At 66.3% G+C, this 114,709-nt stretch carries 108 protein-coding genes, 2 tRNA genes and 1 pseudogene (1 of these 111 cut by a window edge); 81 read left to right on the top strand and 30 right to left on the bottom strand.

Features of this window, described 5'->3' with window-relative positions; translation table 11 throughout:
• A protein-coding gene (locus ACFWB0_RS08370) for an ABC transporter substrate-binding protein (RefSeq protein ID WP_378489967.1) crosses the window boundary here: on the bottom strand, positions 1-882 show its 5' portion. 75 nt of this gene lie to the left of the window's left edge; only the first 882 of its 957 coding nucleotides appear in the window; the start codon lies at positions 880-882; the stop codon falls past the left edge of the window.
• Between the two features lie 98 nt (positions 883-980).
• On the opposite strand from ACFWB0_RS08370, the gene ACFWB0_RS08365 reads away from it, so the two are divergent.
• Both ACFWB0_RS08365 and ACFWB0_RS08360 read left to right on the top strand, forming a co-directional pair.
• Positions 981-1,457, top strand: a complete 477-nt coding sequence (locus ACFWB0_RS08365) for a ribose-5-phosphate isomerase (protein WP_378489966.1) — start codon at positions 981-983, stop codon at positions 1,455-1,457.
• Between the two features lie 3 nt (positions 1,458-1,460).
• The gene (locus ACFWB0_RS08360; RefSeq protein ID WP_378489965.1) at positions 1,461-2,258 is read left to right on the top strand and encodes an Fpg/Nei family DNA glycosylase; all 798 of its coding nucleotides are present in this window, start codon (positions 1,461-1,463) and stop codon (positions 2,256-2,258) included.
• A 35-nt stretch (positions 2,259-2,293) separates the two neighbouring features.
• Here ACFWB0_RS08360 and ACFWB0_RS08355 read toward each other — a convergent pair whose 3' ends face one another.
• The 3 genes from ACFWB0_RS08355 to ACFWB0_RS08345 form a co-directional block, all read right to left on the bottom strand.
• Entirely contained in the window at positions 2,294-3,082 is a 789-nt protein-coding gene (locus ACFWB0_RS08355) for a DUF1542 domain-containing protein (RefSeq protein ID WP_378489964.1), read from the bottom strand.
• Positions 3,083-3,135: 53 nt separating this feature from the next.
• Entirely contained in the window at positions 3,136-4,308 is a 1,173-nt protein-coding gene (locus ACFWB0_RS08350; RefSeq protein WP_378489963.1) for a WS/DGAT domain-containing protein, read from the bottom strand.
• Positions 4,309-4,445: 137 nt separating this feature from the next.
• Positions 4,446-4,519: transfer RNA gene (locus tag ACFWB0_RS08345), tRNA-Gly, on the bottom strand.
• 159 nt (positions 4,520-4,678) lie between these two features.
• On the opposite strand from ACFWB0_RS08345, the gene ACFWB0_RS08340 reads away from it, so the two are divergent.
• The 5 genes from ACFWB0_RS08340 to clpX all read left to right on the top strand — a co-directional run bounded on the left by ACFWB0_RS08340 (position 4,679) and on the right by clpX (position 9,169).
• A tRNA-Pro gene (locus ACFWB0_RS08340) sits at positions 4,679-4,755 on the top strand.
• A gap of 74 nt (positions 4,756-4,829) precedes the next feature.
• Positions 4,830-6,212 (top strand): trigger factor, encoded by a 1,383-nt coding sequence (gene tig, locus ACFWB0_RS08335; RefSeq protein ID WP_378489962.1) that lies wholly within the window; start codon positions 4,830-4,832, stop codon positions 6,210-6,212.
• Between the two features lie 110 nt (positions 6,213-6,322).
• Positions 6,323-6,949, top strand: a complete 627-nt coding sequence (locus ACFWB0_RS08330; protein ID WP_378489961.1) for an ATP-dependent Clp protease proteolytic subunit — start codon at positions 6,323-6,325, stop codon at positions 6,947-6,949.
• Between the two features lie 49 nt (positions 6,950-6,998).
• Positions 6,999-7,661: an ATP-dependent Clp protease proteolytic subunit gene (locus ACFWB0_RS08325; protein ID WP_378489960.1), complete on the top strand. Its 663-nt coding sequence runs from the start codon at positions 6,999-7,001 to the stop codon at positions 7,659-7,661.
• A gap of 230 nt (positions 7,662-7,891) precedes the next feature.
• A complete protein-coding gene (gene clpX, locus ACFWB0_RS08320) occupies positions 7,892-9,169 on the top strand; it encodes an ATP-dependent Clp protease ATP-binding subunit ClpX (RefSeq protein ID WP_378489959.1) in 1,278 nt (425 codons plus the stop codon).
• A 2-nt stretch (positions 9,170-9,171) separates the two neighbouring features.
• Here clpX and ACFWB0_RS08315 read toward each other — a convergent pair whose 3' ends face one another.
• The 3 genes from ACFWB0_RS08315 to ACFWB0_RS08305 all read right to left on the bottom strand — a co-directional run bounded on the left by ACFWB0_RS08315 (position 9,172) and on the right by ACFWB0_RS08305 (position 12,458).
• A complete protein-coding gene (locus tag ACFWB0_RS08315) occupies positions 9,172-10,641 on the bottom strand; it encodes an adenylate/guanylate cyclase domain-containing protein (protein WP_378489958.1) in 1,470 nt (489 codons plus the stop codon).
• Between the two features lie 124 nt (positions 10,642-10,765).
• Entirely contained in the window at positions 10,766-11,509 is a 744-nt protein-coding gene (locus ACFWB0_RS08310) for an SDR family NAD(P)-dependent oxidoreductase (protein ID WP_378489957.1), read from the bottom strand.
• A gap of 25 nt (positions 11,510-11,534) precedes the next feature.
• Positions 11,535-12,458, bottom strand: coding sequence for a 3-oxoacyl-ACP reductase (locus tag ACFWB0_RS08305; RefSeq protein WP_378489956.1), 924 nt, complete (start codon positions 12,456-12,458; stop codon positions 11,535-11,537).
• A 226-nt stretch (positions 12,459-12,684) separates the two neighbouring features.
• On the opposite strand from ACFWB0_RS08305, the gene ACFWB0_RS08300 reads away from it, so the two are divergent.
• The 6 genes from ACFWB0_RS08300 to ACFWB0_RS08275 all read left to right on the top strand — a co-directional run bounded on the left by ACFWB0_RS08300 (position 12,685) and on the right by ACFWB0_RS08275 (position 19,335).
• The gene (locus ACFWB0_RS08300) at positions 12,685-13,293 is read left to right on the top strand and encodes a TetR family transcriptional regulator (RefSeq protein ID WP_378489955.1); all 609 of its coding nucleotides are present in this window, start codon (positions 12,685-12,687) and stop codon (positions 13,291-13,293) included.
• Positions 13,294-13,420: 127 nt separating this feature from the next.
• The gene (locus ACFWB0_RS08295) at positions 13,421-14,584 is read left to right on the top strand and encodes a steroid 3-ketoacyl-CoA thiolase (RefSeq protein ID WP_378489954.1); all 1,164 of its coding nucleotides are present in this window, start codon (positions 13,421-13,423) and stop codon (positions 14,582-14,584) included.
• A gap of 208 nt (positions 14,585-14,792) precedes the next feature.
• On the top strand, positions 14,793-16,982 hold the full coding sequence (locus ACFWB0_RS08290) for an acyl-CoA dehydrogenase (RefSeq protein ID WP_378489953.1): 2,190 nt from the start codon (positions 14,793-14,795) through the stop codon (positions 16,980-16,982).
• 6 nt (positions 16,983-16,988) lie between these two features.
• A complete protein-coding gene (locus tag ACFWB0_RS08285) occupies positions 16,989-17,858 on the top strand; it encodes a MaoC/PaaZ C-terminal domain-containing protein (RefSeq protein ID WP_378489952.1) in 870 nt (289 codons plus the stop codon).
• Entirely contained in the window at positions 17,855-18,511 is a 657-nt protein-coding gene (locus ACFWB0_RS08280) for a PaaI family thioesterase (protein ID WP_378489951.1), read from the top strand. Before ACFWB0_RS08285 ends, ACFWB0_RS08280 begins: the two co-directional genes overlap by 4 nt.
• 35 nt (positions 18,512-18,546) lie before the next feature.
• Positions 18,547-19,335 (top strand): SDR family NAD(P)-dependent oxidoreductase, encoded by a 789-nt coding sequence (locus tag ACFWB0_RS08275; RefSeq protein ID WP_378489950.1) that lies wholly within the window; start codon positions 18,547-18,549, stop codon positions 19,333-19,335.
• 37 nt (positions 19,336-19,372) lie between these two features.
• Here the strand turns inward: ACFWB0_RS08275 and ACFWB0_RS08270 are convergent, their stop codons facing one another.
• Complete coding sequence (locus ACFWB0_RS08270) at positions 19,373-20,014, bottom strand: helix-turn-helix domain-containing protein (RefSeq protein ID WP_378489949.1); 642 nt, start codon at positions 20,012-20,014, stop codon at positions 19,373-19,375.
• 61 nt (positions 20,015-20,075) lie between these two features.
• On the opposite strand from ACFWB0_RS08270, the gene ACFWB0_RS08265 reads away from it, so the two are divergent.
• Positions 20,076-21,260: an alpha/beta hydrolase family protein gene (locus ACFWB0_RS08265; protein ID WP_378489948.1), complete on the top strand. Its 1,185-nt coding sequence runs from the start codon at positions 20,076-20,078 to the stop codon at positions 21,258-21,260.
• Between the two features lie 15 nt (positions 21,261-21,275).
• On the opposite strand, the gene fdhD is transcribed toward ACFWB0_RS08265, so the two are convergent.
• Together fdhD and ACFWB0_RS08255 are read right to left on the bottom strand one after the other, a co-directional pair.
• Positions 21,276-22,088 carry a formate dehydrogenase accessory sulfurtransferase FdhD gene (fdhD, locus tag ACFWB0_RS08260; RefSeq protein WP_378489947.1) on the bottom strand — a complete coding sequence of 271 codons (813 nt, stop codon included), beginning with the start codon at positions 22,086-22,088 and terminating at the stop codon, positions 21,276-21,278.
• The gene (locus tag ACFWB0_RS08255) at positions 22,088-24,406 is read right to left on the bottom strand and encodes an FdhF/YdeP family oxidoreductase (RefSeq protein WP_378489946.1); all 2,319 of its coding nucleotides are present in this window, start codon (positions 24,404-24,406) and stop codon (positions 22,088-22,090) included. Before ACFWB0_RS08255 ends, fdhD begins: the two co-directional genes overlap by 1 nt.
• 155 nt (positions 24,407-24,561) lie before the next feature.
• Between ACFWB0_RS08255 and ACFWB0_RS08250 the strand changes: the two genes are divergently transcribed.
• Positions 24,562-25,167: a GNAT family N-acetyltransferase gene (locus ACFWB0_RS08250; RefSeq protein WP_378489945.1), complete on the top strand. Its 606-nt coding sequence runs from the start codon at positions 24,562-24,564 to the stop codon at positions 25,165-25,167.
• 175 nt (positions 25,168-25,342) lie between these two features.
• Positions 25,343-25,669, top strand: coding sequence for an amphi-Trp domain-containing protein (locus tag ACFWB0_RS08245; RefSeq protein ID WP_378489944.1), 327 nt, complete (start codon positions 25,343-25,345; stop codon positions 25,667-25,669).
• 86 nt (positions 25,670-25,755) lie between these two features.
• On the opposite strand, the gene ACFWB0_RS08240 is transcribed toward ACFWB0_RS08245, so the two are convergent.
• Positions 25,756-26,385: a hypothetical protein gene (locus ACFWB0_RS08240; protein WP_378489995.1), complete on the bottom strand. Its 630-nt coding sequence runs from the start codon at positions 26,383-26,385 to the stop codon at positions 25,756-25,758.
• A gap of 276 nt (positions 26,386-26,661) precedes the next feature.
• On the bottom strand, positions 26,662-27,453 hold the full coding sequence (gene thiD, locus ACFWB0_RS08235; RefSeq protein WP_378489943.1) for a bifunctional hydroxymethylpyrimidine kinase/phosphomethylpyrimidine kinase: 792 nt from the start codon (positions 27,451-27,453) through the stop codon (positions 26,662-26,664).
• A 111-nt stretch (positions 27,454-27,564) separates the two neighbouring features.
• Between thiD and ACFWB0_RS08230 the strand changes: the two genes are divergently transcribed.
• The 16 genes from ACFWB0_RS08230 to ACFWB0_RS08155 all read left to right on the top strand — a co-directional run bounded on the left by ACFWB0_RS08230 (position 27,565) and on the right by ACFWB0_RS08155 (position 47,372).
• A complete protein-coding gene (locus ACFWB0_RS08230) occupies positions 27,565-29,556 on the top strand; it encodes a S9 family peptidase (RefSeq protein ID WP_378489942.1) in 1,992 nt (663 codons plus the stop codon).
• Positions 29,553-30,143: a hypothetical protein gene (locus ACFWB0_RS08225; protein WP_378489941.1), complete on the top strand. Its 591-nt coding sequence runs from the start codon at positions 29,553-29,555 to the stop codon at positions 30,141-30,143. The genes ACFWB0_RS08230 and ACFWB0_RS08225 overlap by 4 nt, the downstream gene beginning before the upstream one ends.
• Positions 30,144-30,187: 44 nt before the next feature.
• The gene (locus tag ACFWB0_RS08220) at positions 30,188-32,860 is read left to right on the top strand and encodes a valine--tRNA ligase (RefSeq protein ID WP_378489994.1); all 2,673 of its coding nucleotides are present in this window, start codon (positions 30,188-30,190) and stop codon (positions 32,858-32,860) included.
• Positions 32,857-34,296 carry a bifunctional folylpolyglutamate synthase/dihydrofolate synthase gene (locus ACFWB0_RS08215; RefSeq protein ID WP_378489940.1) on the top strand — a complete coding sequence of 480 codons (1,440 nt, stop codon included), beginning with the start codon at positions 32,857-32,859 and terminating at the stop codon, positions 34,294-34,296. Before ACFWB0_RS08220 ends, ACFWB0_RS08215 begins: the two co-directional genes overlap by 4 nt.
• Positions 34,297-34,424: 128 nt before the next feature.
• On the top strand, positions 34,425-34,754 hold the full coding sequence (locus ACFWB0_RS08210; protein ID WP_378489993.1) for a DUF4233 domain-containing protein: 330 nt from the start codon (positions 34,425-34,427) through the stop codon (positions 34,752-34,754).
• A gap of 17 nt (positions 34,755-34,771) precedes the next feature.
• A complete protein-coding gene (gene ndk / locus ACFWB0_RS08205) occupies positions 34,772-35,191 on the top strand; it encodes a nucleoside-diphosphate kinase (RefSeq protein ID WP_378489939.1) in 420 nt (139 codons plus the stop codon).
• A gap of 388 nt (positions 35,192-35,579) precedes the next feature.
• Positions 35,580-38,831 carry a translation initiation factor IF-2 N-terminal domain-containing protein gene (locus ACFWB0_RS08200; RefSeq protein ID WP_378489938.1) on the top strand — a complete coding sequence of 1,084 codons (3,252 nt, stop codon included), beginning with the start codon at positions 35,580-35,582 and terminating at the stop codon, positions 38,829-38,831.
• Between the two features lie 225 nt (positions 38,832-39,056).
• The gene (gene rplU, locus ACFWB0_RS08195; protein WP_378489937.1) at positions 39,057-39,368 is read left to right on the top strand and encodes a 50S ribosomal protein L21; all 312 of its coding nucleotides are present in this window, start codon (positions 39,057-39,059) and stop codon (positions 39,366-39,368) included.
• A gap of 36 nt (positions 39,369-39,404) precedes the next feature.
• Positions 39,405-39,668: a 50S ribosomal protein L27 gene (gene rpmA, locus ACFWB0_RS08190; protein ID WP_378489936.1), complete on the top strand. Its 264-nt coding sequence runs from the start codon at positions 39,405-39,407 to the stop codon at positions 39,666-39,668.
• A 134-nt stretch (positions 39,669-39,802) separates the two neighbouring features.
• Entirely contained in the window at positions 39,803-41,260 is a 1,458-nt protein-coding gene (gene obgE / locus ACFWB0_RS08185) for a GTPase ObgE (RefSeq protein ID WP_378489935.1), read from the top strand.
• Positions 41,261-41,273: 13 nt separating this feature from the next.
• A complete protein-coding gene (proB, locus tag ACFWB0_RS08180; RefSeq protein WP_378489934.1) occupies positions 41,274-42,377 on the top strand; it encodes a glutamate 5-kinase in 1,104 nt (367 codons plus the stop codon).
• Positions 42,378-42,503: 126 nt separating this feature from the next.
• Positions 42,504-43,604: a sensor histidine kinase gene (locus ACFWB0_RS08175; protein ID WP_378489933.1), complete on the top strand. Its 1,101-nt coding sequence runs from the start codon at positions 42,504-42,506 to the stop codon at positions 43,602-43,604.
• On the top strand, positions 43,601-44,230 hold the full coding sequence (locus tag ACFWB0_RS08170; protein WP_378489932.1) for a response regulator: 630 nt from the start codon (positions 43,601-43,603) through the stop codon (positions 44,228-44,230). Before ACFWB0_RS08175 ends, ACFWB0_RS08170 begins: the two co-directional genes overlap by 4 nt.
• Positions 44,231-44,353: 123 nt before the next feature.
• Positions 44,354-44,827, top strand: a complete 474-nt coding sequence (locus ACFWB0_RS08165) for a DUF2871 domain-containing protein (protein ID WP_378489931.1) — start codon at positions 44,354-44,356, stop codon at positions 44,825-44,827.
• Positions 44,824-45,210: a DUF3817 domain-containing protein gene (locus tag ACFWB0_RS08160; protein WP_378489930.1), complete on the top strand. Its 387-nt coding sequence runs from the start codon at positions 44,824-44,826 to the stop codon at positions 45,208-45,210. Before ACFWB0_RS08165 ends, ACFWB0_RS08160 begins: the two co-directional genes overlap by 4 nt.
• Entirely contained in the window at positions 45,207-47,372 is a 2,166-nt protein-coding gene (locus ACFWB0_RS08155; protein WP_378489929.1) for an MMPL family transporter, read from the top strand. Before ACFWB0_RS08160 ends, ACFWB0_RS08155 begins: the two co-directional genes overlap by 4 nt.
• Before the next feature lie 50 nt (positions 47,373-47,422).
• On the opposite strand, the gene ACFWB0_RS08150 is transcribed toward ACFWB0_RS08155, so the two are convergent.
• Genes ACFWB0_RS08150 through ACFWB0_RS08140 form a run of 3 tightly spaced genes read right to left on the bottom strand, consistent with a single transcriptional unit; the run spans position 47,423 to position 50,485 of the window.
• Positions 47,423-48,250, bottom strand: a complete 828-nt coding sequence (locus ACFWB0_RS08150; protein WP_378489928.1) for a Sir2 family NAD-dependent protein deacetylase — start codon at positions 48,248-48,250, stop codon at positions 47,423-47,425.
• A 39-nt stretch (positions 48,251-48,289) separates the two neighbouring features.
• Positions 48,290-49,828: an ATP-dependent DNA ligase gene (locus tag ACFWB0_RS08145; RefSeq protein WP_378489927.1), complete on the bottom strand. Its 1,539-nt coding sequence runs from the start codon at positions 49,826-49,828 to the stop codon at positions 48,290-48,292.
• 51 nt (positions 49,829-49,879) lie between these two features.
• Positions 49,880-50,485, bottom strand: coding sequence for a phosphoribosylanthranilate isomerase (locus ACFWB0_RS08140; protein WP_378489926.1), 606 nt, complete (start codon positions 50,483-50,485; stop codon positions 49,880-49,882).
• 131 nt (positions 50,486-50,616) lie between these two features.
• Here ACFWB0_RS08140 and ligD point away from each other — a divergent pair, with 131 nt between their 5' ends.
• On the top strand, positions 50,617-51,582 hold the full coding sequence (gene ligD / locus ACFWB0_RS08135; RefSeq protein ID WP_054807340.1) for a non-homologous end-joining DNA ligase: 966 nt from the start codon (positions 50,617-50,619) through the stop codon (positions 51,580-51,582).
• On the opposite strand, the gene ACFWB0_RS08130 is transcribed toward ligD, so the two are convergent.
• From ACFWB0_RS08130 to ACFWB0_RS08110, 5 genes are all read right to left on the bottom strand, one after another.
• A complete protein-coding gene (locus ACFWB0_RS08130) occupies positions 51,576-52,514 on the bottom strand; it encodes a D-isomer specific 2-hydroxyacid dehydrogenase family protein (RefSeq protein WP_378489925.1) in 939 nt (312 codons plus the stop codon). The genes ligD and ACFWB0_RS08130 overlap by 7 nt on opposite strands.
• A 63-nt stretch (positions 52,515-52,577) precedes the next feature.
• Entirely contained in the window at positions 52,578-52,979 is a 402-nt protein-coding gene (locus tag ACFWB0_RS08125) for an ectoine synthase (protein ID WP_378489924.1), read from the bottom strand.
• 43 nt (positions 52,980-53,022) lie between these two features.
• Positions 53,023-54,306, bottom strand: coding sequence for a diaminobutyrate--2-oxoglutarate transaminase (ectB, locus tag ACFWB0_RS08120; RefSeq protein ID WP_378489923.1), 1,284 nt, complete (start codon positions 54,304-54,306; stop codon positions 53,023-53,025).
• A gap of 67 nt (positions 54,307-54,373) precedes the next feature.
• On the bottom strand, positions 54,374-54,892 hold the full coding sequence (gene ectA / locus ACFWB0_RS08115) for a diaminobutyrate acetyltransferase (protein WP_378489922.1): 519 nt from the start codon (positions 54,890-54,892) through the stop codon (positions 54,374-54,376).
• A gap of 142 nt (positions 54,893-55,034) precedes the next feature.
• Positions 55,035-57,137, bottom strand: a complete 2,103-nt coding sequence (locus ACFWB0_RS08110; protein ID WP_378489921.1) for a RecQ family ATP-dependent DNA helicase — start codon at positions 57,135-57,137, stop codon at positions 55,035-55,037.
• 146 nt (positions 57,138-57,283) lie between these two features.
• On the opposite strand from ACFWB0_RS08110, the gene ACFWB0_RS08105 reads away from it, so the two are divergent.
• Positions 57,284-58,837 (top strand): acetyl-CoA hydrolase/transferase family protein, encoded by a 1,554-nt coding sequence (locus ACFWB0_RS08105; RefSeq protein ID WP_378489920.1) that lies wholly within the window; start codon positions 57,284-57,286, stop codon positions 58,835-58,837.
• Positions 58,838-58,847: 10 nt separating this feature from the next.
• Here ACFWB0_RS08105 and ACFWB0_RS08100 read toward each other — a convergent pair whose 3' ends face one another.
• Positions 58,848-59,453 carry a DUF3515 domain-containing protein gene (locus ACFWB0_RS08100; protein WP_378489919.1) on the bottom strand — a complete coding sequence of 202 codons (606 nt, stop codon included), beginning with the start codon at positions 59,451-59,453 and terminating at the stop codon, positions 58,848-58,850.
• A gap of 110 nt (positions 59,454-59,563) precedes the next feature.
• Here ACFWB0_RS08100 and ACFWB0_RS08095 point away from each other — a divergent pair, with 110 nt between their 5' ends.
• The 3 genes from ACFWB0_RS08095 to ACFWB0_RS08085 all read left to right on the top strand — a co-directional run bounded on the left by ACFWB0_RS08095 (position 59,564) and on the right by ACFWB0_RS08085 (position 61,873).
• Positions 59,564-60,559, top strand: a complete 996-nt coding sequence (locus ACFWB0_RS08095) for a thiamine-phosphate kinase (RefSeq protein ID WP_378489918.1) — start codon at positions 59,564-59,566, stop codon at positions 60,557-60,559.
• Positions 60,560-60,568: 9 nt separating this feature from the next.
• On the top strand, positions 60,569-61,090 hold the full coding sequence (locus ACFWB0_RS08090) for a gamma carbonic anhydrase family protein (RefSeq protein ID WP_378489917.1): 522 nt from the start codon (positions 60,569-60,571) through the stop codon (positions 61,088-61,090).
• An 84-nt stretch (positions 61,091-61,174) separates the two neighbouring features.
• Positions 61,175-61,873, top strand: a complete 699-nt coding sequence (locus tag ACFWB0_RS08085) for a uracil-DNA glycosylase (RefSeq protein WP_378489916.1) — start codon at positions 61,175-61,177, stop codon at positions 61,871-61,873.
• A gap of 36 nt (positions 61,874-61,909) precedes the next feature.
• Here the strand turns inward: ACFWB0_RS08085 and ACFWB0_RS08080 are convergent, their stop codons facing one another.
• Entirely contained in the window at positions 61,910-62,710 is an 801-nt protein-coding gene (locus ACFWB0_RS08080; RefSeq protein WP_378489915.1) for an enoyl-CoA hydratase/isomerase family protein, read from the bottom strand.
• Between the two features lie 87 nt (positions 62,711-62,797).
• Positions 62,798-62,989 (bottom strand): 50S ribosomal protein L28, encoded by a 192-nt coding sequence (gene rpmB / locus ACFWB0_RS08075; protein ID WP_054720034.1) that lies wholly within the window; start codon positions 62,987-62,989, stop codon positions 62,798-62,800.
• A gap of 191 nt (positions 62,990-63,180) precedes the next feature.
• Between rpmB and ACFWB0_RS08070 the strand changes: the two genes are divergently transcribed.
• The 24 genes and pseudogenes from ACFWB0_RS08070 (at position 63,181) to trmD (ending at position 90,733) form a co-directional block, all read left to right on the top strand.
• On the top strand, positions 63,181-64,848 hold the full coding sequence (locus tag ACFWB0_RS08070) for a DAK2 domain-containing protein (RefSeq protein ID WP_378489914.1): 1,668 nt from the start codon (positions 63,181-63,183) through the stop codon (positions 64,846-64,848).
• 44 nt (positions 64,849-64,892) lie between these two features.
• The gene (gene recG, locus ACFWB0_RS08065; protein ID WP_378489913.1) at positions 64,893-67,199 is read left to right on the top strand and encodes an ATP-dependent DNA helicase RecG; all 2,307 of its coding nucleotides are present in this window, start codon (positions 64,893-64,895) and stop codon (positions 67,197-67,199) included.
• A gap of 271 nt (positions 67,200-67,470) precedes the next feature.
• A complete protein-coding gene (locus ACFWB0_RS08060) occupies positions 67,471-70,872 on the top strand; it encodes a pyruvate carboxylase (protein ID WP_378489912.1) in 3,402 nt (1,133 codons plus the stop codon).
• Positions 70,869-71,435, top strand: a complete 567-nt coding sequence (rsmD, locus tag ACFWB0_RS08055; protein ID WP_378489911.1) for a 16S rRNA (guanine(966)-N(2))-methyltransferase RsmD — start codon at positions 70,869-70,871, stop codon at positions 71,433-71,435. The genes ACFWB0_RS08060 and rsmD overlap by 4 nt, the downstream gene beginning before the upstream one ends.
• Positions 71,432-71,923 carry a pantetheine-phosphate adenylyltransferase gene (coaD, locus tag ACFWB0_RS08050; RefSeq protein WP_378489910.1) on the top strand — a complete coding sequence of 164 codons (492 nt, stop codon included), beginning with the start codon at positions 71,432-71,434 and terminating at the stop codon, positions 71,921-71,923. The genes rsmD and coaD overlap by 4 nt, the downstream gene beginning before the upstream one ends.
• A gap of 127 nt (positions 71,924-72,050) precedes the next feature.
• Positions 72,051-72,809 carry a DivIVA domain-containing protein gene (locus ACFWB0_RS08045; RefSeq protein WP_378489909.1) on the top strand — a complete coding sequence of 253 codons (759 nt, stop codon included), beginning with the start codon at positions 72,051-72,053 and terminating at the stop codon, positions 72,807-72,809.
• A gap of 163 nt (positions 72,810-72,972) precedes the next feature.
• Complete coding sequence (locus tag ACFWB0_RS08040) at positions 72,973-73,536, top strand: YceD family protein (protein WP_378489992.1); 564 nt, start codon at positions 72,973-72,975, stop codon at positions 73,534-73,536.
• 2 nt (positions 73,537-73,538) lie between these two features.
• The gene (gene rpmF / locus ACFWB0_RS08035; protein ID WP_006551208.1) at positions 73,539-73,721 is read left to right on the top strand and encodes a 50S ribosomal protein L32; all 183 of its coding nucleotides are present in this window, start codon (positions 73,539-73,541) and stop codon (positions 73,719-73,721) included.
• Positions 73,722-73,732: 11 nt separating this feature from the next.
• Positions 73,733-74,497: a ribonuclease III gene (rnc, locus tag ACFWB0_RS08030; protein ID WP_378489908.1), complete on the top strand. Its 765-nt coding sequence runs from the start codon at positions 73,733-73,735 to the stop codon at positions 74,495-74,497.
• 7 nt (positions 74,498-74,504) lie between these two features.
• On the top strand, positions 74,505-75,389 hold the full coding sequence (gene mutM, locus ACFWB0_RS08025; RefSeq protein WP_378489907.1) for a bifunctional DNA-formamidopyrimidine glycosylase/DNA-(apurinic or apyrimidinic site) lyase: 885 nt from the start codon (positions 74,505-74,507) through the stop codon (positions 75,387-75,389).
• A gap of 48 nt (positions 75,390-75,437) precedes the next feature.
• On the top strand, positions 75,438-75,875 hold the full coding sequence (locus tag ACFWB0_RS08020) for an OsmC family protein (protein WP_378489906.1): 438 nt from the start codon (positions 75,438-75,440) through the stop codon (positions 75,873-75,875).
• 10 nt (positions 75,876-75,885) lie between these two features.
• A complete protein-coding gene (locus tag ACFWB0_RS08015; protein ID WP_378489905.1) occupies positions 75,886-76,179 on the top strand; it encodes an acylphosphatase in 294 nt (97 codons plus the stop codon).
• A 22-nt stretch (positions 76,180-76,201) separates the two neighbouring features.
• Positions 76,202-79,828, top strand: coding sequence for a chromosome segregation protein SMC (gene smc / locus ACFWB0_RS08010; protein WP_378489904.1), 3,627 nt, complete (start codon positions 76,202-76,204; stop codon positions 79,826-79,828).
• Between the two features lie 12 nt (positions 79,829-79,840).
• Positions 79,841-81,376 (top strand): signal recognition particle-docking protein FtsY, encoded by a 1,536-nt coding sequence (gene ftsY / locus ACFWB0_RS08005; RefSeq protein WP_378489903.1) that lies wholly within the window; start codon positions 79,841-79,843, stop codon positions 81,374-81,376.
• A gap of 168 nt (positions 81,377-81,544) precedes the next feature.
• A complete protein-coding gene (locus ACFWB0_RS08000; protein ID WP_378489902.1) occupies positions 81,545-81,688 on the top strand; it encodes a hypothetical protein in 144 nt (47 codons plus the stop codon).
• Positions 81,673-82,980, top strand: coding sequence for an ammonium transporter (locus tag ACFWB0_RS07995; protein ID WP_378489901.1), 1,308 nt, complete (start codon positions 81,673-81,675; stop codon positions 82,978-82,980). Before ACFWB0_RS08000 ends, ACFWB0_RS07995 begins: the two co-directional genes overlap by 16 nt.
• Positions 82,981-83,130: 150 nt before the next feature.
• A complete protein-coding gene (locus ACFWB0_RS07990) occupies positions 83,131-83,469 on the top strand; it encodes a P-II family nitrogen regulator (protein ID WP_378489900.1) in 339 nt (112 codons plus the stop codon).
• On the top strand, positions 83,459-85,960 hold the full coding sequence (locus ACFWB0_RS07985) for a [protein-PII] uridylyltransferase (protein ID WP_378489899.1): 2,502 nt from the start codon (positions 83,459-83,461) through the stop codon (positions 85,958-85,960). Before ACFWB0_RS07990 ends, ACFWB0_RS07985 begins: the two co-directional genes overlap by 11 nt.
• A gap of 138 nt (positions 85,961-86,098) precedes the next feature.
• Positions 86,099-87,670, top strand: a complete 1,572-nt coding sequence (gene ffh, locus ACFWB0_RS07980; RefSeq protein WP_378489898.1) for a signal recognition particle protein — start codon at positions 86,099-86,101, stop codon at positions 87,668-87,670.
• A gap of 31 nt (positions 87,671-87,701) precedes the next feature.
• Positions 87,702-88,557: pseudogene (locus tag ACFWB0_RS07975) on the top strand (hypothetical protein).
• A 172-nt stretch (positions 88,558-88,729) separates the two neighbouring features.
• The gene (gene rpsP / locus ACFWB0_RS07970) at positions 88,730-89,158 is read left to right on the top strand and encodes a 30S ribosomal protein S16 (RefSeq protein ID WP_378489897.1); all 429 of its coding nucleotides are present in this window, start codon (positions 88,730-88,732) and stop codon (positions 89,156-89,158) included.
• On the top strand, positions 89,158-89,400 hold the full coding sequence (locus tag ACFWB0_RS07965; protein ID WP_378489896.1) for an RNA-binding protein: 243 nt from the start codon (positions 89,158-89,160) through the stop codon (positions 89,398-89,400). The genes rpsP and ACFWB0_RS07965 overlap by 1 nt, the downstream gene beginning before the upstream one ends.
• Before the next feature lie 10 nt (positions 89,401-89,410).
• The gene (gene rimM, locus ACFWB0_RS07960) at positions 89,411-90,025 is read left to right on the top strand and encodes a ribosome maturation factor RimM (protein WP_378489895.1); all 615 of its coding nucleotides are present in this window, start codon (positions 89,411-89,413) and stop codon (positions 90,023-90,025) included.
• 3 nt (positions 90,026-90,028) lie between these two features.
• A complete protein-coding gene (gene trmD / locus ACFWB0_RS07955; protein WP_378489894.1) occupies positions 90,029-90,733 on the top strand; it encodes a tRNA (guanosine(37)-N1)-methyltransferase TrmD in 705 nt (234 codons plus the stop codon).
• Positions 90,734-90,739: 6 nt separating this feature from the next.
• Here trmD and ACFWB0_RS07950 read toward each other — a convergent pair whose 3' ends face one another.
• Positions 90,740-91,696, bottom strand: a complete 957-nt coding sequence (locus ACFWB0_RS07950) for a serine hydrolase (protein ID WP_378489893.1) — start codon at positions 91,694-91,696, stop codon at positions 90,740-90,742.
• 124 nt (positions 91,697-91,820) lie between these two features.
• Between ACFWB0_RS07950 and ACFWB0_RS07945 the strand changes: the two genes are divergently transcribed.
• From ACFWB0_RS07945 to ACFWB0_RS07900, 10 genes are all read left to right on the top strand, one after another.
• Complete coding sequence (locus ACFWB0_RS07945; RefSeq protein WP_378489892.1) at positions 91,821-94,202, top strand: Tex family protein; 2,382 nt, start codon at positions 91,821-91,823, stop codon at positions 94,200-94,202.
• Between the two features lie 121 nt (positions 94,203-94,323).
• Complete coding sequence (locus ACFWB0_RS07940) at positions 94,324-95,229, top strand: hypothetical protein (protein WP_378489891.1); 906 nt, start codon at positions 94,324-94,326, stop codon at positions 95,227-95,229.
• 83 nt (positions 95,230-95,312) lie between these two features.
• Entirely contained in the window at positions 95,313-95,654 is a 342-nt protein-coding gene (gene rplS / locus ACFWB0_RS07935; RefSeq protein WP_378489890.1) for a 50S ribosomal protein L19, read from the top strand.
• Positions 95,655-95,841: 187 nt separating this feature from the next.
• Positions 95,842-96,582, top strand: a complete 741-nt coding sequence (gene lepB / locus ACFWB0_RS07930; RefSeq protein WP_378489991.1) for a signal peptidase I — start codon at positions 95,842-95,844, stop codon at positions 96,580-96,582.
• Positions 96,579-97,277: a ribonuclease HII gene (locus ACFWB0_RS07925; RefSeq protein WP_378489889.1), complete on the top strand. Its 699-nt coding sequence runs from the start codon at positions 96,579-96,581 to the stop codon at positions 97,275-97,277. The genes lepB and ACFWB0_RS07925 overlap by 4 nt, the downstream gene beginning before the upstream one ends.
• A gap of 37 nt (positions 97,278-97,314) precedes the next feature.
• The gene (locus ACFWB0_RS07920) at positions 97,315-97,629 is read left to right on the top strand and encodes a DUF2469 domain-containing protein (RefSeq protein WP_006550963.1); all 315 of its coding nucleotides are present in this window, start codon (positions 97,315-97,317) and stop codon (positions 97,627-97,629) included.
• A 171-nt stretch (positions 97,630-97,800) separates the two neighbouring features.
• A complete protein-coding gene (locus ACFWB0_RS07915; RefSeq protein ID WP_378489888.1) occupies positions 97,801-98,157 on the top strand; it encodes a YraN family protein in 357 nt (118 codons plus the stop codon).
• Positions 98,157-99,665, top strand: coding sequence for a YifB family Mg chelatase-like AAA ATPase (locus tag ACFWB0_RS07910; protein ID WP_378489887.1), 1,509 nt, complete (start codon positions 98,157-98,159; stop codon positions 99,663-99,665). The genes ACFWB0_RS07915 and ACFWB0_RS07910 overlap by 1 nt, the downstream gene beginning before the upstream one ends.
• Positions 99,662-100,825, top strand: coding sequence for a DNA-processing protein DprA (gene dprA / locus ACFWB0_RS07905; RefSeq protein ID WP_378489886.1), 1,164 nt, complete (start codon positions 99,662-99,664; stop codon positions 100,823-100,825). The genes ACFWB0_RS07910 and dprA overlap by 4 nt, the downstream gene beginning before the upstream one ends.
• Before the next feature lie 59 nt (positions 100,826-100,884).
• Positions 100,885-101,100: a hypothetical protein gene (locus ACFWB0_RS07900; RefSeq protein WP_378489885.1), complete on the top strand. Its 216-nt coding sequence runs from the start codon at positions 100,885-100,887 to the stop codon at positions 101,098-101,100.
• 61 nt (positions 101,101-101,161) lie between these two features.
• Here the strand turns inward: ACFWB0_RS07900 and ACFWB0_RS07895 are convergent, their stop codons facing one another.
• Positions 101,162-101,440, bottom strand: a complete 279-nt coding sequence (locus ACFWB0_RS07895; RefSeq protein WP_378489884.1) for a DUF6953 family protein — start codon at positions 101,438-101,440, stop codon at positions 101,162-101,164.
• A 96-nt stretch (positions 101,441-101,536) separates the two neighbouring features.
• On the opposite strand from ACFWB0_RS07895, the gene ACFWB0_RS07890 reads away from it, so the two are divergent.
• Positions 101,537-102,319: a siderophore-interacting protein gene (locus tag ACFWB0_RS07890; protein ID WP_378489883.1), complete on the top strand. Its 783-nt coding sequence runs from the start codon at positions 101,537-101,539 to the stop codon at positions 102,317-102,319.
• A 19-nt stretch (positions 102,320-102,338) separates the two neighbouring features.
• Here ACFWB0_RS07890 and ACFWB0_RS07885 read toward each other — a convergent pair whose 3' ends face one another.
• Positions 102,339-103,502, bottom strand: a complete 1,164-nt coding sequence (locus tag ACFWB0_RS07885; protein WP_378489990.1) for a multidrug effflux MFS transporter — start codon at positions 103,500-103,502, stop codon at positions 102,339-102,341.
• An 87-nt stretch (positions 103,503-103,589) separates the two neighbouring features.
• Here ACFWB0_RS07885 and ACFWB0_RS07880 point away from each other — a divergent pair, with 87 nt between their 5' ends.
• A complete protein-coding gene (locus tag ACFWB0_RS07880; protein ID WP_378489882.1) occupies positions 103,590-104,531 on the top strand; it encodes a tyrosine recombinase XerC in 942 nt (313 codons plus the stop codon).
• A gap of 128 nt (positions 104,532-104,659) precedes the next feature.
• On the opposite strand, the gene ACFWB0_RS07875 is transcribed toward ACFWB0_RS07880, so the two are convergent.
• Complete coding sequence (locus ACFWB0_RS07875) at positions 104,660-104,926, bottom strand: hypothetical protein (protein WP_378489881.1); 267 nt, start codon at positions 104,924-104,926, stop codon at positions 104,660-104,662.
• Positions 104,927-104,954: 28 nt separating this feature from the next.
• Here ACFWB0_RS07875 and ACFWB0_RS07870 point away from each other — a divergent pair, with 28 nt between their 5' ends.
• Positions 104,955-106,211: a MinD/ParA family protein gene (locus ACFWB0_RS07870; protein WP_378489880.1), complete on the top strand. Its 1,257-nt coding sequence runs from the start codon at positions 104,955-104,957 to the stop codon at positions 106,209-106,211.
• Positions 106,212-106,233: 22 nt separating this feature from the next.
• Here the strand turns inward: ACFWB0_RS07870 and ACFWB0_RS07865 are convergent, their stop codons facing one another.
• Positions 106,234-106,716: a M23 family metallopeptidase gene (locus tag ACFWB0_RS07865; RefSeq protein WP_378489879.1), complete on the bottom strand. Its 483-nt coding sequence runs from the start codon at positions 106,714-106,716 to the stop codon at positions 106,234-106,236.
• A gap of 320 nt (positions 106,717-107,036) precedes the next feature.
• On the opposite strand from ACFWB0_RS07865, the gene rpsB reads away from it, so the two are divergent.
• The 6 genes from rpsB (at position 107,037) to ACFWB0_RS07835 (ending at position 112,042) form a co-directional block, all read left to right on the top strand.
• The gene (gene rpsB, locus ACFWB0_RS07860; protein WP_378489878.1) at positions 107,037-107,894 is read left to right on the top strand and encodes a 30S ribosomal protein S2; all 858 of its coding nucleotides are present in this window, start codon (positions 107,037-107,039) and stop codon (positions 107,892-107,894) included.
• Positions 107,895-108,026: 132 nt separating this feature from the next.
• Positions 108,027-108,851 carry a translation elongation factor Ts gene (gene tsf / locus ACFWB0_RS07855; protein WP_378489877.1) on the top strand — a complete coding sequence of 275 codons (825 nt, stop codon included), beginning with the start codon at positions 108,027-108,029 and terminating at the stop codon, positions 108,849-108,851.
• Positions 108,852-109,027: 176 nt separating this feature from the next.
• The gene (gene pyrH, locus ACFWB0_RS07850) at positions 109,028-109,756 is read left to right on the top strand and encodes a UMP kinase (protein WP_378489876.1); all 729 of its coding nucleotides are present in this window, start codon (positions 109,028-109,030) and stop codon (positions 109,754-109,756) included.
• 28 nt (positions 109,757-109,784) lie between these two features.
• Positions 109,785-110,342 carry a ribosome recycling factor gene (gene frr, locus ACFWB0_RS07845; protein ID WP_378489875.1) on the top strand — a complete coding sequence of 186 codons (558 nt, stop codon included), beginning with the start codon at positions 109,785-109,787 and terminating at the stop codon, positions 110,340-110,342.
• Positions 110,343-110,344: 2 nt separating this feature from the next.
• Complete coding sequence (locus tag ACFWB0_RS07840; RefSeq protein WP_378489874.1) at positions 110,345-111,280, top strand: phosphatidate cytidylyltransferase; 936 nt, start codon at positions 110,345-110,347, stop codon at positions 111,278-111,280.
• A gap of 21 nt (positions 111,281-111,301) precedes the next feature.
• Positions 111,302-112,042 carry a class I SAM-dependent methyltransferase gene (locus tag ACFWB0_RS07835; protein ID WP_378489873.1) on the top strand — a complete coding sequence of 247 codons (741 nt, stop codon included), beginning with the start codon at positions 111,302-111,304 and terminating at the stop codon, positions 112,040-112,042.
• Positions 112,043-112,059: 17 nt separating this feature from the next.
• Here the strand turns inward: ACFWB0_RS07835 and ACFWB0_RS07830 are convergent, their stop codons facing one another.
• The gene (locus tag ACFWB0_RS07830; protein ID WP_378489872.1) at positions 112,060-112,905 is read right to left on the bottom strand and encodes an HpcH/HpaI aldolase/citrate lyase family protein; all 846 of its coding nucleotides are present in this window, start codon (positions 112,903-112,905) and stop codon (positions 112,060-112,062) included.
• 124 nt (positions 112,906-113,029) lie between these two features.
• Here ACFWB0_RS07830 and rlmN point away from each other — a divergent pair, with 124 nt between their 5' ends.
• The gene (rlmN, locus tag ACFWB0_RS07825; protein ID WP_378489871.1) at positions 113,030-114,139 is read left to right on the top strand and encodes a 23S rRNA (adenine(2503)-C(2))-methyltransferase RlmN; all 1,110 of its coding nucleotides are present in this window, start codon (positions 113,030-113,032) and stop codon (positions 114,137-114,139) included.
• 66 nt (positions 114,140-114,205) lie between these two features.
• Here rlmN and ACFWB0_RS07820 read toward each other — a convergent pair.
• Positions 114,206-114,709, bottom strand: a 504-nt coding sequence (locus ACFWB0_RS07820; protein WP_378489870.1) for a phosphatase PAP2 family protein, incomplete at its 5' end; no start/stop codon positions are given.

Here is a 114,709-nt window from a genome sequence, read left to right as displayed (position 1 = left end):
GTCCTCGAACTCGTAGACCTTCCCGGCCTCGACCCCGGGCTGCGCGCCCCACAGGCCGGTGACCGCTGCCATGGTGGTCGCGGCCGGATTGCCTCCGGGATTGGTGAAGAAGACGACGTCGCCGTCGATCTCGGTGTAGTTCTCGGGGCTGAGTTCGAGCATCGAGTACTCGTTCCAGGCGCGGTCCGCACCGAGGTCGTAGCCGACCTGCGTGAGGATGGTGCCGGAGAAGGTGTCGGGTCCGTAGAGACGGAAGTTGTCGGGTCGGAACCGGACCATCGAGGCGGTCTGCCCCTCTGCGCCTATGTCCTTGCCGACCTGCACCGCGCGTTCCTCGACTCCGGTGAGCAGGGCCTCCATCTCGTCGGTCTCGCCCACCGCGGCGGCCGTGATGCGGGCCTGTTCTTCCCACTCGGTACCCGAGTTGACGGAGAAGACGGTCGGGGCGATCGCCGAGAGCTGCTGGTAGAGCGCTTCGTGCCGTACCTGCGCACCGATGATCAGATCGGGGTTCAGGCTCGCGATGGCTTCGAGGTCGGGCTCCATCGTCGGGCCGACGGATGCGATTCCCTCGAGTTCGTCGGCGAGGTACTCGGGGACACCGGTCGCCGCACCCGATTCGGTGGCGCCGACCGGCGTGATGCCGAGTGCGACGAGGGCGTCGAGATGCGGGGAATCGATGACGACGATGCGCTCGGGCGTGCCCTCGATCGTCGTCTCACCCATCGCGTGCTCGACGGTGTATGCCGCGTCGGTGGAGGCCTCGTCCGAGGTGGTGGCCTCGTCGGACGAGGTCGACCCGCAGGCCGACAGGAGCCTGGCCGTGGCGGCAGCGGCTGCGGTCAGGATGACGCGCGTCGATCGTCCTTGTGCTGTGAACATTCGCCCAACTTAGCGGTTCGACTTAGGTGAGGGAAACCTCACTCCCGTCGGATGCGAGCGGTTCACGTCTCGCCGTGGCGTCTCGCTAGACTCGCTCCATGCGCGTTTACCTGGGAGCCGATCACGCCGGCTTCGAACGGAAGAATCAGATCATCGAGCACCTGACGGCGAACGGCCACGAAGCCGTCGACTGCGGCGCCTTCGAATACGACGCACTCGACGACTACCCGGCGTTCTGCATCGAGGCCGCGCGTCGCACTGTTGCCGATCCGGGCAGTCTCGGACTCGTCCTCGGCGGCAGCGGCAACGGTGAGCAGATCGCCGCGAACAAGGTTCCCGGAGCGCGTTGCGCGTTGGCGTGGAGCGTCGAGACCGCGAAGCTTGCCCGCGAGCACAACAACGCCCAGCTGATCGGTATCGGCGGCCGGATGCACTCCCTCGAAGAGACGCTCGCGATCGTCGACGCCTTCCTCGCGGCCGAGTGGTCGAACGAGGAGCGGCACCAGCGTCGCATCGACATCCTCGCCGAGTACGAGACGTCCGGCGACGCACCTGCGGTACCGGGCGCGAACTGACCGGTGCCCGAAGGACACATCCTGCACCGGCTCGCCCGGTTGCACCACGAGTGGTACGCGGGTGCGCCGGTGCGGGTGTCCAGTCCTCAGGGGCGTTTCGACGAGGGCGCGGCGACGGTGAACGGGCGCGTTCTCACGCACGCCGACGCCTGGGGCAAGCACCTGTTCCACCACTACGAGGGCGCGCTGACGGTGCACGTGCACCTCGGAATCTACGGAGCGTTCACCGATTCCGAACTTCCACTCGGTGAACCCACGGGGCAGGTCCGCATGCGGATGATCGGTTCCGGACACGGCAGCGATCTGCGCGGACCGGCCGCGTGCGAGATCCTCACCGAGGTCGAGGTCGACGCGATCGAAGCGCGTCTCGGTCCCGATCCTCTACGTGCCGACGCCGATCCGGAGCAGGCGTGGGCGAGGATCAGCCGTTCCCGCAGCCCGATCGGTGGCCTGCTCATGGATCAATCGGTGATCGCGGGAATCGGCAACGTCTACCGCGCCGAAGTGTTGTTCCGGCACGGAATCCATCCCGAACGACCCGGCAAGAATCTCTCACGCGCCGAATTCGACGCGATCTGGGCCGACCTCGTCGAGCTGATGCAGGTCGGAATGGCGCGTGGCCGTATGCATGTCGTACGCACTGAAGACGACCACGGCGCACCGGCATACGCGAAGGATCGACCCCGCACCTACGTGTACCGGCGCACCGGGGATCCGTGCCGAGTGTGCGGCACACCGGTGCTCCACAAGGTGATGGGCGCGCGGAATCTGTTCTGGTGCCCGGTCTGTCAATCGGAGTGAGTTCTGTCGATCGGAGTGAGTGAGGGACGAGTAGCTCAGAACCCGTCGAACCCGAAGTCGCCGAACCCGCTGTCGCCACCGAACGAGTCGCCGCCACCGAAATCATCGCCACCGCCGTCGGAACCGCCACCACCGCTGTCGTCGCCACCGATGTTGTCGCCCGCGGCACCGTCCGTGCCGTCCGCTTGACCGCTCTCGAAAGCCTGCGCGTCGTACGGCACCCCCGCCATACCCGCGAACAGTGACGAGAACAGGAGCATCGAACCCACGCCCCACGCACCCGCGACCAGAGCGGGCTTCCACCATGGCTCGGAGTACCACCCTGCAGGGACCGGCCTGCCCGCGACACGGCCACCCGGGTAGTAGTTCGGGGTGTGTGCCGACGGTGACGGCGACGCAGCGACCTGCCGGCCCTCGAACTCGACCTCACGATCTTCGGTCACCGATCCTGCAGACTTCTGGCCGTCGAGAGTGGGGATCTCCGGCCCAGGGTCCATGCCCATCGCCGTGCGGGCAGCGCGGATGTAGTAGAGCCCTTCGAGCGCGGTCTGCTTCGCGAGTCGCGCCTGAACGGGGGATTGTGCCTGGTCGATCTGCGAACCGGCGGCCGTGAAGCGCTCGGCGGCGTCCGCGAGCGCGTGCCGCGACGCGTCGTCGGTGCCGGTGAGGTTGTAGATCTGGCCGCCGAGTCGTTCGATGGCCTGGCGGGCGTCCGCTTTGGCGTCGTCCAGGTTTCCGGCAGCGTGTCGGGTGGTGTTCTTCTGCGAGCGAGCGACGAAGTACACGACGACGGCCACGGCTGCGAAGATGAGCAAAATTTCCACGGTGAGTCCCTACGACGGGGTCGTTCGGTACAGGCCCCAGCGTACCGATCCTGTCAGCTGTCGAGGACGGTCTGCAGTCCCGCACGCAGGCACTCGTCGAACGCCTTGCGGTCGGGTACTGCGGCAGGGTCGACGGTGAGCCCGACACAGCACATGTCGCGGTACGACATCAGGGTCGCGTTGACCGCCGACCCGAGGGTTCGGCCGAATCCGTAATAGCGCGCGATGCCCGCGCCCGCCACGAACAGGGGTGTCGTCGAACCCGGCACCGTGCAGGTGAGCACGTCGTCGTGGCCGAACATCCGAGTTGCGGGAAGCACACTGGGGTCGTCGGGCGCACCTGCGGTCACGCGGTCGATGCGTCGCATCAGATCGACCGGCCCGTCGTCGATCTCGGTGCCGCCGAGAGAGATGTGCGCGGGTTCTTCGGATCCGCTGCCCGGGATCGCGGCGAACAGGTCGTCCGAGGGGGAGCCGTGGGTCTGCCGGTACGACGCATATCCGAGGAGCACTGTGGCCGCGACACCACTTTCGAGTCCGCATCCGGCGCGATCCACGGCGTCGCGCATCTCGTCGCGGGAGATGTCGAGGGTATGAAGCCGATGTGTTCCACCTGTGGGGATCGCGCGGTGGGGGAGCGGCTGCGACGCCGGTGCGAGGATCGCCTTCATCAGATCCGAGGTGCTGTCCACGACGAGTTCGGTCGACGAGCGAATCGCGTCCGCGGTGTGTTCCGACAGGTTGCGCAACCACGCCCACACCGAGCCGTGCTGTGCGTCGTCCGGTGTGGATGCACTGTGCCCGTCGCGTTCGGGGCGCACGATGCTGATCACGAGTGCCGCTTGACCGCCGGTGAGCCCGTCCACGAGCGTCAGGCCCCAGCCGGCGCGATGAGCGTCGACGGTCTCGGGAACAGCAGGAGTCAGCGACAGCACGTCGGAGAAACCAGCAGTTCCCGTCAGTGACATCCGGTCGAGATGCCACGGGACGTCGTCGTGGTCGCCGTTGCGTCGCGCGACGTCGAGCCCGATGGGAACCTCGACCACCCTGTGCCGGAACGCCGCGGCCTCCAGATTTCCGGGCGCGAGCATCGCGGTGACGCGATCCCATTCCGGTACTGCGTCGAGGAGTACCGCTGCGACGACAGACGACCTCGAGGCCGCGGCCGCGGACCCTGTTGCCGCCTCGCCGGACCTCCTCGACGTGCGGTCGGGTGTCTCGCTCACACTGGCGACGCTCTCACAGCCGCCGGGCGTGCGGTCTCGGATTCGAGTCGGTACTCCGGTATCGAGTCGAAACGGTGATCCGGACGCTGCACAAACGAGAACCGCCCGCGATCTCGATGAGATCACGGGCGGTTCGCTGGAGGGGATGACGGGAATCGAACCCGCGTGGCCAGTTTGGAAGACTGGGGCTCTACCATTGAGCTACATCCCCGCACTTGCGGCTTCGTAGGATTTCACCGGGTGGTTTTCCGGTGCTCTCCGGCGTTCGCCGCTTGCAGGATGAGACTGTACCGAACCCGGCTTTGGAATTCATAATCGGGGGGCCGTAGGATTCAGTCCGGCCCCCGGCACCGCGGCGGGAGCAGTACGACGGGATGTGGCGCAGCTTGGTAGCGCATCCGCTTTGGGAGCGGAGGGTCGCAGGTTCGAATCCTGTCATCCCGACCAGATCGAACAGCGTCAGGGCGCTCAGTAGTGAGAACGAACGACCGACAAGAGCACGACAAGAAGGAGCCATGTCCGTGAAGAGCACCGTCGAGCAGCTGAGCCCGACGCGAGTCCGTATCAATGTTGAGGTGCCCTTCGAGGAGCTCCAGCCTGATTTCGACCGCGCCTTCCAGTCCCTCGCCGGCCAGGTGCGGATCCCCGGATTCCGTCCCGGCAAGGCCCCGCGCAAGATCCTCGAGGCTCGCGTCGGTCGCGGTGCAGTGCTCGAGCAGGTCGTCAACGAGGCGATCCAGTCGCGCTACTCCGAGGCTGTGACCGCGAACGAGGTCAAGGCCATCGGCCAGCCCGAGATCGACATCACCAAGCTCGAGGACAACGTCGAACTGGTCTTCGCGGCCGAGGTCGACGTGCGTCCCGAGGTCACCCTCCCCGACTTCTCCGAGATCGCGGTCACCGTCGATCCCGTCGAGATCTCGGACGAGGACATCGAAGAGCAGCTGCTGTCGCTGCGTCAGCGTTTCGGCACCCTCACCGGCGTCGAGCGCGCCGTGCAGGACGGCGACTTCGTGTCGATCGACCTGTCGGCCACCGTCGACGGCGAAGAGGTCACCGAAGCCGCCACCGAGGGCCTGTCTCATGAGGTCGGCTCCGGCCAGCTCATCGAGGGTCTCGACGAGGCCGTCATCGGACTCGAGGCCGAAGGGTCGAAGGAGTTCACCTCGACGCTGGTCGCCGGCGAGTTCGCGGGCAAGGAAGCCGTCGTCACCGTCAAGGTGAACTCGGTCAAGGAACGCGAACTGCCCGCTGAGGACGACGAGTTCGCGCAGCTCGCCAGCGAGTTCGACACCCTCGACGAGCTGAAGGCAGACCTGCGTGAGCGTGTCGGCCGCGTCAAGCAGGTCGAGCAGGCCGGCCAGATCCGCGACAAGGTGCTCGACGAGCTCCTCGACAAGGTCGAGGTGCCGTTGCCCGAGGCCGTCGTCCAGGCCGAGATCGACAGCGCACTGCACGACGCGATCCACGAACTCGAGCACGATGAGGCTCAGCTCGACAAGCTGCTCGAGGCTCAGGGTTCGAGCCGCGAGGAGTTCGACAAGGAAGCTCGCGAGTCGGCAGAGCGGTCCGTCAAGACCCAGCTGCTCCTCGACGCGATCGCCGAGTCGGAGAAGACCACGGTCGAGCAGGAAGAGCTGACCGAACGCATCTTCTTCCAGGCGCAGCGCTACGGCATCCCGCCGGAGCAGTTCATCCAGCAGATCAGCCAGGCCAACCAGCTCGGCGCGATCTTCGCGGACGTCCGCCGCGGCAAGGCTCTCGGCACGGTCGTCGACCGGGTTGCCGTCACCGACACCACCGGTGCGACCGTCGACACCTCCGAGCTCTTCGGTGGCGCGAAGTCCGACTCGGATGAGGCTGCCGACGACGCCGAGGCGACCGAGGAGAAGGCATCCGAGTAATCGGATCTTTTCCGCTTTGAGCGAAGATGGGCGGCACCGGGCATCCGGTGCCGCCCCGTTTCGTTAGTGTCAATGTCAGCAATCCACGATTGACGAGAAGGCAGGTACCCGTGACTCCTCAGAATCCGGCGACATCCATCGGCCCGATGATGACCTCGGCCACCGCTGGCCTGAACCTCAGCGACTCGGTGTACGAACGCCTGCTCCGCGAGCGCATCATCTTCCTCGGCACCCAGGTCGACGACGACATCGCCAACAAGCTCTGCGCGCAGATCCTGTTGCTGTCGGCGGAAGACCCGACCCGCGACATCTCGCTGTACATCAACTCCCCGGGGGGTTCGGTCACCGCGGGCATGGCGATCTACGACACGATGAAGTTCGTGGAGTGCGATGTGGCGACGTTCGCTATGGGCCTGGCTGCGTCGATGGGGCAGTTCCTGCTCTCGGCCGGCACCAAGGGCAAGCGCTACGCTCTGCCGCACGCGCGGATCATGATGCATCAGCCGTCCGCCGGGATCGGTGGTACCGCGAGTGATATCGCCATCATGGCCGAGCAGTTCGCACACACCAAGCGTGAGATGGCCGAGCTGATCGCAGAGCACACCGGGCAGACCGTCGAGCAGATCACGATCGACTCGGACCGCGACCGCTGGTTCACAGCGAAGCAGGCACTCGAATACGGCTTCGTCGACCACGTCGTCGCGCGGGCCCAGCAGGCCGGCGGCACGTCGAACTAGGCCCGAGGCCCCAGACCCGCTCCACGTCCCACACATTCTTGGAGAAGCGATGACCAACATGTTCGATCCGCGCCAGCTCGGCGGCCAGGCTCCGAATTCGCCGGCGAGCCGCTACATCCTCCCGTCGTTCATCGAGCACTCGAGCTACGGCGTCAAGGAATCCAACCCGTACAACAAGCTCTTCGAGGAGCGCATCATCTTCCTGGGTGTCCAGGTCGACGACGCGTCCGCGAACGATGTCATGGCTCAGCTGCTCGTGCTCGAGTCGCTCGATCCCGACCGCGACATCACCATGTACATCAACTCGCCCGGTGGTTCGTTCACGTCGCTGATGGCGATCTACGACACCATGCAGTACGTTCGCGCCGATATCACCACCGTGTGCCTCGGCCAGGCGGCGTCGGCTGCGGCCGTGCTGCTCGCGGCCGGTACTCCGGGTAAGCGGCTCGCGTTGCCGAACGCCCGTGTGCTCATCCACCAGCCCGCGACAGGTGGCATTCAGGGTCAGGTTTCCGACCTCGAGATCCAGGCCGCGGAAATCGAGCGCATGCGCCGTCTCATGGAGACGACGCTGGCCAAGCACACCGGCAAGGACCCCGAGCAGATCCGCAAGGACACGGATCGGGACAAGATCCTCACGGCAGCAGAAGCCGTCGAGTACGGTCTGATCGACAGCGTGCTCGAGTACCGCAAGTTGTCCGCTCAGGCATAGTCACACCCGGCCCGGTCGAACCGCACCGAGTGTGTTCGGCCGGGCCGTTGTGCAGGGTGTGGTCGCGTCATGGCAGGCGCACACAAATATGGCCGGAAACGCGAAGAACCTGTCGACCCGCGTGCCGGAGTCCGGGTACGGTCGATCAAAGGGCCCGCTCCCCGGGGGCCGGCGCTCGTCGACGGACACGGGATCGGTTGCACGCATACGAGGAAGTAGGGACCTGACAGATGGCACGTATCGGTGACGGCGGGGATCTGCTCAAGTGCTCGTTCTGCGGAAAGAGCCAGAAGCAGGTCAAGAAGCTCATTGCGGGCCCTGGGGTCTACATCTGCGACGAGTGCATCGACCTCTGCAACGAGATCATCGAGGAGGAGCTCGCCGAAACCAGCGAGGTCAAACTCGATGAGCTGCCCAAGCCCGCCGAGATCCGGGAATTTCTCGACAATTATGTGATCGGCCAGGATTCTGCGAAACGGTCTCTTGCGGTGGCTGTCTACAACCACTACAAGCGCATCCAGGCCGGCGACAAGACGCGCGACGCGCGCGGTGAGTCGGTCGAACTCGCCAAGTCGAACATTCTTCTGCTCGGCCCCACCGGCTGCGGCAAGACCTACCTTGCCCAGACCCTCGCGAAGATGCTCAACGTGCCCTTCGCGATCGCCGACGCCACCGCACTCACGGAGGCCGGGTACGTCGGTGAGGACGTCGAGAACATCCTCCTCAAGCTGATCCAGGCCGCCGACTACGACGTCAAGCGCGCTGAGACCGGCATCATCTACATCGACGAGGTCGACAAGATCGCGCGCAAGAGCGAGAACCCGTCGATCACCCGCGACGTCTCGGGCGAGGGCGTCCAGCAGGCACTGCTGAAGATTCTCGAGGGCACGCAGGCGTCGGTGCCCCCGCAGGGCGGTCGCAAGCATCCGCACCAGGAGTTCATCCAGATCGACACGACGAACGTGCTGTTCATCGTTGCCGGTGCCTTCGCGGGTCTCGAGCGGATCGTCTCCGACCGCGTCGGCAGGCGCGGGATCGGTTTCGGCGCCGAGGTGCGGTCGAAGGCCGAGATCGACACCACCGACCATTTCGCCGACGTCATGCCCGAAGATCTCATCAAGTTCGGGCTCATTCCCGAGTTCATCGGCCGCTTGCCGATCGTCGCGTCGGTGACCAACCTCGACAAGGAATCGCTTGTCGAGATCCTGTCGGAGCCGAAGAACGCCCTTGTCAAGCAGTACGTGCGGCTGTTCGAGATGGACGGTGTGGAACTCGAGTTCACCAAGGACGGGCTCGAAGCTGTCGCCGACCAGGCCATCCTGCGCGGTACGGGTGCCCGCGGGCTCCGGGCGATCATCGAAGAGGTGCTGCTGCCGGTGATGTACGACATCCCGAGCCGCGACGACGTCGAGAAGGTCGTCATCACCGCGGAGACCGTGACCGACAACGTCCTGCCGACCATCGTGCCGCGCAAGCCCGACCGCGAACGTCGCGAGAAGAGCGCCTGACCTCAGGATCGGCCGCGACGTCCCGCAAGACGTGCGACGTCGCGGAGTATGCCGGGGGCCCGGCGCGCCATGGTCAGGACTGCGCGGTCGGAGAGGGTCGGGCGGGGCGGTGCCGGCGGGTGTGTAGGCCGGGTCCGGTTCGTCGCCGTGAACATCTGGACCTGGCCGGGGACGCCCTTCAGTCGATGTCTGCCCAGGTCCGTGAAATCGATGTCGGCGCCGATTCCGAGATCGCGCACCCGCTGTGAGCATCGGACCTGCCCTGGCCCGGCGGACGCGGCAATGCGGGCCCCGATGTGCACTGTCATCCCGGTCAATTCCGGGCCGGCGCGGGTGACCGTTCCGACGTGCACACCGGAACGGACCGACAACCCGAGAGTCTTTGTGGTCCGGATGATTCGATGTGCACAGTGGATGGCGGCCGCCGGACCGTCGAACACGCTCAGTGTTCCGTCACCCGCGATACCGACAAGCGTGCCCGCGCCTGCCTCGACCTCGGCACGCACCGATCTGTCGTGCGCGGCCAGTAGCGATGCGAAGTGAATGTCGCCGATCTCCGCGAGTAGGTCGGTCGAGCGGACGACATCGGTGAAGAGGATGGTGGCGAGGAACCGGTCCGCGTCGACCGGACGGATCGCACCGGTGGCAAGCTCCTCCACGTGGTCGAGCACCGGGATCAACGCCTCGCCCAGGGTTGCGCCGGCCGGGATGGGTGGCAGGTCGTGGAATCGGCCGTTCGGGACGAGTTCCGCGACCCGGCGGACGGCTTCTCGGGCGAACAGACTGTCCGGCTGATGCAACACTTCCGTCGGACATTGGATCGACGGCAACGCCCACGCGTAGTTCGCCCGCATCGCCCACTCGAGGTGTTGCTGTGCGGTTGCCGGTGTGGCCGAACAGCGTTCGAGCAGAGCCATGATGCGGCGGTTGTGCGGGACATCGAGGGCAGGGTGCGCCAGGGACGTGAGGTCGCCGTGTCCCCAGCGGGCGTACGCGCCCCGATAGGAATCGACGAACCGGTCTCGTTGAGAGGCGGTCCACCCCGCCGGTGGGTCGTCGTCGGACACCAGGGTGTCGGACCAGGGTTCGGCGAGAATCAGTCCGGACACCCGGTCGGGACATCGGGCGGCGGCCAGAGCGACCGCCCCGCAAGTGCTGGACGCTCCGACCAGCGTGGCCTGCGCGACTTCAGCATCGTCGAGCACGGCGAGAACGTCGTCGGCCTGCTCCTCGAGCGACGGGACGTGGTCGACGGGGTCGGATAGTCCGAATCCGCGGCGCTGGAAGAACAGCGAGCGCGCGAAGCTGGAGCAGCGTTCGAAGTTGTAGTGCAGATGAGGATCGGTCCACATCAGGTCCGGGTGCATCATGTCTTCGAAGAACCATGCCACCGGGTGTGGCCCCTCGCCGACGACCTGGTATGCCAGCGCGTGACCGTCGCGCTGGATGTACCGCGTCACAGGCGGGTCCATGGGACAACGATAGGGCCGCGAACGGCAGAAAACGAGGTCACGAACTCTGTCGAGTTCGTGACCTCGTCCGTCGCAGTTCGGAGAACTACTCGATGTGGCCTGCCCGCCATCCGTCGGACATGTCCTAGCGCAGTTTGATGCTGCCGCCGTCGACCATCAGGGTCTGGCCCGTCATGTAGGACGCATCGTCGCTCGCGAGGAACACGGCGACACGCCCGATGTCGGATTCGGGGTCGCCGAACCGGTGCAGCGGTGTCTTGGCGAGCAGGACATCCTCCACTCCGGGATTCGCCTCGATGTAGGCCTGGACGCCCTCGGTCAACGCGAGCGGTGAGATGAGGTTGACGTTGATGTTGTCGGCGGCCCATTCGTTCGCCGCGACCCGGCTGATCCCGCGGATCGCTTCCTTGGCTGCCGCGTACGACGTCTGCGTGACATTGCCGTCGATGCCCGCTCCGGATGCGAAGTTGATCACCGAACCCTGATTCGCGGCGAGCTGCGGGTGTGCGGCCTGCATGAGCCAGAGGGTCGGGTAGAAACCGGTCCCGAACGACAGGTCGAGCATCTCCTGTGTGGTGTCCAGCAGCGGTGCCTGACGGGATGCATGCGCGTTGTTGACGAGCACGTCGATTTTCCCGAATGTTCGGATCGCAGTGTCGATGATCGTTGCGGCGCTTTCCTTCTGAGAGATGTCCGCATTCAGGAAGGATCCGGCGCCGTCGAGTTCGGCCTCGAGAGCCGCGCCCTTGGCGTCGTCGATGTCGACGAAGAGTACCCGAGCGCCCTCCTTGACGAATGCTCTGACGATGCCGCGCCCGATACCGCCGGCCCCACCGGTGACGATCGCGACCTTCTCTGCAAGCCTCATGCCGTGCTCCTCCGTGTGGGGTTGATCAGTCGATGGCGAGTGCGGCCTTCTCCAGCTCCGCGATGCTGTAGGCAGCGTACGTCTCGTACTGGCCGCGACCGGTGAAGTACGACGACAGCTGCTCGTCGAGTTCCTCCACAGTGAACGCGGAACCGGCTGCATCGAAACGGTTCTCGACCTTCGGGGCGGCCATGAGAGCAACCATCTTGCCGTACACCACGAACACCTGACCGTTGATCTCGTGCGAGGCGGGGGATGCCAGGTACGAGACGAGGGTGCCGACGCGCTCGGGTGCGAGCGGATCGAGACCGGCGGTCGCGGAGTCGGCCTCACCGAAGGCCTGGGCCGTCATGGCCGTCCGGGCGCGGGGGCAGATCGCGTTGGCGGTGACGCCGTATCGGGAGAGTCCCTGCGCGGTGGACAGCGTCAGGGCGGTGATGCCGGCCTTGGCTGCCGAGTAGTTGGGCTGCCCGGCGGAGCCGAACAGGAACGCCTCCGACGAGGTGTTGATGACGCGGCCGTACACGGGGCCACCGGTTTCCTTGCTGGCGGCGCGCCAGTGGACGGCTGCGGCGTGGGAGGTCGCCGCGTGTCCCTTGAGGTGCACGCGGATCACGTCGTCCCAATCGGATTCGGTGAGGTTGAAGATCATCTTGTCGCGGATGATGCCCGCGTTGTTGACGAGGATGTCGAACGAGCCGAATGCCTTGACGGACTCCTCGACGAGGCGGCCACCGAGCGACCAGTCGGAGACGTCACCGGTCACGGCGATAGCCTGTCCGCCCGCTGCAACGATCTCTTCCGCAACCGCATGTGCAGCGTCGCCCATGTCGTTGACGACGACGGCGGCACCGGCTGCGGCCAGCGAAAGAGCCTCGGAGCGCCCGAGGCCGGCTCCGGCGCCCGTGACTACCGCGGCGCGTCCGGCCAGGCTGACAGATTCACCCATGGAAAGTCTCCCGTGTTCGGTCGGTTCGGCTCCTCGAAGGCGGTTCCGAACCGGAATTAGTATTCATTCTAGTTTGCGCGCGGCGGGCGTGTCGGGTGGGCGTCGTCCCGCTGTGCGGGAGTGGGTTGACGGACGCTGTGGATCCTGCTGACCAGGACCGAACCGTTCGCCCGATGTCCGGCGGCTCTACTGTCGGCCCCCGTCCGGGCAAAGGAAGAGGTGAGGCATGCCCAGGCTCTCAGAGGCTCGTGATGCGGCCGAGCCGAGTTCGGTGGAGCAACGTGCACGGCACGGGCGGATCCTGAAGGCGGCCGCGCAACTCGGTGCGGAGAAGGAACTCGAACGTGTCCAGATGCAGGAAGTTGCGAAACTGGCCGGTGTTGCGATCGGCACGCTCTACCGCTACTTCCCGTCCAAGACCCACCTGTTCGTTGCGGTCATGGTCGACCTGATCGACCGGATGGGAAGTCAGCTTTCGAGGCGGGCGCAGGCTGCGATGACGCCACCGGAGGCGGTGTGCGACGCACTCCTGCAAGCGACGCGAGCGCTGCTGCGCACGCCGCGGCTCGCGACGGCCATGATCCAGTCGGCTGCGACGTCGAATGCGGCCACGATTCCCGATGTGGCGAAAATCGACCAGCAATTCGACGGGTTGCTGCTCGATGCCGCGGGTATCGAGGAGCCGACGGTCCTGGATGCGACGGTGCTCCGGCTCGTCGTCGCATTGTGGTTCGGGCTGGTGCAGTCGGCGCTCAACGGCCGCACTTCGATTCCGGAGATCGAGTCTGATCTGCGGGTCGCGTGCGATCGGCTGCTCGGGGGCCTCGGCTGGTGAGATCGGATCCCGACGGCATCGATTCGCGTTCCTGACCAGGATGGTCCCGCTCGGTGGGACGGTACGGATGTCCGCCTCCCCGCATAATTAGAATAAATTTCAGTATCGCCGACACGCAGGGAGTGGCATGAACAACGTCGTCATCGTCGAAGCCGCACGGACGCCGATCGGGCGTCGCCGCGGCCAGCTGGCCGGGGTGCACCCCGCGGTGCTGCTGGGCGCCGCCCAGAAGGGAGTCCTGGAACGTACTGGGCTTCCCGCCGAACAGGTCGGCCAGCTCGTAGGCGGCGCGGTGACTCAGGCGGGGGAGCAGTCCAACAACGTGACCCGGCAGGCATGGCTGCACGCCGGACTGCCGTACACCACCGCAGCGACCACCATCGACTGCGCCTGCGGTTCGTCGCAGCAGGCCGTGCACATGGTGGCCGGCCTGATCGCCTCCGGCCAGATCGACGCCGGAATCGGTTGCGGCGTCGAGGTGATGAGCCGAGTGTTCCTCGGTCAGGCGAACGCCCCCGGCACAGGAAACCCCTACCCGCCCGACTGGACCATCGACATGGGCGACCAGTTCACCTCCGCCGAGCGGATCGCCGAGCGGCGCGGCATCAAGCGTGAGGACGTCGACGCATTCGGACTCGAATCGCAGCGGAGGGCAGCCCAGGCGTGGGCCGAGGGAAGGTTCGACCGCGAGATCGTCCCGGTCGAGGCGCCCGTCGTCACGAAGGAAGGCGAGCCCACCGGTGACATCGCTACCGTCACCCGCGACGGTGGTCTGCGCGAGACCACCGCGGAAGGACTGGCAGGCCTCAAGCCCGTCATCGAGGGTGGTATCCACACCGCCGGGAACTCGTCGCAGGTCAGTGATGGCGCCGCTGCCGTCCTCCTCATGAGTGAGGACAAGGCTCGTGAGGCAGGTCTGCGTCCGAGGGCGCGTATCCTCGCCTCCACGCTGATCGGCTCCGACCCGTACTACCATCTCGACGGTCCTGTCGACTCGACTCGCGCGGTGCTCGAGCGCACCGGAATGTCGTTGTCGGACATCGACATCGTCGAGATCAACGAGGCATTCGCGTCGGTCGTGCTGTCGTGGGCCCAGGTTCACGGTGCCGACATGGACAAGGTCAACATCAACGGCGGCGCCATCGCACTCGGCCACCCGGTGGGTTCCACCGGTTCCCGGCTGATCACCAGCGCACTCCACGAACTCGAGCGCTCCAACCGTTCGACTGCGCTGATCACGATGTGTGCCGGTGGGGCGCTGTCCACCGCGACCATCATCGAACGCATCTAGTCTCCCGTCCCGACACCCTGCCTGGCCGTCCGTCCGTCCGTCAACACCCCATTCACGTTGAGCGAATGTATCGTTCGTCTCGATAGATCGATCGAACGATACATTCGCTCAGAGTGGGTGGGTGAGTGGGCGGGCGTGTGGTGGGTCGGTAAGGGTGTGGCCGGGTATCGCGCACGTACACTTCCTGCTTCCATCGAAGGAACCGTTCATGACCATTGGATTGAGTGACGACGATCGCGACCTCCGCGATTCCGTCCGCGGCTGGGCCGCACGCCACGCCACGCCCGAAGTGATCCGCGAAGCGGTCGAGGCGAAAGCCGAGACCCGCCCGTCGTACTGGGCCTCGTTCGCCGAACTCGGCATGCTGGGGCTGCACCTGCCCGAAGAAGTCGGCGGCGCAGGTTTCGGCCTCCTCGAAACCGCCATCGTGGCCGAGGAACTCGGTCGCGCGATGGTGCCCGGGCCGTTTCTGCCGACCGTGGTGGTCTCCGCTGTTCTGCACGAAGCCGGACGCACCGATGCGCTTGCCGCACTGTCCGACGGTTCGCGGTTCGGTGGAGTCACCCTCCAGCCCGGCGACCTGAAGGTCGTTCGTGACGGCGACACCGTCGCATTGTCGGGCACATCGAGCTACGTGCTCGGCGGTCAGGTCGCCGATGTCTTCCTGCTCGCAGCCGACGATGCCGGGAAGCTCGCGTTCGTCGTCGTCGACCGCGACCGGCTCGACGTGACCGACCTGCCCAGCCACGACGTCGTGCGGCGCAATGCCGAGATCACGGTGGACGGACTCGCCCTCGCCGAGCGTGACGTCCTGACGCTGGACTCGCAGCGCGTCGTCGACATCGCCGTCACGCTGTTCGCGGCGGAGACCGCGGGCCTCGCCGACTGGGCCACCACCACTGCTGCCGACTACGCCCGTGTCCGTCAGCAGTTCGGCCGTGTCATCGGTCAGTTCCAGGGCGTCAAGCACACCGTCGCGCGGATGCTGAGCCTCACCGAGCAGGCTCGGGTCACCGCCTGGGACGCGGCTCGCGCGCTCGGCGAGGACGCGTCCGCAGAGGAGGCGTCACTCGCCGTCGCCGTCGCGGCGGCAACCGCCCTCGACGCCGGTTTCCAGGTCACCAGGACCTGCATCCAGGTCCTCGGCGGCATCGGCTACACGTGGGAGCACGACGCGCACCTGTACATGCGACGGGCGCAGTCCCTGCGGATCCTGTCGGGCTCGACTGCATCGTGGAAGCGTCGGGTCGCGGGCCTCACGCTCGACGGCGCCCGCCGTGTGCTGAGCATCGACCTGCCGCCGGAGGCCGAACAGATCCGCGCCGAGGTCCGCGCCGAACTCGAACCCGCCACAGCGCTCGAAGGTGCCGCGCAGAAGGCGTATCTGGCCGAGAACGGTTACACCACACCGCATCTGCCCGCACCGTGGGGTAAGACGGCCGATGCCGTCACGCAGTTGGTCATCGCCGAGGAACTGCGCCGCGCCGAGCTGAAGCCGCACGACATGATCATCGGCAACTGGGTGGTGCCGACGCTGATCGCGCACGGCAACGAGGAGCAGCTTGCACGGTTCCTGCCCGGATCGCTGCGCGGCGACATCGTCTGGTGCCAGCTGTTCTCCGAACCCGGTGCCGGATCCGACCTCGCCGGTCTGTCCACCAAGGCCGTCAAGGTCGACGGTGGATGGAAACTGCAGGGCCAGAAGGTGTGGACGTCGATGGCTCGCGTCGCGGACTGGGGCATCTGCCTGGCACGCACCGACGCCGACGCGCCCAAGCACAAGGGTCTGTCGTACTTCCTGATCGACATCAGGAACTCTCCGGGGCTCGACATTCGTCCGCTGCGGGAGATCACCGGTGAGTCGCTGTTCAACGAGGTGTTCTTCGACGACGTGTTCGTGCCGGACGAGTGCCTGGTCGGGGAGCCCGGTGACGGCTGGAAGCTGGCCCGCACCACCCTCGCCAATGAGCGGGTGTCGCTGTCGAACGACTCCTCGCTCGGCTCAGGCGGAGAAGCCCTCCTGACGCTCGCGGCGACGATGCCCGCCGGTCTGGACGACGAACAGCTCACCGTCCTCGGCTCGGTCCTTTGCGACGCGCAGTCGGGCGGTCTGATGGGCTTGCGTACGACGTTGCGCTCACTGACCGGGGCACAACCGGGCGCCGAATCGTCGATCGCCAAACTTCTCGGCGTCGAACATCTCCAGCAGGTGTGGGAGGTCGCGATGGAGTGGGCGGGCCCCACGTCATTGCGGGGGGAGCAGGATCGTTGGTCCGCGACCCAGATGTTCCTCAACGCGCAGTGCATGTCGATTGCAGGCGGCACGACGAACGTCCAGCTCAACATCATCGGCGAGCGGATCCTCGGTCTGCCCCGCGATCCCGAACCCGGAAAGTGACCTGACATGCCGATCGATGTGAATGCCGCACTGACGGCTGAACCCACCGTCCGCGAGGCCGCCTGGACCGAGCGCGACGTGCTCCTCTACCACCTCGGTCTCGGGGCAGGCGCAGACTCGCTGGATCCGGCCGAGCTGGGCTGGGTGTACGAGAAGAAACTGAAGGTCGTGCCGACCTTCGCGATGGTTGCGGGGCAGGGGATTTCGGCCGGGAATGTCACGCCGGTGGGGATGAACCTGCCGGGTATCGACATCGACCTGCGGAAGATTCTCCACGGTGGACAGTCGCTCACCGTGCATGCTCCGATTCCGGCCTCCGGCACCGCGACCATCTCGTCGCGCGTGTCGGACGTGTGGGACAAGGGCAAGGCCGCGGTGATCGTGCTCGAGCAGTCGGCCCATGCTGCAGACGGAAGCCCGCTGTGGACCTCCGCAATGCAGATCTGGGCGCGCGGCGAAGGCGGATTCGGTGGCGAGTCCGGCCCGGAGGCAGCGGGTTCGGCACCGGAGCGGGACGCCGACACGGTCCTGGTGTCGCGCACCGGTTCCGCGCAGGCCCTGGTGTACCGGCTCAGCGCCGACATGAACCCGCTGCACGCCGACCCGGAGTTCGCGAAGATGGCCGGCTTCGATCGACCGATCCTGCACGGGCTCGCGTCATACGGCGTCGTGTGCAAAGCCGTCGTCGACGGTGTGCTCGAAGGGGACCCGGCCCGGATGAAGTCGTTCTCGGTGCGCTTCGCCGGGTCGCTGTACCCGGGGGAGACCATCGAGACCTCGGTCTGGCGAGACGGCGACACCCTCACTCTGCTCGCGACCTGTCCCGAGCGGGACGGTCAGCCGGTACTGACACACGCGACGATGGAGGTCCGATGAGAGTCGATCCCGCTACGCACCCCACCGTCCGAAACGCCCCCGACGGGACGGTGCTCACGTCGGCGCCGCAGGACTCCGCCGTCGACCGGGCGACCGCAGCCGCGCGCCGTGTGGTCGATGCCCTGCTGCGTACGGATCGTTCCAACGCGAATCTCGAGCGGGTCGCGGAGGAGCTCGACAGCATCGCCGAGCACCTCGAAGAGCATGCGCCGGAGGTCCAGGAACGACTGATCGACATGTGGCACGGCGAAGGGGTCACGCGGCATGATCCCGTCACCGGCCCGGAGAACGCATTGGCCCCGCCGCTGGTTCTTGCCGGTCGCGAGGACGGGTGGGTCGAGGGTGTCGTCGAGTTGACGTTCCCGTATCAGGGCCCTCCCGGGCATGTACATGGTGGTGTCGCTGCGTTGCTCATCGATCACACTCTGGGTGTCGCGAACGCCTGGGCCGGACGGAGCGGTGCCACTGCACAGCTCAACGTCCGGTACCACCGTCCGACTCCGCTGTTCGAACCGCTGACCGTCCGTGGCCGGCTCGTCGAGGAAAACGGCCACAAGATCAATACCGTGGGTGAGATCGCGACGGCGGACGGCACGGTGTGCGTGTCCGTCGAGGCGCTCTTCATCGACAAGACGGTTCCTCGTCCTCGCTGAGGTCGTCGACGGATACTCGGAGAGGACACACCGACATGGGCAAATTGGACGGACGGGTAGCAATCGTCACCGGCGCCGGAATGGGTATCGGACGCGGGGTCGCGGGCGCACTGGCGCGTGAGGGTGCCCGTGTTCTCGTTGCCGAGATCGACGAAGCGGCGGGGGCCGAGACCGCGAAGTGGCTCACCGCCGAGTGGGGCGTGCAAGCAACGTTCGTGCGCACCGACGTCACCGACCGCGAGCAGGTGCATGCGATGGTCGACGCCGCCACGAGCGAATTCGGGCGCCTCGACATCTTGGTCAACAACGCTTGGCGTTCACTGGGTTTCGCTCGCCTGGAGAAGACGCCCGAGGAGAGCATGCAGACAGGCTTCGACATGGGCGTGATGGCGGCGTTCTGGGCCATGCAGCGCGCGTACCCGGCGTTGGCCGAGCACGGCACCGGTCGGGTGATCAATGTGTGCAGCCTCAATGGCGTGAATGCACACATGTACTCGGTGGCCTACAACGCGTCGAAAGAGGCCTTGCGCAGCATGACCCGCACCGCGGCCCGCGAATGGGCATCGAAGCAGGTGTGCTGCAACGTGATCTGCCCCGGCGCGCAGAGCGCGGCCTACCAGCGAGTGGCGGAGGCCAACCCGCAGATGGCGGCTGCGCAGGCCGCGGCGAACCCGATGGGTCGCATCGGTGATCCGCTCGAAGACATCGGCACGGTCGCTGCCTTCCTGGCGAGCGACGATTCGCGTTACCTGACGGGCAATACGCTGTTCGTCGACGGCGGAAGCCATATCAACGGCGTGCAGTGGGCGCCGGAGGTCGACTGACCTCTCGTAAGAGAACCGAATGCTCGACCTACATCGGCTACGGCTGAGGTAGGTCGAGCATTCTGCGTGCGAGCTGCAGGATCTCCGTTTCGAAGCTCGCGGAGTCGGGGGCGTCACCTGCTTCGTCGGCGCGTTCGAAGGCAGCGAATGCGCCGATGACGAAGCGCACCATCAAGCTCACCCGACGACGCGCGTCCGCGTCCGGGAGATCGAGTCGGTCGGCGATCCTGATCAGGAGACCGGACAGGACGTCGAGAGAGTCGTGCGACGGGTAGTAGTCGGCCTGGGTCGTCGCAGGCTCCGGTGTCGACAGGACGTCGAGCGGCGCTGTGGACAGCCATTGCTCGTTGAAACGCGCCCAGTAGCTCGGATGGTTCCGCGTGACCTGCGCCGCGAGCGGGTGTACATATGCGTGGACGAGCCGGTCCAGCGGGGGAGATGCCTCGAGATCCGCCGCAGCCAGCAGTGCGGCGCGCTCGGCATTCATCCGCGGCGCGTGCCGGCTCCAGATTTCGTCGAGAAGCCCGTGCCATGAGCCGAAGTGGTATGTGATGGCCGAATTGTTCCGTTGCCCCGCTTCTTTGACCACCTCGCGTGCGGCCACCCCGTGGATGCCGCGGTATGCGATCAGCCGCTCTGCGGCGTCCAGTAGGGCGAGACGGCCCGTTGACATCGTCATGTAGCCACTGTACTAAGAACATCAACTCAAGTATTAATGCAGTTTTCTTAACGGAGGCTCCATGAAGACACTCCCGTCGAGGCGCGCTGCCGCGGCACTCGCGTTCGCCTCGGTGCTCGGCGCCGGAGCATGTTCGAACCCGGCTCCCGAATCCGCCGATTCAGGTGCCATCGCACCGGGTTCGCTGATCACCGACCGTCCGATCACGACGGCAGCGGCGCTCCCCAGCGCCCAGCGCACCGAACTGATCACCTATGTATCCGAAGGCGCCGATGGGCGCCCGACGTTGGTCTCGGGCACCGTCGCGATCCCGAAGGGCGAAGCACCCGAAGGTGGATGGCCCGTGATCAGCTGGGCCCACGGCACCACCGGTGTCGGCGACGCGTGCGCTCCGTCCGCGGACACGGTCGGCGGTCCTGCGCATTCCTATGTCGCACGGACCACGGACATGCTCGACCGATGGGTCGCAGACGGTTACGCGGTGGTCCAGACCGACTACGAAGGTCTCGGAACACCCGGCGAACACCCCTACATGAACGGAGACAGCGCAGCCAACGCCGTCGTCGACATCGTGCGCGCCGCCCGCGAGCTGGACCCCGCGGTCGGTACGAACTGGATTGCGATGGGACACAGCCAGGGCGGACACGCCGCGCTGTACGCCGCGGAGGTCGGGGCCGACCGCGCCCCCGAGCTCGACCTCGCGGGAGCGGTGTCGATGGCTCCGGGTAATCGCACCAGCGACACGGCCGCGTACTTCGCCAGCGGTGGCCCGGGCATCGCGGCGGCCGTGCCATTTCTGCCCGTGCTGTTGATCGGTGCCGAAGCAGCCCAGCCGGAGTTGAGCGCCGACGCCATGCTCACCGACGCCTCGCGCGTATTGCTCACCGCGGCGCGCACCGGGTGCATGGACGACGTTCGGGCGGCAGCCGCGACCATCCCTCTCGAGCAGGTTCTCGCCCCAGATGCCGACATGGAGGGACTGGCCGCGTACTACCGGACACAGGAACCGGCGGCATTGGAGCCGACGGTGCCCACGTTCGTGGTCCAGGGAAGCGACGACGTGCTGGTGAGTCGTCCGCTCACCGACCAGCTCACCGAGGCGCTCTGTAACAACGGCGCGGATCTGACCTACCAGGTCTACGAGGGCGCCGACCACCGCGCAGTGCTCGAGGAATCCTTCGACGACGTCAAGGCGTTCACCGAAGATGTCCTTGCGGGCCAGGCTCCAGAATCGACGTGCAGCTGAACGGAGCTCGGTGGATCAGAGTACCGAGCCGGTGTAGACGTTCATCGAGTCGTCGCGAAGGAAACCGATCAGGGTCAAGCCTGATTCCTCGGCCAGGTCGACGGCGAGCGAGGACGGCGCCGACACCGCGCCGAGCACCGGCACACCGGCCATCACAGCCTTCTGCACGAGCTCGAACGAGGCCCGACCACTGACGACGAGGACGCTGTCGGAGAGCGGTATCCGGTTCTCCGACAGCGCCCATCCGAGCACTTTGTCGACGGCGTTGTGCCGGCCTACATCCTCGCGCAGTTGCAGGAGCGTCCCCTCGGTCGTGAACAGTGCAGCAGCGTGCAGGCCACCGGTGGACTGGAACACCTTCTGCTTCCGACGCATCAGATGGGGCAGTTCCGACAGCGTGCTCGCGGCGATATCGACATCGCCGGGCAGCGGAAACCGGGTGCGGGTGCGCACTTGCTCGAGGGACTCCTTGCCGCACACCCCACACGCCGAGGTCGTCAGGAAGTTTCGTGCCCCCGCGCCGTCGGGCACCGCAACGCCGGGCGCGAGCTGGACGTCGAGCACGTTGTAGGTGTTCGCGCCGGTATCGTCGACGCCGTCGCAATATCGCGCGATCGCGATGTCGTCACGGCTGCCGATGATTCCCTCCGCGAGGAGGAAACCGTGCGCCAATTCCACATCGTGGCCGGGAGTGCGCATCGTGATGGTCAAGGCTCGGCCATTCAGCCGGATTTCGAGGGGCTCCTCGACGGCGAGGGTATCGGGGCGCCGGATCGTGCGGTCCGCGGTCACTCGCAGGACTGCGCGGCGGGTAGTCACACGTCCCACTACGAATCCTTCCTTGCTGCAGATTCGAGCCGCACGGTGATCGCCTTCGACGCAGGCGTGTTGGATTTCTTCGCCACGTGACCGAGCGGCACCAGCGGATTGGTCTCGGGGTAGTAGGCCGCCGCGTTGCCCTTCGGAGTGCTGTAGGCCACGACCCGGAAGTCGCGGACGCGGCGTTCTTCGAGCGCGCCGTCGCTGCCAGTGAATTCGGAGACGATGTCGACGAGATCGCCGTCGCGGAATCCGAGGTCGGTGATGTCGTCGGGGCTGATGAAGATGACCTTGCGGCCGCCCTTCACGCCGCGGTAGCGGTCGTCGAGCCCGTAGATCGTGGTGTTGTACTGGTCGTGGCTGCGCATCGTCTGCAGAATCAGCCTGCCCGCCGGGGTCGGTACCCATTCGAGTTCGTTCACGGAGAAGTTGGCCCGCCCTGTCTCGGTGTGGAACCGGCGACTGTCGCGCGGTGGATGGGGGAGTTCGAATCCGTCGGGCTGTCGGACGCGAGTGTTGTAGTCCTCGAACCCCGGCACCACTCGCGAGATCGAGTCGCGGATGTGGTCGTAATTCGATTCGAAGAGACTCCACGGCACCGGATGATCCGGCCCGAGCAGCGTGCGTGCGAGCTGGCACACGAGGGCCTCTTCGCTGCGCAGGTGCTCGGACACCGGCTTCAGGCGCCCGCGCGACAAGTGCACCATCGACATCGAATCCTCGACGGAGACAGCCTGTTTCCCACTCGATTGGACATCGAGATCGGTGCGGCCGAGAGTCGGCAGGATGAGCGCGGTGCTTCCGTGCACCACATGGCTACGGTTGAGTTTCGTCGACACCTGCACCGTCAATGTGCACTTGCGCAGTGCGGATTCGGTGGCGGTGGTATCGGGCGTGGCGGAAACGAAATTGCCGCCCATCGCCATGAACACCGTCGCCTGCCCGTCGCGCATCGCCCGGATGGAGTCGACGGTGTCGAACCCGTGCTTGCGCGGTGTCTCGATGTCGAATTCGGTGTCGAGCGCGGCGAGGAACGATTCGGGCATCTTCTCCCAGATTCCCATCGTGCGGTCACCCTGGACATTGGAGTGGCCGCGCACCGGGCACACACCGGCGCCGCGCTTGCCGATCATGCCGCGGGCGAGCAACACATTGACGGCTTCGCCGATCGTCGCCACCGCGTGCGTGTGCTGCGTCAACCCCATCGCCCAGCAGATGACGGTCCGCTCCGAGGCGATCAGTTCGGCGGCCGTGTCGCGCAGCTGAGCGAGTGTCAGACCGGTCGCCTCGACCACGGTGCCGAGATCGACGCTCCGGACGTGGGCCTCGTAGTCGTCGAAGCCGGCGCAGTGCGCGTCGACGAAGGCACGGTCGATCACCGTGCCGGGCGCGGTGTCCTCGGCCTCGAACAGCAATCTCCCGAGTCCTTGGAACAGGGCCATGTCGCCGCCGAGGCGGATCTGCAGGAATTCGTCGGCGATATCCACGCCGCGTCCGACGACTCCGGACACCTTCTGCGGGTCCTTGAACCGCTTGAGCCCGGCCTCGGGGAGCGGATTGATCGCGATGATTCGCGCACCGTTCGCCTTGGCCTTCTCGAGGGTCGAGAGCATGCGTGGATGGTTCGTTCCCGGATTCTGGCCGGCGATGAGGATCAGATCGGCGGCCTCGATGTCGGGCACCGACACCGAACCTTTGCCGATTCCGATCGAGTCGGTCAAGGCGGTGCCGGACGACTCGTGGCACATGTTGGAGCAGTCCGGCATGTTGTTCGTGCCGTAGCTGCGAATCAACAACTGATACAGGAATGCGGCTTCGTTGCTCGTGCGGCCGGAGGTGTAGAACACGGCCTGATCGGGCGTCGGCAATGCGTTCAGGTGATCGGCGATCAGCCGGTAGGCGTCGTCCCATTCGATCGGTTCGTAATGGGTTGCACCGTCTCGCAGCACCATCGGATGGGTGATTCGACCCTGCTGGCCCAGCCAGTAGTCGGTCTTCGTCGCGAGTTCGCCGAGGGAGTGCTGGGCGAAGAACTCCGGCGTCACCGTCCGCAGGGTGGCTTCCTCCGCGACTGCCTTCGCGCCGTTCTCGCAGAACTCCGCGGGCTTACGGTGCCCGGGATTTTCAGGCCATGCACAGCCGGGGCAGTCGAAGCCGTGGCGCTGGTTGAGGCGGGTGAGGGACTGTACCGTGCGGACCGCGCCCATCTGCTCGTAGGCGCGTTCCAGCGAGACGAGTACGGCGGGGACGCCCGCGGCATAGTCCTTGGGATGGGAGACCTCGAGATCGGACTCGTCGATATCCGCGTCGGGACCGTGTCGCATCATGCCTCCATAGTGGCCTGCCGTTACGAGAAGTTCACGCCCGGCCATAAACGCACGCGTGGACGAGACCGAGGTTGCGAGCGAAATGTCGACAGGTTTCGCACACAACCTCGGTCTCGACGTGTCCTCACGCCTGCTGATCGTCGTAAGCTGCGAACATGACCGTCACGGTGCGGGCTGCCGCACGTAGCGACCTCGATCCTCTCGCCGCTGTCTTCGCAGACGCCTTCTTCGACGACCCGGTGTTCTCGTGGATGTTCCCCGACGAGGAGAGCCGCATCCGCCGAATGTCACGATTCTTCGCGACCGAGGCCCGCCATCACATGCTCGCGCTCGGCGGCACGGAGGTCGCCGAACTCGACGGCCGGGTCGGTGGGGGCTCGATGTGGGCTCCGCCGGACCAATGGCGCGCGCCGAGGGGTGCGACGCTGCGGATGATGCCGGGGCTTTTGCGCGCCCTCGGTCGGCACGTCGCCTTCGGGCAGTCCGTGGACTCGGCACTCGAAGCCGCGCACCCCGAAGAGCCGCACTGGTACCTATCGACAATCGGAACTGCTTCCCACGCTCGCGGCGCGGGATGCGGCACGGCATTGTTGAAGTCCCGGCTCGATCGTGTCGATGCCGAGCACGCGCCCGCGTATCTCGAATCCAGCAAGGAAGAGAACGTGCCGTACTACGAGAGGTTCGGATTCACCGTCACCGGTGAGATCCGCGTCCCGCGCGGTGGTCCCACGCTGTGGGCGATGTGGCGCGAGCCGCAGTGACGGGGGCGCGGTAGCGACGGCGCGGGAACCTTCCTCCTGGCCTGCGGGTTTCCTCACGTCGACGACCCGAGGAAACCCATGAAGACGGAGGAAAGTCCTATCGAACGTATTCGGACCGGCCACCTGTGTTGCGGGCGTACGGTGAGTACACACTGCGCCGAGGTGAGGAGTCGTCGTGCCGAAGCTGGAGATCAAGCGCAAGTCCGAGCTTTCCCGAAAAGAACTGTCCGATCGCCTCATCACGATCGGGCAGGCCCTCGCCGGCGGCTCCGAGGTGGAATTGGGCTCAGGCGGCGACTCGATCGAAATCGTCGTCGCCGATCGCGTTCGGTGGGAGCTCGAGATTGAGGTCGACGGCGACGAGATCGAGATCGAAATAGAGATCAGTTGGCGCGATGATCTGCCCTCGGAATCGACGTCCGAAGCGCAATCGGACTCGGCGACACCGCCTCCGGCGAAAGCGGCGCGTCGCGGCCGGCCACGCAAGAGCGCTGACAAATGATCGGCGCTTGATCACGCAGTAGGATTCGGATCGATCTTGTGGTCCTTTCCTTCGATTGCGCCGGCCACCTGCTTCGATCGAGACATCTATGCCATCTCGGGGACGTGCAGGTGCGCGATGGCGAGTTCGAACTCGCAGGTCTCGAGCACTTGGACGCCTGCCTCGCGCACCCCTGCGTCCCGGATGCCGTCGACGCGTTCTCGGTTGTGTTCCATCGCCTCGGCGCTGTCGAACGTCAGCGACGACACCCCGCGGCCCGAGACGCGGTCGAACATCAGAGCTGCGCTGCAGAACCCGTCGAGTTCCTCCATCGCGGGCAGCCCGGCCATCTTCCAGACGTCGATACCGCGGTCGATGTGTGCCGGTTCGGACTTGATCCAGGTGACGCGGCAGCAGGCACCACGCTCGGAATGGTGGTCGCGGTGCATGACCGCGATCTCCCACCGGGAGACCTCTGTCGTGCCGTGGAAGACTTCGGCTGCGTCGGTACGCAACGTCTGCACCGGTCCTTCGCTGGCGCGGAGCGATTCCTCGTCCCGCCACGAACTGGTCGCGATACACCGACCGGAGCTGCGATCGATCAGCAGGGATATTCCGAGACAGCCCTCGATGTCCGTCAGTGCGGGCATCACGGTGTCGCGCACGTGTCGGATCCCGACGTCGATGTACGACGGATGTGCATGAATGGTGGTTGAGCGTGCAAACATGAGCGGCACCCTTCTCGTCAGGGCGGCGCCGACACGGCGTCGCCGGTCGTTTCCTGTATTCACACTGCGCTCACCCTGCGCCGAAGGCAATGGACGGACGCCGTTTCTCTGTAGCGAGGATCCGCCCACGGATGCTCGTCGAACGTCGCAATCGGTGATCGCGCCTTCGTCGTCCCAGCGTCGAGGTGGGATTCGCGAAATCTTCCTCCACTTTCACGGGTTGCCGCACGCCGATGACCTGAGGGAACCCGTGATAGTGGAGGAAAGTTGATGGTCTTTCGGCGACTATGCACCCTGCCAGACGGTGTCGAAGGGGGTGTGCGCCGACACGCGACCCTTGATGCCATTCGTGACGAAATCCTTTGCGGCCTTGACTGCCTCGGCGACCTCGGTGCCCTTCGCGAGCTCTGCGGTAATCGCAGCCGCCAGCGTGCACCCGGCGCCGGACACACGTTCGTTTCCGACCTTCGGGGCGGACAAGAGGGTGACGGTCTCGCCGTCGAACAACACATCGACAGCTTCGTCGCCGGGCAGCTCCACGCCGCCCTTCGCCACGACGTACCTCGGGCCGAGATCGTGGATGCGGCGAGCCGCCTCGGTCAGGTCTTCGATGGACTCGATGGCGTCCATCCCCGACAGCGTCTGAGCTTCGAACAGGTTCGGGGTGATCACCGTCGCGTGCGGCAAAATCTGCTGACGCAGTGCATTGTCGGTGTCGAGTGCAGCGCCCGCTTCCTGCCCCTTGCAGATCAGCACCGGATCGAGCACCACGTGCCGCCAGGAGGATTTGCCCAGCCCCTCCGCGACGACGTCGATGGTCGCAGGCGTGCCGAGCATGCCGATCTTCACGACGTCCAGATCGTGCGCGGACGTGGCGGCCTCGATCTGATCGGCGATGACCTCGGCGGGTACCGGGAAGAAGCGATGCCCCCAGTTGTTCTTCGGATCGAACGAGACGATGCACGTCGCTGTGCCGACGCCGTACACGCCGAGCTGCTGGAACGTCTTGAGATCGACCTGCAGGCCTGCGCCGCCGGTCGCTTCCGAACCGGCGATGACATATGCGAGATCGACCACTGTGCGTTCTCCGTTCGATATCGGGGAGACGAAACCCGAACTGTTTCGTCGAACGACCAGGTTACAACCGGCGGCCGGACGCCCGCCGATCGCGTCACTAAGGTTCTCGGCATGACCGCCTTCCAGGACCTCGACGCCTACCTTGCTCTACCGCGTGCCACGAAGCTCGTGATGTCGCCGGATGGCACCCGACTGGTCCTTGCCCAATCCACTCTCGACGACACGGCCACGTCGTTCGTCGGTGCACTGTGGGCTATCGACCCCTCGGGCGGCGAACCAGCACGCCGGCTGACTCACGGTCCGAAGGGGGAGTCGAACCCGGCGTTCACTGCTGCCGGCGATGTCCTCTTCACCGCGATCCGGGGAGCGGACGACGAGCCGGCGTCGCTGTGGCGCCTCCCTGCCGCCGGTGGTGAAGCCGAGCAGGTTGTCGCGCGAAAGGGTGGTGTCGCAGGAGTGCATTCCGCGACCCACGCAGACCGGGTCGTGCTCGCCGCGAACGTGCTCGGGCACAGCGGCACCGACGACGAACGCGTCCGCGCCGTACGCAAGGACCGCAAGGTCTCGGCCGTGATGCATACCGGCTACCCGGTGCGGTACTGGGACCACGACCTCGGCCCGGACCGCCCGCACCTTCTCACTGTCGGCAATGACGGCGAGCTCACCGACCTGACACCCGGCGTCCGGAATTCGCTGCGCAATGCACAACTCGACGTCGTTGCGGACGGCTCGTTCGCCGCGTCGACCTGGGTAGTGGCCGGGCCCCTCGCCTCGCAACGCACGACCCTCGTGCGGGTCGACCTGGCCACCGGGCTGCGCACCCCGCTCGTCGACGACGAGACCGGCGACGCGACACACCCGACGTTGTCGCCGGACGGGACCCGCCTCGCATATCTACACGAAGCGTTGAGCGATCCGGACACACCGCCGCGGATCACCCTGCGCATCCTCGACATCGCTGACGGGATCACCACCGTCGAAGCACGTCACTGGGACCGCCGACCCACCTCGATCGCGTGGTTGTCCGACGGAAGCGGTCTGGTCCTCACCGCAGACGAAGACGGCCGCGCACCGATCTTTGTGCTCCGGTCTGCGTCCGACAGCCCTGAGCGGCTCACCGGCGACGATGCGGCGTACACCGATGTGTCCGTCGCGCCCGATGGCACGGCGCTGTATGCGCTGCGTGCGTCCTACGAGACGCCGCCGCATCCTGTGCGTGTCGCGCTGACCGGCCACGACGCCGGAACGGTGACCCCGCTCCGGGCACCCGCTGCGCTGCCGGATCTGCCGGGACACCTCGTCGACGTCACTGCGACGGCGGACGACGGAACTCCCGTGCGCGGCTGGCTCGCCCTTCCGGACACGGCCACGGAAGACGCACCGGCACCACTGCTGTTGTGGATCCACGGCGGGCCGCTGAGCAGCTGGAACACATGGTCGTGGCGATGGAACCCGTGGCTGCTGGTCGCGCGCGGCTACGCCGTGCTGCTACCTGACCCCGCGCTCTCGACCGGATACGGCGACGACTTCATCCGCCGCGGCTGGGGCCGCTGGGGCAAGGAGCCCTACACCGACCTCATGGCGATCACCGACGCTGTCGAGGCCCGCCCCGACATCGACGCCGAGCGCACCGCAGCGATGGGCGGATCCTTCGGCGGCTACATGGCCAATTGGGTTGCCGGACACACTGACCGCTTCCGTGCGATCGTGACGCACGCGAGCCTGTGGGCCCTCGACCAGTTCGTTCCCACTACCGACGTCGCGTGGTACTGGCAGCGTGAGATGACCCCCGAGATGGCCGTCGAGAACTCGCCGCACCTGTTCGTCGCCGACATCGTCACACCGATGCTCGTCATCCACGGCGACAAGGACTACCGCGTCCCCATCGGGGAAGCGCTGCGCCTCTGGTACGAACTGCTCGACGAATCCGGTCTGCCTGCAGAGGACGACGGCACCACCGCCCACCGTTTCCTGTACTTCCCGAGTGAGAATCACTGGGTGCTGAGCCCGCAACACGCCAAAATCTGGTACCAAGCGGTCGAGGCGTTCCTGTCCGAACATGTCCTGGGCACTCCGCTCGAACTGCCTGAAGTCCTCGGGTGAACCCGGACGCCCGGACGGGAACATCGCGTGAGCGCACGCCGACCTCGAATTGGTGGCGGATCGGGGTGTGCGCGGTACTGCCGATTCTCGTCGGGGCGGCGTGTGCGGTGTTGCTCGGCGCGCAGCTTCAACCGGTCACGGCGTTCATCGTCGTGATCCTCGCGGGCTGGGTTTTCGTCGCACTCGGGGCGGTGTGGCTCGTGTTGGCGCTGATCCGGCTGTGGCGATACCACCCGGACCGTCGCTTGTGGATCACTCCCGGGATCGTCGTTGCGACCGCCCTCGTCAGTGTGCTCGGAATCCCGTCGTGGATCGGATGGCAACTGTCGAAGGGTGAGCTCGAACAGCGCGCCGCCACCTGCGAGCCGTCTCTCGACGACGTGCGCGTCGGTGTCTACGACGTACGTAGGGTCACGTCCGGCCCTCGCGGCTGCCACTTCTATACCCGGGGCGGACTGTTCGATTCGGTCGGAGTCGCCCACCTGCCGCAGGGAACCGACAAGATCGGGAATCCGCAGGGGGAAGGCGACATCGGCTACCGGCACTTCCACGGCGATTGGTACACCTTCACCTCGATCGACTTCTGACTCGGGTCGTGTCCTGGTGATTTGGGTCATCCGCTTACGATTGTCTGGTGACCAGTGCGCCAGAGAACTCGCAGAACCCCGCCGACGCCCTCCCCAAGAGCTGGGACCCCAGCGCAGTCGAAGAGGAGCTGTATCAGGGCTGGGTAGATGCCGGGTACTTCGAGGCCGACCCGACGAGCGACAAGCCCGGGTACTCGATCGTGCTGCCGCCCCCGAATGTCACCGGCAGCCTGCACATGGGCCACGCGCTGGACCACACGCTGATGGATGCGCTCACCCGTCGTAAGCGCATGCAGGGCTTCGAGGTGCTGTGGCTGCCGGGCATGGACCACGCAGGCATCGCGACGCAGACCGTCGTCGAGAAGCAACTCGCCGCCGACGGAAAGAAGAAGGAAGACCTCGGCCGGGGCCTGTTCATCGACAAGGTGTGGGACTGGAAACGTGAATCCGGCGGCACCATCCAGGGCCAGATGCGGCGCATCGGCGACGGCGTCGACTGGTCTCGCGACCGCTTCACCATGGACGACGGCCTGTCCCGCGCCGTGCAGACCATCTTCAAGCGGATGTACGACGACGGCCTGATCTACCGGGCCGAGCGACTCGTGAACTGGTCGCCCGTGTTGCAGACCGCGATCTCCGACATCGAGGTCAAGTTCGAAGAGGTCGAGGGCGAACTCGTCTCCCTGCGCTACGGCTCCCTCGACGACGACGAACCGCACGTCATCGTCGCGACCACCCGTGTCGAGACGATGCTCGGCGACACCGCCGTCGCGGTTCACCCCGACGACGAGCGCTACAAGCATCTCCTGGGCACGACTCTGGAGCATCCGATCACGGGCCGACAGATCCCGATCATCGCCGACGAGTACGTCGATCCCGAGTTCGGCACCGGCGCTGTGAAGATCACCCCGGCGCACGACCCCAACGACTTCGAGATGGGCCTGCGGCACAACCTGCCGATGCCCACGATCATGGACAAGACCGGCAAGATCGCCGACTCGGGCACCCGTTTCGACGGTATGGACCGCTTCGAGGCCCGCGTCAAGATCCGCGAGGAACTCGCCGAGCAGGGCCGTATCGTTGCCGAAAAGCGGCCCTATCTGCACAGCGTCGGACATTCGGAGCGGTCCGGCGAGACCATCGAGCCGCGTCTGTCGATGCAGTGGTGGGTCAAGGTCGAAACCCTCGCCAAGGCCGCCGGCGACGCAGTGCGCGACGGCGACATGGTGATCCATCCCAAGAGCCAGGAACCTCGCTGGTTCGACTGGATCGACAACATGCATGACTGGTGCATCTCGCGTCAGCTGTGGTGGGGCCACCGTATCCCGATCTGGTACGGCCCGAACGGCGAGGTCGAGTGCTTCGGCCCCGACGAGACCGCCCCCGAAGGCTGGGAGCAGGACCCCGACGTGCTCGACACGTGGTTCTCCTCCGGCCTGTGGCCGTTCTCCACCATGGGCTGGCCGGCGAAGACCGCCGAGCTCGACAAGTTCTATCCCACCAGTGTTCTCGTCACCGGCTACGACATCCTGTTCTTCTGGGTCGCGCGGATGATGATGTTCGGCACCTACGTCTCCGGTGACGAGGTGCTGGGTGGCGGTGAGGCCGGAACCGTTCCGTTCAAGGACCTGTTCCTGCACGGCCTGGTCCGCGACCAGTTCGGCAAGAAGATGTCGAAGTCGCGCGGCAACGGCATCGACCCGCTCGACTGGGTCGACCGGTTCGGCGCCGATGCCCTGCGCTTCACACTCGCGCGCGGAGCGAACCCCGGCAGCGACCTTGCGGTCGGTGAAGACCACGCCCAGTCGTCGCGGAACTTCGCGAACAAGCTGTTCAACGCCACGAAGTTCGCGCTCATGAACGGTGCGGTCATCGGGGAACTGCCCGCCCGCGACGCCCTCACCGACGCCGACCGCTGGATCCTGGACCGGCTCGAGCAGGTTCGCGCCGAGGTCGACGAGGCATTCGACCGCTACGAGTTCTCCAAGGCCTGCGAGGCGCTCTACCACTTCGCATGGGACGAGGTGTGCGACTGGTACCTCGAGCTCGCCAAGGTCCAGCTCGCTGAAGGTAGCGCCTACGCCGACGGCACCAAGGTCGTTCTCGGCACCGTCCTCGACGCGCTGCTGCGCCTGCTGCACCCGGTGATCCCGTTCGTCACCGAGACCTTGTGGAAGGTGCTCACCGATGGTGAGTCCCTCGTGATCGCGGACTGGCCGGCATCCTCCGGTGTTGCGGCCGACGCCGACTCGTCACGTCGCATCGAGGATCTGCAGAAGCTCATCACCGAGATCCGCCGATTCCGCAGCGACCAGGGACTCAAGCCATCGCAGAAGGTCGCGGCCCGTCTGGTGAGTATCGACGCTGCAGACCTCGAAACCCAGGTTCCCGCGGTGCAGTCGCTCGCGCGCCTGACCCGGCCCGAGGACGGCTTCGATGCGTCGGCATCGATCGAGGTGCGTCTGAGTCGTGCCACGGTCACCGTCGAACTCGACACGTCCGGCACGATCGACATCGGCGCGGAGATCGCGCGCCTGCGAAAGGACCTCGCGACGTCCGAGAAGGAACTCGCGGGTACGACGGCCAAGCTCGGCAACGAGGCCTTCCTGTCGAAGGCACCGGCTCCGGTCGTGGAGAAGATCACGAGCCGCAAGCAGATCGCAGAAGAAGAGATCGCCCGCATCACCGCGCGGCTGAAGGAGCTGGGACAGGCGTGAGTGCCGACAATCCGGCGTCCGCAGATCGGCCGGGGGCACCGTCCCCTGTCGACCTCGCGGAGCTGACCCTGGTCGAAGCCGAACTCGACCGGCGCTGGCCTGAGACGAAGATCGAGCCGTCGCTCGCAAGGATTTCCGCGTTGATGGACATCCTCGGGTCGCCGCAGCTCAACTATCCGTCGATTCATGTGGCGGGGACGAACGGCAAGACGTCGGTGACGCGGATGATCGATGCGCTTCTGACCCGGATGCAGCATCGGACCGGTCGGACGACGAGTCCGCACCTGCAGGTCGCCACCGAGCGGATCAGCGTCGACGGCGCCCCGATTTCGCCGCGCACCTACGTCGACACCTACCGCGACATCGAACCGTATGTCCGGATGGTCGACGAGCAGTCCGAGGCTGCCGGCGACCCGAAGATGAGCAAGTTCGAGGTGACCACCGCGATGGCATTCGCGGCGTTCGCCGATGCGCCCGTCGACGTCGCGATCGTCGAGGTCGGACTGGGTGGACGCTGGGATGCCACGAACGTTGTCACAGGTCAGGTTGCTGTGATCACCCCGATCGGCATCGACCACACCGGGTATCTCGGTGAGTCGCTCACCGAAATTGCGGGGGAGAAGGCCGGCATCATCAAGAAGGCCCCCGAAGACGAGCTCGTGCCCCGCGACACCGTCGCGATCATCGCGCAACAGGAACCCGAGGCGATGGACGTGTTACTTCGGCAGGCCGTCGAGGCCGACGCCGCCGTAGCCCGCCAGGGCTCGGAGTTCTCGGTGGTGCGTCGCGCCGTCGCGGTCGGGGGCCAGCAGATCGACCTGCAGGGACTCGGCGGTGTGTACACCGACATCTTCCTGCCGCTCCACGGCGAGCACCAGGCATTCAACGCCTCGCTGGCTCTCGCCGCCGTCGAAGCGTTCTTCGGCGCCGGTCCGGGTAAACAGCTCGACGTCGACACCGTGCGCGAGGCCTTCGCGTCGGTCGTCAACCCGGGACGGCTCGAGCGGGTGCGGAACGCCCCGACGGTGTTCCTCGACGCCGCGCACAACCCGCACGGCGCCAAGGCCCTCGCTGCGGCGCTGGCCGGCGAATTCGATTTCCGCAAGCTCGTCGGTGTCGTCAGCGTGATGGCGGACAAGGACGTCGCCGGACTGATGGAGGCGCTCGAGCCGGTATTCGACGAGATCGTCGTCACCCACAACGGCTCGCCGCGTGCGATGGATGTCGACGACCTCGCCAACGCTGCAGTCGCGCGCTTCGGTGACGAACGCGTGGTCACTGCTGCGACGCTCCCCGACGCGATCGAGACTGCAATTGCGATCGCGGAGGAGGTCGGTGAGCCAGGTGAAGCGGTGTCGGGAGCCGGCGTCGTCGTGACCGGTTCGGTCGTGACCGCCGGAGCAGCGCGCACACTCTTCGGAAAGGACCCTGCGTGAGCAGCGAAAACCCAGTGTCAGGCGACAACGCCGAGAACCCCGACGACAACACGGTGGGGGAGCGCAGTGCCGAGAGTTCGGAGTTCCTCCCGCCGACGACCGACCCGTGGAAAGGGTTCCGCGGTGTGATGGCAGGCACGCTCGTGCTGGAAGCGATCGTCGTGCTGCTGGTACTCCCGGTGATCGCGACGCTCGGGGGCGGACTCACTGCCGTCTCCACCGGATATGTGGTGGGGCTCGCAGTGTTGATGATCCTCGGTGCGGGCGTCCAAGGACGGTCGTGGGCGATTCCCTTCAACATCGGCCTGCAGGTCCTGGCCGTGCTCGGGTTCCTCGTCGACCTCGCGTTCGGTGCGATCGGTGTGCTGTTCTGCGTCGTCTGGGCGTACATCCTCTACCTGCGTAAAGACATCCAGGACCGTGAGCAACGGGGTCTGCTTCCCGGACAGCGCGGCTGAACCTCTACGCTGTCTCCGTGACTGAGCGGACCCTGGTACTCATCAAGCCCGACGGCGTCGCACGCCGTCATGTCGGAGAAATCCTGTCGCGCATCGAGCGCAAGGGACTGAACATCGTGGCACTCGAACTGCGCACCGCCCCCGCGGACATCGCGGCGGCGCACTACGCGGAGCACGAAGGCAAGCCCTTCTATCCGGGCCTGCTCGACTTCATCACCGGCGGCCCCCTGGTCGCCGCAGTTCTCGAAGGGCCGCGCGCGATCGCCGCATTCCGGCAGCTTGCCGGCGGCACCGACCCCGTCGAGAAAGCTGTCCCGGGATCGATCCGCGGCGACCTCGGACTCGAAGCCGGTGAGAACCTCGTTCACGGATCCGATTCCGTCGAATCGGCCGAGCGCGAGATCGCGCTGTGGTTTCCCGCACTCGCGTCCGCGTAGACCTCCGACCCTTCTGAACGTGCTCGACGGCGCCCTTCGGGGCGCCGTTGGCGTATCTGCGCATGCCTGTGTGGGATACTGAGGAAGGTTGTACCGCACGAGCCCGCGCGGAACGGCCGAAGACATCACGGAACGATGCCCGACATCGCTGTTGCCGAGGAACGCAGGAGATACCTCGCTCGGCCGCACGCTGGATGCACCGGCGCTCGATCTGCGATCAAGCCAGGCACCGCTAGGCCGTGCAGTGAAAACGGGCACCGTACGGCCGAGTGATGCGAGACCGGAAGAACTCGCGCTGACTGCGCGAGTACACAAGCAGCGCCCCCGTGTGGCCGCTCACATCGCCTTCCGCGGTGATGGACGCGCCCGGGGGTCTTAGGAGACTTACGTGGCCGATCAAGAGCCGCAGGAAAACAGCTCGACCGAGGCGAATGCCCTGAACTTGCCCGCGAAGATTCGCGTGCACGCTCTTGCCAAGCTCCTCGGGTTGACCAGCAAACAGGTGATGGCGAAGGCCGCGGAACTCGGTACAGAACTGCGCAGTGCCCACGCGACGCTTCCTCGTGAAGCCGCGGAGGGACTGCACGCCGCGCTGAGCGGTCCGGTGGAACAGGCCCCGGCATCCGAAGAAGCACCTACATCCGAAGAAGTACCTGCAGTCGAAGAAGTACCTGCAGTCGAAGAAGCACCTGCAGTCGAAGAGACTCCGGCGGTCGAAGGGGCCCTCACGGGCGTCGCCCTCGAGCTCGACGACACGAAGGACGCTGCGGCCACCGAGCCCGTTGCCGTCGCTCCCGTGGGCGGCCCGACCGGGCTGTTCACTTCCCTCGAGCAGAACACACCGCTGTTCGAGATCCCCGAACCCGCGCCCGCTCGGGCGACCGAGCAGGTTTCCGCACCGCTGTTCCTCCAGCCCGAGGTTTCCTCGGCCGAGGAAGAAGGCGAAACACGTCCACGTCGCCGTCGTGCTCGTCGTGGTACTGCCGCACCGGCCGCTGATGCGACCGCTGCGCCTATCGAGGTCACCGCAGACGCCCCGTCGGACACCCCCTCGGACACCGAGGCGACGGCCGACACGACCCCCGAGCCGACCGCTCCGGCCGAGGATCGCGACGATCAGGACGAGCATCCGCGTCGTCGTCGCCGGGGTCGCCGTGGCCGCGGCCGTGGACGCGGCGACAATGCCGAGAACGAGCAGCAGGACGAGGAGGCCACCGAGTCGTCCGACCAGGAGGAGTCCGACCAGGCGCCCGGGGACTCCGATGGTGACGCGGAGGAGACGGCCGCTCCGGCTGCGGAGACCACGACCGAGGAGACCACTGCCGCCGGTTCCGAGGACGGCGAGTCGGAGGAGTCCGAAGAGTCGGAGGACACCTCGGGAGACGGCGCGTCGCGTCGTCGTCGCCGCCGTCGGCGTCGGCGCGGGACCGGCGACACCTCCGAAACCACGTCGGAAGACGATCCGCCCAACACCGTCGTCCACGAGCGGGAGCCGCGCACGAAGGCGCGGGCCGTGAAGGACGAAGTCCAGGGAATCAGCGGGTCGACGCGTCTCGAAGCCAAACGTCAGCGTCGTCGCGACGGTCGCGAGGCCGGCCGCAGGCGTCCGCCGATCCTCACCGAGTCGGAGTTCCTCGCCCGCCGCGAATCGGTCGAGCGCGTCATGGTCGTCCGGGAGAAGGTCGACGGAGCGCACGTGGGTATGACCCAGGTTGCAGTGCTCGAGGACAACATCCTCGTCGAACACTTCGTGACCAGCGCCGGATCGGCCTCGATGGTCGGCAACATCTACATCGGCCGGGTTCAGAACGTGCTTCCCTCGATGGAAGCCGCGTTCATCGACATCGGTCGCGGCCGCAACGGCGTGCTCTACGCCGGTGAAGTGAACTGGGAGGCGGCGGGCCTCGGTGGCCAGTCCCGCAAGATCGAACAGGCCCTGAAGCCGGGCGACCAGGTGGTCGTGCAGGTGAGCAAGGACCCTGTCGGTCACAAGGGCGCACGGCTCACCACACAGATCAGCCTTGCCGGACGATTCCTGGTGTACGTGCCGGGTGGCTCGTCGACAGGCATCAGCCGCAAGTTGCCCGACACCGAACGCAAGCGTCTCAAGGACATCCTCCGCGAGATCGTCCCGGCCGATGCCGGCGTGATCATCCGCACCGCCGCGGAAGGCGTCAGCGAGGACGAACTCGCAAGTGACGTCGCGCGCCTGCAGTCGCAGTGGGAAGCCGTTCGCGAGCACGCAGACAAGGTGCAGTCCGACGGGTCGGGTCAGCCGAAGGCGCTGTACGAGGAGCCGGACCTGCTCGTGAAGGTCGTCCGCGACCTGTTCAACGAGGACTTCTCGAAGCTGGTCATCGAAGGTGAGAAGTCCTGGAACACCGTCGAGAGCTACATCCGGACGGTGGCGTCCGACCTGCTGCCGCGGGTGGAGCGCTATCAGTCGGAGTCGTCGGTCGACGTCTTCGGTGCGCACCGGATCGATGAGCAGCTCGCGAAGGCGCTGGACCGCAAGGTGTGGCTGCCTTCCGGCGGCACCCTCGTCATCGACCGCACCGAGGCAATGACGGTGGTGGACGTCAACACCGGCAAGTTCACCGGAGCGGGCGGAAACCTCGAGGAGACCGTCACCCGCAACAACCTCGAAGCTGCCGAGGAGGTCGTGCGGCAGATGCGCCTGCGCGACATCGGCGGCATGATCGTCGTCGACTTCATCGACATGGTGCTCGAGTCCAACCGTGATCTCGTGCTGCGTCGTCTCACTGAAGCACTCGGACGGGACCGCACCCGGCATCAGGTCTCCGAGGTGACGTCGCTCGGCCTGGTGCAGATGACGCGTAAGCGTCTCGGGACCGGCCTTGTCGAGGCGTTCTCCACGACATGTGAGCACTGCCAGGGACGCGGCATCATCGTGCATTCCGAGCCGATCGAGTCGAAGCCGGCCGAGGACTCCGGGCGTTCGTCGCAGGGTGGAGGGTCGCGTCGCAAGCGTGGTCGCGACAAGAGCGGCCAGCAGGAGCCCGTGGCCGAACCCACGCCCGCATCCGTACCCGAGGTTGCGGCGCCCGCGTCCGACCCGGAGGAAGCTGCCAAGCGTGCGGCGCATCCGGTGGCGCTGGCGATGGCTGCGCACCAGTCTCACGACGACCTTGCCGACGGCGCCGAGACGACCGGAGCAGTCGCGAATGTCGCGGTTGCGGAGAAGCCGGAAGAGCGGCGCTCCGAGGTGCCAAGCGAGTCCGTGGCCGATCTCACAGAGGAGTCGAAGACTCCCGCGGAGCCGGTCCAGCCGGTCCAGCCGGAACGGCGCGAGCGGTCCGAGCCCGTGACGGTCGAGCCCGTGACGGTCGAGGAGCCCGAGCCTGCGAAGCCCGAGGCCGAGCACACCGAACCGGCTCCGCGCCGTCGGCGTGCCCGCAGGGTGTCCAGGCCGACAGCGGCACCGGCGGACGTGAGCGCAGGTGAGCCCCGGGTGTTCGTGGTGTCCGAGCCCGCGCCTGAGGCTGCACCGGAGCCCGTTACGCCGGAGCAGACAGCGCCGTCGGACGACGGCGCCGCTGCGGCAGAGATTGTCCGACGTCCCCGCCGACGTCGCGCTGCCGGACGGCCTGCAGGGCCGCCGGTCGACGCCCAGGTGTGACCCGGTGAAGCCGGGTCGGCGAGTGCCGACCCGGCTTCGGCCACACCTGGTTTGACCCTGGTAGTCACTTTCCCGTAATCTTGCACAGTCGCTACTCGGCGATACTGCCCAGCTGCGCCTGGATTCAGGAAGAGCGGCGGGACCCGAGTCAGCAGCCACACCAGACCAGTCGTGTCGCAACACTGTGACGCGAGCACGTTCGAAGAAGCAAGGGGTAGCCGTCCGATGGCAACGTACGCGATCGTCAAGACCGGCGGTAAGCAGTACAAGGTCGCTGAGGGCGATCTCGTCAAGGTCGAGAAGATCGAGGGTGAGCCCGGCACGGCTGTCTCGCTTGCTCCGGTCCTCGTCGTCGACGGGTCCGCGCTGACCACCGACAACGATGCTCTGGCCAAGGTTTCGGTCACCGCCGAGATCGTCGAGCACACCAAGGGTCCGAAGATCCGCATCCACAAGTTCAAGAACAAGACCGGCTACCACAAGCGCCAGGGCCACCGTCAGCGCCTGACGGTCGTCAAGGTCACCGGTATCAAGTAACTCGAACTTCGGCTTCACAACCCAGGAGGGTTCGTCATGGCACACAAGAAGGGCGCATCCAGCTCCCGTAACGGTCGCGATTCGAACGCACAGCGACTCGGCGTCAAGCGTTTCGGCGGTCAGTCCGTCAGCGCCGGCGAGATCATCGTTCGTCAGCGCGGCACCCACTTCCACCCCGGTGTGAATGTGGGACGCGGCGGCGACGACACGTTGTTCGCTCTCGAGGCCGGTGCAGTCACTTTCGGCAGCAAGCGTGGTCGCAAGACCGTCAACATCGTCCCGGTCGCGGCAGACGCCTGAGTCAGCCGTCCGATAAGGACACCGCGGGAGCATTCTCGCGACATACTCCCAATAGGGGCGGGCCAGGGTCGCACACCCTGACTCGCCCCTATTGTGTGTTTCATCGGTAGTTTCGCTCGGAGAGAGGTCCACCCATGTCCCGTTTCATCGACCGGGTTGTGCTGCACGTCAGCGCAGGCAAGGGTGGTAACGGCTGCTCCTCCGTCCACCGTGAGAAGTTCAAGCCGCTCGGTGGCCCCGACGGCGGTAACGGCGGTAACGGCGGCGACGTCATTCTCGAAGTCGACGAGAGCGTTCATACGCTGCTCGACTTCCACTTTCATCAGCATGCGAAGGCATCGAGCGGTGCGCAGGGGGCCGGCGGCAACCGTGAAGGTGCCAACGGATCCGATCTCGTCCTCAAAGTGCCTGATGGCACAGTGGTCCTCGACAAGGACGGCCGCGTACTCGTCGATCTGATCGGTGTCGGCACCCGGTACGTGGCAGCGCAGGGCGGACGCGGTGGGCTCGGTAACGCCGCGCTCGCGTCGCGCGCTCGCAAAGCCCCGGGTTTCGCCCTCCTCGGTGAGGAAGGCGAGGAACTCGACCTCGTCCTGGAACTGAAATCGGTCGCCGATGTCGGCCTCGTCGGGTTCCCGTCGGCGGGCAAATCGTCGCTCGTGTCGGTGCTGTCCGCGGCGAAGCCGAAGATCGCCGACTATCCCTTCACCACCCTGGTGCCCAACCTCGGCGTGGTGCAGTCGGGCGATACCACGTTCACTGTCGCCGACGTGCCCGGGCTCATCCCCGGTGCCAGCGAAGGCCGCGGCCTCGGACTCGACTTCCTGCGCCACCTCGAGCGCTGTGCCGTGCTCGCGCACGTCGTGGACTGCGCAACCCTCGAACCGGGGCGCGACCCGATTTCCGACGTCGACGTCCTCGAAGCGGAACTCGCTGCGTACCAGCCTGCACTGTCGGGCGACAGTAGCCTCGGTGAGCTCTCCGAGCGCCCGCGCATCGTCATCCTCAACAAGGCCGATGTTCCCGAGGCTGCCGAGCTCGCCGAGTTCGTCACACCTGAGTTCGAGTCTCGTGGATGGCCGGTGTTCACGATCTCTGCGGTCAGTCGAGAAGGGCTGCGCCCCTTGACATTCGCGTTGGCAAAGATGGTCGATGAGTACCGCGAGGCACACCCGCCGGCTGTTCCGGCGCGTCCCATCATCCGTCCCATCGCGCGCAACGAGACCGGCTTCAGCGTCGTCGCCGATCCGGACGAGCCGGGCGGCTTCATCGTGCGCGGCACCCGTCCGGAACGCTGGGTACGCCAGACCGCGTTCGACAACGACGAAGCCGTCGGCTACCTCGCCGACCGTCTTGCACGGCTCGGAGTGGAGAACGAACTCGTCAAGCAGGGCGCCGAGCCAGGTTGTTCCGTCACCATCGGTGACGTCAGCTTCGGCTGGGAACCGCAGACCCACGCGGGTGTGGATGTCGTACCCACGGGTCGAGGCACCGATGCGCGCCTCGACCAGACCGATCGTGTGGGGGCGTCCGAACGCCGCCATGCGAAGAAGGTCCGCCGCGGTCTCGCCACCGACGACGACGAATTCTGAACCGAGGAGAACAGTGAGCGACACCCGCGGGGTCATCGCTTCCGCACGCAGCATCGTCGTCAAGATCGGGTCGTCGGCGATCACGAGCCTGGCCGGTGGCCTCGACCGTGAACGTCTCGATCAGCTCGTCGACGCAATCGAAGGGCGCATGCGGGCCGGTTCGAATGTCACTGTTGTGTCGTCCGGGGCGGTGGGTGCCGGACTGGCACCTCTCGGCCTGACCGCACGACCCCGCGACCTCGCGACCAAGCAGGCCGCAGCGAGCGTGGGGCAGCTTGCCCTCGCGCACGCCTGGGGGACCTCGTTCGCCCGGTACGACCGCACTGTCGGTCAGGTGCTCCTCACCGCCGACGACATCGCCCGACGCACTCAGCATCGCAACGCGCAGCGCACCCTCGACCGACTGCGGTCGCTGGGCGCGGTGCCCATCGTGAACGAGAACGACACAGTAGCGACCGTCGAGCTGCGTTTCGGCGACAACGACCGCCTCGCTGCGCTCGTGTCGCACCTGACGAGCGCGGACGCACTGGTCCTGCTCTCGGACGTCGACGGGCTGTACGACGGCGATCCCCGAAAGGGCGGAGCAACACTGATCCCCGAGGTCACCAGCCCCGAAGATCTCGACGGCGTCGTGGCGGGGTCCGGCGGTGCGCTCGGTACCGGCGGGATGGCAACCAAGCTTTCTGCGGCGCGGCTCGCCGCCGACTCGGGGGTGCCGGTGCTGTTGGCTGCCGCGTCGGATGCCGCACGGGCATTGACCGCTGCCGATGTGGGCACCGCGTTCGCTGCACGTCCCGAGCGAATGTCGGCCCGCCACTTCTGGGTTCGGCACGCGGCCGACACCGTCGGCACCCTGCATCTCGATGCGGGTGCGGTGCGTGCTGTCGTCGAACGCCGCAGGTCGCTGCTCGCGGCCGGCGTGACCGGGATGAGCGGCAGCTTCCATGCCGGCGACGTTGTCGCGCTCGTCGATCCGGACGACCGCACTGTCGCGCGTGGTGTCGTGGCCTACGAGCCGAGCGAGCTCGACTTCATGATCGGCTTCTCCACGCGGCAGTTGCCTCAGGACCTGCAGCGCCCTGTCGTGCACGCCGACGATCTGGTGCGTATCGGGTGACACGGTCGACGCGGGTATGAATGTGGTCGGCCCGGGTTGCGGTTACTTTGTGTTGTGGTTGTTGATGAGTTCTCGTTGGCGAGTGTCGCGCGCCTCCGCCTTGGTCTGCATGTTCTCGTAGCAGTCTTGGCGTTGATCGTATTGTTGCGCGCGGTACTTCTGTCCGAACCCGATGCAGGATGGATCGGTGCCCTGACGGCGGTGTTCATCGTCGTGCATCTCGTGGGCGTCTGCTCTCTCCGCGCGCCGTTCGCACGAGGACTTTGGCTGGGATCGTTGTGCGCGATCTGGGTGGCGATGGCGCTTCTCGGCGCTGACGCCGCGTACGTGTCCTTCGGACTCATCCTGCTTCTCATGACCGAGTTCAGCTTGATGCCGGCTGCGGTAGCGGTCGTCGTCATTACCGTCGGCAACGTGCTGATCGGCGTATACGTTCGTGGTCACTTGGGCGGAGCGCTGGTGGGGTCGTTGTTCGGCGCCGTCGTCGGTGTTGTTGCCGGACTCGGTTTCCGGATCCTCTTCAGTGAAACCGAGCGGCGCCAGCAACTGATCGAGGACCTGCACCGAACTCGTGCGGAGCTGGCCGAGTCCGAGCGTTCCGCGGGAGAACTCGCCGAACGAGAGCGGTTGGCCGGGGAGATCCACGACACTGTGGCACAGGGGCTGAGCAGTGTCCAGATGCTGCTGCACGCAGCCGAGGCTGAAGACTTGCCCCCCGGTGCAAAAGACAAAATCGTGATGGCGCGACAAACCGCCTCGGCAGGCCTGGCGGAAACGAGGCGGCTCATCGCGGCGCTCTCACCTGCCGACCTGGTCGGACGCTCACTCGTCGATGCTCTGGAGAGGGTGTGTGCACGAGCGGGATCTGGCCGTTGCGACGTTCGTCTCGTCCTGGAGGGACAGGCGAGGTCTTTGCCGATGCCGGTGGAATCGGCGATGGTGCGCCTGGTGCAGGGGGCGGTGTCGAACGTCGTTCGTCATGCTCATGCTCGCAACGCCGTCGTCACACTCGCATACAGCGCGGGCGAAGTACGCCTCGACGTGGTCGATGACGGCCAGGGATTCGACGTCGCAGTCCTCGATGACCCCGCTGCCGACAGCTTCGGGCTCAACGCAATGCGGACCCGCGTCGAGCAACTCAACGGCCGCTGGTCCATCGAATCCGAACCGGGTCGTACTGTGGTGTCGGTGACGTTTCCGCTCGACCCGAAGGAACAGCCGCGATGATTCGACTGATGCTCGCGGACGACCATGCGATCGTGCGCGCGGGGCTACGGGCTCTGCTCGAACAGCATGCCGACGAAGTTGTGATCGTCGCGGAGGCCACTTCGGGCGAAGAAGCTGTTGCGCTGTGTCGCGACAGGGCGATCGATCTCGTACTCATGGATCTGCGGTTCGGGAGCGGGTTCAGTGGTGTGGAGGCCACGGGTCGAATCCGATCTCGGCCGAATGCTCCGCAGGTCTTGGTGGTAACGAACTACGACACCGACGCCGAGATTCTTCATGCGATCGAAGCCGGTGCCAGCGGCTACCTGCTCAAGGACACCGCGCCGGCAGAACTCTTCGCCGCGATCGTCGCGGCGGCCGGGGGTGCGAGTGCACTGTCACCTGCGGTGGCTTCGAAACTGATGGCGCAGATGCGTGTTCCACCGGCAACTCTCACCCCGCGTGAGGTGGAAGTGCTGGAAGCGGTCGCAGCGGGACACTCGAACAGGGAAATCGCTCGTCGACTGTTCCTCAGCGAAGGCACCGTGAAGACACATCTGACGAACACGTTCGGAAAGCTGGGCGTGCGATCGCGCACCGCGGCCGTTGCACAGGCACGAGTGCGAGGCATCATCGGAACCGCCTGACCGCGCCACGCGGTGGAGGCAGTACGGCATATTCGATCGCACAGTTTCCCGCTGAGTCTCCATCGAAAGTCGTAGACCGATCACACCGATCTGCAGATGTGCTGGAGTCGGGATTCGGGTCGGATGGAAGGCGTGAAGATACTTGTCAACGCCGCGTTCGGGTACGCCGTCGCGGGTCTGATGTCGGGCCTGTACTACAGGGAGCTGACCAAGGCGCAGGACTTCGACGGCCCGACCCAGCTTTCCATCGTGCACACGCACCTCCTCGTTCTCGGTGTGCTGTTCCTTCTGATCGTCGCCATATTCGAGCATTTGTTCACGCTCTCGGCCGGTCCCCTCTACCGATGGTTCGTGATCACCTTCCATGCGGGCCTGATCCTGACCGTGCTTGCCCAACTCGTGCACGGCACGATGCAGGTGTTCGACAACGATGCGTCCGCTGCGATCTCGGGAATTGCGGGTATCGGCCATGTGCTGCTGACCGTCGCCTTCATCGTCTTCTTTCTGGCTCTGCGCACCGCGGTGGCAGGCGGCCCACATTCCACCAGAAATTCTGAAAAAAACAGTGCGCCAAATGATATGAAAGGTATTGCATGACTGTCACACAGCCGCGACCGGAGGGCTCGAACGCTCGCCCGCTGGTGCGAGCCTTCCGCATGGTCGCGATGCTGGAAGCAGTGACCTGGCTCGGTTTGCTGATCGGCATGTACTTCAAGTGGGTCGTGCAGAGCACCGAAGCCGGAGTCCGTGTCTTCGGCCCTCTGCACGGAGCGGTGTTCGTGGTGTTCGTGGTGCTGGCAATCGCGATGTACGTCAGGCTCGGCTGGCGGACGCGGACCCTGCTGCTGGCGTTGGTCTCGTCGCTACCTCCGTTCGCCACAATCGCATTCGAGGTATGGGCCGACCGCACCGGACGTTTCGCGCCAGGAGCGGACCGCCCCTCCGATCTCCTGTCCGACTATCCGGCGTCGGCGCGATGAACGCATCGATCGGAAACGGCACGGTAGCGCGCTTCTCGAGCCTCCTCTTCGGGTCCCGACGTCGTGCCGGCATCGTCGTCGGGCTGTGGATCATCCTGGTGGGTGCGCTGGCAAGCATCGCACCCACTGTCGATGAGGTCGAAAACAATGCGGGGGCAAACGATCCGCCCGCCTCGTCGCAATCGGTGGAGGCCGCGGAACTGGCAGCACGCGAGTTCCCCCGAAGCGAGGGGACACCCGCGATCGTCGTCGTCCAGGGCTCCGACCCTTCCGTGACGTCAGCAGCAGTCGAACGGATCGTCGTCGCCCTCGACGATGCGCAGGCCGGCGATCCCTCGATCAACGCGATCATCACTGCCGCCGACATCGACAGTCTGCGCACCGCAAACGGCAGCAGCGAGACGGTTGTCGTCTCGCTGACGGGCAACCCGACGGACGCGTCGTTCCAGGACACGGTCGATATGATTCGTGAGGTGGTTGCGGAGGCCGCGGGACCTGCCGATGCCGCTGTCACCGGACCCGCCGGGATCGCCACCGACACTGTGAAGGTGTTCAGTAGTGGCGACAAGGTCCTGCTCATCGGAACGATCCTGTTGGTCGCGATCATCCTGATGGTCATCTACCGGTCGCCGATCCTCGTGGTGGTGGCATTGGTTGGTGTCGGTGTTGCGATGCGGCTCGCGCAGACGCTGGGTGCCATGATGGCCGACGCTGGCTGGTTCGACATCAGTTCGCAGACCGGATCGATCATGACCGTGCTGCTCTTCGGCGTCGGCACCGACTACGCGCTGATCGTCACTGCCCGCTACCGGGAGGCACTCGCCGAGGAGCCGGATCGCTCGGCTGCCATGATGCATGCCGTGCGGGGCGTCGCTGAATCGATCCTGTCGAGTGTGTCGACGATCGTGCTGGCCATGCTGGCTCTACTGACGGCGGTCTCCCCAGCGCTGCGAGGATTCGGCCCGTATCTCGCGCTGGGCGTCGCCTCGATGGGGCTGGTGGCGTTCACATTCACCCCGGCGCTCATGTTGCTGTTCGGGGGCAAACTGTTCTGGCCGTCCACAATCCGAGTAGCGTCGGGGCGAATCGGCAGCACGATGTGGGAACGGGTCGCGAACCTGGTCGACCGCTCACCGAAGGCGGTACTGATATCGACGCTACTCGGTCTGCTGGTGATGTCCACGGGACTGGCCGGCTATCGCGAGAGCTTCGACTTCATCAGCGGATTCCGGATCGGCACCCAGTCGGAGACTGGACAGAACATGATCGCCGAAGCCTTCGGACCCGGTGAGATCGCGCCGTCGACCGTCTATGTCACCGCGCCCGACGGGCCATCCTCGCCCGACTGGAACCGGATCACCCGTGACCTGTCCGACGTGGAGGGGGTCGCTGCGGTCGGTGCGGAACCGGCCGTCAGCAGGGACGGGACGACCGCGGCGTTCGACGTCACCTTCATCGACAACCCCTACGGTCCCGCAGCATTGGACCGCGTGGGTGTGCTGATATCTGCAGCCCAGGTCTCGGCAGACTCTGCGGGGATCGAGAATGCGCAGGTTCTCGTCGGCGGTGAGAGTGCGCACACCGCCGATATCCGTGCGGCGCTCGACCGAGACAACTGGGTTATCGTCGCATGGGTTCTCATGATCGTCGGCGCTGTACTGGCGCTGCTGTTGCGGTCTGTACTTGCACCCGTGTACCTGATCGGCACCCTGCTGCTGTCGTTCACCGCGACACTGGGAATCACTACCTTTGTCACGGTCACAATCCTCGGAGACGCCGGTATCGGAAACCGAGTCGCCGTCTACGTATTCGTGTTTCTTGTCGCGTTGGGGGTCGACTACACCATCTTCCTGATGAGTCGGTACCGGCAGGAACTCGCGACGCATGAACCGCGGATGGCATTGCGGGTGGCGCTCACCCGCACGGGCGGCGTGATCTCGTCCGCGGGCGTCATCCTGGCAGCGACTTTCGCTGTGCTGACCACTCAACCGATCCGCGAACTGTTCCAGTTCGGACTGGCGATGGCCATCGGAATACTCCTCGATACATTCGTCGTTCGGCCACTGCTCGTTCCCGCAATCATGCGGCTGCTCGACCGCAAGGCATTGTGGCCCTCTGTTCCGCCGACGACGGACCGGACGAAGCTGATATCCCGCGTGTGACAGATCCCGACGTGTGCCCGGTCGGTGATCCGGCCGGGCACACGCCATTCCTAGATCTTGGCCAGGTACCCGAGCGCCTCGCTGGTGCCTATGTCGAGTTTCATCGTCGCGTGGGGGTCTCCGCGGGTCGGGCCACGATTCACGATCGCGACCGGGACGCCCCGTGCTACCGCGCGACGGACGAAGCGGAGCCCGGATTGCACGGTGAGTGAACTTCCCGCGACGAGAAGCACATCCGCGTCGTCGACGAGTTCGAAGGCGGCGTCGACGCGGGAACGCGGCACGATCTCACCGAAGTACACGATGTCGGGTTTGAGCATGCCGCCACACCGGTCGCAGTCGACGACGACGAAATCACTGGTGTCGGCGACGACGGCGTCGGCATCGGGCGCGACCTCGAGACCGGTGACGCCATGGGTGCGCTCCTCGAAGCCCGGGTTCGCTGCCGACAACCGTTCGTGCAGCGTGAACCGTGAGAGGCGCTTCTCGCATGCAAGGCACCGGACCTGGGCGTACGAGCCGTGGAGGTCGATCACTCGACGGCTTCCCGCCTTCGTGTGCAGCAGGTCGACGTTCTGGGTGATGACGCCGACGACGGTTCCGCTCCGTTCGAGCGCCGCGACCGCGCGGTGACCGGCATTCGGTCGCGCTGCATCCATGTGGCGCCAGCCGACGTGGTTGCGCGCCCAGTAGCGCTGGCGGAACACCGGGTCGCCGACGAACTGCTGGAACGTCATGGGGTTGCGTGGCGGTGAATCGGGCCCTCGGTAATCGGGGATCCCGGAATCTGTCGACACCCCGGCTCCGGTGAGGACCGCGACGCGCCGACCGTCCACGAGCGCACGCAACTTCTCGGACGGGTCCGTCACCGTCGTCATCTGGATACCGAACACAGGCCCTCCTTCGCGGCCTCCATGCTATTCCTGCGCTGTCGTGTCCGTTCCTCGGGCGGGAAGCAGGGCCCGGACGGCGTCGATGCTGTCGGCGTCGACAGGAGACTTGTCGGGGCGATAGCGCAGAACCCGCGCGAAGCGCAGCGCGACACCACCCGGATAGCGGGTGCTGGTCTGCACACCGTCGAGTTCGATCTCCACGACCAACTCCGGTCGCAGGTACACGGTGTGGTCGTCACGGTGGGATTCGAAGTCCGGAAACCGGGTGGTCTGCCATCGCAGCAGTTCGTCGGTCAGCCCTTTGAAGGTCTTGCCGACCATGATCGGGGGACCGCCGTCGGGGTCGCGGGCGCCGAGGTGCAGGTTGGACAGGAACCCGGTGCGGCGCCCGTAGCCCCATTCGGCGCCGAGGACGATGAGGTCGAGCGTGTGCTCGGGTTTGATCTTCTGCCACGCGTGGCCCCGGCGACCGGCCAGATACGGCGACGACAGGGACTTGACCATGATTCCCTCGTGACCGTGTTCGAGCGCGGCGTCGAGGTGAGCGTGCGCCGCAGCCCGGTCCGGCGTGGTCACCGCTGGTATCCGATGCGCACCAGCGACACGATCGAGCGAGGTAAGGCGTTCGGACAGTGGAAGATCGAGCAGATCGATGCCGTCGAGATGGAGGCAGTCGAAGAAGTACGGGTGGAGGAGGAGTTCGCGTGCCGTGCTCGCCCCGAAGCGGCTCATGGTCTCCTGGAACGGCCGTGGTCGCCCGGAATCGGTGAGAGCGAGCGTCTCTCCGTCCAACACCACACTGCGGCACGGCAGCGCGGCAACGAGCTCGACGAGTTCGGGTACCGACGAGGTGATCTCGCGCAGAGTCCGCGTGAACACCCATACCGAGTCGCCGTCGCGGTGCACCTGAATGCGTGCGCCGTCGAGCTTGTACTCGACGCTGCATTGACCGGCGAACTCGTCGAGCGCCGACTCGACGGACTCGGCGGGCACCGCGAGCATCGGCCGGATCGGGCGCCCGAGCTCGAGTCGGAATGCGGACAGGGCGTCGAGCCCACCGGCAAGCGCAGCGGCCGCCGCGCGGGGGAGTTGCCCCGAGAGCATCACCGCGCGTCGCACGGCGGCGGTCGGCAGCTCCGCGGTGGCGGCGACGGCGTCGGCCATGACGCCTTCGAGTGCGCCCTGGCGGAGCTCCCCGCCGAGCAACTGCACCAGGAATGCCTGTTCGTCTGCAGCAGCGCGGGTGAACAGGTCCGTCAGCAGTTCTTTTCTCAGTCCGGTCGATCCGGGACCGGACAGGACCGCGATGCGGTCGACGAGTGTGTCGACCTCGGTCACCGTCAGAGTCGGATCGTCGGCGGGTGTTGCCTGCAACGCCGTGAGTGTGCGGAACCCGATGCCGATGCGTCCCTGCGGCAGCACACCGGACAGCCATGACACCACAGGCTCGATCTCTTCTGGGGTCGCCTGTTCCAGCAGGGCACGCAGGGCAGCAGTCTTGACCTTCCTCGACCGCGTCGCGGCGACCGTGGCAGATGTCTCGACCACTCGACTCAATTTCACCGTTCGACGGTATCGCCGGGCGGTGTTCCATATCGGCGAACGCCGACAGTGTCAGTGTGCGCCCGCTCCCTTGGCAGCAGCGATGAACCGGCGGATTGCTTCGGAGTCCTTCACGCCGCGCGATACTTCGACACCGCTCGAGACGTCGACACCCCACGGGCGGACTGCGGCGATGGCGGCAGTGACGGTGTCGGGGTACAGACCTCCGGCCAGCAGCCACTGCCCGGTCGGCAGTGACGGCAGAACCGCGGGATCCCAGGATTCGCCACTGCCGGGCTTCGGTGCGTCCACGAGCAGCAGGTCCTCGCCGAACGCACCGGCAGTCAGAGGCTGGGCGGTGTCGGCTCCTACCGCGCGGATCAGCCGCGCGGAGTGCTCTGCGAGCGCCGCGAAGGACTCGGCCGGGTAGTTTCCGTGCAGTTGGATCGCTCGGACCCCGGACGCGTCGGCGAGCGCACGCACCTCCGCGACCGTTTGTCCGGCGAACACACCGACGGTGAGTACGTTCTCGGGTATTTCGGCGGCCAGCTCGGCCGCGCGGTCCGGGGTGACCTGCCGGGGGCTGGCAGTCAGGACGAACCCGATGGCGTCGGCGCCTGCCGAGACGGCTGCCGCAACATGCTCGGGCTCCCGGAGACCACAGATCTTGACGAACATGAACAGAACCCTACGTCGCCGTCGTCCTGCGGTAGCTCCGGGCGCTTTCTCGATGTCGGCGAATGCCGTGTGCGGACCGCGGCCACGGGCGACCATGGTCTGCAAGGCGGATCGACGACAGGAGCCGGGGAATGGGAGCAGCAAAGGGTTCGTCGACGGCTGTCGAGCTGGACGTCGACGGCCGGACGGTGCGGATCTCGCATCCCGAGCGCATCTACTTCCCGGCGCTCGGCGTCACCAAGCTCGACCTCGCACGGTATTACATGGCCGTCGGAGACGGCATCGTCCGCGCGCTACGGGATCGTCCGTGCATGCTGCACCGGTTTCCCGATGGCCTCGCGGGAGACAAGGTGCATCAGAAGCGGCTCCCGCGCGGCGCACCGGACTGGGTGCAGACCGTCCGTGTTCACTTCCCTCGATACAACCGCGACGCCGACGAACTGTGCGTCACACATCTCGCGGATGTCGTGTGGGCGGTGCAGATGTCGACGGTGGAGTTCCATCCGTGGAACTCGCGCCGCGCCGACGTGGAGAAGCCCGACGAGTGGCGGATCGATCTCGACCCGATGCCCGAATGCGACTTCGGGAAAGTGCGCCGTGTCGCGTCGGTGGTGCACGAGGTGCTCGACGAGCTGGGTGCGGTGGGGTGGCCGAAGACCTCGGGTGGGCACGGGCTGCACGTCTACGTCCGAATCGAGCCGGAATGGGGATTCGACGATGTCCGCAGGGCTGCACTGGCTTTCGCACGTGAAGTCGAGCGCCGCGCGCCGCGGGACGTCACCACCGCGTGGTGGCGTAAGGACAGGGATCCCGCCGCCGTGTTCGTCGACTACAACCAGAACGCCCGCGACCACACGATCGCGAGCGCGTACTCGGTGCGCGGTGTTCCGGAGGGAACTGTATCGGCACCGGTGCGGTGGAACGAGATCGACGACCTCGAACCTCGCGATTTCACCATCGAGACCGTCCCCGACCGATTCGCGAAACTCGGTGACCTGTATGCCGGAATCGACGACGATGCGTTCTCGCTCGACCGGCTGCTGGACTGGGCCGATCGGGACGAGCGAAACTCGCCGGAGGGGGACGGATCTCAGTAGCCGGAGCTCACATCGATCACCGCGACGGGTTCGACGCCAGACGCGAACCGCGTGACGTTCTCGACCACCCGTTCCGCGTAGGCGGGTACCCGCAGGGCAGGCGGGTTCGAATCGTGCGGCGTGATCATCGCATTGGGCAGCGACCACAAGGGGTGCCCGGCGGGCAGCGGTTCTGGGTCGGTGACGTCGAGTCCGGCACCGGCGATCGTGCCCGCCGTCAGAGCACCGACCAGCGCATCGGTGTCGATGAGGCTGCCACGTGCGATGTTCACCAGCCACGCGGTCGGCTTCATCGCGGCCAGTTCCTCCGCGCCGATCAGTTGCTCGGTGTCCGGTGTGGCCGCCGCGGAGACTACGAAATGGTCTGCAAGCGGCCAGATTTCGTCGATTCGCTCCACGGGGAAGGTTTCGACTGCACCGGGGACGGGACGTCCGCTCCGATTGACGGCCAGAGTGTGCGCACCGAGCGACGCGAGCATCGGGATGAGTGCCCGTCCGATTCCGCCCGCGCCGATGATGCCGATCGTTGCTCCGCGCAGTGTGCCCAGACGTGGGTAGAACGCCTCGGGTGCCCACGACGTCGCCACGAGATGGTGGGGTAGCGCTCGGACACCGGCGAGCAGCAACATCAGGGCATGCTCGGCGACCGTTGCGGAGTACGCCCCGGCTGCGGAGGTCCACAGCACCTGCGGGTGCTGCTTGATGACGCCCTCGGTGAGCCAGTTCTCGACGCCTGCGGCGGGAAGCTGAACCCAGCGCACCGATTCGGGAAGGACTGCGGGAAACAGATCCCGCGTGCCGGTCCAGATCAGGCCGTCGGGACTCTCCTCGAAGGGCACCGCGATCCCGCCTCCGCTGGTCACTGCGCGGACGAACATCTCGTCTGGTCGCGGACCTACAGCAATGCGGGGCGAACGCTGAGAGGAGGCCATGGCCTCGACTCTATGCGTCCGCCCCGCATCGGTCACGCTGTGTGACCCCGATTATGGGGACGATCAGGCAGTTTCTTCGACGATGAGCGGGTAGACCCCGTTCTCGTCGTGTACCTCTCGGCCGGTGACCGGCGGGTTGAACACGCAGAGCATCCGCATGCGCGTCTCCGGCTCGACGCGGTGCCGCTCGTGTCCGTTGAGCAGGTACATCGATCCGGGGCCGATGTCGTACACCACATCGTTGTCGAGGTCGCGCAGCTTGCCGGTGCCCTCCACCAGCCAGACCGCCTCGATGTGGTTGGCGTAGTGGAACTCGTTGATCGTTCCGGCCTCGATGGTGGTCTCGTGGAACGAGAATCCGACCTTGTCTCCGGCGAGGACGATGCGCTTGCTGCGCCACTGTCCGTCTTCGGATGTGATGTCACGCTCGGTCCCGGTGATTTCCTCGGTGGTGCGCACGATCATGTGAAGCAATGCTCTTTCTACTGGTGAACTGAGGGACGAACGGTCAGGAACGGACCTTGGCGGTGGCCTCGGCGAGGATGTTCAGACCGAACTCGAGTTCGTCGTCGGAGATGGTCAGCGGCGGCAGCAGCTTGACGACCTGGTCGGACGGTCCCGACGTCTCCGCCAGCAGCCCCTGCTCGAAAGCGATACTGCACACCTTCTGGGCATCGGACGGCTCGTCGAAGACCAGACCCTGTACCAGGCCGCGTCCGCGGGTGGAAACACCCTCGAACATGTCGGACAGGTTCATGAAGGTCTGATGGATACGCTCACCCTTGCGCAGCGTGCCGCGCTCGAGTTCGTCGTTGGTCCAGTAGTGGTTCAGTGCTGCAGTCGCGGTGATGAACGACGGGCTGTTGCCACGGAAGGTGCCGTTGTGTTCGCCGGGGCCCCAGACGTCGAGCTCGCGCTTGAAGAGTGTGAGGGCCATCGGCATGCCGTAGCCACCGATCGACTTCGACAGCGTCACGATGTCGGGGGTGATGCCGGCCTCCTCGAAGGAGAAGAACGCACCCGTACGGCCGCAGCCCATCTGGACGTCGTCGACGATGAGCAGAATCTCACGTTCGGAGCACAGATCTGCCAGGGCGCGAAGCCATTCGGCGCGCGCGACATTGACGCCACCTTCACCCTGGACGGTCTCGACGATCACCGCGGCGGGCCGGTTGAGGCCACTGCCGGAGTCGTCGAGCACGCGGGAGAACCACTGGAAGTCCTCGGTGACACCGTTGAAGTAGTTGTCGAACGGCATCGGAGTGGCGTGTACGAGCGGCACACCGGCACCGGCGCGCTTCATCGAGTTGCCGGTGACCGACAGCGCGCCGAGCGTCATGCCGTGGAACGCGTTGGTGAAGTTGATGATCGATTCGCGACCGGTGACCTTACGGGCCAGCTTGAGAGCGGCTTCGACGGTGTTGGTGCCGGTCGGGCCGGGGAACTGGACCTTGTAGTCGAGTCCACGCGGCTTCAGGATCACACGCTCGAACGTCTCGAGCAGATCGCGCTTGGCGGTGGTCATCATGTCGAGGCCGTGAGTGATCCCGTCCTTCATGATGTAGTCCACCAGGGCGGACTTCAGGATCGGATTGTTGTGGCCGTAGTTCAGGGCCCCGGCACCGGCGAAGAAGTCCAGGTAGTCCTTGCCGTCTTCGCTCCGCAACCAGGAGCCGGACGCCGTGTCGAATACTGCGGGCCACCCACGGCTGTAACTGCGGACCTCGGATTCGAGGCTCTCGAAGATATCGTTACCAGCGTGGGTGCCGGGCTTGTCTTCCAGGATGGTCATTTTCTCTGGTCCTCCTGTGATGAATTTCGATGACGAACGTGGCTCGGGAATTATCCGTAATGCCTGATCAGTCGCCGATCGTGTAAAGATCTTCCGCCAGGTGTGAATCGGGAAAATCATCGGGAGCGAACAAATCGGTTCGCGTGATATGAGTGCCACGGCGTCGTGCCAGGGCGGTGAACATGGCGATCGAGGCCGCGTTGTCGGGGCTCACGGTGGTTTCCAACCGGGTCACACCGGACGGGCGGAGTCGATCGAGAAGGGAGTCGAGCATGCGCCCGGCGACTCCGCGACCACGCTGATCTGCGTCGACAGCAACCTGCCACACGAACAGCGTCTGGGGGGAATCCTGCCTGCGGTAGCCGGTGATGAATCCGACCGGACGATCGGTCTCGTCGGTTGCGACCACCGACGTGTCGGCGAAGTCGCGACACCACAGCACATACGCATAACCGGAATTGACGTCGAGCACCTCGGAATCGCGGGCAATCTGCCACAAACGCTTTCCGTCGGAGATCTGCAGACTCCGAAAACTCAATTCAGCCGGTTCAGTCGTTGGGGTACTACTCTCCATAACGGGCTTCATAAGTAGTTCGAACTTAACAAGAGTCCGGATCGAAATCACCCCATTGGTCCGAATCGGCGGTGAATAACCCGGGCTCTGTGCAGGTGAGGCGCCGATTGTGAGGCCGGTCACAATTGTGTATCGACCGGCGCTCCTCGAGCGATTACTTCGGGCTCGCCAGCGCGAAGGGGAGCACCCCCTCGGCTCCCGCCGCGGTGAGATGTCGTGCCGCCATCGTCAAGGTCCACCCGGTGTCGGTGACGGCGTCGACGAGGAGTACCGGTCCGTGATGCCCGTCGAGATCCACCGGCTCCCACGCGTCGACCAACGCGGCGATCCGGTACGCAGAATTCGCAGCGATCACCGCCGGCGCACCGGGGCGCCGCCGCAGGACACCCAGGTTCTGCAGGCGACCGAGTCGAGCGAGTTGCTCGGCGAGCGATTCCACCAGTATCGGATGGTCGGGTGAGTCGAGCGCCATCACCGCGCTCGGGCGTTCGGCCCAGTCCCACGCCGCCAGCACCGCCACTGCGGCCTTCACGACGGACTCGGGTGCCTCGGCATCGGGACCGTCCAGCAGCGAGCGCAGCCGCGGGCCCCACCCGAGATCGGACAACCGACCGAGCACACGGCCGGGCTCCGGCCCGTCGGTGATCTTCCCGGACAACTTCACGCCAAGAGTCGCCATTCCGGTGGGCCATTGCTTGCGGGGCGGCAGATCGACACCCGGACGCTCGAGTCGGGTGCGGGTGCGCTGCACCTCCTCGTCGTCGACACCGGCATCCCAGCGGACTCCGGTGCAGTTGTCGCACCGACCGCACCCGGGCATGTCCGGACTGGATTCGGGATCGTCCAACTGGCGCCGTAGGAAGACCATGCGGCAACCCGCGGTCCGCTCGTACTCGAGCATCGCCTCCTGCTCGGTCGTGCGCGCCACTTCGAGGCGGGCATAGCGCTCGGCGTCGTACTCCCACGGCTGCCCGGTCGCGATCCAGCCGCCCTTGACGCGGCGCACCGCCCCGTCGACATCGAGGACCTTGAGCACCATCTCGAGTCTGGACCTGTTGAGGTCGACACGGGGCTCGAGGGCCTGCGTGGACAACGGACGTTCATGATCCAGCGCGCCGATCACGCGGCGAACCAGCGACTCCTCCGGGAACGCGACCGACGCGAACCACTTCCAGATCTGCCGGTCTTCACTGCCGGGCAGGAGGATCACCTCGGCGCGGTCGGTGGATCGACCCGCGCGCCCGACCTGCTGGTAATACGAGATCGGCGACGACGGGGCCCCGAGGTGCACCACGAACCCGAGGTCCGGCTTGTCGAAGCCCATCCCGAGCGCAGAGGTCGCCACCAGTGCCTTGACACGGTTCGCGAGGAGATCGGCCTCGAGTTGTTCACGCTCGGCGGTATCGGTCTGCCCGGTGTACGCGGCCACCGCGTGACCATGGTCGGCCAGCAGCGACGCCAGGTCGCGTGCCGCGGACACCGTCAGTGCGTAGACGATTCCCGAGCCGGGAAGTTCGTGCAGATGCTGCGCAAGCCATGCGGCACGTCGTGCAGGCTCGTCGATCTGCACCACCGACAGGTGCAGCGACGGACGGTCGAGCCCGCCTCGCAGGACCAGTGTGTCGTCGGTTCCCGCGCCGACGCCGAGTTGGGCCGCGACGTCGGCGACCACGCGGTCGTTCGCGGTCGCCGTGGTCGCCAACACGGGGATGCCCTCACCGAGTTCGGCGACGAGCGTGCGGATGCGCCGGTAGTCGGGCCGGAAATCATGACCCCAGTCGGATACGCAGTGCGCCTCGTCGACCACCACTAGACCGGCGTCGCGTGCCAGCGACGGCAGAACCTGATCGCGGAAGTCCGGGTTGTTGAGCCGCTCGGGGCTGACGAGCAGAACATCGATCTGTCCGTCGGCGATGCGCTGATGGATGCCGTCCCACTCGGTCACATTCCCGGAGTTGATCGTCGCGGCGTGAACGCCTGCGCGTTCGGCGGCCTCCACCTGGTTGCGCATCAACGCGAGGAGGGGGGACACGATCACGGTGGGCCCGTGCCCGTGAGCACGGAGAAGTTTGGCGGAGATGAAGTACACCGCGGATTTACCCCAGCCCGTGCGCTGCACCACCAGGGCACGACGACGATGCACCACGAGCGCTTCGATCGCCGTCCATTGGTCGTCGCGGAGTGTTGCGGCCGGCCCGGCCAACTCTCGGAGCAGTCGTTCGGCATCGTCGCGCAGATCGGTTGTCGGGGTGCTCATGTGCCCCATCGTGCACGACAACTCCGACGTCCACCCGTTGCTCAGTAGTCGTCGCGGCGGCCTACTCTCTGTACGTTACGGTGGTTTCTGTTCTGCGGGCATGGGTAGCGTGAGGGACAGATTGTTACCGCCGCTAAACTGCCCGCATGTCGATCAGCGCTGCCTCCGCTCCCCCGATCTCGAATTCGACTCGGATCAGGAACCGGGATTTTCTCGACAAGGTCGTCTCCGCGGAAGAGGCAGTCCGGTACATCCACCCCGGCGACACCGTTGCGATCAGTGGTTTTGCCAGTGCCGGTACCCCGAAAGCTGTTACCCCCGCCCTCGCTGAGCGAATTCGCCGTGCTCGTGCCGCCGGCGATGACTTCGCCATCGACCTGCTCACCGGTGCCTCGGTGTCGGCCGAGACCGAGCGTCTGCTCGCCGAGACCGATGGGGTCGCGCTACGGATGCCTTACCAGTCCGAGGCCACCGCGCGTGCCTGCATCAATGCAGGACGGATGGACTACGTCGACATTCACCTGTCGCACGTCGCACAGCAGGTCTGGGAGGGCTACTACGGCAGGATCGACGTCGCGGTGGTGGAGATCGCCGGTATCACCGAATCGGGTGAGTTGATCGCGGCGACATCCGTCGGCAACAGCAAGACCTGGCTCGACATGGCCGAGCGGATCGTACTCGAGGTCAACTCCTGGATCCCGGAAGGACTCGCGGGCTGCCACGACATCTACTACGGCACCGCGCTGCCACCGCACCGCACACCGATCCTTCTCACCGGCGTGGACGACCGGATCGGGCAGCCTCACTTCGTGGTCGACCCCGAGCGCGTCGTCGCGGTGGTGGAAACCCACGCACCCGACAGTCCGAGCAAGCTGACCCCGCAGGACGCCACCAGCGAGGCGATCGCGATCCACGTCCTGGATTTCTTCGGCCACGAGGTGGCGGCCGGCCGCCTGCCTGCCGACACCCTGCTTCCCCTGCAGGCCGGGATCGGCAATGTCGCCAACGCGGTCCTCGCCGGCCTGTCCCGCGGCCCGTACCAGGGACTGACCTGCTACTCCGAGGTCATCCAGGACGGCATGCTGCAGCTGATCGAGGACGGCACGGTGCGATTCGCCTCCGCGACCGCGTTGGCGCTGTCGGAGAGCGGGCTCGACAAATTGGTCAACAACATCGATTTCTACCGCGAACGCATTCTGCTTCGGCCCCAGGAGATCAGTAACCATCCGGAAATCGTGCGGCGACTCGGCATCATCGGCATGAACGGAATGCTCGAGGCCGACATCTACGGCAACGTCAACTCCACCCATGTGATGGGCACGCGGATCATGAACGGGATCGGCGGTTCCGGTGACTTCGCCCGCAACGGCTACCTGTCGATGTTCCTCAGTCCGTCCACCGCCCGCAACGGCGCCATCTCCTCGATCGTGCCGATGGTGCCCCATGTGGACCACACCGAGCACGACGTGCAGGTGCTGGTCACCGAGCAGGGCCTTGCAGACCTGCGAGGTCTTTCGCCGCGCCGACGTTCACGGGTGGTCATCGAGAAATGTGCACATCCCGACTACCGCGCGGAGCTGACCGACTACGTCGACCGTGCCGAAGCCGCCGAGGGCACGGGGCACACACCGCACCTACTCGGAGAGGCCTTCGGATTCCATCAGCGGTTCGAGCAGACCGGATCCATGCACGCGCGGTGAGTGAGACGACTCAAGGACCTTCCACCGGAGCCGGGTCGATCTCCTGCTGCGGCAGGACATCGGCCACCGCCGCCGAGATCTCTTGCAGAGGCGTCGGACCCGAGCCGTTCGGGACGGTCAGCGCGACATAGACCGGACGGTCCACGACATACCACGTGCTGGCATCGATACCCTGCTCGGCGCCCGAGACCTCGAACCACTGCACCCCGTCGATGATCTGCAACGCAGCGGCCTGATCGAACTCGGCGGGCCGTTCGAGACCGCACCGCACGACCACCTCGGAGGCATCGGCGGCCTGCCATGCTGCCGCACCGACCGGTGCGGGGTCTGCCAGCTCTGCCCGGGCGAAGTCGCCGATGTCCTGGGGAAGTGCGGCGAGCAGATCGGTGCACGCGCTCGATTCCGCTTCGGGCGCGGGGACCGGTCCCAGCCCCACCGGGCTCGTCACGGGATTACGCGACACCATGACGGCTGCCACGACGATGCCCGTGAGCAGTGCAATGGGAAGCGCGACCGCCGTCGCGATCACCGCGGGGCTACGACGGGGCTCCTCAGCGGCGGTCTCGGTGGCATCCGCCGCAGTCGGATCGGGGTCGGGCGCAGAGTTGTCGTTCATCGTCTTCCCGGAATCGGAGAGTGAGCGGGTAGGAAGGTAGCGTTTGACGACGCTAGCAGGGTGCGCACTCCGCCCGACCACAGCCGATCGAGAAAGAGGCGCCAATCACCGTGTCGAATCCGATCGGTTCGTCCAGCAGCTCCGAGCGGGAACTCACCGTCGCCGAGGTGGGGGAGTTCCCCACGATCGCCCGCGCGGCCTCCGGTCGGCGACAGCCCACCACGACGCTGGTGGGCCCCGGTCACGACGCCGCCATCGTGGCGGCGGCGGACGGCCGGGTCGCGGTCTCCACCGACATACTCGTCGAAGGCCGCCATTTCCGGCTCGACTGGTCGTCACCGTACGACGTCGGGCGCAAGGCCGTGGCGCAGAACGGTGCGGACGTCGCCGCGATGGGAGCGCGACCCATCGCATTCCTCGTGGGGCTCGGCTGCCCGCCCGACACTCCGGTGTCGGTGCTCGACGGGATCTCCGCGGGTATCGGTGAAGCCGCCGAAGCGATCGGTGCCGGCGTAGTCGGGGGAGACCTCGTCCAGGCCGATCAGGTGATCGTGGCCGTCACCGTGCTCGGTGATCTGCAGGGGCGCGCACCGCTGCTGCGTTCGGAGGCGCGCGCAGGCGACATCGTCGCGCTCGCCGGTAGCACCGGAGCGTCCGCGGCGGGACTGGCCCTGCTCGAGGCCGAACACACCGGATTCACTGATCTCGTCGACGCCCACCGGGTTCCGTCACCGCCTTACGAGGCCGGGGTAGGGGCCGTGCTCGCCGGGGCTCATGCAGGTACCGACATCTCCGACGGGCTACTCGCCGACCTCGGGCACATCGCGGTCGCGTCGGCCGTCGCGATCACCGTGGAACAGCACACCGTCGAACCCGGACCACGCCTGACGGCCGCGGCGGAGGAACTCGGAGCCGACCCGTGGGGCTGGGTGCTCACGGGAGGCGAGGATCATGCCCTCGCCGCATGCTTTCCGCCCGAAGTGGAGTTGCCGGACGGGTGGCGACGAATCGGCCGCGTGCACGACGGCAGCGGTGTGACCGTCGACGGCCGGACCCGGGAGTCACCGGGTGGGTGGGAGAGTTTCGGGTCGGCAACCTCGAGATAGGTTTTCGGCATGGCTGTTTACGCGCTCGGCGACCGCACTCCCGACATCCACCCCACCGCCTACGTGCACCCCGACGCGGTGGTCATCGGCAACGTCACCCTCGGCGCTCACGCTTCCGTGTGGCCGACCGCGGTCCTGCGGGCCGACTACGGCCGGATCGTCATCGGCGAGGAAACGAACATCCAGGACGGCACGATCATCCACTGCACCGCGATCGACGACACGATCCTCGGCGCGCGGTGCGTGATCGGCCACAACACCCACATCGAGGGCGCCACGATCGGTGACGGCGCGCTGATCGGGTCGGGTTCGCTCGTGCTCAACGGATCCACGATCGGTGAGGGCGCCCAGGTTGCGGCCGGCGCCCTGATCCCGCCGCGCTTCGAGCTCCCGGCGCGCCGGATGGCGATGGGGATCCCCGCGAAGATCCGTGACGGATTCGAGTTGCCCGAGGGCCACTTCGACGCGAACGCGAAGATGTACGCCGCGAACGCCGACTACTACCGCACGGCGCTGCGTCGTATCGAGTGATCGGGTCGTATCGACTGATCGGGTCGCAGCGATCGGCCCCGAACCGTATCGACAGGCAGACAGATCGACCGAGGAGTTCCTGACGTGAGCGAACAGACAACCGAGCGGGAAGCGAAGCCGTTGTCGGAGATCGTCGACCCGGGCTGGGCGGAAGCCCTCGCGCCCGTCGCCGGCGACATCACCGAGATGGGCACGTTCCTGAGGGCGGAGATCGCAGCCGGACGCAGGTACCTACCCTCCGGCGACCACGTCCTTCGTGCGTTCACCCACCCGTTCGACCGCGTGCGGGTGCTGATCGTCGGCCAGGACCCGTACCCGACGCCCGGCCACGCGGTCGGACTGAGCTTCTCCGTCGCACCGGACGTGCGGCCCATCCCGCGCAGTCTCGCCAACATCTACCGCGAGTACGGCGAAGACCTCGGATTGCCGCAACCCACCAACGGCGATCTGACACCCTGGTCGGAACAGGGCGTGCTGCTGCTCAACAGGGTGCTCACCGTGCAACCGGGAGAACCGGCATCACATCGGCGCAAAGGGTGGGAGGGTGTCACCGAACAGGCGATCCGCGCGCTCGTCGCGCGAGAGACCCCGCTCGTCGCGATTCTGTGGGGTCGCGACGCGGCCACCCTTCGCCCCATGCTCGGCGGTGTCCCTACTGTCGAGTCTGCGCATCCATCGCCGCTGTCGGCGTCGCGCGGATTCTTCGGATCGAAGCCGTTCAGTCGCGCGAACGCGTTGCTGATAGAGCAGGGTGGCGAGCCGGTGGACTGGCGTCTGCCGTAGCGGAGCGGCTCGCGACAGCCCAGCGGCTCGCGACCATCACTGCTGTTCGGCGTTGGCGCCCAGCGACCAGTCGGGGCGACGCTTCTCGACGAACGCGTCCACACCTTCGACACCGGTCGGGGTGGTTGCTGCGGCGGAGATCGATGCAGCCTCGGCATCCAGCTGTTCGGACAATGACCGATGCACGGAATCGTTCACCAGACGGTGGATACCCGCGTAGGCCGCGGTCGGACCGTGCGCCAGGGTGCGTGCGATCCGGAGGGCCTCGCCCTGGATCTCGTCGTCGCCGACGATCCGGCTGAGCAATCCGAGCCGGACTCCTTCCTCAGCGCTGATCACAGCGTCGGTGAGGATGAGTTCGCGCGCACGGGCGAGTCCTACGACGCGCGGCAGAGTCCACGACATGCCGCCGTCCGGGGTGAATCCGATCGACGGGTAGGCGGCCCGCAGCTTGGTTGCGGGACCTGCGAACGCGATATCGGCGTGCAGCACGATGCTCATGCCGGCACCGGCCGCCCAGCCGTGCACCGCGGCGACGACGGGCACCGCGATCGCGTCGAGCGCGCGAACGAAGTCGTGGAAGAGGTTCGCGATGTCGAACAGGTGGGCGCTGCGGTCTTCGGCCGCGGCGAAGCCACGGACGTTTCCACCCGCGCAGAAGTTTGCGCCCTCGCCGACCAGCAGGACAGCGCCGATCTCGGGGCCGGCCGAACGCAGGGCTGCGATGCCCTGCCTCATACCTTCGGGGGACAACGACGTGCCGTGTTCGGCGGTGGCCACGGCGATCCGCAGCACACCGTCCTCCACGCGTACGAGGGACTGTAGGTTTTCGGTCACCGTCGCACCATATCGGTACTGGCGGCCGAACGATCAAGGCCCCCGGTGCATTACGCACCGGGGGCCTTGATTACAACTCAACCGGGATCAGCCGCGAGCGACCTTTCCTGCCTTCAGGCAGGAGGTGCACACGTTCATCTTGCGGGTGTTGCCCGGTGCAACCTGAGCGCGGACGCTCTGGATGTTCGGGTTCCAGCGACGGTTGGTACGCCGGTGCGAGTGCGAGACCGACTTCCCGAAGCCGGGGCCCTTGGCGCATACGTCGCAGACGGCAGCCATGTCGCGAACTCCTTGTGTCTAGTGGATATCTTCTGTCTGTGCGGCCACAGACACGGGGATCGTCGTCACCCGTGTCAGGCAACCGGACCAGCTTAACCATCCGGACTGCGTAAGACCAAACCGGACACGTGATCGCGGCGCAGCTAGGCTTTCCACGAGTGTACGAGTGCGCAGGAAAAGGGGTTGATCGGGTGCTCGAGGTCGGTGAGGGCGTCGACGGTCGAGCGTTGCGTCGGTGGGTCGAGCTGGGGCTGGATACTCTCGGCGAACGCTGCCACGAGATCAACACCCTCAACGTCTTCCCGGTCCCAGACGGAGACACCGGCACCAACCTCCTCGCGACCCTGCGTGCCGCCGCCGATGAACTCGGCGGACCCGTCGACGGTGCGCTCTCGGTAGGAGCGGTCGCCGAAGCGCTGGCCCGCGGCGCGTTCGTCGGAGCGCGCGGCAACTCCGGGGTCATCCTCGCGCAGGGGCTCCGCGGCGTCGCGGACTCGATCGCGGGGCTGAACACCGTCGACGGCCGCGACTTCGCCCGCGCTCTGGACCGCGCCGCCACCACCGTCACCGGTGCGCTGAGCACCCCCACGGAGGGCACGGTCGTCACCGTGCTGCGCGCGGCCGCGGGCGGAGCGGGACGCGCTGTGGTCGACACGAAGTCATTGCAGATCGCCGTCTGGGCTGCCGCGGATGCCGCGGCGACGGCCCTCGAGGACACGACCGAACAGCTCGATGTTCTCGCCGCGGCCGGAGTCGTCGATGCAGGCGGTCTCGGTCTGCTGATCTTGCTCGACTGCCTCGTCGAAATCGTGTCGGGGCAGCGTCCCGACCGTCGTCTGCGCCTCACCAGCACCCCCGTCACGGACGCCGGGGGTCGCGACATCGCGGACCACGCCGTCGTCGAACACGACGGCGTGTCGCAGGACTACGAGGTCATGTACATCGTCGACGGATCCGATCGCGCGCGGATCGGAATGCTCCGAGCCCGGCTCGGCGAACTGGGCGATTCGGTCGCGATCGTGAGTGACGGCTCTGCCGGGTGGTCGGTCCACGTGCATTGCTGCGACCCCGGTGCCGCGGTCGAGGCGGGAATCGCGGCGGGCAGACTGCGACGCATTGCCATCACAGGCTTTGCGCTGGAAGCACACCGTGCGGGGTCGTGTGACCGGAGCGCTCCGGTTCAGCGGATCCCGGTGCCGGGTTCCGGCCGCGCGGTCCTTGCGATCGTGTCGGGCGATGGCGCCGCGGCATTGTTCGACGCCGAGGGAGCCACCGTTCTCTCGGAAGAGACAGCGGCCGACCCCCGCCTGCTGCTCGACGCGATCCGGTCGTTGCCGAGCGCGGACGTCCTCGTCCTCCCCAACGGCTGGGTGCCCGAGCAGCACATCGTCGCGGTGGGAGCCCAGGCCAGAGACGGATACCGGGAGGTGATGTTTCTTCCGAGTTCCTCGATGATCCAGGGACTGGCGTCCCTCGCCGTGCACGACCCGGGGCGCGCGACCGTCGATGACGCGTTCGCGATGTCGGAAGCAGCCGCGGCCACCCGTTGGGGGTCGCTGCGATATGCGACCGAACGTGCCTTGACCTGGGTCGGAACGTGCGAGCCGGGCGACAGTCTCGGGCTCGCCGGTCGAGATGTCGTAGTCATCGAGCATGATCTTGTGGCAGCGGGTGTGTCGCTGCTCGACAAGATCCTCGCTGCGGGCGGTGAGCTCGTGACGATGCTCGTCGGCGACGGCGCGCCCGACGGTCTCGCCGAACAACTGACCCGCTACCTCGACGACCACCACCCCGAACTCGAGGTCGTGGTGTACCAGGGGGGCCAGCGCAGCGACCTGCTGCAGCTCGGCGTCGAGTAGCCGGTGACCTCGGAGGGTCACCGCACGGAACGGAAGGGACGGCAGTGGCGACACTCGCGGACCGCCTCGATCATCTCCTCGGCCGGAAGACCGCCGACAAGTTGTCCGAGGCGTTCGGGATGACCACGGTGGAAGACCTGTTGCGGCACTACCCGCACCGCTACGCCACCCAGGGCGCCGAACTGGGCGACACCCAGCCGGTCGAGGGCGAACACGTGACGATCATCGCCCGTGTGGAGAAGGCCGACGAGGTCAGGATGAAGAGCAGGCCCGGTACACGGCTGGCTGTGGTGCTCGTGTCCGACCGGCACAAGATCGATGTCACCTTCTTCAACCCGCACAAGGTCAAATACAACATCAAGCCCGGTGTGCGCGGCATGTTCTCGGGCACCGTCAAATACTTTCGCGACAAGTGGAGCCTGGCGCATCCGAGCTATGTGATCCTGCCCGAACCACGCGAGCCCGAAGTCGGCGGCGCCGCGCCCGCATCGGTGCGGGTTCGTGGAGCCGGTGCGTTGGCGGGATTGGCACGCAGCGCACAGGGCGGCGACGGCATCGACATGTCGATCTTCGATCGGGCACTGATCCCGATGTATCCCGCCACCCGCGATGTGGAGTCGTGGACCGTGATGCGGTGTGTCCGGCAGGTGCTCGATCAGCTCGACTCCGTCGATGATCCGCTCCCGGACGGGGTGCGCGGCGAACACTCCCTGATCGGACTCGACGAGGCGCTGCGCACCATCCACCTGCCCGATTCCAAAGACGACGTCACCCGAGCGCGGGAACGGTTGCGGTTCGACGAGGCCGCCGCCGTGCAGCTGGTGATGGCCCGTCGGCGCCACGACGTCGAGGTGCGCAGCGCACCGAAGTGTCCGCGCAGGCCGGATGCGCTCGCGGACGAGTTCGATCGCCGGTTGCCGTTCGAGCTGACCGAAGGACAGCTGTCGGTGGCCGAGGAGATCTCCGCGGATCTGTCGCAGGACCACCCGATGAACCGGCTGCTGCAGGGCGAGGTGGGTTCCGGCAAGACGATCGTCGCGTTGCGGGCGATGCTGCAGGTGATCGATTCCGGTCACCAGTGTGTACTGCTCGCGCCCACCGAAGTTCTCGCAGCGCAGCACGCACGCTCACTCACCGCGATGCTCGGCGACCTCGCCGCTGCAGGGGAGCTCGGCGCCCACGCGCTCGCCACCCGAATCACGCTCCTGACCGGCTCCATGAAGACAGCGCAGAAGCGGCAGGCGCTGAACGAGGCGATCACCGGCGACGCGGGCATCGTCATCGGCACCCACGCTCTCATCGAAGACAACGTCGACTTCTTCGACCTCGGACTGGTCGTGATCGACGAGCAGCACCGATTCGGTGTCGAGCAACGCGACAAGTTGCGTTCCCGCGGCCGCGACGGCGCGGCCCCGCACGTCCTGGTGATGACCGCGACACCGATCCCGCGGACCATCGCGATGACGGTGCTCGGAGATCTCGAAGTGTCGACCCTGCGTGAGTTGCCGAGGGGGCGTTCCCCGATCGTCAGTCGTGTGGTGCCGGCGAAAGTTCATCCGACGTGGGTCGATCGGGCATGGGAACGCATCCGTGAAGAGGTCGCGGAAGGACGTCAGGCGTATGTCGTGTGCTCGCGGATCGGCGACGGAGATGCCGACGACGACGCTGCCTTCGACCCTGCCGCCTTCGAACTCCTCGACGAGACCGCCACCGGGAAGAAGGGCAAGCAGAAGCCGCCCGACACCAAATCGGTGCTGCAGCAGTTCGACGAACTGACCAGCGGTCCGCTGGCCGGCTTGAGTGTCGGATTGCTGCACGGGCGGCTCCCCGGTGACGAGAAGGACACGGCGATGCGCGACTTCGGGTCGGGCGCGATCGACGTGCTGGTGTGCACCACGGTCGTCGAGGTCGGCGTCGACGTACCGAATGCGACGGTGATGGTCATCGTCGATGCCGACCGGTTCGGTGTCAGCCAGCTGCATCAGCTTCGTGGCCGTGTCGGGCGAGGCGGTCATCAGGGCCTGTGTCTGCTCATCACCGACACCAAACCCGGAAGTCCGACGATGGCCAGACTCGAGGCGGTTGCAGGCACGACCGACGGCTTCGAACTCGCCCAGCTCGATCTGCAGCTGCGTCGTGAAGGAGACGTTCTCGGCGTCGCCCAGTCCGGAACGGTGTCGACCCTGCGCCTGTTGTCGCTCGTCGACGATGTCGAGGTGATCGCCGCCGCTCAGCGGTTCGCCCGGGAGATCACGGACGAAGATCCGGAGCTGAAGCACCACCCGGGCCTCGCGAGCATGGTGGACGCTGCGCTCGATACCAGCAAGACCGAGTTTCTCGAGAAATCCTGATCGAGGACGCGGGGGCCGTCGGTCGCGCAGTGTCTCGGACCGTGGACTGTCGGTTACAGAAAAGCGGTCTCCGCGGACCGGCACAAGCCCTCGATGTTCATTCGGAGGTAGCACGCCCGGCGTGTTCTGTTACGGCTCTGGGACTCTGCAGATTGCCGCGATGTTTCCTCAGCGACGACTGCATCGTTACAGTCCCGCATCAACGCGGGATTGTCTCGAGATGTGGAATCCCGGAGGAGGAAGTGCTGTTCGGGCGCGGTACCGTCGTGCAATGTTCTCCAAAGTGCTTGTCGCCAATCGAGGCGAGATCGCAATCCGCGCCTTTCGCGCTGCCTACGAACTGGGTGCAGAAACGGTCGCGGTGTTTCCGTACGAAGACCGCAAGTCCCTGCATCGCCTGAAGGCCGACGAGGCGTACCAGATCGGCGAGGAAGGCCACCCCGTGCGGGCATACCTTTCGGTCGACGAGATCGTCAGTGCAGCCGCGTCGGTGGGCGCCGACGCGGTCTACCCCGGCTACGGCTTCCTGTCCGAGAACCCGGACCTCGCCGCGGCATGCGATCGGGCGGGCATCACCTTCGTCGGACCGTCCACCGAGATCCTCGAACTGACCGGCAACAAGGCGCGTGCGATCGCGGCGGCGAAGGCGGCGGGCCTGCCGGTGCTGGCATCGTCGGAGCCGTCTGCGGATATCGACGCGCTCGTCGCGGCCTCGGAGACGATGACATTCCCGGTGTTCGTCAAGGCCGTGGCGGGTGGCGGTGGACGCGGTATGCGACGTGTCGCCGAGCCCGCGCAGCTGCGCGAATCGATCGAGGCGGCGTCCCGCGAGGCCGACGCGGCATTCGGTGATCCGACCGTCTTCCTCGAGCAGGCCGTGGTCAACCCTCGCCACATCGAGGTGCAGATCCTGGCCGACAAGCACGGCAACGTCATCCACCTCTACGAGCGGGACTGCTCGGTGCAGCGCCGCCATCAGAAGGTCATCGAGCTTGCACCGGCCCCCAACCTGGACCCGGAACTCCGCGACCGGATCTGCGCGGACGCCGTCGCGTTCGCCGAGCAGATCGGCTACCAGTGCGCGGGAACGGTCGAGTTCCTCCTCGACGAGCGCGGCAAGCACGTCTTCATCGAGATGAACCCGCGCATCCAGGTCGAGCACACGGTGACCGAGGAGATCACCGATGTGGATCTGGTGCAGGCGCAGCTGAGGATCGCCTCGGGCGAGAGCTTGGCCGACCTCGGTCTGAGCCAGGACGCGATCCGCATCCACGGTGCGGCACTGCAGTGCCGCATCACCACGGAGGATCCGGCCAACGGTTTCCGTCCGGACACCGGCCGCATCACCGGCTACCGCACCCCGGGGGGTGCAGGTATCCGTCTCGACGGAGGCACCTCGGTCGGCGCGGAGATCTCGGCGCACTTCGACTCGATGCTGGTCAAACTCACGTGCCGCGGCCGCGACCTCGAGGCCGCCGTCGCCCGCGCCCGTCGCGCGGTGACCGAGTTCCGCATCCGAGGTGTGGCGACGAACATCCCGTTCCTCCAGGCCGTCCTCGACGACGAGGATTTCCGCGCGGGTCGCGTGACGACCTCGTTCATCGAAGAGCGCCCGCATCTGCTGACGCAGCGACGCTCGGCCGACCGTGGCACGAAGATTCTCGAATACCTCGCCGACGTCACGGTCAACAAGCCGCACGGCGAGCGGGTCGCGACGGTGTACCCGCACGACAAGCTCCCTGCGATCGACCTGTCGGCGCCCCCTGCGCCCGGGTCGCGGCAGCGCCTGCTCGAACTAGGCCCCGAAGGTTTCGCGCGGGCGCTGCGCGAACAGAAGGGCGTCGGCGTCACCGACACCACCTTCCGCGACGCACATCAGTCGCTGCTCGCGACTCGCGTGCGCAGCAAGGACCTGCTCACGGTGGCCGGTCACGTCGCTCGCATGACCCCCGAACTGCTCTCGATCGAGGCGTGGGGCGGCGCGACCTACGATGTGGCGCTTCGCTTCCTGCACGAGGACCCCTGGGAGCGGCTCGCGGCGCTGCGTGAGGCGATCCCCAACATCAACCTGCAGATGTTGCTGCGCGGCCGAAACACCGTCGGATACACCCCGTATCCGGAGGCCGTGACGCGCGCGTTCGTGCAGGAGGCCGCCGACACCGGCATCGACATCTTCCGCATCTTCGATGCGCTCAACAACGTCGACCAGATGCGTCCGGCGATCGACGCGGTGCGCGAGACGGGCACCACGCTCGCCGAGGTCGCACTGTCGTACACCGGCGACCTGTCGAATCCGAACGAGACGCTCTACACGCTCGACTACTACCTGAAGCTGGCCGAGCAGATCGTCGACGCCGGCGCGCACATCATCGCGATCAAGGACATGGCGGGTCTGCTCCGTGCTCCCGCCGCGGCCACTCTGGTCAAGGCGCTGCGCAGCAACTTCGATCTGCCGGTGCACGTGCATACCCACGACACTCCGGGCGGTCAGCTCGCGACCTACGTCGCGGCCTGGCACGCCGGTGCCGACGCAGTCGACGGCGCCTCTGCGGCGCTCGCGGGCACCACGAGCCAGCCGGCATTGTCGGCGATCGTCGCGGCAGCGGCGCACAGCGAATTCGACACCGGCCTCGATCTGCAGGCCGTGTGCGACCTCGAGCCGTACTGGGAGGCACTGCGCCGCGTGTACGCACCGTTCGAGTCGGGCCTGCCCGCGCCGACCGGCCGCGTCTACACGCACGAGATCCCCGGTGGACAGCTGTCGAACCTCCGTCAGCAGGCCATCGCGCTCGGTCTCGGAGATCGGTTCGAGGATGTCGAGGCCGCCTACGCCGGCGCCGACCGACTGCTGGGTCGCCTGATCAAGGTGACGCCGTCGTCGAAGGTGGTCGGTGACCTCGCTCTGCACCTGGTGGGTGCGGGCGTATCGGTCGAGGACTTCGCGGCCGAGCCCGGCAAGTTCGACATCCCGGATTCGGTCATCGGGTTCCTGCGCGGCGACCTCGGAACACCGGCCGGTGGCTGGCCGGAGCCGTTCCGTTCGAAGGCGCTCTCCGGGCGTGGCGAACCGAAGCCCGAAACGCCGTTGACGGACGAGGAGGAGAAGGGCCTGGCAGGGTCGTCGAACGAGCGTCGCCGCACCCTCAACCGGCTGCTGTTCGCCGGACCGGCCCGCGAGTTCGAGCAGCACCGCGAGCAGTACGGCGACACCACCGAGTTGTCGGCGAACCAGTTCTTCTACGGACTGCGGCACGGCGAGGAACACCGCGTCAAGCTCGGCAAGGGCGTCGAACTGCTCATCGGGCTCGAAGCGATCTCCGACGCCGACGCCCGCGGTTTCCGCACCGTGATGTGCCTGCTCAACGGGCAGCTTCGCCCGGTGTCGGTGCGTGACCGGTCGATCGCCAGCGAGGTCCCCGTGGCGGAGAAGGCAGACCGCAACGATCCGGGTCATGTCGCGGCTCCGTTCGCGGGCACGGTCACGCTCGTCGTCTCCGAGGGCGACAAGGTCGCGGCCGGGGACACGGTTGCCACGATCGAGGCGATGAAGATGGAAGCGGCGATCACGGCGCCCCGCGGCGGGCTGATCACCCGCATCGCCGCCGGACCCGTCCAGCAGGTTGAAGGTGGAGATCTGCTCGTGGTCGTGGCGACGGAGGCCGGCGCCGAGTGACACGTATCGTCGCCGGTCGAGCCGGGGGGCGGCGCCTGACGGTGCCGCCCCGCGGTACTCGCCCGACATCCGAGCGGGTGCGCGAGGCACTGTTCAGTTCGCTCGATGCACGGATGGATCTCGACGGGGCAGTCGTGCTGGACCTCTACGCGGGGTCCGGCGCGCTCGGCCTCGAAGCACTGTCCCGAGGGGCGTCGCACGCGATGCTCGTCGAATCCGATGCGAAGGCGTCCGCGGTGATCCGCGACAACATCACCGTCATGGGGCTGCCCGGTGCGGTGCTGCGCTCCGCGCCGGTCGCCGCTGTCCTGGCAGCGGGTGCCGACCGCGAATACGACATCGTCTTCGCGGATCCTCCGTACGCGATCGCGGAGGACGCGGTGGCCGAGGTGCTCACCGCGCTGGTGGATCACGGTTGGGTGGGGGAGGGCTCGATCGTCGTGCTCGAACGCTCCACACGGGCGCCGGAAACCACGTGGCCCACGGGTTTCGAGGTCGGCCGGATCCGGAAGTACGGCGAGACACGAGTGGAGATCGCCGCCTGTTACGGTGCTGACTCATGAGCCGCGCGGTATGCCCAGGATCCTTCGACCCGGTCACCAACGGACACCTCGACGTCATCGCCAGAACCGCGGTGCAATTCGACGAGGTCGTGGTCACCATCGTGATCAACCCCAACAAGCAGGGCATGTTCACAGTGCCCGAGCGCCTCGAGATGCTCTCCGAAGCCACCTCACACCTCGGTAACGTGCGCGTCGACTCGTGGCAGGGGCTGCTGGTCGACTACGCGACGGCGAACGGGATCTCCGCGATCGTCAAGGGGCTGCGCGGTGCCAACGACTTCGACTACGAGCTGCAGATGGCGCAGATGAACCACAAGCTCACCGGTGTCGACACCCTGTTCGTGGCCACCAACCCGGTCTACAGCTACCTGTCGAGTTCGCTCGTCAAGGAGGTCGCCACCTACGGCGGCGACGTCTCCGACATGTTGCCCGACGCGGTGCACAAGCGACTCCTTGCGCGCATCGCCGAGCGGGCCGTAGGCAAGTAGCTCCCTTCACGCCACCGAACCGTGATCCGACACACCGGCGCATGGACCGGAGTCGGAGCCGAAGCTGCGGCAGACTGGACTCAGCGCGGTCGCAGCGGCCGGGTCGACGGATCAGATTGGGGTTGGCGTGTACCGGGTATTCGAGGCACTCGACGAACTTGTCGCGATCACCGAAGAGGCACGAAGCGTTCCCATGACGGCGAGCTGCGTGGTCCCGCGCGGCGATGTGCTCGAGCTTCTCGACGACGTGAGGGACGCACTTCCTGCCGAACTGGACGACGCTCAGGACGTTCTCGACCATCGCGACAAGCTGGTCGGCGACGCGCGGGTTCTGGCGGACAAAACGGTCGGTGATGCCGACGAGGAAGCGCGCACCCTGCTCGAGGATGCCCGAGCCGATGCCGACCGCATGCTGTCCGACGCCAAGGCGCAGGCAGATCGCATGGTCGGCGAGGCTCGCGCGCACGCCGACGAACTGGTCGCCGATGCGCAGGCGGAGACGGATGCGCTCATCGCCGACGGTAAGCGGCAGTACGACGCCGTCACCGGTCGGGCCCGCTCCGAGGCAGACCGCATGATCGAGGCAGGCAAAGCTACCTACGACAGGTCTGTCGCCGATGGTCAGGCCGAGCAGGCACGGCTGGTGTCGCAGACGGAAGTCGTGCAGTCGGCGCACGCGGAGTCGGCGCGGGTCATCGACAGTGCCCACGCCGAATCCGATCGGTTGCGCACCGAGTGCGACGAGTACGTCGACAGCAAACTCGCCGAGTTCGAGGAAGTCCTCGACACCACGCTGCGGTCGGTCGGTCGTGGTCGTCAGCAATTGAGGACTTCGGGCAGGCCGGACTATGCCGAGGCGGACCACCGGGCATCGTGGCGACGGTGACACATCGCGGGTAGTAAGGCACCCGCTTTTTCGTGAATTGCAGGGTCGTCGCGTACCATTGAACGGTTGCCCAGTGAATTCGCACTGACCTCTGTTCGAAAGTGAGATCGACGTGTCTACCCACCGCTCCGGTACGCGGCATCCCGAACGGGAAGCCGGTCTTGTGCTGGATACGCTCTCTCTGGGGCGTCGTCCCGGATCGATGCGTACGGTGCAGCGGCTCGCTCCGTCTCCGTCGCGCCTCGGACTCGATCTGATCGCGATCGAGAAGGGCAGCGAGATCGACCTCGACCTTCGGTTGGAGTCGGTGTCGGAGGGTGTTCTGGTGACCGGTACAGTTCGTGCCGACACCGTCGGTGAATGCTCTCGATGCCTCGAGCCGTTCACGGGCGAGGTGAGTTTGTACCTCACCGAGCTGTTCGCCTACCCGAACAGTGTGACCGACCAGACCGCGCAGGAAGACGAAGTCTTTCGGATCGAAGACGATCTGATCGATCTCGAGCCTGCGATCGTCAACGCGGTCGGATTGGAACTTCCGTTACGTCCGTTGTGCACCGACGACTGCGCGGGACTGTGCTCGGAGTGCGGCATTCGCCTGGCGATTGCGGAATCCGGGCACGGACATGAAATAATAGATCCTCGCTGGGCTGGGTTGGCAGCCGCGTTCGGCGCAGGCTCCGAAGAATCCAGCAGTGCATCCGACAGCAAGAACAACGAGGAGAAGTAGACGTGGCCGTCCCCAAGCGCAGAATGTCGCGTTCCAACACCCGGTCGCGGCGCAGCCAGTGGAACACCACTGCGCCCACGCTCGTGACCTGCCCGAACCGCGGCTGCGGTGAAAAGAAGCTGCCGCATGTGGCGTGCCCGTCGTGTGGCACCTACAACGGCCGTCAGGTGACAGCGCCCGTCTGATCGGTACATACGTGACGACCAAGTCGATCGAAACCGCACCCGAGGGCGGCGAGGGAGAACATGCATCTCTTCTCGCCGCCCTCGGTGTCCCGGTGGCCCCTGACCTCTTGACCCTGGCGTTGACCCACCGCTCGTACGCATACGAGAAGGGTGGTCTACCCACCAACGAACGACTCGAATTCCTCGGCGACGCCGTCCTGGGTCTGTCCGTGACCGAATATCTGTATCTGACCCACCCGGACAAACCCGAAGGCGAACTCGCGAAGATTCGTGCGAGCGTCGTCAACATGCATGCGCTCGCCGAAGTGGCGCGCGAGCTCGGTGAAGGCGGCCTGGGCGTACACCTTCTGCTCGGCAAGGGCGAGGAGATGACCGGCGGTCGCAACAAGGCGAGCATCCTCGCCGACGGAATGGAGTCGTTGCTCGGAGCAGTTCATCTGCAACACGGCATCGAGGTCGCCCGCGAGGTGGTCCTGCGGCTGTTCGCCGAATTGCTCGACCGTGGCCCCCGCTTGGGTGCGGGCCTCGACTGGAAGACCAGTCTGCAGGAGCTCACCGCGGAACGCGGTGCCGGCGTGCCGGTCTACGAGATCACCGCAACCGGTCCCGACCACGACAAGGAATTCACGGCTACCGCTCTCGTGGCAGGAAAGCCCTATGGTGTCGGTGTGGGCCGGACCAAGAAGGAAGCCGAGCAGAAGGCAGCCTCCACCGCGTGGCAGGGATTGTCGAGCGAGGGAGACAAGAACTCCGATACCTCGACCGGGTCGAACTGATCCTGCCGTGCCCGAACTTCCCGAGGTCGAAGTCGTTCGCCGTGGGTTGAGTACCCACGTGCTGGGCGCCACCATGGAGTCCGTCGAAGTCCTGCACCCGCGGGCCGCGCGGCGCCACGAACCCGGCCCGCGTGATCTCGCTCTGCAGCTGACCGGTCAGACCGTCTCTGCTGTCGAACGGCGCGGAAAGTACCTCTGGCTCGTGCTCGAACCGACGGACCTGGCGGTGGTCGTCCATCTCGGGATGAGCGGTCAGATGCTGGTGCAGCCACCCACGGTCCCGGATGAAAAGCATCTGCGTATCCGCGCGATGCTCGACACCGGGGCCGACCTGAGATTCGTCGATCAGCGCACATTCGGCGGATGGGCACTCGCACCGCTCGTCGAGGTCGACGGTGATCGAGTACCGTTGCCCGTCGCGCACATCGCACGGGATCCGATGGATCCACGATTCGATCCGTCCGCGGTGGTGAAGGTCTTGCGCAGCAAGCACACCGAGATCAAACGCGCATTGCTCGACCAGACCGTCGTCTCCGGTATCGGCAACATCTACGCGGATGAAGCACTGTGGCGCGCGCAGATCCACGGCAACCGCCCGACCGACAAACTGACCGGACCGAAACTGCGCGCCGTCCTCGCTGCCGCCCACGACGTGATGGCCGAGGCGCTCGATCAGGGCGGCACATCATTCGATGCGCTGTACGTGAACGTCAACGGCGAGTCCGGCTACTTCGAGCGTTCCCTGAACGCGTACGGCCAGGAAGACATGCCGTGCCCGCGATGCGGCGCACCGATCCGGCGCGAGAGATTCATGAACCGCTCGTCTTATTCGTGCCCGCGCTGTCAGCCCCGGCCACGCGGCATCCGGATCGGCGCGGCCGGCAACGTGTGAGGCCCCGTCCTGCGCGCGGTGTCAGGACCGCATGGCAGGATTTCCCGCATGGCTGACCAGAACTCCGCGACCACACCCACCGAGCTGTGGGTCGAACGCACCGGCACCCGCCGCTACACGGGACGCAGCTCCCGCGGCGCCGAGGTACTCATCGGCTCCGAGACCGTCGACGGTGTCTTCACCCCCGGCGAACTGTTGAAGATCGCGCTGGCCGCATGTTCCGGAATGAGCTCCGATTTCCCCCTGTCGAGGCGGCTCGGCGACGACTACGACGCGACCATCAAAGTGTCCGGCGCGGCCGACCGCGACAACGAGGTCTACCCGCACCTCGAGGAAGAACTGGTCCTCGACCTGTCCGAACTCGACGCCGAAGCGCAGCAGCGACTCGTTGCGCTCGTCGAGCGGTCCGTCGACAAGGTCTGCACCGTCGGCCGCACCTTGAAGGCAGGCACGAAGGTGTCGTTGACCGTCACCGCGGACGTATAGAGGAGACGCTGTGGCATCGGAGTCGTCGGACAGCACGGAACGCCTCACGGCCTGGGTACACGGTCGGGTCCAGGGCGTCGGCTTCCGCTGGTTCACCCGTGCCCAGGCGCTGGAACTCGGACTCGTCGGCCACGCCACCAATCACCCGGACGGGCGGGTCCTCGTGATCGCCGAGGGGCCGCGTCACGCACTCGAGATGCTGCTCGAATGGCTGCGGTCCGATCTGACGCCGGGGGAGGTCACGCTCGTCGTCGAAAGCTGGGAACCGGCGCGCGGCGGCCTCACCGGATTCGTCGAGCGCTGACGTCCCGGTAAGGTTTTTCCTCATGCATCTCAAGAGTCTGACACTGAAGGGCTTCAAGTCCTTCGCTTCGTCGACGACTCTGCGCTTCGAACCGGGCATCACCTGTGTCGTCGGACCCAACGGCTCAGGAAAATCCAACGTGGTCGACGCCCTCACCTGGGTGATGGGGGAGCAGGGCGCCAAGGCGCTTCGCGGCGGGAAGATGCAGGACGTCATCTTCGCGGGCACCTCTGGCCGCCCGCCGCTCGGTCGCGCCGAGGTGACCCTCACCATCGACAACTCGGACGGGGCACTGCCGATCGAGTACTCGGAGGTGTCCGTCACGCGACGCATGTTCCGCGACGGCGCAGGCGAGTACGAGATCAACGGCAACTCGTGTCGATTGATGGACGTGCAGGAACTTCTCTCCGACTCCGGCATCGGCCGCGAAATGCACGTGATCGTCGGGCAGGGCCGTCTTGCCGCGATCCTCGAATCGCGCCCGGAAGACCGGCGCGCGTTCATCGAAGAAGCCGCGGGGGTGCTCAAACACCGCCGCCGCAAGGAGAAAGCGGTCCGCAAGCTCGACTCGATGCAGGCCAATCTCGCTCGGCTGAACGACCTCACCGCCGAACTCCGACGCCAACTCAAGCCCCTCGGACGCCAAGCCGAGGTCGCGCGCCGCGCTCAGACAGTCCAGGCCGACCTGCGTGATGCGCGGCTGCGTCTTGCCGCCGACGATCTCGTCGCCCGTCGCGCCGAGTTCGTGGGCCAGGACGAGCAGGAACGAGTCCTGCGTGAACGTCTCGACCACGTCAACGTGATGCTCGACGAGGCCACCGCCGACCTCGCCCGCCACGAACAGGCCCTCGCACAACTCACACCGAGCACCGAAGCAGCCTCGCAGATCTGGTTCCGACTCTCGGCCCTCGCCGAACGAGTTTCCGCGACGGTGCGGATCGCACAGGAACGCGCCCGCCACCTCGATGCGGAACCCGAGACCCGCGCCGGTCAGGATCCCGATCAGATGGAGGCGCACGCAGACCGGATCGCCGCCGACGAAGCCGAATTGATCGAGGCCGTCGAGATCGCACACGGCACCCTCGACGCGGCGAAGGAACAACTCGCCGCGCAGGAGGAGTACGCGGCAGCAGCCGAACGGGCCCACATGGCCGCGGTCCGCGCGATCGCCGACCGTCGCGAGGGACTCGCTCGTCTCACCGGCCAGGTCGACACCATCCGGACTCGCACCGACTCGATCGACGGCGAGATCACACGCCTCACCGTTGCGATCGAAGAGGCCCGACGTCGTGGAGTCGACGCGCAGGCCGAGTTCGAAACCGCGCAGGGCCGCATCGACGACCTCGATGCGGGGGAGATCGACGCCGACGCCCAGCACGAACGGGCCGTCGAAGCGGCACGCATCGCCGACGAACGCGTCGAGGAACTTCAGAACGCCGAACGCGCCGCAGGTAAAGAGGTCGCCTCGCTCGGTGCTCGCATCGAGGCTCTGTCGATGGGACTCGAGCGTAAGGACGGCGCTGCGTGGCTGCTCGAGCACCATGCGGACTCCGGTGTGCTGGGACCGCTCGCGGAACGTCTGCGCGTCGAATCCGGTTTCGAAGCGGCGGTCGCCGCTGCACTCGGACCGGCCTCCGACGCCCTCGCGGTCACGTCGGTGGCAGCGGCGAACTCGCTGGCCACCGCGCTCGCCGACGCCGACCAGGGCCGTGTCGCGTTCCTCGCGGTCGGTGCGGAGGCCCCCGACGCCACAGGTGCGCTTCCCGAGGGTGCTCGGTGGGTGCGCGACGTCGTCGAATGCCCGGACGAACTGCGCGGCGGTCTCGGCGCTGTCCTCGCCGGAATCGTGGTGGTCGATGACCTCGAGGCCGCCGCGGCGGTGTGCTCGCAGCGACCGGATCTGCGTGCCGTGACCCGGCGCGGTGATCTCACCGGATCCGGATGGGTCGTCGGAGGATCCGATCGTGCGCCGAGCACACTCGAGATCCAGGCCGCGATCGACTCCTCGCGAGAAGCGCTCGGCGCCGCGGAACACCGTTCGGAAGAGCTCGCTGCTGCACTGACCGGCGCTGCCGAGGAACAGAAGGCGCGCGCCGAGTACGCCGAACAGACACTCGCGGCACTCAACGAATCCGATGCCGCGATGTCGGCGGTCTACGAACAGCTCGGGCGCCTCGGCCAGGCCGCTCGAGGCGCACACGCCGAATCCGAACGTCTCGTCACGCAGCGCGCAGCAGCGGAGAAGGAACGTGACACGGCCCGGGACAAGCTCGTCGAACTCGAAGAGCGGTTGCGGGTCGCGGAGGACGAACAGGACGGAAGTGGCGAGGGCGCAGGCACCGACTCGACCGCCGCCGAGCGGGAGATGGCCGCGGCAGCTCTCGCCGAGGTCCGCGCGGTCGAGATGGAGGCCCGGCTCACTGCACGCACGGCGGAGGAGCGCGCCGAATCGCTGCGCGGCAAGGCAGACTCGCTGCGGCGTGCCGCACAGGCCGAACGTGAGGCCCGAGCACGCGCCGAGCGAGCACGCGCCACCCGTCGACAGGCGGCTGCGGTCGCTGCTGCGGTTGCCGCAGCCGGTGCCCGCGTGACCGGGGAACTCGAGACCGCGGTCGCCACCGCACACGCACACCGGGAAGAGCTGACCCGCCGCCGCACAGAATGCGCTGAGCAACTCGACCGGGCCAAGGGGCTCGTCCGCGAATTCGCCACTCAGCGCGACCAACTCACCGACGCTGTACACCGAGACGAAGTGGCGCGGGCCCAGGCGGCGCTGCGCATCGAACAGCTCGAGCAGACAATTCTCGAGCAGTTCAGCATTGCGCTCGACGACCTCGTCGCCGAGTACGGCCCCGATGTTCCGCTCCCGCCGACCGAGCTGGAAATGGCCGAGTACGAGCAGGCGCGCGAACGCGGAGAACAGGTGGTTGCTCCGCAGCCGCAGCCGTATGATCGCGCGACCCAGGAACGCAGGGCCAAGCGGGCTCAGAAGGATCTCTCGACGCTCGGAAAGGTCAACCCGCTTGCCCTAGAGGAGTTCGCCGCACTCGAAGAGCGGTACAACTTCCTCGCGACGCAACTCGAGGACGTCAAGAATGCCCGCAAGGATCTGCTGTCTGTGGTCGACGAGGTCGACGCGCGGATCCTGCAGGTGTTCACCGAGGCCTACACCGACGTCGAGCGCGAGTTCGAGCAGGTATTCGCAAAATTGTTTCCCGGCGGTGAAGGCAGACTCGTCCTCACCGACCCGAAGGACATGCTCACGACGGGCATCGAAGTGGAGGCCCGGCCCCCCGGTAAGAAGATCAAGAGGTTGTCGCTGCTGTCCGGTGGTGAGAAATCGCTGACTGCAGTCGCGATGCTCGTGGCGATCTTCCGTGCCCGGCCGTCGCCGTTCTACGTCATGGACGAGGTGGAGGCAGCGCTCGACGACACGAACCTGCGCAGGCTGATCGGGTTGTTCGAACAGCTGCGCGAGAAGTCGCAACTGATCGTGATCACCCACCAGAAGCCGACGATGGAAGTCGCCGACGCGCTGTACGGCGTCAGCATGCGAGGCGACGGCATCACCCGCGTGATCTCCCAACGTCTGCGCGGGCAAAAGGTCACGACACCGGTCCCTGAACCGGAGCAAGAGCTCCAGGCCTGACAGTATGGGTGCGTGAGTACCGGAGCCTGGATAGTCATCGCGGCCGCCCTCGCGGTTGTTCTTGTCGCGCTCGTCGTGGGTCTGACCCTCTATCGGCGACGGCAGGTGTCGCTGACGGCGAAGCGCACCCCGCAGCTCGACACTGCGGCAGCCGAGGACCGCTCGGGTGGATACAAAGCGCAGAGCGGATTCAGTTTCAGTCAGGGAGCGACTGCCGCGCCGCCGCAGCCGGTCGAACGCCCGGCCCCGAAGCCTGCGCCGGAGCCTCGTACCGTGCCGTTGCCGGAGGAGGTCACGGAGGCGCCGCCCACCACGCGCATACCGGTGGTGCCGCGGACAGAACCGAAGCCTGCAGAACCGAAGCCTGCAGAGCCGGAGCCTGCAGAGCCGGAGGCTGCACCCGGCCCCCCCATCGCGGAACCGGAGCCTGCAGAGCCCGAGAGCGCACCCGAAGTCCCGGTCGTTGCCGAGCCTGAGGTTGTTGCCGAGCCCGAGGTCCTGCCCGAGACCGCGGAGCCCGAAGCTCCTGCGCCGATAGATACTGTGCCTGCGCCGGCTGCCCCTGCCGAAACGGAGCCCGCGCCCACTCCCGTCGAAACGCCCCCGGCGCCTGCGCTCGATGAGATCGAGCCGACATCGGGACGACTCGTCCGCCTCCGCGGCCGCCTGGCCCGCTCACAGAACGCGGTGGGCAAGAGCTTGCTCGGTCTGCTCGGTGGCGGCGATCTGGACGAGGATTCGTGGGAGGAGATCGAAGACACGCTCCTTATCGCCGACCTCGGCTCCGCCACCACGACGAAGATCGTCGACCGGTTGCGAGACGAGATAGCGGCGAGCAACGTCCGGACCGAGGCCGACGCGCGTGCGGTGCTCCGTAAGGTGCTCGTCGACGAACTGCGACCCGAACTCGACCGTTCCATCCGCGCCCTGCCTCACGACAACCACCCGGCGGTGCTGCTCGTCGTCGGTGTCAACGGCACGGGTAAGACGACGACGACCGGAAAGCTCGCCCGGGTTCTCGTTGCGGACGGACGTCGAGTCCTGCTCGGTGCTGCCGATACCTTCCGTGCTGCTGCGGCCGATCAGCTCCAGACCTGGGCCGAGCGGGTGGGCGCCGAGGTGGTTCGCGGTAAAGAGGCCGCCGATCCCGCAGCCGTCGCATTCGATGCCGTGGCGAAGGGCATCGAGAACGGTGTCGACGCAGTACTCATCGATACCGCGGGTCGTCTGCACACGAAGACCGGCCTGATGGACGAGTTGGGCAAGGTCAAGCGTGTCGTCGAGAAGAAAGCCGCCGTCGACGAGGTCCTGTTGGTGCTGGACGCCACGATCGGGCAGAACGGGCTCATGCAGGCCCGAGTCTTCGCCGAGGTCGTCGACATCACCGGCGTGGTGCTGACCAAGCTGGACGGCACTGCCAAGGGCGGAATCGTCTTCCAGGTGCAACACGAACTCGGTCTTCCGGTCAAACTCGTCGGGCTCGGCGAGGGCGCGGACGACCTTGCGCCCTTCGAGCCGGGTGCGTTCGTCGACGCGCTGCTCGGCTGACACTGTTGTTCGGCTGACCCTGTTGTTCGGCTGACCCTGTTGTTCGGCTGACACTGCCGGCACTTCCGAAAGATCTGATCGAGGCCGCTCCCGCTCCGGCGGGGGCGGCCTTCTGCCGCGGGTGCGTTGGGTGTTCCTGTGAAACATGAACGAAACACATTGTGAAACATGAACGAAACACCGACCCGTCGGGCGTTCACGCCGACGAAACAGGACGGCGCTTCTGCTGAAACATCTCCGCAGCAAGCTTTCCCCAACGACGCGCTCAACGGCGCGGACAACTGGGAGGTGTGCAAGTGGAGGAAGTGGTGAACACCGGCGACGCCGCATGGATGCTCATGGCAGCATCGCTCGTGCTGCTGATGACACCGGGTCTGGCGTTCTTCTACGGCGGCATGTCGCGCGCCAAGTCGGTCCTGAACATGATGATGATGTCGTTCGGTGCGATGGCGCTGATCGCCGTGATCTATGTGTTGTGGGGCTGGTCGATGTCGTACGGCACCGAGGGCATCGGCGGGGTCTTCGCGAATCCGTTCGAGATGTTCGGTCTGCAGGGCGCCATCTACGACGACGAGGGTGGATTCCTGCCGGGTCTCGGCAACTACCCGCAGGTCATCGACATCGGATTCCAGGTCACATTCGCGATCATCACCACAGCGCTGATCAGCGGTGCACTTGCCGAGCGCGTGAAGTTCGGCACCTGGATGGTGTTCGTGGGTGTCTGGGTGACGCTCGCCTACTTCCCGCTCGCCCACATGGTGTGGGGCGGCGGCCTGCTCTCCGGTTCGGAGAACAGCATCGCCGCGATGATGTTCGGCACCGTCGACGACGGGGAGGGCGGGCTCACCGCTGCGGTCCATCCGATCGACTTCGCCGGTGGCACGGTGGTCCACATCAACGCAGGCATTGCCGCGCTGGTGCTCGTGCTCGTCATCGGCAAGCGCACGGGCTTCGGGAAGACCGCGTTCCGTCCGCACAATCTTCCGTTCGTGATGCTCGGCGCTGCGCTGCTGTGGTTCGGCTGGTTCGGTTTCAACGGCGGATCCGCGTTCGCCGCAGACGGTGTCGCCGGTCTCGCGTGGCTCAACACCACGGTGGCGGCTGCCGCCGCGATCCTCGGCTGGCTCGCCACCGAACGTGTCCGCGACGGCAAGGGCACCAGTCTCGGTGCCGCATCGGGTGCCGTCGCCGGTCTGGTCGCCATCACCCCCGCAGCCGGCGCCCTCAGCCCCGTCGGGTCCATCGCTCTCGGTGCTGTCGCCGGTGTTCTCTCGGCACTTGCGGTCGGCCTGAAGTACAAGTTCGGCTACGACGACTCGCTCGACGTCGTGGGTGTGCACTTGGTGTCCGGTCTGTGGGGCACGGTTGCCATCGGTCTTCTGGCCACCGAGACCGGTCTGTTCTACGGAGGCGACTACAAGCAACTCGTCATCCAGATCGTGATCGTCCTGGTCGCCATGGTGTTCACCGCCATCGTCACCGCTGTGATCGTCTTCGCTCTGAGGCCTCTGGGCTGGCGTATCTCCCCCGAGGAAGAAGCTCGTGGAATCGACGAGAACGAGCACGCGGAAACCGCATACGACTTCGCCACTGCCCTGAAGTGAAACTTCGTGTGGGTGCTGAAGTGACACGTCGCCGCTGTACTGAAGTGACGCTTCACCTCGTCACCGAGGCGGAAAGTGGACGAAGATAGCGGGCAAGGGTTACGCGGACAGCAAAGACAACGTCCGGTGGGCACCGGGAAGGGATGAAAAATGAAGCTGATCACGGCAATCGTGAAGCCGTTCACGCTCGAGGACGTCAAGGCAGGGCTCGAACAGGCCGGGGTGCTCGGAATGACGGTGAGCGAGGTGCAGGGCTACGGGCGCCAGAAGGGCCACACCGAGGTGTACCGCGGAGCCGAGTACTCGGTGGACTTCGTGCCGAAGGTGCGCGTCGAGGTCGTCGTCGACGACTCCGTGGTGGACAAGGTGGTCGACACGATCATCGAGGCCTCACGTACCGGAAAGATCGGTGACGGCAAGGTGTGGGTCACCCCGGTGGAATCGGTGATTCGAGTCCGCACCGGAGAACGAGGTACGGATGCACTCTGACCCCCACGGGGCAGAGACCCGAGGCCCAGGACGCGCTGCGCACGCAGCGGGTCGTGGGCCTTCGGTGTCTTCGAGCCCGAACACGGCGGCAGACCTCTCTGCAGCCCGGGACGCCCTCGTCTCCGGCTCCGGCCGCACCCGTCGCCTCGATACCCAAGCGCTACGTGATGCACTCGTCGACCTGTTCGACTTCTGGCTGACCACCGAGGGTTCCGAACTCGGCATCAGACCGGACAGTGGATTTGCGCTCGTCGCGGTAGGGGGGCTCGGCCGCCGCGAGATGCTGCCGCACTCCGACGTCGACCTCATCCTGCTCCACGACAACATCGATCCCGGCACGGTGTCGTCGGTGGCGGATCGGTTGTGGTATCCCCTGTGGGACGCACACATCCGGCTCGACCACAGCGTCCGGACCGTCCCTCAGGCTCTGCAGGTGGCCTCCGGCGACCTCCCCGCCGCGCTCGGGATGCTCGAAGCCCGACATATCGCCGGTGACAACGAATTGAGCAACCTCCTCATCGGTGGTGTGCGCAGGCAGTGGCGTACCGGGATCCGGAACCGCTTCGACGAGCTGATCGAGATGACGGAAGCGCGTTGGGAGCGGTCGGGTCAGGTCGCGCACCGAGCCGAGCCCGATCTCAAGAGCGGTCGCGGAGGGTTGCGGGACGTACAACTGCTCAACGCGTTGTCCGTCGCGCAGCTCACCGACGGCATGCCCGGCCTCGGGCCGGACGCACCCGGGGGCGGCCTGGCCGCTGCCCACCGTCACCTGCTCGACGTCCGTACCGAACTGCACCGTGTCGCGGGTCGTGGCCGTGATCAACTGCAGGCGCAGGACGCCGACGAGATCGGTGCCGCATTGCGCATCGGCGACCGTTTCGACCTGGCGCGGTTGCTCACGGAGTCGGCGCGCACGATCAGCTACTCCGTCGAGGTCGGCGTGCGCACGGCGGGCAACTCCCTGCCGCGCAAAGGATTGTCGCGCCTGCGACGCGGGCCGGTACGTCGACCTCTCGACGAAGGCGTCGTCGAACATGGGGGCGAGGTCGCGCTTGCCCGCGACGCCCAACCGGGCAAGGATCCGGGCCTGATCACGAGGGTGGCGGCCGCGGCCGCACGATCGGAACTGCCGATCTCCGCTGCGACGTTGACCCGATTGTCGGACCACGCACCGGAACTGCGGGAGCCGTGGCCGCGGCAGGCACTCGACGACCTGATCGTGCTGCTCGCCTCGGGGCCCGCTGCCGTCGACGTCGTTGAGGCACTCGATCGCACGGGACTGTGGGGGCGTCTGTTGCCCGAATGGGGCGCGGTGCGCGACCTCCCGCCACGCGACGCGGTCCACACGTGGACCGTCGATCGTCACCTCGTGGAGACCGCGGTGCATGCGAGTGCGCTCACGACGCGCGTGTCCCGCCCCGATCTGCTGCTCCTCGGAGCCCTCCTGCACGACATCGGTAAGGGCCGCGGCGGCGACCACAGTGTGGTCGGTGCGGAGGTCGCCGACCAGATCGGGACACGCATGGGGCTGTGGCCGTCCGATCTGTCGGTGCTCACGGCAATGGTCCGACACCACCTACTGCTCCCGCACACCGCGACGCGACGCGACATGGACGACCCGACGACCGTCGCAGCGGTAGTGGACGCGTTGGGCGGCGACCCGCTGCTCCTGGAACTGCTGCACGCGCTCGCGGAGGCGGATTCGCAGGCCACCGGTCCCGGTGTCTGGGGCGACTGGAAAGCCTCGCTCATCAGGGAACTCGTGCGGCGGTGCCGCCTGATGATGGCGGGGGAGGATCTTCCCGCGCCCGCCCCGATCGACCCCGAACTCGCGCAACTCGCCGAGGACGGTGCCATGCATGTCTCGCTCGTCCCGCGGCCCGACGGTCGTGGCCACACCGTGACGGTGGTGGCACCCGACGAGCCCGGTGTGTTGTCCGACACGGCAGGAGTGCTGGCCCTTCACGGACTGCGGGTGCAGTCGGCGTCCATCGGAAGCCACGCGGGAAGCACTGTCAACTCGTTCGCGGTGGTGCCACGATTCGGGGCGCCGCCCGCGGCAGGTCTGCTGCGGCAGGAACTCCTGCGGGCCCGGTCCGGTGACCTCGACCTGCTCGCGGAGCTCGAGGCGAAAGACCGTGCGGCGCGCGAGTCCGCACCGTCGATACGACCCGAACGCGCGGTGCCCGGCACGTACTCCCAGGCACCGCCGCGGCTGATCTGGCTCGACACGACGGATCCGGGGCAGGTGGTGCTGGAGGTCAGGGCGGAAGATCGGATCGGAATGCTCTGTCGCCTCGCAGGCGTCTTCGAAGATCTCGGAGCCGACGTGCGATGGGCCACGGTGACGACGATCGGATCGACCGTCGTCGACTCCTTCTGCGTCGACCTGTCGACAGCCGGAACCAGGGAGTCACGGGAGCGGCTCGAACAGGCCCTGCTGGCCGTCCTTCCGGCTCCCGAACCGCCGAAGCCGACGACCGCGTCGTGACGTGAGGTCGTGCTCCGGGCCGTCCGGCCGGTCTTTCGGCCGACCGGACGGCCCCGCCCTCGGCTGTGGGTGGATCGGAGCGGCTACCCTGGAGCGCAGTATTGTCCGTATTCTCGTCAGACCGCAGGAGCGCATTCGGTGTTCGAATCCCTTTCCGACAGGTTGACAGGTGTCCTCAAGGACCTGCGCGGCAAGGGGCGCCTGTCCGACGCGGACATCGACGCGACGTGTCGCGAGATCCGCCTCGCCCTTCTCGACGCCGACGTGGCGCTGCCCGTTGTGCGCTCGTTCATCAAGAAGATCAAGGAACGGGCCAAGGGCGCCGAGGTCCACGGTGCGCTCAACCCGGCTCAGCAGGTCGTCAAGATCGTCAACGACGAGCTCGTCGGGATCCTCGGCGGCGAGACCCGGCGGCTGCAGTTCGCGAAGAACCCGCCGACCGTCATCATGCTGGCCGGTCTGCAGGGTGCGGGTAAGACCACGCTCGCAGGCAAGCTCGCCAAGTGGCTCAAGGACCAGGGACATACCCCGATGCTGGTCGCCTGCGATCTCCAGCGTCCGGGCGCGGTCACGCAGCTGCAGGTCGTCGGTGAACGTGCCGGTGTGTCGGTGTTCGCGCCGCATCCGGGAACGTCGATCGGCGGAGGCGAGAACGCGCTCGGTGTCACGGCCGCCGACCCGGTCGAGGTCGCGCAGCAGGGCATCGCGGAGGCCAGGAACAAGCAGTACGACGTGGTCGTCGTCGACACCGCCGGTCGCCTCGGTATCGACGAGGAGTTGATGGCCCAGGCCGCAGGTATCCGCGACGCCGTCCAGCCCGACGAGACCCTGTTCGTCCTCGACGCGATGATCGGTCAGGACGCCGTGAGCACCGCCGAGGCATTCCGCGAGGGTGTCGGCTTCACCGGCGTCGTGCTCACCAAGCTCGACGGCGACGCACGTGGCGGCGCCGCGCTCAGCGTCCGCGAACTGACCGGTCAGCCGATCCTGTTCGCGTCCACCGGTGAGAAGCTCGAGGACTTCGACGTATTCCACCCCGAACGCATGGCCAGCCGCATCCTCGGCATGGGCGACGTGCTCACCCTCATCGAGCATGCCGAGCAGCACTTCGACGCCACGCAGGCCGAAGCGACAGCCGCCAAGATCGGCAGCGGCGATCTCACCCTCGAGGACTTCCTCGAGCAGATGATGGCCGTGCGCAAGATGGGCCCCATCGCCAACCTGCTCGGCATGCTGCCCGGCGCGGGCCAGATGAAGGACGCGCTCGCGGGTGTAGACGAGAAGCAACTCGACCGGATCCAGGCGATCATCCGCGGCATGACCCCAGCGGAGCGCGCCAACCCGAAGATCATCAACGGCTCCCGTCGGCTGCGTATCGCCAACGGTTCGGGTGTGAAGGTCTCCGACGTCAACCAGCTCGTCGACCGGTTCTTCGAAGCGCGGAAGATGATGTCCGCGATGGCCGGTCAGATGGGCATGCCCGGAGCCCGGCGTAACCAGCGCTCGAAGAAGGGCAAGAAGGGGAAGAAGGGCGGTCGCGGCCCGACTCCGCCGAAGGTGCGGGGCGGTCTTCCCGGCGGCATGCCCGCCGGGTTCCCGGGGCTCGGCGCCGGCATGCCCGACTTGTCGAACATGCCGAAGGGCCTCGACGAACTACCCCCGGGTCTCGACGGATTCGACCTGTCGAAGCTGAAGTTCCCCAAGAACTAGGACGCATTCGCGAGAAACAGGAGGACCGGTCGTGGTCGGGGTCGCTGCTGCAGGTCCGTTCGTCGTGCGCGGCAGGACCCTGCCGGACGGTGAACCCGTCGAATTGTGGATCGGCCCCACGGCGAGTTCTCCCACGAGCCGCTCCCCGGAGCCGAGGTGCTCTCGACCGACGGCTGGGTACTGCCCGGCCTCGTCGACGCGCACTGCCACGTCGGAATAAGGTTCGGTGGGGGAGTCGAGGACGAAGCGGGTGCCCTCGCGCAGGCCGTCATCGAGCGCGATGCGGGCGTCCTGCTTCTGCGCGACGCCGGATCCCCGGCCGACACCCGTGCATTCGACGCCCGGCCGGAACTGCCTCGGATCATCCGGGCGGGACGACACATTGCGCTCCCGAAGCGTACATCCGCGGGTTGCCGGTCGACCTCGAGGACGAGTCTCAACTCCCCGACGAGGTCGTGCGGCAGGCCCGCGCCGGCGACGGCTGGGTCAAACTCATCGGAGACTGGATCGACCGGGAGGGTGCGCGGGTCACCGCGCACGTATTCGGTGAGGATGCGCTGCCGGGCCTGCTCGCCGCCGGTATCGACTGCATCGAACACGGTACGGGCCTGACCGACGACACGATCGCGACGATGGCGGCGAACGGCACCGCATTGGTCCCGACCCTGGTCAACATCGAGAACTTTCCCGATATCGCCGACTCGGCCACCCGCTTCCCCACGTATGCCGCGCACATGCGCGACTTGCATGTTCGGGTCGCCGACACCATCGGCGCCGCCCACGACGCAGGCATCCCGATCTACGCGGACGACCCGCGCATTGATCCGGCCTCCGCTCGTCCTGACCTGGTGGTTCTCCGAGGCGCCGTCGTCGCGGGCTCCGCGTGACCGCCGATTTCCCGTCCGGTTCCCACGTCTGGCAGAATGGACCGCTGTCGTCGCATCCGGTTCCGTACCGCGCGGCGGTCACAGGTTAGAGGCAAAACCGGGCGTGCCAATCGGGCGCGTCGTCCGAATTGCACGTGACATGCGCGCCCCGCGCGCGAAGGAGAACACAGCAGTGTCTGTCAAGATCAAGCTCACCCGCCTCGGTAAGATCCGCAACCCGCAGTACCGCGTCGTCGTCTCGGACTCACGCACCCGCCGCAACGGCCGTGCGATCGAGACCATCGGCCGGTACCAGCCGAAGGAAGATCCGTCGATCATCGAGATCGATTCGGAGCGCGCGCAGTACTGGCTGAGCGTCGGTGCGCAGCCCACCGAGCCGGTTCTCAACCTTCTCAAGATCACCGGCGACTGGCAGAAGTTCAAGGGCCTGCCGGGCACCGAGGGCACCTTGCGTAAGGCGGAGCCCAAGCCGTCCAAGCTCGAGCTGTTCCAGGCTGCGCTCGCGCAGGCCGAGAACGCGCCGGCCGCCGAGGCCATCACGCCCAAGAAGAAGAAGGCAGCCAAGGAAGAGGCTGCTGAGTCCACCGAGGCCGCCGAGTAATGAGCGCCGTGGTGGCCGATGCGATCGAGCATCTCGTCCGTGGCATCGTTGCGCACCCTGATGATGTGCGCGTCGATCTCATCACCGGTCGCCGTGGCCGCACCGTCGAGGTTCACGTCAATCCTGACGACCTCGGCAAGGTGATCGGTCGCGGTGGCCGCACTGCGACGGCACTGCGGACCCTCGTCACCGGTATCGGTGGCCGAGGAATCCGCGTCGACGTCGTCGACACCGACCGCTAGGCGCGCGTCGGTGGAGCTCGTAGTGGGCCGTGTGGTGAAGTCGCACGGCATCAAAGGTGAAGTGGTCGTCGACGTTCGCACCGACGAACCCGAGGAGCGCTTCGCTGTGGGCGCGGTCCTGCGTGGCCGCAAGCCCCGCGAGCAGGAGCTGCACAACTACACGGTGGAAGCCGCCCGGGAGCACTCCGGGCGGCTTCTGCTGCGTCTGAACGGTGTGGCAGATCGCACCGGATCCGATGCGATACGCGGTGTCCTGTTCGTCGTCGACAGCGCCGACCTGTCGCCGTCCGACGATCCCGACGAGTTCTACGATCACGAACTCGAAGGATTGCCGGTCCGGATCGTGGCGGGCCGTCCCGACGGTGGTACCGAGATCGGAACCGTGCGGGAGGTCCTGCACACCGCTGCGGGCGAGCTTCTGTCGATCCGAGCGGCCGATGATGCGCGCCGGGAGATCCTCATCCCGTTCGTCACCGAGATCGTGCCGACAGTGTCGGTCGCGGACGGCGTGATCGAGATCGATCCACCGGAGGGCCTGCTCGATCCCGATTTCGGGGAGCCGCCCGCCAAAGCGAAGAAGCAGCAGGACCTGAAGCGGCGTCGGGCAACCGAGGAGAACGAGTAGTCCGTGCGGCTCGACGTCGTCACTATCTTCCCCGAGTATCTCGAACCGCTGCGCGCCGCCCTGCTCGGCAAGGCGATCGACAAGGGTCTGATCTCGGTCGGAGTGCACAACCTGCGCGACTGGACGCATGACGTCCACAAGGCCGTCGACGATTCGCCCTACGGGGGCGGTCCCGGCATGGTCATGAAACCGACCGTCTGGGGACCGGCTCTCGACGATGTCCTCGGCGTTGCCGACGACGCAACCGACGGGGATGTCCTTCTCGTCGTCCCGACTCCCGCAGGGAAACCCTTCGATCAGGCCACGGCGCAACGGTGGTCGACCGAAAAGCGCATCGTCTTCGCGTGCGGTCGATACGAGGGAATCGATCAGAGGGTCTTCGACGACGCAGAGAAGCGCGTGCGTGTGGAAGAAGTCAGTATCGGCGACTACGTTCTGATCGGCGGCGAGGTTGCGGTGCTGGTCATGGCGGAGGCGGTGGTGCGCTTGCTTCCGGGTGTTCTCGGCAATCAGCAGTCGCACCAAGAGGATTCGTTCTCCGACGGTTTACTCGAAGGCCCGAGTTACACGCGACCCGCCAGTTGGCGGGGACTCGACGTGCCCCCGGTACTGCTGTCCGGCGACCACGGAAAGGTCGCGCAGTGGCGTCGCGAACAGTCGTTGATCCGGACGCGCGAGCGGCGCCCGGATCTGCTCGCCGACGACTGAGCGGGATCAGCCGAACACGGTCTTCACCATCATCGTCACGGTATCTCGTGCGTGCTGGGCGCTGGCGTCGTCGGACGCGTCATACACCGAAGTGTCCGGAACGAACCCGTCGTACTCGGCATCCTCGTAGTTCACCGTCTCCCGCGACAACACGGCGACCACGTAGCGGTGGTAATTGCCGAAGAACCCGGTCGACAGATGAATCCACTGCGAGTCGAGGCAACACATCCACCCCGCCTTCACTCCGAGGTCGACAGCGGACCGGAGACCGTCGGGAAGACCGAACCTCTGATCGTAGCCGTCGGATCCGGTGGGATCGAACTCGAGTAGAGACCCGACTATTCGGGCGGCAGAGGACTCGTCGAGCCCTCCTCTGCCGCTGAGTAGGTCGTCGTACCAGGTGAGGATGTCGGATGCGGTGGTGACGGTATTCCACCAGGAATCGACCGATGCCACCGTACCGTCGAGGCTGTGTCGCTCGGCGACACGTTCGACGATCTCGTGCCCGTCGAACGCCTCCCACAGCAGGTTCGCCGCCGAATCGTCCGAATGCGTGAGCATCTCCCGGATCAGGTCGTAGTCCTCATCGGCGAGCAGGATCTCGCCGATCGATTCCCGGAACAACAGATCGTCGGCGATGAACAATTTGACCACCGACGCCGTCGCGAGAGGTTCGTTCACACCGCCGACCGTCCGCGCGCCGGTCGCGCGGTCGAGGACAGCGACAGTCACCTCCGCGCCGCGCTCGGCGGCGAGTTCGGTCGCCGCATCGATACGCTGCGCGAGCGCGTCCATCCTGATCGGCACACCGGTGTCGATGCCGGTGCTCATCTCGACCTGAAGGCCGGCAGCGGACACATCCGACGCGATATCGGTGGTCTCGCCGAGGGGTGCTCCGCATGCCGAAATCGTTGCTGTCACGACCAGCAACGCAAGGCACGACCGGAACCGATCCCTGGTCATCAAAGCTCCTGTATTCCATTGTGCAGCGCGCAGCGCGCTGTCGGCCGAAGTTCGGTGTCCCGCCGGACATGGGCTCGAGGCGCCACGGGGAACACACGAAAGGATAGAGGTAGGGTCGATCGTCGTGACGACCCAACTCGACACCGTGAACCGGCGCATCGCCGACGAACTCGATGTACGTGAGAACCAGGTGGCTGCGGCGGTGGAGCTGCTCGACGGCGGCTCGACCGTGCCGTTCATCGCGCGCTACCGCAAGGAGGTCACCGGCGGGCTCGATGACGCCCAACTCCGCACCCTCGAAGAGCGCCTGAGGTATCTACGCGAACTCGACGAACGCCGCACAGCGATCCTCGAATCGATCGACGAACAGGGCAAACTCGACGACGAACTCCGCGGACAGATCATGCTCGCCGAGACGAAGGCCCGGCTGGAAGACATCTACCTGCCGTACAAGCCCAAGCGCCGCACGAAGGCCCAGATCGCCCGCGAGGCCGGGCACGAGCCGGTCGCCGATGCACTCATCGGTGACCCGACCACCGACCCCGCGCAATACAACGCCGAGCAGCTCGATGGTGCCCGCGCGATCCTCGTCGAACGCTTCTCCGAGGACGCCGACCTCGTCGGTGAGCTGCGCGAGGCCATGTGGAGTCGTGGCGGTCTGAAGTCCGGGGTGCGGCCCGGGAAGGAAACCGACGGCGCGAAGTTCGCCGACTACTTCGAATTCTCGGAGCCGTTCACCAGCCTGCCGTCGCACCGCATCCTCGCCGTTCTACGCGGCGAGAAAGAAGAAGTCCTCAGCCTGTCGCTGGAGCCGGACCTCGAAGAGCAGGAACCTGGAGCACCGTCGTACTACGAAGGCCGGATCGCCGGCCGCTTCGGGATCGCCGATCAGGGGCGTGCCGCCGACCGTTGGCTGCTCGACACCGTCCGGTGGGCGTGGCGCACCCGGCTGCAGGTCTCGATGGCCGTCGACGTGCGGATGCGGCTCAAGCAGTCCGCGGAGAGCGACGCCGTCGACGTGTTCGCCGCGAACCTGCGCGACCTGCTGCTGGCGGCGCCGGCCGGAACCCGCCCCACGATGGGCCTCGACCCGGGGTTCCGCACCGGCACCAAGGTCGCCGTTGTCGATGCGACGGGCAAGGTCGTCGACCACACGACGATCTATCCGCACCAGCCGCACAACAAGCACGATCAGTCGCTCGCGACCCTCGCCGCCCTGGTGGCGAAGCACGGTGTCGAACTCATCGCCATCGGCAACGGCACAGCCTCCCGCGAGACCGACGCGCTTGCCGCCGAGCTGATCGCGAAGTCGGGTGTCACCAACGTGACGAAGATCGTGGTGTCGGAGGCCGGTGCCTCGGTGTACTCGGCGTCCGCCTATGCAACCCAGGAACTTCCCGACCTGGACGTGTCCATTCGCGGTGCGGTCTCGATCGCACGTCGTCTGCAGGATCCGCTCGCCGAGCTGGTCAAGATCGACCCCAAGTCGATCGGTGTGGGCCAGTACCAGCACGATGTGTCCGAGACGATGCTGGCGCGGTCGCTCGGAGCGGTCGTCGAAGATGCGGTGAACGCCGTCGGTGTCGACGTCAACACCGCCTCGGTGCCATTGCTGTCCCGCGTTTCGGGCATCACCGGGTCACTCGCCGAGAGCATTGTCACGCATCGAGACCAGAACGGCCCGTTCCGTACCCGCAAGGCACTCAAGGATGTTGCGCGGCTCGGTCCGAAGGCTTTCGAACAGTGCGCGGGCTTCCTCCGCATCCTGGGCGGCGATGACCCACTCGACGCATCCGCGGTCCACCCCGAGGCCTATCCCGTGGTCCGACGAATCGTCGACCGAAGCGGTACCGGGGTCCTCGAACTCATCGGCAGGTCCGCCGTCCTCTCCACGCTTCGTCCGGAAGAGTTCGTCGACGACAAGTTCGGCCTCCCCACTGTCACCGACATCATCAGCGAACTCGAGAAGCCGGGGCGTGATCCGCGCCCCGAGTTCAAGACCGCGACGTTCGCCGCGGGAATCGAGAAGGTGGCCCACCTGGAGCCCGGCATGGTGCTCGAGGGTGTCGTCACCAACGTCGCCGCCTTCGGTGCGTTCGTCGACGTCGGGGTTCATCAGGACGGACTCGTGCACGTCTCGGCGATGTCGCGCAACTTCGTCCAGGATCCTCACGATGTCGTGAAGTCGGGTGAAGTGGTCAAGGTCAAGGTTCTCGAAGTCGATATTCCGCGCCAGCGCATCAGCCTCACCTTGCGCCTCGACGACGAACTCCCGTCCGCATCGGACAGTGACAGCGGCGGTCCCGCGCGCGGAGGACGTCAGGGCGGATCCAGGCCTGCCCCCCGAGGCCAGGGCAGCGGCGGTCGGGGGCAGGGCGGCGGTCGTGGGCACGACGGCAATCGTGCCCGGGGGCAGGGCGGCGGGAAGCAGGGCTCGCGCTCCGAAGCTGCATCCACCACCGGATCGATGGCCGACGCACTGCGGAGAGCCGGATTCGGCAAGTGACAGGCCCGGGCGCCGGGCGTATCGCACCGCGAGAGACCGGCGCCTGGGATGCTGAAACACGTGCGGTCGAGACGGTCGAGGGCAGGGGCAGCGCCCCGATGACGACAACGATGCCGCGACGATGAACTGGGTTCGGACCGAGATCATCGACCAGGGCCGACTACCGTTGGTGTGCTTCCTGCTGGGCTTCGTGGTGGCTTTCGTGTTCATCCGAGTCAGTGTCCGGTTGATCCGGGCGAAGGTGCGGTGGTGGCCCGGAAACATCACACCCGGTGGGCTGCACGTGCACCACATGGTGTTCGGGGTGGTCACGATGGTCATCGCCGGTGGTGGTCTCATCTCGATGTACGAGGTGGGTTCCAGGACCGTCGTTGCCGTCTTCGCTGCACTGTTCGGGGTGGGGGCTGCGCTGACGCTCGACGAGTTCGCGCTCATCTTCTATCTCCACGACGTCTACTGGGAGGAAGAGGGACGAGTCTCGGTTGACGCCGTGTTCGTCGCCATCGCCGTGACCGGGATGCTTCTGCTCGGTCTGCAGCCCCTCGATCTCGTCGACCTCACCAATTTCGACGACGGCGGCGACTGGGTGAACCGCTTCGTTCTGGTGGTGTCTGTGCTGGTGAATCTGCTGCTCGCAGGGGTGGTCCTCGCCAAGGGCAAGATCTGGACCGGTCTGGTCGGGCTCTTCGTCGTCCCGTTGCTGTGGGTCGGCGCACTGCGCCTGTCGCGACCGGGAGCGCCGTGGGCACGTTGGCGATACCAGGGCAAGACACGGAAGATGACCAGGGCGATCGCGCGTGAACGGCGGTTCCGCCGACCGGTGATCCGAGCGAAGATCTTCGTGCAGGACCTCGTGGCAGGTGCCCCGACCCTCGAAGCGGTGCTCGGTAGCGTCGAGCACTCACGAATCGCTGCGGAAGCCGTCCTCGACAGGACCGTCCACGCGGCTCCGGCACCCGGAATTTCACCCAACACGGTGGAGTCTGGCACTATAGACAGGTTGCCCCGTTCGGGCACGCCTACCTGACCTGGGCACGAACCGGTCGAGCCCGCCTCACGGCGGTCGCCGCCAGGTTCCTCTGCTCGAGCGAACAAGAGGATAGAACACCGATGAACACCCTGGACTTTTTGGACGCCAAGTCGCTGCGCGACGACATTCCGAACTTCCGCGCCGGCGACACGCTCGACGTGCACGTCAAGGTTATCGAGGGCTCGAAGGAGCGTGTGCAGGTCTTCAAGGGCGTCGTGATCCGTCGCCAGGGCGGCGGCATCCGCGAGACCTTCACCGTCCGCAAGGTCTCGTTCGGCGTCGGCGTCGAGCGCACCTTCCCGGTGCACAGCCCGAACCTCGCGAAGATCGACGTCCTCACCCGCGGTGACGTCCGTCGCGCGAAGCTCTACTACCTGCGCGAGCTGCGCGGCAAGGCTGCGAAGATCAAGGAAAAGCGCTGATCACCGCATTCTGACGGCATACTGACAAGCCCGGCCCGGATTCGCATCCCGGCCGGGCTAGTCTGTTCCGGTGGCAGATTCACCGCACGAACCGGCCGGGCCGGGCGCGAACCGATACGGCGACGACCGACTCTCGGCACACAACCGGACGCACGGTGCTCACCACAGGAGAGAGGAACCGGACGACCTGACCGACGACAGCGGCACCGAGAAGAAGACGAAGAAGCAGAAGTCGTTCTGGCGTGAACTTCCGATTCTCATCGTGGTTGCGCTCGCCCTGAGTTTCCTCCTCCAGACGTTCGTGGCCCGCGTGTATCTGATTCCGTCCGAATCGATGGAACCGACACTGCACGGCTGCCCGGGCTGCACCGGCGACCGCATCGTCGTCGAGAAGATCGGATACCGATTCGGCGACCCGAGGCCCGGAGACGTCATCGTGTTCAAGGGACCGGACTCGTGGTCCGAGGGATACACCTCGACGCGCTCCGACAACGCCGTCCTCCGAGGAATCCAGGAAGTCGGCTCGCTCGTCGGGTTGGTCCCGCCCGACGAGAACGACCTCGTCAAGCGTGTCATCGCGGTAGGCGGTCAGACGGTCGAGTGCTGCGACGACCAGGGACGCATTCTCGTCGACGGTCAACCGATCGACGAGCCGTACGTGGAGATGGACTACCCGTTCACCCCCGGTGTCGTCACCTGCGAGACCGAGGTGCCGTCCGGACGCTGCTTCGGTCCTGTGACGGTGCCCGAGGGACATGTGTGGGTGATGGGCGACAACCGCAGCAACTCCGCAGACTCGCGCTATCACGTCGGCGATGAGCATCAAGGGTCCATTCCGTTGGAGAATGTCATCGGAAAGGCGCGCTTCATCGTGCTGCCCCCCGGCCGATGGGGCCTCATCGACTCCCCGGAGATCATGACGTCGTGAGTACCTGGCCACCGCGACCGGTGATCCGCAGATCATCGGGTCTACGAACGATGGAATCGGCACTGCTTCGATGCGGGCTCGGCCCGGTCGCCGGTGTCGACGAAGCCGGTCGCGGGCCGTGTGCCGGTCCGCTGGTCATCGCCGCATGCATCCTGGGGCCCAAACCGCACTCGTCGCTGGATCGACTGGACGATTCGAAGAAGCTGACGGAGAAGACCCGCGAGGAGCTCTACGACGCCATCGTCCGACGTGCACTGGCGTGGAGCGTGGTCGAGGTACCGGCCGCAGAGGTCGACACCATCGGCATCCACGTCGCCAACATCGAGGGGATGAGGCGCGCCGTCGCTGGTCTGTCGCTCGCACCCGGATACGTGCTGACCGACGGATTCCGCGTCCCGGGTCTGCCGGCTCCGTCGTTGCCGGTGATCGGAGGGGACGGCGCCGCGTCGTGCATCGCCGCGGCGAGTGTGCTCGCGAAGGTCACTCGCGACCGGATCATGGTGGGGCTCGATCGAACGTATCCGGGGTACGGTTTCGCGATACACAAGGGTTACAGCACAGCTGTGCACATGGCGGCGCTGCGCGAGCTCGGCCCGTCCGCCGAGCATCGGAGATCATGGGCGAACGTTGCCGCAGCGAGCGGCGAAGCACCGTTTCGACGCCGACTCGTCGGTGCCGGGGCGGATGCGGGATGATGACAGAACACACCAGAATGGGAGGACACCGAGACCGATGAGTGCCGAGGATCTCGAGAAGTACGAAACCGAGATGGAACTCTCGCTTTACCGGGAGTACCGGGACATCGTCGGTCAGTTCGCCTATGTCGTCGAAACCGAGCGGCGGTTCTATCTGGCCAACGCCGTCGAACTGCTTCCACACAACGCGAACGGCGAGGTGTACTTCGAGGTGCGGATGTCGGATGCCTGGGTGTGGGACATGTACCGCCCGGCACGGTTCGTCAAGCATGTCCGGGTGATCACGTTCAAGGACGTCAACATCGAAGAACTCGACAAGCCCGAACTGCGTCTGCCCGACAAGCTCGGATAAGCGCGCACCCTAGCGGAGAGCTCCGACACGCCTGCAGTGTGCCGGCCGAGGAGCGGGCTGTTGTACACAGCCGGTCGTTTCATCCACAGATTTCCCGTTTCGGGCATCCGACTCCCCATGTGCCCGCCTTCCCTGCTGCACAGTGTGTGCACGCAGGGAGGAGCAAGAGGGATGGGACGAAATCAAGATGTGGGGATCCGCGGTGAGGACCTCGCCGCCGAATATCTCGAGGCCGGCGGAATGGTGGTCGTCGAACGCAACTGGCGGTGCCGGTACGGCGAGCTGGACCTGATCGCGCAGGACGGTGCCGTTCTCGTGTTCGTGGAGGTCAAGACCAGGACGGGGCTCGGTTACGGCACACCCGCCGAAGCCGTCACCCGCGCCAAAGCAGAACGGCTGCGGCGCCTGGCCGGACTGTGGCTTGCGGCCCAGAACCGCAGATGGGACCGGATCCGCATCGACGTGGTGACGGTCGTGCTGGTTCGAGGGAATGCTCCCGAGATCGTCCACCGCAAGCAGGTGCTCTGATGGCGCTGGGGAAAGCATGGTCGGTGGCCGTGTCCGGTATCGATGGTCACGTCGTCGAGATCGAAGCCGACATCGGCGGCGGATTGCCGGGCGTGAAGATGGTCGGCCTTCCCGACACCGCACTGCAGGAATCACGTGACCGCGTCCGCGCGGCGGTATCCAACTCCGGTGGGAAATGGCCGGATTCGAAGGTCGTTCTGGCATTGTCGCCTGCGACACTTCCCAAAATGGGGAGTGTCTACGATCTTGCTCTCGCGTGCGCGGTGCTCAATGCCGCGGATGTCGTACCGCTCGAAGCGATGACGAAGACGATCCTGCTGGGCGAACTCGCGCTCGACGGCAGGCTGCGACCGATCCGTGGAGTGCTCCCCGCCGTCGTCACGGCGAAGAACCACGGATGGTCGCGAGTCGTGGTTCCTACCGTGATGATGACCGAGGCATCGCTGGTGGAGGGAATCGACGTGTACGGCGCCGACACCCTGCGCGACGTGGTGCTGTGGCTGCAGGGCGACGGCCCGCTCGAGCGCCCCGATCCTCGTGCTGTGCCACCACGAACTCTTCGTGCCGACCTCAGTGAGGTCGTCGGACAGCACGAGGCGCGCCGCGCGATCGAAGTCGCCGCGGCGGGCGCGCATCACCTCATGCTCACCGGTCCGCCCGGAATCGGGAAGACGATGCTGGCCCAACGTCTTCCGGGAATACTTCCCGAACTGAGCGCAACCCATGCACTCGAGGTCACGGCGGTTCACTCGGTAGCCGGAACCCTCACGGCGGATCGTCCGCTGGTGATGGAACCGCCGTTCATCGCGCCACATCACACCGCGACAGTCGCCTCGCTCATCGGCGGTGGGACGGGCATGGCCACACCGGGCGCTGTCAGTCGAGCACACCGCGGGGTGCTGTTCCTCGACGAGGTTGCCGAGATGGGAACGAAGACCCTCGAGGCGCTGCGAACTCCCCTCGAGGACGGAGAAGTGCGCATCGCCCGCCGAGATGGCGTGGCCCGGTACCCCGCCCGATTCCAACTGATCCTGGCAGCGAATCCATGCCCGTGCGCGCCTGCTCGCGACGCCGATTGCGTGTGCGTGCCGACCGCCCGGCGCCGATATCTCGGGCGACTGTCAGGACCGCTGCTCGACCGCGTCGATCTTCGGGTGCGGATGCAGTCCGTCGCAACGAGCGCGTTGATGGGCGACGCGGGGGAGAGCACCGACGACGTACGAGCTCGTGTCGCGGCTGCACGTGCCGCTGCAGCTGACCGGTGGAAGGATTTCGGGTGGGCGACCAACGCGGAAGTTCCGGGTCCGGCGCTGCGACAGAAGTTCCGGCTGCCGGCTACGGCCGTCAAACCTGTGGAGTGGGCGTTGCGCAAGGGTGCGATCACGGCGCGAGGGGCGGACAGAGCACTCAGAGTTGCGTGGACATTGTGCGACTTGGAGGGTCTGTCCCAACCGACCGAACTTCACGTGGCCGCAGCGCTCGACTTCCGAGATCGAGGTGCGGCATGACACGCGGATCATCCGTGGGTGAGAAGCAGGATGCAGACGAGAGACGGTGTGCCTGGGCATATCTCTCGACGGCCACCCAGGGCGCCTCGCGGACGGTGTCCGCGGCCATTGCTGAGCACGGAGTCGTCGAGGTCGCGGATGCTGTGCGGGAAGGTTCGGCGGGTGCCGACCTCACCGCCAAGGTCAAGGCTCGTGCCCACCTCGACACGGCTGCCGCCGATCTGGAACGCCTGAGCCGGGCGGGCGGGCGCCTTGTCACCCCGGACGACGACGAGTGGCCCGCGTGGCAGATGCTCGGGTTCGACCAGCTGGACACGGCCACCGATGCGGAAGGCCCGCCGCTGGCGCTGTGGGTGTGGGGACAACGGCGGCTCGACGAACTCGTCGAACGGGCGATCGGGATCGTCGGCACCCGGGCGGCCAGCGGATACGGCGAACACGTGACGGCAGAGATCGCCGGCGACCTTGCAGTCGACGGGTGGACCGTGGTGTCCGGGGCCGCATTCGGGATCGATGCTGCGGCACATCGAGCTGCCCTCGGGGTCGGAGGAACCACCGTTGCGATCCTCGCGTGCGGTGTGGATCGGGCCTATCCCGCCGCACACGCGAAACTGCTGCGGAGTATCTCCGAATCCGGCCTGGTGGTCAGCGAATACCCACCCGGCACGGTCCCCGCACGATATCGCTTCCTGGCGCGCAATCGGTTGATCGCGGCATTGTCCGTGGGAACCGTTGTCGCCGAAGCGGGGTGGCGTAGCGGCGCCCGCAACACGGCAGCGTGGGCACGCCGGCTGGGCCGACCGGTGGTGGCGGTGCCCGGGCCGGTCACGTCGGCGGCATCGCAGGGGTGCCACCGCATGATCCGCGAGGGCGAAGCGCGGTTGGTCGGCGCCGCGCGGGACATCGTCGAGGAATGCGGTCCACTCCTCGAAGTCGACGACGACCGCGATGCCCAGTTCGTTCGAGCGCTCGACGGACTCTCGGGAGATCTGGCGCTCGTCTACGAGGCGTTGCCGGCGGCGGGCACGTGCGAGCCGACAGCGCTCGCGGAGGCCGCAGGGCTCTCCGTCGACCGCGTGCGGGGAGCGTTGCCCTTACTCGAAATGGAAGGGCTGGTCCGGCGTGACGACGCGGGCTGGTCGCGTACAGCGGGCAGGTAACGGTGCTGGTCGCCCGCCGATAGAACGGACGGCAACCATGCCTCGTGGAAGGACGCTCGATGCTTCGAAAACTCACGGTGATTGCTGCCGTCACCACCATGATGGGGCTGGGTTCAGCGGGCCTTGCCGGTGCACAGGCCACCTCGGTGGATGGTCCTCTGGCCATGCCTGACTTGACGTGCGTTTACAATCCGATCCATCCGCAGTGCATCGTGGCCGCGCTCGCGCAAACGTTGTCATCGATGTCGTCGACAGGGACCGGCTCGGCCGAGTGAGTGCTGAACAATGTAGAGATCGTGTTCTCCGAGGAGGACACGGTCTCTACATGTAGATGGACTACTCCGTCGCCGGGAGTTCGGCCGATTCGGCTTCGGGACTGTCGTCGATGTACCAGGCGAGGTCGTCGCGGTGCCACTTCACGGCGCCGCGGTGAGCTTTGCGGAATTCCTTGAGGACAGCCCGGTCGACCGAGGGGTGACCGCTGTCGCCCACGTAGATCCATTCGGACCCGAACTTCGATTCGATCGCGTCGACCATGTCTGCCTGGCCGACCTTACGTTCGGTGTTGATGATGTCGACCATCCAGGTGGCGATGTCGGACGCGGTGGTACTCATGGCTTCGAGCCTAGTCGGACGGTATTCGGCTCCTGCGTCTGGCGCCGAGGACAGGGTAGGGTCTCTGGAGATAGGTAACCCTAATAAGGAGGTACTGTGGCGCCCAAGGCTCCGCAAGCGACGACTCTGACCGTGCTGCGCACGGACATCGTGTCCGAGCATTTCGTTCGAGTGGTGTTCGGTGGCGACGGGTTCGCCGACTTCACTCCGCGCCCCGAAACCGACAGCTACGTCAAGATCGAACTTCCGGCGGGGGACGAGACCGTGGTGCGCACCTACACGGTGCGGCGCGTGGATCCGGATGCCGAGGAGATTTGGATCGACTTCGTCGTCCACGGCGACGAGGGAATCGCGGGCCCGTGGGCGCGCTCCGTGAAACCCGGCACCGAGGTGGTGCTCCGAGGCCCCGGAGCGGGTTACCTGCCCGATCCGGCCGCGGACTTCCACCTGCTGGCAGGTGACGAGACTGCGGTTCCTGCGATCGCAGCGGCCCTCGAGTCGCTTCCGGCCGACGCTGCCGGAGCTGTGTTCCTCGAGGTTGCCGGAGAATCCGACGAACTCGATCTGGTCGCACCGTCCGGCGTCACCGTGACGTGGCTCCATCGTGGGGCGGCGGCAGGCGATGCAGGCTCGGACCTGATCGACGGCAACGCGCCCCTGGTAGCAGCGGTGCGGGAGTTGCCGTGGCCCGAAGGAGACGTCCAGGTGTTCGTGCACGGTGAAGCGGAAACCGTCATGAAGCACATCCGTCCCTACCTGCGCAAGGAACGCGGGGTGAAGCCTGCTCGCGCGTCGATCTCCGGGTACTGGCGTCGTGGGCGGACCGAGGAGGGCTTCCGTACCTGGAAGAAGGAGCTCACCGAGGTCGAGGTCAGCTAGAGCGGCGCTCGTAGGACGGTCAGGTGCGGGCCTCACGGGTGAGCGTGAGCAGGGCGGTCATCGCGAGGCCCGCGGAGACGACGATTGCGATCGTCATGGGGATGGCGGTGTCCTCCCCGCCCAACCCGACCAGCGGTGAGACGATCGCGGCGAGGCCGAACTGGGAGGCGCCCATGATCGCGGATCCGGTACCTGCGGCCGACGGCACTTCGCCCTGGCCGAGGGCTGTGGAATTGCCCATCGTGAATCCGAGGCTGAGCACGACGGCGAACAGCAGTGGCAGCAGCAGCCAGCGGTGAGCGCCGAAAATCACTGTGGTGACCAGCAGCAGTGTTCCTGCGGTCAGCATGAGAGTGACGCCGAACAGCAGTAGCGAGCGCACCTCGAACCGGCCGATCAGGCGAGTGTTGATGATGTTCGCGGTCACCAATCCCACCGAGTTGGCTGCGAAGACCAGCGAGAACTGTGTCGCGGACATCCCCAGCACGTTCTGCACGACGAACGGTGATGCAGAGATGTAGGCGAACAGCGCGCCGAAGCCGAGCGCGAACGCCGCGGCGTATCCGATGAAACGGCGATTGCCGAGCACGTAACCGAAGTTGCTCGCGAGCGCTGCGAACCCGCCACCGTGACGTTTCTCGGGTGGCAGGGTTTCGGGGATGAACGCGAGTACTCCGACGAGCATCGCGATGGAGGCGCCGGTCAGGACCCAGAAGATCCCGCGCCAGCCGATGGGATCGAGGAGTGCACCACCGATCACCGGCGCGGCAATGGGGGCGATGCCACCGATGATCATCATGACGCTGAACAAGCGCGCAGATTCGTGGCCGCTCGTCCGATCTGCGATGACCGCGCGCGCAAGCACGATTCCGATGCCCCCGCTGAAGCCCTGGATTGCTCGTGCCGCGATGAGCACCTCGACCGCCGGGGCAAGCGCGCACATCGCGCTACTCACTGCGAGCACGATGGTGCCGATCACGAGGAGGCGTCGGCGGCCCCAACCGTCGGAGAGGGGGCCGGTGATCAACTGACCGATGCCCAGGCCGGCCATGAACGTGGTCAGCGTGAGCTGGATCCCGACGGTCGAGGTGCCGAGACTCTCGGACATGATCGGCAAACCCGGTAGATACATATCCGTCGCCAGCGGCGCTGTGGCCGACAGGAGCGCAAGTGCGCACAGCATCGGCAAAGAGATCGTTTTACTCACGAACGAACCCTATCGAGGCGCGTTGGCTTGCACGGACCCGGAACACCGCGCACGGTAGTTCCCATGGATCATGATCCGGCATCGGCAGCGCTGCCTCCTGTGCTCGCCGTCCATGTCGAGGATTTCGCCGAGCATCTGGCACTGCAGTCGAATCGTTCGGCGCACACCGTCCGCGCGTACACCACGGACGTGCGTTCGCTGCTTGCTCACCTCGCCGAAGGGAAACCGGACGCACGCGTGTCCGATATCGACCTCGGGATTCTGCGGGCGTGGCTCGCGCGGCAGGTCGCGTCAGGAGCAGCGCGCAGCACGATCGCGCGGCGCACGTCGTCGGTGCGGACCTTCACCGCCTGGCTGGTCCGCTCCGGCCGCACCCGACACGACCCCGGGACAAGGCTCGCATCAGCACGCGCGCACCGGACATTGCCCGCGGTGCTGCATGCCGACCAGGCTTCGGAACTCATGGCGGCGGCGGAGTCGGGCGCTCGGGAGGAAGACCCGGTTGCGCTACGCGACCGTGTGATCGTCGAACTGCTGTATGCGACAGGCATCCGGGTCGGTGAACTGTGTGGGCTCGACCTCGACGACGCGGATGCGGAGCGGCGGGTCGTGCGGGTGCTGGGTAAAGGCGACAAGGAACGAACGGTGCCGTACGGGGTTCCCGCCGCAGATGCGCTCGAACGGTGGCTGACAATCGGCAGACCGTCGTTGGCGACCGCGTTGTCGGGGCCGGCGCTGCTCCTCGGGAAGCGTGGTGGGCGGATCGGGCAGCGGCAGGTACGCACGGTCGTGCACGAGGCGGTCGGTGCCGTTCCCGGCGCCCCCGATCTCGCTCCGCACGGGCTACGACACACTGCAGCGACCCATCTTCTCGAGGGCGGTGCCGATCTGCGCGTCGTCCAGGAAGTCCTCGGTCATTCGAGCTTGGCAACCACTCAGCTGTATACCCATGTGTCGGTTGCGCGGCTGCGTGCAGTCCATGAGCAGGCGCATCCCCGCGCCTGAGGTGTACGCGGTTCGGTCCGCTTTGGTAGCGTCGCAGCCGATCGACAGCGGGGGATCTCGGGGGGATTGATGGCACGTGACGAGTCGAACCATGCACTTCCAGCGTGGTTGCAGGACGAACCCGATCCTCAACCGGAGCCTCCCACACCGCGACGTGGACTACGTCGTACTGCTGTGCGCGCGTCGGAACAGCGCATCGTGCCGCCGGAATCGCAGACCGGCTCGGTAGCGAGCCCACTCCTGATCTCAGCGCCGGTGCCCTCCGCTGCTAGACCGGTTCCGTCCTCAGCAGCTCCGATTTCACCGAGTGCAGCTCCGATCTCACCGAGCGCAGCTCCGATCTCACCGCCGCCTGCCTCGGTCGCGCCGCCGGCGTCGGTGCCGTTTTCGATCATCCCGATTCAGCGTGATCCGGAGCCGAGGATGTCTGCGGAGCCGGAGCCGGAGCCTGTCGCGGTCGTGCAAGAAGTGGTCGTTCTGCCTGATCCGGTGCCTGAGTCGGTGCCGGACACTGTGCCTGTGCCCGTGCTGGTTACTGTGCCCGAGCCTGAACTCGTAGAAGAAGGGGAGTCTCGGACGGAACCGGAACCGGAACCGGAACCGGAACGCGCTGTCGAACCTGAGCCGCTCCATGTACCCGACCCGGTCCCTGCCGTGAACCACGATCCGGGCGTCGTGATCGATCCGATTCCGGGTCCCGCAGTTCCGGGTCCCGCGGGTGTGCCGGACCATCAACCGTCGAATCTCGACCTCGCGTCGGGGGTGCTGGTCCGTCGCTCCCGGCGTGCGCCGAGTGGTGGGTGGCGGCGCGGTGTGCATCGGATCACCGGAGGGTTGTTCAATCCCGGCGAATCTTCCGACGATGCTCACCACGACGATCTCGTCGCGCGCATCCGGCAGCCGATAGGCGGCGACTACCGCATCGCGGTGCTCTCCCTGAAGGGCGGTGTCGGAAAGACCACGACGACGATCGGTGTGGGCTCCACCTTCGCGTCGATGCGCGGTGACTGCGTGATCGCTGTCGACGCCAACCCTGATTTCGGAACTCTCGCGCAGCGGATCCCCGAACAGACACAGTCGACGGTACGAGATCTGATCGCGGTGGCGGACCGCATCGAACGTTATTCCGATGTACGTGCCCACACGTCGCAGGCTCCGAGTCGGCTCGAAGTGCTTGCCAGCGAACGCGATCCGGCGGTATCGGAGGCATTCAGCGAGGACGACTATCGTCGGGTCATCGACATTCTGCAGGTGTACTACAACATCATCCTCACCGACTGCGGAACCGGGATCATGCACTCGGCGATGAAAGGGGTGCTCGATCTCGCCAACGCACTCATCCTCGTCGGGTCGCCCGCCGTCGACGGTGCTCGCAGTGCCGCTGCGACACTGGACTGGCTACAGCACCACGGCTACAGCGACCTCGTCGATCGCACGGTCGTGGTGATCAGTTCGCCGAGGCCGGGAACCTCCAATATCGACCTCGACGCGTTGACCGAGCATTTTCTCGCTCGCTGCCGGGCCGTGCAGTTCGTGCCCTTCGACGAGCACCTGGCGGAGGGCGCCGAGATCGACCTGAATTTGCTGCAGCCCGCGACCCGTCGGGCGTTCGCCGAGCTTGCGGCCATGGTCGCCGATGATTTCCCTGTCCTGACGGGACGACATTCCGCGCAATGGTGACGGTGCTGCATCACCGGCCAGGTCACACCGGTTCGAGTCGGATCACCGCCCGTTCGACGAGGGGGAGCGGGTCGAGGTAGCTGTCGCGGTCGCGGCGCAGGCCCCAGTGCAGACACGCATCGACCGGGCAGCCTTCGTGTCCGGCCTCCACTGTGCCCAGCGGGTCGCCGGCAGAGACCCGGCGCCCCGATACGACTGTCGCGGTTACGGGCTCGTAGGTGGTGCGTAGTCCTCCCGAGTGGTCGACCGACACCACCGGCTTACCCGCGACAGTTCCGGCGAACACGACGATCCCGTCGCCGGACGAAAGCACCGTCTGGCCGGGATATGACGTGAGATCGGCGCCGCGATGGCCGGGCAACCAGTTGTGCTCGGGTGGGTCGAACGACCGGGCCACCGTCGGACGTGGTTCGAGAGGCCAGACGAACGGGTCGGTGGCAGCCGCGGGGGCCGGGTCGACCAGAAACGGCAGGGCTGTCAGTAGCGCGAGCGCGGGGATTCGCATACGTCCCAGACTTGCTGCCGGGAGGCTGTCGCGATACCCCGAACCGGAGAATGTGGACAACTTTCCGGTTGTCCACAGGAGCGGGAGCATTGACCGCTCTGACGAGGCGGTTGGCAGTTCGAGGAGTCAGGGCCGTATGATTGTCGAGCGGTCTGTGTTCGCAGATCGACTTCGCGCGTCCGCGCGTCGGTGCAACTCCGTCTATACGGATGCACCGTAGATGGCCGTCGCCGGTCCCGCAAGGGTCGACGGGCATGCGGACGCCAGGGCGGGGATCGCAAGATCACCCGCGGCAACCGACATGAAAGAGAGAAACAGGCATGCCTGTTGTAACTATGAGGCAGCTGCTCGACAGCGGCGCCCACTTCGGACACCAGACTCGTCGCTGGAACCCGAAGATGAAGCGGTTCATCTTCACCGACCGCAACGGCATCTACATCATCGACTTGCAGCAGACCCTGACGTACATCGACAAGGCGTACGAGTTCGTCAAGGAGACCGTCGCTCACGGTGGAACGATTCTGTTCGTCGGCACCAAGAAGCAGGCACAGGAATCCATCGCCGAAGAAGCCACCCGCGTCGGCATGCCGTACGTGAACCAGCGTTGGCTCGGCGGCATGCTCACCAACTTCTCCACCGTCCACAAGCGCCTGCAGCGCCTGAAGGAACTGGAGGCGATGGAGCAGACCGGTGGCTTCGAGGGGCGCACCAAGAAGGAAATCCTCATGCTCACGCGTGAGATGAACAAGCTCGACCGCACCCTCGGCGGTATCCGCGACATGGCCAAGGTTCCGTCGGCCGTGTGGGTCGTCGACACCAACAAGGAGCACATCGCCGTCGGTGAGGCTCGCAAGCTGAACATCCCGGTGGTCGCGATCCTCGACACCAACTGCGATCCGGACCTCGTCGACTTCCCGATCCCGGGTAACGACGACGCGATCCGCTCCGCGGCGCTGCTGACCAAGGTCGTCGCGTCCGCAGTGGCAGAGGGTCTGCAGGCCCGCGCCGGCAAGAACAGCGACGCCGACGCCAAGCCCGAGGCAACAGCCGCTGAGCCGCTTCCCGAGTGGGAGCAGGAACTGCTCTCGCAGGCGGCTTCGACCGGCGAAGCGGAAGCACCCGCTGCGGAAGCGCCTGCTGCGGAAGCACCCGCCGCGGACGCAGCCCCCGAGGCCTGATCCGTTTGCACGGCCCCGACCGCACGATCGCGAGATCATGGTCGGGGCCGTTGCATCGCGGCCCGGCCCGCACACACGCGGCGCCATCCGCACCCGAGACTTTTCATCACAGACACAGGAGGCCCGCTCAAGATGGCGAACTACACCGCCGCTGATGTCAAGCGTCTCCGCGAGCTCACCGGCTCCGGAATGCTGGACTGCAAGAATGCTCTCGCCGACAACGACGGCGACTTCGACAAGGCCGTCGAGCAGCTGCGCATCAAGGGTGCCAAGGATGTGGGCAAGCGCGCAGAGCGCTCCACCGCCGAAGGCCTCGTCGTCGCCAAGGACGGCGTTCTGGTCGAGCTGAACTCCGAGACCGACTTCGTCGCGAAGAACGCCGAGTTCCAGGCGCTCGCCAACACGATCGTCGCCGCAGCTGCGGAGGGCCGTCCGGCCGACGTCGAGGCACTCCAGGCCCTCGAGGTCGACGGCAAGGCCGTCGGCACCCTGGTGCAGGAGCTGTCCGCCAAGATCGGCGAGAAGCTCGAGATCCGTCGCGTCGCTGCATTCGACGGCAACGTTGCGGTCTACCTGCACAAGCGTGCATCGGACCTGCCCCCGAGCGTGGGCGTGCTCGTCGAGTACACCGGCGAGGGCGACGCCGCAGCCGAGGCTGCGAAGGGTGCTGCCATGCAGGTTGCCGCTCTCAAGGCGAAGTACACCACCCGCGACGAGGTTCCCGAGGAGGTCGTCGCAGGCGAGCGTCGTATCGCCGAGGAGACCGCCAAGGCGGAAGGCAAGCCCGAGCAGGCTCTGCCGAAGATCATCGAAGGCCGCGTCAACGGCTTCTTCAAGGACGTCGTGCTCCTCGAGCAGTCGTCGGTGACGGATTCGAAGAAGACCGTCAAGGCGATCCTCGACGATGCCGGAGCCACCGTGACCCGCTTCGTGCGGTTCGAGGTCGGCGCCAGCTAGTCCACCGATCGATCGACCCCGTCGGCTGTTGCCGGCGGGGTCGTGGTGTGTCCGGCGCCGCGAGGTGATCATCATCAGGTGGTCACCGTGGCGTGTCGCCTCGCTCCCGGTCTCGGTTCCACCGGGTGAATGAGGCAGGATGAAAGGGCCGATTCATGCGCAACCAGAGGAGAGTCATGACCGAGCATGCCCACGATCGGCCCGGTTTCCGCCGGGTGCTTCTCAAACTCGGCGGCGAGATGTTCGGTGGCGGCAAGGTCGGGCTCGACCCCGACGTCGTGACAACTGTCGCGCAGCAGATCGCGGAGGTCGTGCGTAGTGGCGTCGAGGTCGCCGTGGTCATCGGCGGCGGCAACTTCTTCCGCGGCGCCGAACTGCAGCAGCGCGGACTCGAGCGTGCGCGCTCGGACTACATGGGCATGCTGGGCACCGTCATGAACTCCCTCGCGCTCCAGGATTTCCTCGAGAAGCAGGGCATCGACACCAGAGTGCAGACGGCGATCACGATGGGTCAGGTCGCCGAGCCGTACCTGCCGCTTCGTGCGCGGCGCCACCTCGAGAAGGGCCGGGTCGTCATCTTCGGTGCGGGCATGGGCATGCCGTACTTCTCCACCGACACCACCGCCGCGCAACGTGCCCTCGAGATCGGCGCCGACGTCGTTCTGATGGCCAAGGCCGTCGACGGAATCTACTCCGCGGACCCTCGCATCGATCCCGATGCCGAGATGTACGAGGAGGTCACCCATCGCGAGGTCATCGAGAACGGCCTCAAGGTCGCCGACGCGACCGCGTTCAGCCTGTGCATGGACAACGCCATGCCGATCATGGTCTTCAATCTGCTGACCAAGGGCAATATCGCTCGCGCGGTCGCCGGTGAGAAGATCGGAACGCTCGTACGGTCATGATTGGACAACGGAACATGGAGGAACTGCCGTGATCGATGAAGCTCTCTTCGAAGCCGAAGAGAAGATGGAGAAGTCCATCACAGTGGCCAAGGACGATCTCGGCGGCATCCGCACCGGCCGCGCGAACGCGGGAATGTTCAACCGGATCGTCATCGACTACTACGGATCTCCCACCCCGGTGACGCAGGTCGCCAGCATCAACGTGCCCGAGGCGCGGATGGTCATCATCAAGCCCTACGAGGCTTCGCTGCTCGGCGCAATCGAAACTGCGATCCGCAACTCCGATCTCGGGGTCAACCCTTCCAACGACGGCAACATCATCCGTATCTCGGTGCCGCAGCTCACCGAAGACCGCCGTCGTGAACTCGTCAAGCAGGCGAAGAGCAAAGGCGAAGACTCCAAGGTCACCTTGCGGAACGTCCGTCGTAAGGCGATGGAAGAGCTCGGCCGCATCCAGAAGGACGGCGAAGCGGGTGAGGACGAGGTCGCTCGCGCGGAGAAGGAACTCGACAAGACCACGGCCAAGTACGTGGCGCAGGTCGATGAGCTGGTCAAGCACAAGGAAGCCGAGCTGATGGAGGTCTGACGGTGGGCAGAGCCGACGGGTCTCCCGACCCGCAGCTTCCACTCGACGCCGGAGATACCTCCGACGTCCCTGCTGCTGACGCAGCATCACCACCCGACGACGCAACACCGCCCGTCAAGACGTCCCGCGCAGGTCGGGATCTTCCCGCCGCCATAGCGGTCGGGGCCGGTCTCGGCGCGCTCGTGATCGTGATCCTGCTGTTCGCCCCCACCGCCTGGCTCGGTGTGGTCGCGGCTGCGATCGCGATCGCCACGTGGGAGGTCACCAAGCGACTGCGGGAAGCAAGCGTCCTCGTGCCGCGCCTCCCACTGCTGCTCGGCGGCCAGGCGATCATCTGGCTGGGCTGGCCCTACGGCACCACCGGCGTCCTCGGAGCGTTCGCGGGGACCGTGGTGGTGACGATGCTGTGGCGACTGTTCGACCACGGTCTGGCCGCACAGCCGCACAACTATCTGCGCGACACAGCGGTGGCAGTGTTCACCGTGGCATGGCTGCCACTGCTCGCATCCTTTGCAACGCTGATGGTCCTCGAGGACCAAGGCGCTGCACGCGTCTTCTGCCTGATGTTGGTCTGTGTGGCATCGGATATCGGCGGTTATGCCGCCGGCGTGTTGTTCGGCAAGCACACCATGGCGCCCGCGATCAGTCCCAAGAAGTCGTGGGAAGGTTTCGGCGGATCCCTTGTTGCCTGCGTGGCCGTCGGAATTCTCACCGTCGTGTTCCTGCTCGACGGACAGTGGTGGATCGGCGCGCTCCTCGGCGCCGTGCTCGTACTGACGGCCACAGCCGGTGACCTCATCGAGTCGCAGGTCAAGCGCGATCTCGGCATCAAGGACATGGGCACGTTGCTTCCCGGTCACGGCGGCATCATGGACCGACTCGACTCGATCCTCCCGTCGGCGTTCGTGACCTGGCTGATCCTTACGGTCTTCGTGTAGGCCGGGGTACAGGTCCGGAAGATGGGCGATCATCGCGGCGACGACAGGGGCGTGATCGCCAGCCCCAACATCTGGCACTGGCCGGCGGTCTACGAAGAGGAGAACCGCGCCCAGGACTCCCGCGGCGCCGTGTATGCGGCGCTGCGGGAGGACGCAGACTGGGCCGGACTCGACATCGTCGATGTGGGCTGCGGCACCGGTTTCCACCTCGGGATGTTTGCGGAGACAGCCCGGTCGGTGATCGGAATCGAACCTCATCCGCCGCTCGTCGAAGCGGCGCGACGACGAGTAGGTCACCTCGATACGGTCCGGGTTCTCACAGGATCGGCGGCGCACATGCCGATCCCGGACGGGTCGGTGGATCTCGTTCATGCGCGGACCGCGTACTTCTTCGGTCCGGGCTGCGGTGCAGGCATCACCGAGTCGATGCGGGTCCTCCGTCCAGGCGGAGCACTCGCCGTCATCGACCTCGATGCGACGGCGTACCCGTACGGGGAATGGATGCTCGCCGACCTCCCGCACTATCAGCCCCGTGTCGTCGAAGCATTCTTCGACGCCCAGGGTTTCTCTTCACGTCGGATCGACACCGAATGGAACTTCCCGGATCGAGACAGTCTCGAACGGGTCCTCGGAATCGAGTTCGGACCGAAGGTCGCGGCCCGCGCGGTTCGGGAGACGCCGGGAACAACCTTGGCCGTGCGCTACCGGCTGCACATCCGGCACAAGCCGCGCGGCATCGAAGTGGGCAGTCTCCGCAGTTGAGCCGAACGTCACTTCGGCTACTCGTCGGCGGTTCGGCTCGCACTCTGGAGATGGAAGACCCGAGCGAGCTCCTTGATCTTCTTCGCTCGCGCCAGCTTCGGCAGGTCGCTCCCGTCCTGAACACCGTGTCCGTCCTCGCCGAGACGATCGATGACGGCGTGAGCCCACCCGATGTCGTCGGTACTCGGACTGAGCGCTGCATTCGGGAACCGCGCCCGATCCGGTGTCATACACAGTTTCCCCGTCATGCCCATCGACTGGGTCAGCTGCGACTCCTCCTCGAGGACCGTGGGGTCGTCGGTCAGGGAGGGGCCGTCGATAGGTCCGGGGAGTCGCGCGGCCCGGCTCGTGACGACCAGCCGGGAACGCGGATACGCCATGGCGAGGGGTGTCGCGCTCATTCCGGTGTCGCGGCGGAAGTCGCCACTGCCGAAGACCAACCGGAACACGCCCTCGGCGCGGGCGATCTCGGGCGCTGCCTCGAGCCCCATCGCTGATTCGATCAACACGAGGATCCTGGTGCCGTCCGGTAGGGCGTCGGCGGTGGCATCCACCTGCTGCCCACTTTCGGCTTTCGCGAGCATGACGCCCTCGAGGCCTGGCACGCCCGCCAAGGCGTCGACATCGTCGCACCAGTGCGATGTGGTGGTGTCGTTGATGCGGACCCACGCCCTGCCGCCGCCGCGCAGCCACTCGACGACTCCCGCCCGTGCTGCTGCCTTACCCTCGGCAGGGACCGCATCCTCGAGATCGAGCACGACGGCATCGGCAGGCGAGGTGGCAGCAGGCTCGAACCGTTCGGGGTCATTGCCGGGAACAAGAAGCCAGGATCGGGCGAACTCGGGAGCAATACGGTGAGGCATGATTTGATCTTCCTCTCATCGCCGTGGGAATTTCACGAACGTGTGAATTCGAGGGCGAGTTGGGGGTGAGCATCACATCGCAGACCGGACAGCCAGGTCCCGAAGCATGGGAGAATGGTTCATTATGGCTTCCTCACTGCCCCTGGTTTTCGACGCCCCCAAGCGCGGTATGCCTCCGCGGCACCTCGCCGACCTCGATGCCGAGCAACGACGTGAGGCCGTGAAGGAACTGGGTCTTCCGGCATTTCGCGCCGACCAGATCGCACGGCAGTACTACGGCCGGCTCGAAGCCGACCCGGAGAAGATGACCGACCTACCCGCTGCCGTGCGCGACAAGATCGGCGAGGCACTGTTCCCGCCCCTGTTGACACCGGTCAAGCACATCGCCTGCGACGGCGGGGAAACTCGTAAGACGCTGTGGCGCGCGGGCGACGGAACGCTCCTCGAGAGTGTGCTCATGCGGTACCCGGAGCGCGCGACCCTGTGCATCTCGAGTCAGGCCGGGTGCGGAATGGCCTGCCCGTTCTGCGCGACCGGGCAGGGTGGCCTCGACCGGAACCTGACCACCGCAGAGATCGTCGATCAGGTTCGGACGGCCGCGGCGGCGCTGCGCGACGGCGACGTCGCCGGTGGTCCGGGCCGACTCTCGAACATCGTGTTCATGGGCATGGGGGAGCCGCTCGCGAACTACAAGCGGGTCGTCGCGGCGGTTCGCCGGATCACCTCGCCTGCACCCGAAGGCTTCGGGCTGTCGCAGCGTTCGGTCACTGTCTCGACGGTGGGACTCGCGCCCGCCATCCGCAAGCTCGCCGACGAGGGCCTGCACGTCACCCTCGCCGTCTCCTTGCACACCCCCGACGACGAACTCCGCGACACCCTCGTACCGGTCAACAACCGCTGGCCCATATCCGAGGTTCTCAGCGCCGCCCGGTACTACGCCGACAAGACCGGTCGCCGTGTCTCGATCGAATACGCGCTGATCCGCGACGTGAACGACCAGCCGTGGCGCGCCGATCTACTGGGTAAGAAGCTGCGCAAGGCGCTCGGCCCTCTCGTACACGTCAACCTGATCCCGCTCAATCCCACCCCGGGCAGCGAATGGGACGCAAGTCCCAAACCTGCCGAACGGGAATTCGTCCGCCGCGTCATCGCGCAGGGCGTCTCCTGCACCGTCCGCGACACCCGCGGGCAGGAAATCGCCGCAGCGTGCGGGCAGCTTGCCGCTGAGGGCTAAGGCATCTCTCTCGATGTCGATTCGATCAGGGTGCTCATCGGCCGGCGCCCGCTGGTCCGCTGAACGTCAAGGACGCAGGTGGGCGACGGGATGGGTGGTTGCCAGAGATCGAGGCAGCCGACGTCCGACCGGTTGCAGGACAACAACCACCAGAGCCACGACAGCGGTACCCAATGCGAGCCCGCTGGCGACATCATGGACGTAGTGAACGCCCGCAGCCACCCGAGAGAACGCGATGAGAACAGCCATCGGGACCGCTAACCAGGCAGCCCGCGGTAGCGCGATGATGCACGCGGTGGCGAATGCGGCCGCAATGACGGAATGGTTGGACGGCCACGACCAGTCTCCGACTTCGGGGCAGGACATGATCGTGTCCACATCCAGGACGCGGCAGGGACGCTCCTCGGTCACCATCAGTTTGATCACTTCGCTGAGCAAGTAGGCGCCTACTACTCCGATCCCCCCGGTGGCGAGCCCCTGCGTGTCAGGCTGAGTTGAGGCCAGCGGTTCACAGCAACTCCGCCTGCAGGGCGAGATACGGATCAACCCAACGATGACGATGTCCACCCC

Source organism: Rhodococcus sp. NPDC060086 (genome assembly GCF_042730275.1).
Classification (GTDB): Bacteria; Actinomycetota; Actinomycetes; order Mycobacteriales; family Mycobacteriaceae; genus Rhodococcus.
The sequence above is the reverse complement of the archived record's forward strand: the minus strand, read 5'-3'. Positions and strand labels throughout refer to the sequence as shown.

Bases quoted from the DNA above. Each gene is read 5' to 3' on its own strand.
- ACFWB0_RS08210 (WP_378489993.1), top strand. From the start codon at position 34,425: ATGGCAGGCACGCTCGTGCTGGAAGCGATCGTCGTGCTGCTGGTACTC.
- pyrH (WP_378489876.1), top strand. From the start codon at position 109,028: ATGACCGAGCATGCCCACGATCGGCCCGGTTTCCGCCGGGTGCTTCTC.
- ACFWB0_RS07880 (WP_378489882.1), top strand. From the start codon at position 103,590: ATGGATCATGATCCGGCATCGGCAGCGCTGCCTCCTGTGCTCGCCGTC.
- ectA (WP_378489922.1), bottom strand. From the start codon at position 54,892: ATGAAGCCCGTTATGGAGAGTAGTACCCCAACGACTGAACCGGCTGAA.
- ACFWB0_RS08365 (WP_378489966.1), top strand. From the start codon at position 981: ATGCGCGTTTACCTGGGAGCCGATCACGCCGGCTTCGAACGGAAGAAT.
- ACFWB0_RS07895 (WP_378489884.1), bottom strand. From the start codon at position 101,440: ATGAGTACCACCGCGTCCGACATCGCCACCTGGATGGTCGACATCATC.
- ACFWB0_RS07990 (WP_378489900.1), top strand. From the start codon at position 83,131: ATGAAGCTGATCACGGCAATCGTGAAGCCGTTCACGCTCGAGGACGTC.
- ACFWB0_RS08130 (WP_378489925.1), bottom strand. From the start codon at position 52,514: ATGGCCTCCTCTCAGCGTTCGCCCCGCATTGCTGTAGGTCCGCGACCA.
- ACFWB0_RS08020 (WP_378489906.1), top strand. From the start codon at position 75,438: ATGGCTGACCAGAACTCCGCGACCACACCCACCGAGCTGTGGGTCGAA.
- ACFWB0_RS08310 (WP_378489957.1), bottom strand. From the start codon at position 11,509: ATGAGGCTTGCAGAGAAGGTCGCGATCGTCACCGGTGGGGCCGGCGGT.
- ACFWB0_RS08140 (WP_378489926.1), bottom strand. From the start codon at position 50,485: ATGTTCGTCAAGATCTGTGGTCTCCGGGAGCCCGAGCATGTTGCGGCA.
- ACFWB0_RS08285 (WP_378489952.1), top strand. From the start codon at position 16,989: ATGCCGATCGATGTGAATGCCGCACTGACGGCTGAACCCACCGTCCGC.
- smc (WP_378489904.1), top strand. From the start codon at position 76,202: ATGCATCTCAAGAGTCTGACACTGAAGGGCTTCAAGTCCTTCGCTTCG.
- ACFWB0_RS08280 (WP_378489951.1), top strand. From the start codon at position 17,855: ATGAGAGTCGATCCCGCTACGCACCCCACCGTCCGAAACGCCCCCGAC.
- ACFWB0_RS07885 (WP_378489990.1), bottom strand. From the start codon at position 103,502: ATGCTGTGCGCACTTGCGCTCCTGTCGGCCACAGCGCCGCTGGCGACG.
- ACFWB0_RS08295 (WP_378489954.1), top strand. From the start codon at position 13,421: ATGAACAACGTCGTCATCGTCGAAGCCGCACGGACGCCGATCGGGCGT.
- rplS (WP_378489890.1), top strand. From the start codon at position 95,313: ATGAACACCCTGGACTTTTTGGACGCCAAGTCGCTGCGCGACGACATT.
- ACFWB0_RS08060 (WP_378489912.1), top strand. From the start codon at position 67,471: ATGTTCTCCAAAGTGCTTGTCGCCAATCGAGGCGAGATCGCAATCCGC.
- ACFWB0_RS08160 (WP_378489930.1), top strand. From the start codon at position 44,824: ATGACTGTCACACAGCCGCGACCGGAGGGCTCGAACGCTCGCCCGCTG.
- ACFWB0_RS08165 (WP_378489931.1), top strand. From the start codon at position 44,354: ATGGAAGGCGTGAAGATACTTGTCAACGCCGCGTTCGGGTACGCCGTC.
- ACFWB0_RS08255 (WP_378489946.1), bottom strand. From the start codon at position 24,406: ATGATGCGACACGGTCCCGACGCGGATATCGACGAGTCCGATCTCGAG.
- ACFWB0_RS07920 (WP_006550963.1), top strand. From the start codon at position 97,315: ATGAGTGCCGAGGATCTCGAGAAGTACGAAACCGAGATGGAACTCTCG.
- ACFWB0_RS08290 (WP_378489953.1), top strand. From the start codon at position 14,793: ATGACCATTGGATTGAGTGACGACGATCGCGACCTCCGCGATTCCGTC.
- ACFWB0_RS07865 (WP_378489879.1), bottom strand. From the start codon at position 106,716: ATGCGAATCCCCGCGCTCGCGCTACTGACAGCCCTGCCGTTTCTGGTC.
- ACFWB0_RS08090 (WP_378489917.1), top strand. From the start codon at position 60,569: ATGGCTGTTTACGCGCTCGGCGACCGCACTCCCGACATCCACCCCACC.
- ligD (WP_054807340.1), top strand. From the start codon at position 50,617: ATGGGAGCAGCAAAGGGTTCGTCGACGGCTGTCGAGCTGGACGTCGAC.
- obgE (WP_378489935.1), top strand. From the start codon at position 39,803: ATGTCCCGTTTCATCGACCGGGTTGTGCTGCACGTCAGCGCAGGCAAG.
- rplU (WP_378489937.1), top strand. From the start codon at position 39,057: ATGGCAACGTACGCGATCGTCAAGACCGGCGGTAAGCAGTACAAGGTC.
- ACFWB0_RS08250 (WP_378489945.1), top strand. From the start codon at position 24,562: ATGACCGTCACGGTGCGGGCTGCCGCACGTAGCGACCTCGATCCTCTC.
- ACFWB0_RS07940 (WP_378489891.1), top strand. From the start codon at position 94,324: ATGAACTGGGTTCGGACCGAGATCATCGACCAGGGCCGACTACCGTTG.
- dprA (WP_378489886.1), top strand. From the start codon at position 99,662: ATGACACGCGGATCATCCGTGGGTGAGAAGCAGGATGCAGACGAGAGA.
- tsf (WP_378489877.1), top strand. From the start codon at position 108,027: ATGGCGAACTACACCGCCGCTGATGTCAAGCGTCTCCGCGAGCTCACC.
- ACFWB0_RS08265 (WP_378489948.1), top strand. From the start codon at position 20,076: ATGAAGACACTCCCGTCGAGGCGCGCTGCCGCGGCACTCGCGTTCGCC.
- ACFWB0_RS08315 (WP_378489958.1), bottom strand. From the start codon at position 10,641: ATGGACCCGCCTGTGACGCGGTACATCCAGCGCGACGGTCACGCGCTG.
- ACFWB0_RS08230 (WP_378489942.1), top strand. From the start codon at position 27,565: ATGACCGCCTTCCAGGACCTCGACGCCTACCTTGCTCTACCGCGTGCC.
- rpsB (WP_378489878.1), top strand. From the start codon at position 107,037: ATGCCTGTTGTAACTATGAGGCAGCTGCTCGACAGCGGCGCCCACTTC.
- ACFWB0_RS07830 (WP_378489872.1), bottom strand. From the start codon at position 112,905: ATGCCTCACCGTATTGCTCCCGAGTTCGCCCGATCCTGGCTTCTTGTT.
- ACFWB0_RS07950 (WP_378489893.1), bottom strand. From the start codon at position 91,696: ATGACCAGGGATCGGTTCCGGTCGTGCCTTGCGTTGCTGGTCGTGACA.
- ACFWB0_RS08275 (WP_378489950.1), top strand. From the start codon at position 18,547: ATGGGCAAATTGGACGGACGGGTAGCAATCGTCACCGGCGCCGGAATG.
- ACFWB0_RS08110 (WP_378489921.1), bottom strand. From the start codon at position 57,137: ATGAGCACCCCGACAACCGATCTGCGCGACGATGCCGAACGACTGCTC.
- ACFWB0_RS08270 (WP_378489949.1), bottom strand. From the start codon at position 20,014: ATGACGATGTCAACGGGCCGTCTCGCCCTACTGGACGCCGCAGAGCGG.
- ACFWB0_RS08150 (WP_378489928.1), bottom strand. From the start codon at position 48,250: ATGACGACGGTGACGGACCCGTCCGAGAAGTTGCGTGCGCTCGTGGAC.
- ACFWB0_RS08325 (WP_378489960.1), top strand. From the start codon at position 6,999: ATGACCAACATGTTCGATCCGCGCCAGCTCGGCGGCCAGGCTCCGAAT.
- rlmN (WP_378489871.1), top strand. From the start codon at position 113,030: ATGGCTTCCTCACTGCCCCTGGTTTTCGACGCCCCCAAGCGCGGTATG.
- rpmA (WP_378489936.1), top strand. From the start codon at position 39,405: ATGGCACACAAGAAGGGCGCATCCAGCTCCCGTAACGGTCGCGATTCG.
- ACFWB0_RS08105 (WP_378489920.1), top strand. From the start codon at position 57,284: ATGTCGATCAGCGCTGCCTCCGCTCCCCCGATCTCGAATTCGACTCGG.
- rpmB (WP_054720034.1), bottom strand. From the start codon at position 62,989: ATGGCTGCCGTCTGCGACGTATGCGCCAAGGGCCCCGGCTTCGGGAAG.
- ectB (WP_378489923.1), bottom strand. From the start codon at position 54,306: ATGACCATCCTGGAAGACAAGCCCGGCACCCACGCTGGTAACGATATC.
- ACFWB0_RS08000 (WP_378489902.1), top strand. From the start codon at position 81,545: ATGAACGAAACACCGACCCGTCGGGCGTTCACGCCGACGAAACAGGAC.
- ACFWB0_RS07985 (WP_378489899.1), top strand. From the start codon at position 83,459: ATGCACTCTGACCCCCACGGGGCAGAGACCCGAGGCCCAGGACGCGCT.
- ACFWB0_RS08125 (WP_378489924.1), bottom strand. From the start codon at position 52,979: ATGATCGTGCGCACCACCGAGGAAATCACCGGGACCGAGCGTGACATC.
- ACFWB0_RS08100 (WP_378489919.1), bottom strand. From the start codon at position 59,453: ATGAACGACAACTCTGCGCCCGACCCCGATCCGACTGCGGCGGATGCC.
- ACFWB0_RS08305 (WP_378489956.1), bottom strand. From the start codon at position 12,458: ATGGGTGAATCTGTCAGCCTGGCCGGACGCGCCGCGGTAGTCACGGGC.
- ACFWB0_RS07870 (WP_378489880.1), top strand. From the start codon at position 104,955: ATGTCTGCGGAGCCGGAGCCGGAGCCTGTCGCGGTCGTGCAAGAAGTG.
- ACFWB0_RS07915 (WP_378489888.1), top strand. From the start codon at position 97,801: ATGGGACGAAATCAAGATGTGGGGATCCGCGGTGAGGACCTCGCCGCC.
- ACFWB0_RS08300 (WP_378489955.1), top strand. From the start codon at position 12,685: ATGCCCAGGCTCTCAGAGGCTCGTGATGCGGCCGAGCCGAGTTCGGTG.
- ACFWB0_RS08170 (WP_378489932.1), top strand. From the start codon at position 43,601: ATGATTCGACTGATGCTCGCGGACGACCATGCGATCGTGCGCGCGGGG.
- ACFWB0_RS08155 (WP_378489929.1), top strand. From the start codon at position 45,207: ATGAACGCATCGATCGGAAACGGCACGGTAGCGCGCTTCTCGAGCCTC.
- clpX (WP_378489959.1), top strand. From the start codon at position 7,892: ATGGCACGTATCGGTGACGGCGGGGATCTGCTCAAGTGCTCGTTCTGC.
- ACFWB0_RS07900 (WP_378489885.1), top strand. From the start codon at position 100,885: ATGCTTCGAAAACTCACGGTGATTGCTGCCGTCACCACCATGATGGGG.
- ACFWB0_RS07835 (WP_378489873.1), top strand. From the start codon at position 111,302: ATGGGCGATCATCGCGGCGACGACAGGGGCGTGATCGCCAGCCCCAAC.
- ACFWB0_RS07965 (WP_378489896.1), top strand. From the start codon at position 89,158: ATGAGCGCCGTGGTGGCCGATGCGATCGAGCATCTCGTCCGTGGCATC.
- coaD (WP_378489910.1), top strand. From the start codon at position 71,432: ATGAGCCGCGCGGTATGCCCAGGATCCTTCGACCCGGTCACCAACGGA.
- ACFWB0_RS07910 (WP_378489887.1), top strand. From the start codon at position 98,157: ATGGCGCTGGGGAAAGCATGGTCGGTGGCCGTGTCCGGTATCGATGGT.
- ACFWB0_RS07875 (WP_378489881.1), bottom strand. From the start codon at position 104,926: ATGATCGAAAACGGCACCGACGCCGGCGGCGCGACCGAGGCAGGCGGC.